The sequence below is a fragment of the Pseudomonas sp. MDT1-85 genome (assembly GCF_054898065.1).
Genome location: NZ_CM142715.1, coordinates 3,258,434 through 3,372,612 on the forward strand (window position 1 = coordinate 3,258,434; position 114,179 = coordinate 3,372,612).

A 114,179-nucleotide genomic window follows, 5' to 3' on the forward strand; every position below is an offset into this window, starting at 1 on the left:
GCCTTGGGAAGATGTCTCGCTCTATTACAATTATGTTGAAGGCTTGAGTAAAGGAGACATCGCACCAGGCACGGCGGCCAACGCCGGTGAGACGTTTGCCCCGTATGAATCGAAGCAGCATGAACTTGGCGTCAAATATGAGCACGGTACGTTCATGGCCACGCTGGCGTTGTTCCAGATCGAGAAGCCGAGTGGTGAAATCGGCGCCGGAAACGTGTTCTCGGTGCAGGCCGAACAACGCAACCGGGGCATCGAGTTGAGCATGTTCGGCGAAGTCGCGCCGGGCACACGCTTGATGGGGGGCGTGACTGTGCTTGACGGCAAGTTGACCGATTCGGCGACAGCGGCCAACCGCGGCAACAAGCCGGTGGGTGTGCCGGATGTGCAAGCCAACCTCTGGGCCGAATGGGACGCACCATGGCTTGAAGGCTTCACTCTGACCGGTGGTGCCATCTACACCGACAGCCAATACGTCAATCAGGCCAATACGCAGGAGCTGGGCTCCTGGACCCGCTTCGATGTCGGCGCGCGTTATGCCACCAAGATCGAAGGCCGGCCGACGACATTCCGCGCCACCGTGCAGAACGTGTTTGATCGTGAGTACTGGTCGGGCGTTGCTTCGTACGGCGCATTTTCCCCGGGTTATCCGCGGACCTTGCAGCTGTCGGCCACCGTCGACTTCTGATGAAGACGGGAAGGGTTGCTACGGCAGATGTAGCAACCCCATCTGAACATTTCGGAAAGGGAGTATTCGCATGTTGAACAACTCAGGCTCAGCGGCTGTAAGCGCACCTTCACCGTTTCGGACAGCGACCAATCAGCTGGCGTTCGTATGTGATCGCAGCTCGAATGAACACATCCGTGAATTGCTACGTTTCTATGGACTGCGCACCAGTCTGATCCGCTTCAAGGTCCTCAATGCGCTGGTCGCCGCCACTTTGAATGGGCGTGTCGTTGGTGTCAGTGAGGTGCATGCCTATCTGGTGTCGCTGTCTGCCGGGATGACATTTGTCAGTGTGCGCGAAGTGCTTAAACGCCTGTGCGACGAGGGCGTGATCCTGCTTCAGGCCGACAAGAGCTACCGTATCACCGACGAAGCCTGGGCGATGCTGAAGCAGCATCTTGATGGCTGAAAGGTGTTTTCGATTGGCTGTTTTCGTCGCGGCCCTCGAATGATCCAGGTTTGAACAGTGACAAGTGTCGAGGCTTTTACTGGCTTCAACACTTGTCATGATTCACCCGCGACATGTGTCGTCATGCCTGAGCCTGATCGCGCGCTCAAGGTGCGAACCCATGAAAGTCATATGCCATCCCCTTTAAAGACTCTCAGGATCCCCAAAAAACATCTGAATCCGCGACCTTAACCAACGCTCACCCGGATCATTGTCCTGCGACCCACGCCAAGCCATGTGCAGCTCAAAACTGCGCACCGGCAACGGCGGATCTTCGGCTCGCACACCACCAGCCGCCGTCAACGCTTCAGCCGTGTAATCAGGCACTGTCGCAACAATATCGGTGCCACTGATAAGCGTACTGAGCCCATTGAACTGCGGCACCGCCAGCACCACATGCCGTTTGCGCCCCAGCTTCTCGAGCTCTTCATCTATAAAGCCACTCAGATCGCCCGCGAACGAAACCAAAGCGTGGGGCCGGGCGCAGAAATCATCCAGGCTCAACGGCCCCGGCACTGTATCGGCGCGCAACAATTTCGGCATGCTGCGGCGCAGTACTTTGCGCTTGGCGTTGGCCGGCAGGTCGGCGGTGTAGCTGACGCCGATGGAGATCTCGCCCGAGGCCAGCAGGTTCGGCATCAGGATGTAGTTGGCCCGACGCACCACCAGCACGATTCCCGGCGATTCCGCGCGCAGCCGTTTGAGCAGCATTGGCAGCAGCGCGAATTCAACATCGTCCGACAAGCCGATGCGGAACACTGCGGTGCTGGTCGCCGGATCGAATTCCGCCGCGCGACTGACCGCGGTGGAAATCGAATCCAGGGCCGGGGAGAGCAGGGCGAAGATTTCCACTGCCCGGGCGGAGGGCTCCATGCTGCGGCCGGTGCGCACAAATAGCGGGTCATCGAACAGCCCACGCAGGCGTGAGAGCGCCGCGCTGATGGCCGGCTGGCCGAGGAACAATTTTTCGGCAGCGCGGGTCACGCTGCGTTCGTGCATCAGTGTTTCGAAAACGATCAACAGGTTCAGGTCGACACGACGCAGGTCATTACGATTCATCTGGAGTCCTGGCAGATTCAGCAAACTTGACGTGAGCGGCCATATGAGAACAATGGCCGGCATGAATCTTACGGGCAAAGGCTGGTACTCTGCACAGGGTAATTCAGTTTTTTCCTGAAAGGCTGCTTCGGTTTTTACGGCATTTGATGATGTCGCCGTCGCTGCGGAATCAATGACAGGCATGTCGACTATTAATAGCCACTGATGGTCTTGGGTAGAAAGCCCAGATAGAGTTCAGGGCATTAGAGGTTACTTTGACGAGGTTTGCGATGTCCCGCACGATCCGTTTTCACAAGTTTGGTCCAGCCGAGGTGCTCAAATGCGAAGAGCATGCGGCCGCTCTGCCTGCGCCGGGCGAAGTGCAGGTGCGCGTCGAAGCGATAGGCATCAGTTGGTACGACATTCTCTGGCGCCAGAACCTGGCCTCGTCCCATGCTCGTCTGCCTTCAGGCCTGGGTCATGAAATGGCCGGCGTGGTCACGATGGTCGGCGAAGGCGTCGATGACCTGGCCGTCGGTGACAAGGTCGCCAGCTTCCCGGCCGAAAGCCCCAACGACTACCCGGTTTACGGCGAACAGATCGTTCTGCCGCGCTCGGCGCTGACTCTCTACCCGGACGTGCTCAGCCCGATCGAAGCCAGTGTGCACTACACGCCGCTATTGATCGCTTATTTTGCCTACGCCGATCTGGCGCGAGTCAAACCTGGGCAATTTGCCCTGGTGACCGACGCCAGCCACTGCGCCGGACCGTCGTTCGTGCAACTGGGCAAAGCGCTCGGTGTGCGAGTGATTGCCGCGACCAAAACCGCGGATGAGCGTGAGAACCTGCTGTCCCTCGGCGCCGAGAAGGTCATTGTTACCGAGGAAGAAGATCTGCTCATGCGGATCAACAAAATTACCGACAACCGCGGTGTGGATGTGGTGTTCGATGGCCTTGGCGGACCGCAGATGTCGCTGCTCGGCGATGTGCTGGCGCCTCGCGGCAGCCTGGTGCTTTATGGCTTGCAAGGGGGTAACCAGACGCCATTCCCGGCCTGTGCGGCGTTCCAGAAGAACATTCAGTTCTTCGTGCACTGCATCGGTAATTTCACCGGCAAGCCGGAGCTGGGCATCATCCAGGATCAGGCCGCACTGCAACGTGCCCTGCGCGACATCAACCAGTTGACCGCGGACCGTGTGCTGCTGCCGCTCAAGACCCGGGTCTTCCCGTTTTCCGAGTTTGTCGAAGCCCACCGCTATATGGACGAATGCCCATGTCGCGAACGGGTCGCCCTTCAGGTCGAGCCTGCCTGAGCCCTTCCTCCGCAAGAGTCCGTGTGAGCACGGACTCTTCTGCTGATAGTCACTCCAAAATGAGACGTCCCGTCGATCTGTCGGTGGGCCGGTTCAGCAACTGAACTGGTTTTTGCTCTCAATCTGTATCTTCTAATCATTATATAAGCCCTGATAATTGAATGATTAATTTCATCTCAAGGAAAGAGTCATGGACGAGTATCAGGCTGAAACGCCTCAGTGCGCGCCGGCAATATATGCTCAACAAATAATGCGGCGTCGCTCAGTTGTCTTACATTCATGGGCAACTTCTTTCTTTATTTCTTGTACTAAGTGTCTGTGGGACGCTGTCGGAAATTTCCTAGGAAAACGCGTGGAAGCGCAAGACGCCCGCTCTGCGGGGCACTGTGCCGATTTTGACCTCCTTGGGTTACCCACAGCGGTCAATCATTTCAAATAATTACACAATGCTTAAGTGCTAGCATTTGAACAACGGCACCGGCATTCCATTCATGACAAACAACCTGTTGCGCAATACACCTCGTTATTTGCGTGGCATCGAACTTATGAGTCACAGGTAAATAAATGATGACCGCTACCCATGATCAGGCAATGAACTATGTTTATCAGCAAATGCTGCAGCGCTTGCTGGGTTTTTTCTCTCGCGCCGAACGCACGGCATTGCAATTGATGATTCAGCGCCTGGTGATGTCCGCAGGAGGTTTGGAGCGCATCGGCGATTACAAGGTGCTGACGATCCAGTCCGGGGCCCGCGACAGTTGCTACACACTGGCGCTGCTGCGCGCGGCGCAACTGAGTATCGCCAGCCGGGCACCGGCAACGTTTCAGCTGCGAGTGGCGACCTTGCGCTTGAACGGTGTGGCCTCCACGGCCCTGGAAAACATCCATCACAGTTGTAGTGCGCTGTTTCTCTACGATGACCCCCGAGTCGAAGTGTTGATGGTCGATAATCGGGAAGTCCTGCCTTTCAACCATCTGGCGCCGATCTCTGAAGCCGGTCGCGAGTCGAACCGGCTCAATCTGCTGATGGTCGGGCACCGCCGTACCTGGGATGGGGCGCTTGATCTGTGGGATGACGGATACCTGGCGACCGGCGAATTTTATGGGCAGATTGCCCGCTGGGACCAGGGTGTCGATGCATTGGTCAGCAGCGATACGCCCCGTCGGCAGAAGCAGTTTCTCGTGGGATTGAACCGTGCAGCGGCCAAGGCCGGGCTCAAGGCAGCGGACCGTCATGAGACGGGGTACGAGGGCCTGTTCGAGCGGCTCGATGAATTGGGCAGCGATTGCTATCGCCAGTTTTATCCTGAGTCTGCCCAGGCGGCGTGGCGTCCCGCCGATCATTTTGAAGAATGTCGCCGCGCGACCTTCATCGATATTCACGACATGCTGGTCAGCAATCTGGAAGAGCGCTGGCCACTGCTCACCGATTTCCTCGGATTTCAACCTGACGAATTGTCGGCTCAGCTCAGTGATAACGACTACGTCAGCCTGTCGATATCCGCGCATCTTCGTGGCTTGCAGGCGTGCTTTGTACAGGGTCGCACCTACGAGACGGGCATCGGCGAGTACGTGCGGCGGGCGCTGGTGATGATGCGTCGTAAACAAGTGCCAGAGCGCTTTTGCGAACAGGCAATGGAGACCTTCGGCAACCCGATGACAATGACCGACCAGCGTGCGTTGGCGGCGGTCGAAGCACAAAAGAAGCTCGGTTTGAGCGAGGCTCAACTGGTGTGTCTGCTGTTCGCCCCTTTTGTCGATAACGGCGCGGCGCTCGAGCACTTTCTTCGTCGGTGCCATCCCGGCATGCTCGTGGCATTGCCGGACTTGCACCGGGCGATGCAGGGCGGCCCGGCGCCCGAGCAGGTTCTGCAGTGGATGGTCGATGTCAGCGGGTTGCCCGTGAGTCTGATCGGTACGCTTTACCGCATGGGGCCGATGGTGCGGGATGAGGGCAGGGGGCTCGGCATGGAAAGTGGCGACGTGGGTGGGCAAGCTGAAGTCATGGAACCTGAGCGTGAAACGACCGTGGCTGGCGAATGGTCGACGGGCCGGTGAAAGTGCCAGGTTTGACGGATTCAGCAAGGATGCGTCACGACGTTCGTAGTTTGTTCGGCCGTTACCCATGAAAGGACCACGAGATACCGATTTTGCGTACCAGGCGGTGTACCGTTACCTGACTAATCTGATCAATGAACCGGGCAGTGACGGGCACGTGCGCCTGCCCTCATTGCGACAGTTGGCGCGCCGCCTGGATGTGTCGATCTCGACCATTCAGTACGCCTATTCGCTGTTGGAGAAGGAAGGGCGCGTCTATTCGGTGGCCAAGTCCGGTTACTACTCACTCCCCGTGTCCTCAATCGGCATGCCCGGTAGGGGCAAGGACCTGCTCGAAACGGTTTATGTCAATGCCAGGCGTCCCGGCATGCTGGTGCTGAGCGCCGATGAGCCGGCGTTGTTACAACCCCTGGATAGCCCGTTGTTGTTGCTGGAGAGAGAACTGCTGCGCCAGTATCCGCGCCAGCCGCAACCGTCTTCGCAACCCTGCGGCGAGCTGGAACTGCGCACCGCTCTCGCGGCGCGCTACACCACTTCGCCGACACGTTGCTGGCATGCCGATGATGTCTATATCGGTGCAGATCTGCGGGGAGTCCTGGAAATATTGATCGCCGTCCTTGGCCTCAAAGACGCTGTGGTGGTGGTCGAATCACCGTGCGACTGGGTCATTCTGCGTCTGCTCCAGGATGCAGACGTGCAGGTGATCGAGCTGCCGTTGCAAGCCGATGGTGGTCTGGATCTGGATCAGTTGAAGGAACTGCTTGAGACCAAACAGGTGCGACTGGTGATGCTTTCATCGGGGCTGAACATGCCACGAGGCAGTGTGGCGACTGACAGCAACAGGCAATCCGCCGCACAGCTGCTGAAACGACATGGCAGTTGGGTACTGGAAAACGATTGCTATGGCGAGCTTGAATTCGAGCCGAACAGCCTGCGATTTCGCGATCTGCTGGACCCGGATCGGCTGATCGTGTTTTCCACATTCGAGAAATTCATCGGGTCGGAGGCGCCCTTCGGCTATCTGCTGTCGCGACAATTGCGTGCCAGATTGCAGCGGCACTTTTTGCTGCGCGCTTTCCGCTTGTCGCTGATCCGTCAGAAAGCCATTGCGCGGCTGTACAGCAACGGGCGCATCGACCAGCACCTGCTGGTATTGCGTCGACTGCTCAAGGAACGCATGGTGCAGATGACTCAGTTGCTTGAAGAACGTCTGCCCGACGCGCTGCACTTCATCGAGCCCCAGGGCGGGGCGACGATCTGGATCCGCTCGTTGCGCCAGGTCGATGTGCCTCGAGTGTTCGAGCGTTTGCTCAAGCAACATGTGGTGATTGCGCCGGGAGAATTGTTCAGCTTGCAAGGCCTGCATAGGCAGCACTTGCGCCTGAGTCATACCTTCGGTGGTCACCACGACCTCGCCTATGCATTGGGTCTGTTGGCGGATGCCTTGCGCCTGGAATCGATCGACTGAGCTTGGGTGCAAACTTATCCTCGGAACCTGACAATCGATAACATCGCGCCAAGGGCAAACTGTCAGTAAACTGCGTTCTATTCCCGAACCACTCTTTCTCAGAGGTTTTGCATGACACTCAGTCCTTTTGCGGGCAAACCGGCACCGGCAGAACTGTTGGTCGACATCCCGCGACTGGTAACGGCCTATTACACCGGCCAGCCCGATGCAGCCATTTCTACCCAGCGCGTTGCCTTCGGCACGTCCGGACACCGAGGTAGCTCGTTCGATCTGAGTTTCAACGAATGGCACGTTCTGGCCATCAGCCAGGCGATCTGCCTGTACCGCGAAGCCCAGGGCATTGACGGTCCACTGTTCGTCGGCATCGACACTCATGCGCTGTCCACGCCGGCCGGTGCCAGTGCCCTGGAAGTCCTGGCGGCGAATGGCGTGACGGTGATGATCGCCGAAGGCGACGAGTACACGCCGACGCCGGCCATTTCCCACGCGATTCTTTGCTACAACCGTGGGCGTACTTCGGGCCTGGCGGACGGCATCGTCATCACCCCGTCTCACAACCCGCCACAAAGCGGTGGCTACAAGTACAACCCTACCAACGGTGGCCCGGCCGATACCCACATCACCAAGTGGATCGAAGCCAAGGCCAACGAGCTGCTGGCGGCAAAACTCGCTGGCGTCAAACGCATCAGCTACGAGCAGGCCCTGAAGGCCAGCACCACCCATCGTCACGATTACCTCAACACCTATGTCGCCGACCTGATCAACGTGATCGACTTCGACGCCATCCGCGATGCAAAGCTGCGTCTGGGTGTCGATCCGCTGGGCGGAGCAGGGGTGCGCTACTGGTCAGCGATTGCCGAGCACTATCGCCTGGATCTGGAAGTGGTGAATAAAGAAGTTGATGCGACATTCCGTTTCATGACCGTCGACTGGGACGGGCAGATCCGCATGGACCCATCGTCCACCCACGCCATGCAAGGCCTGATCGGTCTGAAAGAGCGCTTCGACGTGGCGTTTGCCTGCGACCCGGATCACGACCGTCACGGCATCGTGACCCCGTCCGGTGGATTGCTGGCACCGAACAACTACCTCGCGGTGTCGATCGATTACCTGTTCCAGAACCGTCCGCAGTGGCGCGCTGACGCAGCCGTGGGCAAAACCGTGGTCAGCAGTGGCTTGATCGATCGCGTTGCCAAGCGTCTGGGCCGTCGCCTGTACGAAGTGCCGGTTGGCTTCAAATGGTTTGCGGATGGTCTGTTCGACGGTTCCCTCGGTTTTGGTGGCGAAGAAAGTGCCGGCGCCTCGTTCCTGCGCAAGGACGGCAGTGTCTGGTGCACTGACAAGGACGGCTTGATTCCGGCATTGCTGGCCGCCGAAATGACTGCCCGCACGGGCCGTGACCCTGGCCAGGCCTATCGCGCGCTGACCGATGAACTGGGCGAACCGTTCTCGGTACGGGTCGATGCCAAGGCGAACCCTGAGCAGAAAGCGCTGCTGAGCAAATTGTCGCCGGACCAGGTCACCTCGACTCAGCTGGCGGGCGAAACGATCCAGAGCATCCTCAGCCACGCACCGGGTAACGACCAGGCTATCGGCGGTCTGAAAGTCATGACCGAGAACGGTTGGTTCGCGGCGCGGCCGTCGGGTACTGAGGATATCTACAAGATCTATGCGGAAAGCTTTGTCAGTGACGTTCACCTGAAGCAGTTGGTGGCGGAAGCTCAGACCTTGGTAGATAGCGCAATTTCTGCGAAGTGATTGAGGGCCCCTTCGCTACAGTCACCCAGGATTTCAGCCACAAAAAAGGGGCGACCTATTAACGGTCGCCCCTTTTTTTGTTCCGCATTTACCCCATCAAGCCACATCCACTAACACAGTCTCGCTGTCCTCAATCGCGGTCACGCGCAACACCTGCTCATCGGCAATCGCAACACCATCTCGAGCTTGTGCACGCAAGCCATTGACCTCAATGACGCCAGCGGCTGGCACCAGATAAGCACGACGGCCGCTGTCCAAGTGATACTCCGCGGATTCCCCGGCCTTCAGATTCGCTGCAACCAATCGCGCATCGGCGCGAATGTGCAGGCTTTGATCATCGCCGGCTTTGCCGCTGGCCAGGGTCACGAAACCTTCTCGCTCGCCTTTGGGGAACGGCTTGGCGCCCCACGACGGGGCTGAACCGGCTTCGTTAGGGATGATCCAGATCTGAAAGATCCGGGTCTCGGTCGCTTCCAGGTTGTATTCGCTGTGAGCGATCCCGGTGCCAGCGCTCATAACCTGAACGTCGCCCGCTTCGGTGCGGCCCTTGTTGCCGAGGTTGTCCTGGTGGGTAATCGCGCCTTCACGAACGTAAGTGATGATTTCCATGTCCCGGTGCGGGTGTTGCGGGAACCCGGTGCCGGGGGCAATCACGTCATCGTTCCACACCCGCAGGTTGCCCCAGTTCATGCGTTTGGGGTCGTGGTACTCGGCGAACGAAAAGTGGTGATGTGCATCCAACCAGCCATGATGCGCGCCACCCAGCGAGTTGAAAGGTCTGAGTTCAAGCATGATCGTCTCCTGAAAAGGTTCGTCATGGGGCAGAACGCCTGGGCCACAAACGAGAACCGGTGGTTGATGGCGAGCATGATCTATCAGGCACCCATCGATAAAAAGCGTAAAAAATGCCTCAATACAATCGAATTGGTTGATATCAAATAACCTCGAAATATTCTCATCCAGCCTTCACTTCATCGCATAACCCAATGACCTGTAAGCATTTCACTAGAACTCAACGGCAAATGCAGACACCATAGCCCTCAACAGCCTCACACCCTGGAGTCCGTCAGCGTGCCGCAACACACCCCCGATCTTCCCCCCGAACTTCGTCCCTTGGCCGAGATGCCTTTGTTCAAGCGCCTGGCCGCCCGGTTCTTTGGCCACGGCCTTACCCGCCTGCGCGCGCAACACCGTGCCTCTTGGCTACACGGGCAAGCCGACGGTTTTCGCAGCGGGCATAGCGCCGGTGTGGAGTACGGCTTTAAGGAAGGCAAACTCGAGGGGCTGGAGGAAGGTCGGCAGGTTCTGTTGATTCGCGACTCGCGCTCAACCGAGCATCGACCGCCCAACGTTGATGACAATCTGTTCGACGATTGGCGCCTGCCATTGAGTGCAGAACTGAAGAAGCGCATGAAAGCCGACGTGGCGCGATTGCTGCCCGCGCATGCCCAACCGAGCGCTGCCCAATGGAAGATGATTTTCAGCGACACACCCTCGACCTCGGTGATCGCCGGGGCGGGCGCGGGCAAATCGACCACCCTGGTGCTGCGAATTCTGCTGCTCAGCCATTATCTGGGGTTTGAGTTGAGCTCGATGACCGTGGTGACCTTCACCCGCGAATCGCGCAAGGACTTCATCAACAAGCTGATCGAACTGTTTGCAGTCTGGGGCCGGGGAATCAGCCTTAGAGAAGCGCGGGATCTGGTGCGCACTTTCCATTCACGCATCCTGCCGATGGTTCGCAGTCTGCCGGGTTTCGAGCGGCTGCAAGCCTTCGAAAACCTCAGTCACCGCGTGCAAAGCGGCGACGAGGAGGTCGACAGCAACCCCTTCGACCTGCGCATCAACGACGCCCAGCGCCAGCAACTCAATGCCTGCTATCACAGCCTTTACACCCGAGATGAGCGTTTTTGCGAACTGATCAAGCCTTTGTCGCGTCATGCCTTGCAGCTCAAAGAGCTGGAGCATGATCACCCGGACGTGCAAAAGCGCATGGCGGTGACTGAACTCGCCGCCAAGCGCGATGAAGAACTGTGCGACACCATCGAAGACTTGTGGTTTCGCGCCGGCGCCTGGCCGATCAAGGGCATCGAACCGAATCGTCAGACCTTCGATATCAACGGCTCGACCTTTCATTGCCACGGCTATATTCCAACGCTGGACGCTTGGGTGGTGCTGGGTTTCGATCCTCGGGAAAATCCCCAGATCAGCCGTCCGAATGCCAAACTTTCAGTGCGCGCAGAATGGGCGGTAAAGCGCACCCTGTTTCAAGCTTTCTGTCGTAAGCCTTTGATATGGCTAGACAGTTATGAATCTTCAAAACGTGTTTTGGCTTCCCTTGCTGGAGACGCCAGCGCCGGGCCGGGCTTCGATTACAAGGTCAAGGGCGAACTCGGCTCCGCGCCGCTGCTGGACTGTTTTGTCGCGGCGGCCGGGTTTATCGAAAACCTCGGCCTGGATGTATCTAACGCTGTGGGCCAGATGAGTTTCGCCAAGGATGACCCGGACCGGTTCTTCTTCGAGGCCTTGAGTCTGTTCTGGCGAGCGCTGGAAGATCATCTGCTGGATCAATCACCACCGATGATGACCTACAACCGGATGTTCGCCTTGTTCAGCGAACATTCGCCGGAGAATTTCAAGCTGCTGAGCGATGAGCTGCTCAGGCCGATGTCGCACTTGATGATCGACGAGTTTCAGGACGTGTCACCGCAGATCGTGTCGTGGATTCGCGCCAGCCTGGCGGAGATCCGCAGTCGCGGACCGGCCATGCATGTGGGACGCGGGGCGCAGCGTTCGTCATTGCTTTGTGTCGGTGATGACTGGCAGTCCATCTATGGCTGGCGCGGCAGTTCGCCGACTTACTTCATGGAGTTCAACAAGGAATTCCCGTCGCCGAGCACGACCAAAGTGATGCTCAGCGACAATTACCGCAGCCATCAGCACATCATCGACGCGGCGGAGCATATTGTCCGCGCGGCACCGGCGATCGCTGGCAAGAAGGCCAAGGCCAGTGGTGAACCCAAGGCACTGCTGCCGGTGAATGTTCTTGATCGGGATGACCAGGGTATGGCCCAGCGCCTGATCGAGCACTACAGAAAAGGCGATTCAATCTTGATGCTTTATCGAAAAAGCAGCGATAAGTCATTGATAGAAGAACATATTCGACCTGTAGTTAATGTGGATTCCAGCTTGCCGTACGAGGCTCGACGACTCAAACAACTGACCTATCACAGCGCCAAGGGCCTGCAGGCTGATGCGGTATTTCTGCTGGGCGATTGCCAGCACCTGACCAGTTCACCCTACAAGAACCAGGTCTATCGCATGGCCGGGCTCGGCAAGGCTGGCGACAGCGAAGCTTACGACAGTGCACAGAAAGACGAGATCCTGCGGCTGGCCTACGTGGGCATCACCCGGGCAGTCAGCCATTGCTACTGGTATGTCGATGGCCAGGATACCTCGGCGGCGAACATGCCCAAGGCCTCCGACCGGATCGGCAAGGGCAAGGCGTTCTTCGCGGATCACCGTCAAGGAAAAGTCTCTGCCTGACTCCTGAAGCCGTTCACTGAAAGTCTTGAGTCAGAGTAACCTGTGGCGAGCAAGCTCGCTCGCCATAGAGACCCTACCGACTGGCTGTGAAAAGTTGCGGGGGGCGCAATCCCGGCCTATGGTCCAAGGCGAGGCTTTGCTTGCGACTGGCGCGCAATGATTCGCCGCAGGTCGCTGTCCATCCAATGCGGATACATGCAGCGAGGTGACGACATGCCGAACGACTCCCGTCCCGCCGTGCTCGAACTGATCGGTAATACGCCGCTGGTGCGTGTCAGCCGCTTCGATACCGGCCCGTGCACGCTGTTTCTCAAACTCGAATCGCAGAACCCCGGTGGCTCGATCAAGGATCGCATCGGTCTGGCAATGATCGACGCCGCCGAGCGCGATGGCCGCCTGCGCCCCGGCGGCACCATCGTCGAGGCCACCGCCGGCAACACCGGTCTGGGCCTGGCCCTGGTCGGCCGGGCCAAGGGTTATCGGGTGGTGTTGGTGGTGCCGGACAAGATGTCCACCGAGAAGGTCCTGCACCTCAAGGCCATGGGCGCCGAAGTGCACATCACTCGCTCCGACGTCGGTAAGGGCCATCCCGAATATTATCAGGACGTCGCTGCGCGGTTGGCGCAGGAAATTCCCGACGCCTTCTTCGCCGATCAATTCAACAACCCGGCCAACCCGTTGGCCCACGAGTGCAGCACCGCTCCGGAGATCTGGGCGCAGACTCAGCATGATGTGGATGCCATCGTTGTCGGTGTCGGTTCGGCCGGCACGTTGACCGGGCTGACCCGTTTCTTTCAGCGCGTACAACCGAATCTGGAAATGGTGCTGGCCGATCCGGTCGGCTCGGTGATGGCCGAATACAGCCGCAGCGGCACCCTTGGTACGCCCGGTTCGTGGGCGGTGGAGGGCATTGGCGAAGACTTCATTCCGTCGATTGCCGACCTGTCCAGCGTGCGTAAGGCTTATTCGATCAGCGACGAGGAAAGCTTCGATCATGCCCGCCAATTGCTGCGCGCCGAAGGGATTCTCGGCGGCTCTTCGACTGGCACATTGCTCGCTGCGGCGCTGCGTTACTGCCGCGAACAAACCGAGCCGAAGCGGGTGGTCAGTTTCGTCTGCGACACCGGCACCCGCTACCTGTCGAAGGTCTACAACGACCAGTGGATGAACGATCAGGGGCTGCTTGCGCGCAAGCGTTACGGTGATTTGCGTGACCTGATCGCGCGACGTTTCGAGGATGGTCGGGTGGTCAGCGTGGGGCCGGACGACACTTTACTCACCGCGTTCCAGCGCATGCGCCTGGCGGATGTGTCGCAACTGCCGGTGCTGGTGGACGGGCAGCGGCTGGTCGGCGTGATCGACGAGTCCGATATCCTGCTTGGCGTGCATGAGGACGCTTCGCACTTCCGTATGCCGGTGAGCAGTGCGATGACTGACAAGCTGGAAATCCTGCCACCCGGCGCCAGTCTGGCCGAACTGGAGGCGAAGCTCGATCGTGGATTGGTGGCGATGATCGCCGACGACTCGGCTTTCCACGGGCTGATTACCCGCGTCGACATGCTCAATTACTTGCGGAGATCCCTTGCATGAGTCAGCACGATGAAACCGCCAAACCACGCGCCTTCGCCACCCGTGTGATCCATGCCGGACAGACACCGGACCCGTCCACCGGGGCGCTGATGCCGCCGATTTACGCCAACTCCACCTACCTGCAACAGAGCCCCGGTGTGCACAAGGGCTTCGACTACGGGCGTTCGCACAACCCGACGCGCTTTGCGTTGGAGCGTTGTGTGGCGGATCTCGAGGGCGGTACCCAGGCCTTTGCCTTCGCTTCCGGGCTGGCGGCGATCGCCAATGTGCTCGAACTGCTCGACGTCGGTGCACACATCGTCTCCGGCAATGACTTGTATGGCGGTACATTCCGCCTGTTCGACAAGGTGCGCCGGCGCAGTGCCGGGCATCGCTTCAGTTTTGTTGATCTGACCGATCTGGCGGCCTTCGAAGCGGCGCTTGAGAATGACACGCGGATGGTCTGGGTCGAGACGCCGAGCAATCCTTTGCTGAGCCTGACTGACCTCGCCGCCGTCGCGCGTATCTGTCGCGACCGAGGCATCATCTGTGTGGCCGACAACACCTTCGCCAGCCCGTGGATACAGCGCCCGCTGGAATTGGGCTTCGATATCGTATTGCACTCGACGACCAAGTACCTGAACGGTCATTCCGACGTGATCGGCGGCATCGCGGTGGTCGGGCAGAACGCTGAACTGGCTGAGCGCCTGGGTTTCCTGCAGAACGCAGTGGGGGCTATCGCCGGGCCATTCGACGCTTTTCTCACGTTGCGCGGCGTGAAGACCCTGGCATTGCGCATGGAACGCCATTGCAGCAACGCACTGGAGCTGGCGCAATGGCTGGAGCGTCAGCCGCAGGTGGCGCGTGTCTATTATCCGGGCCTGCCATCGCACCCGCAGCACGAACTGGCGCGGCGCCAAATGCGTGGGTTCGGCGGGATGATTTCTCTCGACCTGAACAGCGACTTGGCCGGCGCGAAGCGCTTCCTTGAAAATGTGCGGATCTTCGCCCTGGCCGAGAGCCTGGGCGGGGTGGAAAGCCTGATCGAGCACCCGGCGATCATGACCCATGCCAGCATCCCCGTCGAAACCCGTGCACAACTCGGTATCGGCGATGCGCTGGTGCGTTTGTCAGTGGGGGTTGAGGATGTCGAAGACCTGCGCGCCGATCTGGCACAGGCGTTGATGAGGATCGGTTAAACGATTTAAGCCGCGACGCAGACTTTGTAGCAGCTGCCGAGCCCGCGAGGCTGCGTTCGGCTGCGCAGCAGTCGTGAGTCCGGCTGATGTGGTCTGTCTGACATACCGCAATTGCTGATTTTTACGACGGCTTCGCCGCCGAACGCAGCCTCGCGGGCTCGGCAGCTGCTACAGATAGAAAAAGCCCGCTCATGGTTCGAGCGGGCTTTTTGTCGAGCGTTGGTGGTCAGGCATAACTTCTGAGAGCCTCCGGCGGAATGAAGGCCTCAAGCTCATCTTCCACAGCTTCAATGATTCGTTCTACATCCGCCGCATTCATGACCGTTGCGCAAGGAATGCCTGCAATGGCGATCATGGTTTCGCCACTGGCGCGGTCGAATAACCGGGCAACCATACTGCTCGGTGCATCCATGGTGGCTTCGAAACCCATGGGATGAAAATGCCAGCGCATCAGCTGGCAGGCATTTGGAAAAGTGACTTTGCTGAAAGACCCTTTATTCATGTGTTGCCCACCTTATTCATCGAGCGCTTCCTTTAGCTCATGTCAGGAGGGAAGAACCTTCAGTGGCTCAACCGGTGACTGTCTTTAAAAGTAGCATCCAGATGTGAAAATCATGTGGAATTTTTCAGTCCGTTTAGCGATAGGTTCATTTTTTTTTGATGCAAATCACGGGACACCGTTTTTTTGTGGCGAAGGGCCAATGTTGCCGGGGCATTCCACGGGCCATTGAAGCCTCGTCAGAACTTCGTCAAGCTCGGTTTTTTTCGTCGAGTCCCTTATGCACGCCGATGATGATGGTCCGTTGCAAACCCAGGCCACGGGCGAGACGGTCATGCGTTACCACCTGCGCTGGAAACACCGGGATCTGGATGGCGTCATGGCGCTTTATCACCCGGGCATCCAGTACAACGACTTTTTCCAGAACCGCATGATGGGGCTGGATGAATTGCGCGAGTACGTGCGCGACAGCATGCCTCGCGACCCAGATGAGGTCCTGGAGCATTCGGACCGTATTCGCCTGGACGGCGACACGGCGTTCATTCAATACCGCATCACCCTTCGCGGCGGTGAAGGGCTGGTGTCGTTTCGGACCAGCGAGGCGATTACCGTACGTGACGGGCTGATCTGGCGGGTCAATGAATACGCCACGCTCGTGCACGAACAAGCGACCGGCAAGGCCGCAGGCAATGATCGCCCGGCGGTCAGCCGGCTCGGGCTGTCACCGCGGCAGCTGAGTTTCATGGCCGAGGATTTGCAGCAGTACTTCCAGCGCCAGCAACCTTATCTGGATCCTGAACTCGACCTGCAACGGGTGGCGAAGGAGTGCGGGTACAGCCGCAATCAGATTTCCTATCTGCTGAATCAGGTGCTGGGCCAAAGCTTCTACCGTTACGTCAATCAGGCGCGGTTGCAGCATTTGCTTGCGGCACTGGACGCCGCCACGCCGCCAGTGCGCATCGACGAACTGGCCTTCGCGGCCGGCTTCAATTCGTTGTCGGCGTTTTACAGCTGTTTTCGCCGACACACAGGCCTCTCGCCCAAGGTTTACGCCAAGCAAATTTCTTTGCGGGCACGCGCGCAAGACAATCCCTGACCCCACGCACTAGGATCGACGCCATCGAAGTTCTGAGTGGCGGAGTCTTGCATGTCGGCGTGGCGCACGATCAGTTTGTGGATGGATCAACTCGATGAGCCATTGCTGGCACGCCCGGCACTGGAGCAGGATCTGGACGTCGACGTGGCCATCATTGGCGCCGGGTACACCGGGCTCTGGACCGCGTACTACCTCAAGCGCCTGGCGCCGGGGCTGAACATTGCCATCGTCGAAGCAAACACCGCGGGTTTCGGCGCATCCGGCCGTAACGGCGGCTGGTTGATGGGCAACCTGCTGGGCGAAGATCGCTTGCTCGCCGATTTGCCGGCGGAACAGCGCCGCGCATCTTTCGACTTGCTGCACGGTATCCCTGACGAAGTAGAGATCGTCCTCGAACGAGAAGGCATCGACTGCGATTATCGCAAAGGCGGGGTTCTTTACTGTGCTGCGCGTTATCCCGAACAGGAAGCCAGCCTGCGCCATTATCTGGACACGCTCTATCGCCAAGGGCTGACCGAAAGCGATTATCGCTGGCTCAGTCCCGAGCAATTGGCGCAACAGATCAGAATTACCAAACCTTATGGCGGTATCTATGCACCGCACGTCGCGACCATTCACCCGGCAAAGTTGGTTCGAGGTCTGGCGCGGACGGTGGAGCGCATGGGGGTCAACATCTATGAGAACAGCCCGGTCACTCAATGGCAGTCGGGCAGTTTGCGTACAGCCAAGGCTCAGGTTCGCAGCCGCTGGATTGTGCCGGCGGTAGAAGGTTATGCGGTCACACTGCCGCCATTGGACCGTTATCAATTACCGGTGCAGAGTTTGCTGGTGGCGACCGAACCGCTGTCCGCCGCGACCTGGGACGAAATCGGCCTCAGCCACGGTCAGGCTTTCAGTGAAAGTAGCCGCCAAGTCACCTATGGCCAGCGCACGGCGGATAACCGCTTGGTATTTGGTGCCCGTGGTGGCTATCAATTTGCTGGCAAGTTGCGTCATGACTTCGACTTGACCACCAGCGAAGTGGAGTTGCGGCGCTACCTGTTCAGCGAACTTTTTCCGCAGCTCAAGAACGTACGAATCACCCATGCCTGGGGCGGCAACCTGGGCATGTCTCGGCGCTTCAAGCCGCACATGCTCTGCGATCAGGCCAGCGGCATCGCCTTGTCCGGCGGTTATGGCGGGGAGGGCGTCGGTGCCAGCAACCTCGGCGGGCGAACCCTGGCCGACCTGATTCTTCAGCGCGACACCGAGTTGGTCCGTCAGCCGTGGGTCATTCCTCAGGGCGGTCTCGACGCGCTCAAGGCCTGGGAACCCGAGCCCTGCCGCTGGCTGGGCTACAACGCAATCATCCGCAGCTTCGTCCACGAAGACCAGACCCTGGCCAACCCGGCCACCGCGCCCTGGCGACGCAAACTGGCCAGCCGGGTCGCGGGGTTCATGGAAGGGTTCATGCACTAAACGGCGTTTTCTACATCGACAGGTATTCCCATGCGCATTACGCACTTCAAGCACACCGCAACCCTGAAGCTGGATGAATCGACTCCGGTCGCCGTGCCATTGGGCGTGCCCTTGGCAGTGGCCTCGACCACCAGCGTCGAACGCGACGATGGTGTCGAAACCGGCGTCTGGGAATGCACCCCCGGCCGCTGGCGCCGGCAGATTGTTGCCCAAGAATTCTGTCACTTCATTCAGGGCCGCTGCACCTTCACCCCGGACGACGGTGAACCCCTCTATATAGAAGCCGGCGATGCACTGATGTTGCCAGCCAATAGCCTCGGCATCTGGGACATCCAGGAAACCGTGCGCAAGACCTACGTTTTGATTTTTTGATCTTCTGATTGCCTGCCAACAACAACTCATACAGGAATCGACTCATGATCCGAAAGACACTGACACTTGCTCCACTTGCGCTCATCGCGACCCTCAGTCAGGCCGCCGAGACCGTTACAATCTACAACTGGTCGGACTACATCGCGCCAGACACCACCAGGAACTTCCAGAAAGAAACCGGCATCGCCTTCAGTTACGACGTCTTCGACAGCAACGAGACCCTTGATGGCAAGCTGATGACCGGCACATCCGGCTATGACGTAGTGTTCCCATCCAACCACTTCATGGCGCGGCAGATTCAGGGCGGGGCGCTGAAGAAACTCGATAAAAGCCAGCTACCGAACTGGAAAAACCTCAATCCGGTGCTGCTCAAGACGTTGCAGGCCAACGACCCGGGCAACGAACATGGCTTTCCGTATTTGTGGGGCAGCACGGGCATCGGCTACAACGTTGCCAAGGTAAAGGCAGTGTTGGGCGACAACGCGCCAGTGGACTCCTGGGACCTGATTTTCAAGCCCGAGAACATGGCGAAGTTGAAAAAGTGCGGCGTGGCGATCCTCGACAACGGCCCGGAACTCTTGCCGGCCGCGTTGAATTACCTGGGGCTGCCACATCACAGCAAGAACCCCGAAGACTACAAAAAAGCTGAAGCGCTGCTGATGAAAGTCCGGCCCTATATCAGTTATTTCCACTCCTCCAAGTACACCAGCGACCTGGCCAATGGCGACATCTGCGTGGCTGTCGGTTTTTCCGGTGACATCCTGCAAGCGGAAAACCGCGCCAAGGAAGCCAAAAACGGCATAGACATTGGCTATTCCATTCCCAAGGAAGGCGCCGCCATCTGGTTCGACATGGTCGCCATGCCCGCCGACGCACCGGACGAGAAGGCCGGTTACGCCTTCATGAACTACCTGCTACGTCCCGACGTCATGGCCAACATCAGTAACCACGTGCACTACGCCAACGGCAACGAACAGGCTGACAGCCTGATCGAGCCAGCCATCAAGAACGACACCAAGGTTTATCCGAGCCCGGAGATGATGGGGAAACTGTTTGCGTTGGAAGCCATGCCATTGAATGTAGATCGGGTGCGGACGCGGGTGTGGAACAAGATTCGGACGGGGAGCTGAGTCGATTTCGCCTGTGGTCACGGAGCTCTGTCCTTGGCCACTACTACAACTAACTGATCGTTTAATTTATTTGATGGCAATACACTGGCACTTATATTAATAAGTCCAAAAAACGAGAACTAATCTACAGAAAAACAACTTACACATATTTAATATTTAAATATCAAATTGTCGGACAATCCGGCTAAAACCTTCTACTACAAACAATATTTCGACAGCACACGCACTGTTTACTGGCGTTCACCGGAACAGCTCAATTTGACGTCAAAAAAAATGTAGACGTTTGATTTCGAATTGTGTCAGTTTTTATACGCCTTCATTGGGCGAGTGATAGGACGATCTCGCCAGAGATTGTCGTATCGGACAAAAACTGTTCCATTGCTAAACAAGGAAGTGTGTTTATGTCGAAAGTAAAAGACAACGCTATTGATCTTGCCGAACAGGGCTTTCAGCCATTCCAAGCGCTGGCTGCACCCAGTTCCGCCTACAACCAGATCGATAGTTTCAGCCATCAGTATGATCGGGGTGGCAATCTCACGGTCAATGGCAAACCCTCCTTCTCCGTCGACGAGGCTGCTACCCAGCTGCTGCGTGACGGCGCTGCCTACCAGGACAAGGACGGCAGCGGCAAAATCGAACTCACCTACACGTTCCTGACCTCGGCTTCGTCGAGCACCATGAACAAGCACGGTATTACCGGGTTCAGCCAGTTCAGCGCACAACAGAAAGCCCAGGCCGTGCTCGCCATGCAATCTTGGGCCGACGTGGCCAAAGTCACCTTCACCGAGAAGTCTTTTGGCGGCGACGGTCACATGACCTTCGGTAACTACAGTGGTGGTCAGGATGGCGCGGCAGCATTCGCCTACCTGCCAGGCACCGGTGCAGGTTATGACGGTACTTCGTGGTATCTGACGGGCAGTGGCTATAACGTCAACAAGACGCCGGACCTGAACAACTACGGCCGTCAGACCCTAACCCATGAAATCGGTCATTCCCTGGGCCTGGCTCACCCTGGCGACTACAACGCTGGTGAAGGTGCGCCGACCTACAACGACGCGACCTACGGGGAAGACACCCGCGGCTACAGCCTCATGAGTTACTGGAGCGAAAGCAATACCGACCAGAACTTCAGCAAGGGCGGTGTGGAAGCCTATGCGTCCGGCCCGCTGATGGACGATATCGCTGCCATTCAGAAACTCTACGGTGCCAACACCACCACCCGTACCGGTGATACCACCTACGGCTTCAACTCCAACGCCGGTCGCGACTTCCTGAGCGCTTCATCGTCGTCGGACAAAGTCGTGTTCTCGGTTTGGGATGCGGGCGGCAAGGACACCCTGGATTTCTCCGGTTTTACCCAAAACCAGAAGATCAACCTCAATGAAGCCTCGTTCTCCGATGTTGGCGGCATGGTGGGCAATGTGTCCATTGCCAAGGGGGTCACCGTCGAGAACGCGATTGGCGGTTCGGGCAGCGACCTGCTGATCGGCAACAGCGTGGCCAACGAGCTGAAAGGTGGTGCCGGCAACGACATCCTCTTCGGCGCGGGCGGTTCCGACAAACTGTGGGGCGGTTCGGGTTCGGACACCTTTGTATTCGCGGCCAGCAGCGACTCCAAGCCAGGTGCCGTCGATCAGATCCTCGATTTTGTCAGTGGCCTGGACAAGATCGACCTGACCGGCATCACCAAGGGCGCGGGCCTGCACTTCGTGAACTCCTTCACGGGTGCGGCAGGCGATGCAGTGTTGACCACTTCGGGCGGCAATAGCCTGTTGTCGGTGGACTTCTCCGGGCACGGCGTGGCTGACTTCCTGGTCAGCACCGTTGGCCAGGCGTCGTTCTCGGACATCGTGGCCTGATTCAAGGCAAAAAGGAGGGCGGCGCTTGAGGCGCCGTTCTCTGTCCCTTGAACGGCAGGTGCCATGAGTAAGGCTACAACCATGAGTAAAACGCCCTATGATCCACAACGCTTTTACCTACAAAGCAACCGCGTGGCTGTTGGCGACGCTGATGATGTTTCTTGGAGAGGTAGCCATGGCACGCAGTTTGAAATTAGCCGACCCGTCGGAACTCGCCGGGAAATGGCAGGCCACCTTGAACGCCGCGCAAGACTTGCCCGAGTCCCAGGCGCTACAGGACAAACCATCGAATGTCTGCTTGATCGAGCTCAAATTGAACCAGACCCTGGGTGAGGGGGCCGACTGCCTCGGCGCCTGGCTGAACGAGTCGGCGATCGGCTGGTTTCCGGAACCGGACGGCATTGCCGTGACCGGTAAAGAAGGCTCAAGAATTGTGTTTTTCAGCCGACAGCATGAGGGGTTTTATAAAAGCACCTTGAAGTCAGGTCTGATCATTACGCTCGAGCGCGTAGCGCGTAGCGCATAAGTGAACAGTGCCGGGCCGCCGCCAAGCGCTGAATATGAAGCTCGTGACTGCCGTTATAAGCAGCCGTTCAATAACGGAACTCTTTGAAGAACCCAAAGAGTTGTTATTAATGTGTAAGCGATAACCAGCAAAAGAATGTCTCGACCCATGTGCGGACAGTTAATTGGAACCTCGCCAAGTAAGGCGAGGATTAATACCTCAGGAAAAACCAATGAAGATGGCGAAGAGCCCGGCCACCGCACCGTTATTCAAGGCACTGGGCGACTATAAAAGCATCCTGATCAGCGTAGGGTGTTTCACAGCACTGATTAATGTGCTGATGTTGGTCCCGTCGATTTACATGCTTCAAGTCTATGACCGGGTGCTGTCTTCGCAAAACGAAACCACACTGGCGATGTTGTCATTGATGGTGGTCGGCTTCTTCGCGTTTATCGGTTTGCTGGAAATCGTGCGCAGCTTCATCGTTATCCGTATCGGCAGCCAACTGGAGCGCCGTTTCAACCTGCGGGTATATCAGGCCGCTTTCGAGCGCAATCTGTTCAAAGGCGAGGGCAACGCCGGGCAATCCCTGGGCGACCTGACCCATATTCGCCAATTCGTCACCGGCCCGGCGCTGTTTGCCTTCTTCGACGCACCGTGGTTTCCGGTCTATCTGTTTGTGATCTTTCTGTTCAACGTCTGGCTCGGCGTATTGGCCACCGCAGGGGCGGTGCTGCTGATCGGGTTGGCCTGCCTCAACGAGGCGATGACCAAAAAGCCCTTGGGCGAAGCCGCAGGGTTTTCCCAGAAATCCAGCCAATTGGCCACCAGTCACCTGCATAACGCCGAAACCATTCAGGCGATGGGCATGCTCGGTGTCTTGCGCAAGCGCTGGTTTCAGGTGCACTCGCGTTTTCTCGGCTTGCAGAATCAGGCCAGCGACACTGGCGCGGTCATCAGTTCCCTTAGCAAAACCCTGCGCCTGTGCCTGCAATCCCTGGTGCTGGGGTTGGGCGCGTTGCTGGTGATCCAGGGTGACATGACCGCCGGGATGATGATCGCCGGTTCCATCCTGATGGGCCGGGTACTGAGCCCCATCGATCAGTTGATCGCTGTGTGGAAACAGTGGAGCGGCGCCAAACTCGCTTACCGCCGTCTCGACGCCTTGCTGCAGGCCTTTCCACCGACTGAGGAGGCCATGGCGCTGCCGGCGCCAAAAGGCCAGATCACGTTCGAACAAGTCAGCGCCGGCCCACCGGGGCAACGGGCAGCAACTTTGCACATGGTCAACTTCAACCTGGGCGCCGGGGAGGTGCTGGGCGTACTCGGGGCTTCCGGTTCCGGTAAATCGACGCTGGCGCGGGTGCTGGTCGGCGTCTGGCCGACGTTGGGCGGCACGGTGCGTCTCGATGGCGCGGACATTCATCGCTGGAACCGCGACGACCTTGGCCCCTACATCGGTTATCTGCCCCAGGACATCGAATTGTTCAGCGGCAGCATCGCCGAAAACATCGCCCGATTCCGTGAGGCGGATCCGCAAAAAGTCGTCGAAGCCGCGCAACAGGCCGGCGTTCATGAACTGATTTTGCGCATGCCGCAGGGCTACGACACCGTGCTTGGCGAAGACGGCAGCGGCTTGTCCGGTGGCCAGAAGCAACGTGTGGCCCTGGCTCGCGCGTTGTATGGCCACCCAAGCCTCGTGGTGCTGGATGAACCGAACTCCAACCTCGACACCGTCGGCGAAGCGGCACTGGCCGGCGCCATCGCGCACATGAAGGCCCAGGGCACCAGCGTGATTCTGGTTACCCATCGTTCTTCGGCGCTGGCCCAGGCCGACAAGTTGCTGGTGCTCAACGAAGGTCGCTTGCAGGCCTTCGGCCCAAGCCAGGAAGTGCTCAAGGCGCTTGCCGGTAATCAGTCAGGCGCTCAGGAACAGCCACGTGAAAAACCTGCGCAAGCACCGGGCGGGCTCAGCATGAGCCGGCAGTATCAGCCCACGACAAGGAATTCGGGTGTATGAGCAGCACACGCATGAACGACGACAGCGAAGCGACAATGGAACACGACTACATCGCCGAACGTCCTGAGCGCGACGCGCGTTTCTTCGCCCGCATGGGCTGGATTCTGGCGATTGTCGGTGCCGGCAGTTTCTTCACGTGGGCGAGCCTCGCGCCGCTCGATCAAGGCATTCCGGTGCAGGGGACCGTGGTGGTCTCGGGCAAGCGCAAAGCCGTGCAATCGATGAGCAGCGGCGTGGTCAGCCAGATTCTGGTGCGCGAAGGGCAAGTGGTGAAGCAGGGCCAGCCGTTGTTCCGCCTCGACCAGACCCAGGTCGCGGCCGACGTGCAATCGCTGCAAGCGCAATACCGCATGGCGTGGGCCAGCCTGGCGCGCTGGCAGAGTGAACGGGACAACCTCAAGCAGGTGAATTTCCCCGCCGAACTGAGCAACGATCCGGACCCGCGCCTGGCCCTGGTGCTTGAAGGCCAACGGCAATTGTTCAGCAGCCGTCGCGAAGCCTTTTCCCGTGAGCAAGCCGCCCTACGCGCCAACATCGAAGGCGCCAGTGCGCAACTGGCCGGCATGCGCCGCGCGCGCACCGACCTGACGGCCCAGGCCAGTTCCCTGCAACAACAGTTGAGCAATCTTCAGCCCTTGGCGGACAACGGCTACATCCCGCGCAACCGCTTGATGGATTATCAGCGTCAGTTGTCGCAAGTGCAGCAACAGCTGGCCGAGAACACTGGCGAAAGCGGTCGGGTGGAGCAGGGCATCCTTGAATCCCGGCTGAAGCTGCAACAGCACAGCGAGGAATACCAGAAGGAAGTCCGCAGCCAACTGGCCGACGCGCAGCTCAAAAGCGTGACCCTGGAAGAGCAACTGACTTCCGCCGGCGTCGACCTGCAACACAGCGAAATCATCGCCACCGCCGACGGCATCGCCGTCAACCTTGGGGTTCACACCGAAGGCGCCGTGGTGCGTCAGGGCGACACGCTGCTGGAGATCGTCCCGCAAGGCACTCGCCTGGAAGTGGAAGGGCACCTGCCGATCAACCTGATCGACAAGGTCGGCACGCACTTGCCGGTGGACATTCTGTTCACCGCGTTCAACCAGAGCCGTACCCCGCGAGTCCCCGGCGAAGTCAGCCTGATCTCCGCCGACCAGATGGTCGATGAGAAAACCGGTGTGCCGTACTACGTGCTGCGCAGCAGCGTCAGTGACCAGGCCATGGAAAAACTCAACGGTCTGGTGATCAAGCCCGGCATGCCTGCAGAAATGTTCGTGCGTACCGGTGAACGTTCACTCCTCAACTATTTGTTCAAACCGCTGCTCGACCGGGCAGGCTCCGCGTTGACCGAGGAATAAGGATGTTCGGCTGTATGAATAAGTTTTCCCTGCTCGCAGCGACCCTGGGGTTACTGGCGTGCAACAGCGCGATGGCCATGGGGCCGTTCGACATTTACGAGCAAGCGTTACGCAATGATCCAGTGTTCCTTGGCGCCATCAAGGAACGCGATGCAGGCCTTGAAAACCGCGCCATCGGCCGCGCCGGGTTGCTGCCCAGGATCGGTTACAACTACAACAAGGGGCGTAACACCTCCAAGGTCACTCAAATTAATGAGGGGAGACCAGACTTCACCGAGGACCGCAACTACAGCAGCTACGGCTCGACCTTGACCCTGCAACAGCCGCTGCTCGACTACGAGGCTTACGCGGCGTACCGCAAGGGCGTGGCGCAATCGCTGTTCGCTGACGAAAACTTTCGTGGCAAGAGCCAGGAACTGCTGGTTCGCGTGCTGGAGACTTACACCAAGGCGCTGTTCGCTCAGGACCAGATCGACATTGCGCGGGCCAAGAAAAAAGCCTTCGAGCAGCAATTTCAGCAGAACGAGCAGATGTTCCGCCAAGGGGAGGGCACGCGCACCGATATCCTCGAAGCCGAGTCACGTTACGAACTGGCGACCGCCGAGGAAATCGAGGCGCGCGATGAACAGGATGCGGCGCTGCGTGAGCTGGGCGCACTGATTGGCGTGCCGGCCATCGACATTGGCGACCTGACGCCACTGGATCAGAACTTCCAGACCTTCACCCTGCAACCGGCCAATTACGACACCTGGCACGAGATGGCGGTGGCCAATAACCCCAACCTGGCCTCCCAGCGTCAGGCGGTGGAAGTGGCGCGCTACGAGGTCGAACGCAACCGCGCCGGCCACCTGCCAAAAGTCAGCGCCTACGCCTCCGTGCGCCAGAACGAATCGGAAAGCGGCAACACCTACAACCAGCGCTACGACACCAACACCATCGGTATTGAAGTCAATGTGCCGCTGTATGCCGGCGGCGGGGTCTCGGCCTCGACCCGTCAGGCCAGTCGCACCATGGAACAGGCCGAGTACGAGCTGGACGGCAAGACCCGGGAAACCTTGATCCAGCTGCGCCGCCAGTTCAGCGCCTGCCTGTCGGGGGTCAATAAATTGCGGGCTTATCAGAAGGCATTGGTGTCGGCCGAAGCGCTGGTGGTTTCGACCAAGCAAAGCATTTTGGGCGGCGAACGGGTCAACCTCGATGCGCTGAATGCCGAACAACAACTGTTTACCACCCGACGGGATCTGGCCCAGGCACGCTACGACTATTTGATGGCCTGGACCAAGTTGCACTACTACGCCGGGACCTTGAGCGAACAGGATCTGGCCAAGGTGGATGAGGCCTTCGGCCCGATAACGCGATAACCCAAGGAAGATCGCATACCCCCGTAGGAGCTGCCGAAGGCTGCGATCTTTTGATCTTCCGGCGTCCTTGCTGACGTTAAAAGATCGCAGCCTGCGGCAGCTCCTACAAAAAACAAAAAAAAGCGAGAGTCATGAACATGGACGTACAGATCAAGCCGATGTCGGTCGGCACGCTATTGCTCCTGATTTCAGCAGTACCAGGCCCAGCCCAGGCGCTTTATCTGGAAACCGGTAAACCCGGTGATCCCGCCAGCTGGCGCTCGGCGGAATTCCAGCGCGATTGGGGCCTGGCGCGCATGCAGTCCGATCAAGCCTATGCCGCCGGCATTACCGGCAAGGGCGTGAAAATCGGCGCGCTGGATTCCGGCTTCGACTCCAGCCATCCCGAATTTGCCGCAGACCGTTATCACGCGGTGACGGCCAGCGGCAGCTATGTCGACGGCTCAGCGTTCAACGTCGACGGTACGCTTAACACCAACAACGACTCCCACGGCACCCACGTCACCGGCACCATGGGCGCTTCCCGGGATGGCACTGGCATGCATGGCGTGGCGTACAACGCGCAAATCTACGTCGGCAATACCAACAAGAACGACAGTTTCCTGTTCGGCCCCAGCCCCGACCCGCGCTACTTCACCGCGGTCTATAACGCCTTGGCAGATGCCGGCGTGCGCGCGATCAACAACAGCTGGGGCAGCCAGCCGCCGGACGTCAGTTACCGAACCCTCGACGACCTGCATGCGGCCTACGCCCAGCACTGGAACAAAAACACCTGGCTCGACGCCGCCGCCGACGTTTCGCGCCGCGGCGTGATCAACGTGTTCAGCGCCGGCAACAGCGGTTACCCGAATGCCAGCGTGCGTTCGGCCTTGCCGTATTTTCAGCCGGACCTGGAAGGCAACTGGCTGGCAGTGTCGGGGCTGGATCAAAGCAATCAGCAGAAATACAACCAGTGCGGCATCGCCAAGTATTGGTGCATCACCACGCCGGGCGCGAAGATCGACAGCACCATTCCCGGCGGCGGTTACGCGATCAAATCCGGCACTTCCATGGCCGCGCCGCATGCCACCGGGGCACTGGCGCTGGTGATGGAACGCTATCCGTACATGAACAATCAGCAGGCGCTTGAGGTGCTGCTGACCACCGCAACGCAGCTCGACGGTTCGCTCACCGACGCACCGAGCGCGCGCATCGGTTGGGGCGTGGCTAACCTCGAACGGGCGATGCGCGGGCCGGGGCAATTGCTCGGGTCGTTCGACGCCAATCTGGGGGCAGGGCAGAGCGATGTCTGGAGCAATGACATTTCAGACAAGGCGCTGATTCAGCGTCAGTCCGAAGACGCTGCCGAACGCCGCGCCTGGCAACAGACGTTGATGGACAAGGGCTGGGAGAACGGTGTCCCGCCCGGCGCCAGTGAGCAAGATCAGACCGATTATGCAGTGGGCACAGCTCGTGATTCCGCCGCTGCCGATCGAGTCTACGAAGGCAGCCTGATCAAGTCCGGTGCCGGACGGTTGATGCTCACGGGCGACAACACTTATCGCGGCCCGACCACGGTCAACGGTGGTTTGCTGGCGGTGAACGGCTCGTTGACGTCGGCGGTGACCGTCAATGACAGCGGCACCCTCGGCGGTAACGGACGAATCGCTGCCTTGACCGCCCATTCCGGCGGCACCGTGGCGCCCGGTAACTCCATCGGTACGTTGCAAGTCAGCGGCGATGTGACATTTGCGCCGGGTTCGATCTATGCCGTCGAACTGTCACCCACCGGCAGCGACCAGATTATTGCGGGCGGTACGGCCACGATCAGCGGCGCCACCGTGAGCCTGTCCCTGGAAAACAGCCCGACCTTGCTCAGCACCCAACAAGTGCAAAGCCTGCTAGGCAATCAGTACAACATTCTGCAAGCGGCGGGCGGGATTCAGGGCCAGTTCGGCGCGGTGCTGCCCAACTACCTGTTCATCGGCGGCAGCCTCGATTACGCCGCGACTGGCATTCAGCTGAGCATTGAGCGTAACGCCACAACCTTCGCCAGCGTCGGGCAAACGCCGAATCAGCGTTCTGTCGCGGCCGCAGCGGAAGGGCTTGGCGCGGGTAACGCCGTCTACGAAAGCCTGCTGCTGTCGCCGACCGCCAGTTCAGCGCAACAGGCCTTCCAGCAATTGTCGGGGGAAATTTACCCAGCGCTGGGCTCAGTGCTGATCAACGACAGCCGGTATCTGCGCGATACGGTCGGTGAGCGTCTCAACGAAGCCAATGGTTCCCGAAGCAATGGCTGGATCAAGGCATTGGGCGCCTGGGGCAAGACCGATGGCAGTCACGACACTGCCGGCTACACCACGTCGATTGGCGGTTTGCTGGCGGGTGTCGATGGTGCGGTGGATGACCAAACCCGTGTGGGCCTGGTCGCCGGTTATAGCGACAGCTCGGTCAGCATGGGCTCTGGAACTCATTCATCAACGCAGGTCGACAGTTATCACCTGGGCGCCTATGCCGGCCACGAAATGGGCGCCTGGCGCCTGAGTGCCGGTGGTGCCTACAGCTGGCATCGGGCCGACGTCAAACGTGACCTGCAATACGGCGACGTCAGCGCCAAACAGAAAGCCAAGGTCGATGCCGGGACCACCCAGGTGTTCGGCGAAGCGGCCTATCGTTTGAACCTGCAAGCACTGGCTTTGGAACCGTTCGCCAATCTGGCTTACGTGCACCTCGACACTGAGGGCTTCACCGAAAAAGGTGACGCCGCGGCGCTCAAAAGCAGCGGCGACCAGCGTGACGCGGTACTCAGCACCTTGGGCGTACGCGCACTGAAAACGGTGACGCTTTCCGGCCAGCAACAACTGGACCTGAGCGGCAGCCTCGGCTGGCAGCACAACCTGAGCAACACCGATTCCGAGGAACACCTGGCATTTGCCAACGGTGGCACTCCGTTCGTGGTGGAAAGCTCGCCACTGGTTCGCGATGCGGCGCTGGTGGGCGCCCATGCCAGCCTGGCCTTGAGCCGGGATGTTCGGCTGAACCTCGATTACACCGGCCAACTGGCCAACCACGAGAAGAGCCACGGCGTAGGGCTGAGTCTCAATTGGCAGTTTTAACGCGGCCTTTGTAGCAAGGCTGCATTCGATCTGTAGCAGCTGCCGAGCTCGCGAGGCTGCGTTCGGCTGCGAAGCAGTCGTAAACCCTGAATGCCCCATGCGCCTGAGGGACCGCAGTGCCTGATTTCGCGACTGCTTCGCAGCCGAACGCAGGCTTCGCCAGCTGCTACAGATCGCGTTAACGCGGGGTGTATCAGCAAGACAAGACACGCCTTTGAAGGCACAAGGATTTTGGCAACACAACTAAGGACGGTAGTTCGATGATGAATAACAAGTACAACAACCTTGCCTTGCTCTGCGCATTGGCCACTCTGAGCACCGCACACGCGGCGCCCTACGTGGAAAACGGCAGGACAGGCGATCCCAATAGCTGGCGCAGCACAGAGTTCAACGCCGACTGGGGCCTGGGGGCGATCAATGCTCAGGAGGCCTACGCCGCCGGTTACACCGGCAAAGGCGTGAAACTGGGGATTTTCGATCAACCGGTTTACGCCTTGCACCCGGAGTTTTCCGGGGCCAATAAGGTGATCACGCTGGTCACCAGCGGCATCCGCGAATACACCGACCCGTACATTCCAGTCAAAGCGGGGGATGCCTTTCTCTATGACGGTTCGCCGTCGGTGGGCTCCAATGGCAAACTCGGCGCCCACGGCACCCACGTTGGCGGGATTGCCGCAGGCAGTCGCGACGGCGGCCCGATGCATGGTGTCGCGTTTGGCGCGCAAATCATCAGCGCCGACAACGGCGACCCTGGCCCGGAAGACGGGATCATTCGTGGCAATGACGGCGCGGTGTACAAGGCTGGTTGGGACGCTCTGATCGCCAGCGGTGCGCGGATCATCAACAACAGCTGGGGCATCGGCATCACCGATCGCTTCGACCTGGGTGGTCGGGACCCGGCGTATCCGCACTTCACCGTGCAGGACGCGCAACTGCAGTTCAACGAGATCCAGACCTTGTTGGGGACCAAACCTGGTGGTGCCTATGACGGCGCCATCGCGGCGGCCCGCAGCGGCATCGTGACGATTTTCGCCGCCGGCAACGACTACAACCTCAACAACCCGGACGCCATCGCCGGCCTCGGTTACTTCGTTCCGGAGATCGCGCCGAACTGGATGACCGTCGCTGCGTTGCAGAGGAATCCGGACACCAGCAGCCCCGACCCTTACAACATCAGCACCTTTTCGTCGCGCTGCGGCTACACGGCGAGCTTCTGTGTGTCGGCGCCAGGCAGCCGGATCTACAGCTCGATCATCAGCGGCACCAATGCCGATAATCTGACCACCGGCTACGCCAATTACAACGGCACCTCCATGGCGGCGCCGCACGTCGCAGGCGCGGTGGCGGTGTTGATGGAACGCTTCCCGTACATGACCGGCGCGCAAGTCGCCAGCGTGCTGCGTACCACCGCCACCGACCTCGGCGCACCCGGCATCGACTCGCTGTACGGCTGGGGCATGATCAACCTGCGCAAAGGCATCGACGGCCCGGCGATGTTCGTGACCGAGCAGGACATTCCCGAGGAATTCCGTATCGAAGGCGCCTACGGCTCCAGCCAATTTGTCGCGGACTTGCCGGGTATCGGCGCGATCATCGATGCCGGCAAACCCACCGAGCGTGTGTGCAATGACGTGCACTGCGGGCTCGACGTTTGGCGCAATGACATTTCCGGCCATGGCGGCCTGACCAAGCAGGGCATCGGCACACTGGTGCTGACCGGTGCCAATACCTACGCCGGCCCGACCCTGGTCAATCAGGGTCGATTGGCGATCAATGGTTCGCTGCTGTCGGCAGTCACTGTCAATGACAGCGGCATCCTCGGCGGTAACGGCAGCATCGCGGCGTTGACCGCAAAAAGCGGCGGTACCGTGGCGCCCGGCAATTCCATCGGCACCTTGCAGGTGGCGGGCGACGTGGTTTTCGAACCTGGCTCGACCTACGCCGTAGAGCTGTCGCCCACCAGCAGTGACCAGATCATTGCCGGCGGCAAGGCGATCATCGAGGGCGCAACCGTCAGCCTGTCTCTGGAAAACAGCCCGACATTGCTGACCACCGCCGAAGCGAAAACCCTGCTCGGCAATCAGTACAACATCCTGCAAGCGGCCGGCGGAATTGAAGGGCGTTTCGGTGCGGTGGTGCCGGATTACCTGTTCCTCGGCGGCACCCTGGACTACTCGGCTAGCGGCATTCAACTGGCAGTGGTGCGTAACGCGACATCCTTCACCAGCGTTGGCCAAACCCCGAACCAACGCGCCGTGGCCGCTGCCGCCGAGCAATTGGGCGCAGGCAATCCGCTCTACGAAACCCTGCTGCTGTCGCCGACCGCCGCGGTCGCGCAACAAGCGTTCCAGCAACTCTCCGGCGAGATTCATCCGGCCATCGGCACGCTGCTGATCAACGATAGCCGTTACCTGCGCGATGCAGTCGGCGAGCGTCTGCGTGAGCACGATCTGTTCGATGCCGGGGCACCCACCGATGACCGCAGCAACGCCTGGCTCAAAGTGCTCGGCGCCTGGGGCAAGAGCGATGGCGGGCATGACAACGCCAGTTCCAACAGTTCCATCGGCGGGCTGCTGGCCGGTGTCGATGGCTTGATCACTGAAGATACGCGACTGGGTTTCGTCACCGGTTATAGCGACAGTTCGTTGAGCATGGGCGATGGCACGCATTCGTCGGCCTCGGTCGACAGCTACCACTTGGGTGCCTACCTGGGCCATGAAATCGACGCGCTGCGCCTGAGCGTCGGCGGCGCTTACAGCTGGCATCGCATCGACGTCAAACGTGACCTGCAATTTAACGGCGTCAGCGGCAAGCAGAAATCCAAACGCGATGCGACCTCCGCGCAACTGTTCACCGAAGCGGCGTATCGGCTGGACCTGCAACCGGTCGCTCTGGAGCCGTTCGTCAATCTGGCTTACGTGCACTTGAACACTGAAAGCTTCAGCGAAAAAGGTGATGCCGCCGCGCTCAAGGGCGGTGAAAACAACCGCGACGTGGTGCTTTCGACCCTTGGCCTACGCGCGAGCAAAGCCATTGCGTTGTCCGATCAGCAACAGCTGGAATTGTCCGGCACGCTCGGCTGGCAGCACAACCTGAGCAACACCCGTTCCGAAGACCACCTGGCCTTCGTCAACGGCAACACCGCGTTCAGCGTGCAAAGCGTGTCCATGGACCGCGATGCCGCGGTGGTCGGTGCCCGTGCCGGATTGGCGCTGGGCAGCGATACCCGTTTGAGCCTGGATTACAACGGGCTGCTCGGCTCCCGGGAAAAAGACCACGGCGTGGGCTTGACCCTGGACTGGCAGTTCTGATTTGACGCTAAGGAAGCAAGAACATGGGACTGTTTGATTACAAAAGTGCCGGCAGTGAGGCCGGCAAGGCGCTGTACTCCGACGCGATCGCGCTGACGCTCTACGCGTACACACCGACCGGCCAGCCACTGCCGGCGACCGCTTGGGCGCCGATTGGCGCGGCAGCATTGGGCTATCAGGGCAACGTCGGCGTTCAAGGCACCTTCTATGGCGAGAAGGACGGCTTCACCAGCGCCGAAGCCGAAATCCTCGGTAAATACGATGGGGCAGGGAAGCTGATCGGCATCGGTATCGCCTTCCGTGGCACCGGTGGCCTGGGGTACAGCGACACCTTCGGCGACATGAAAAACAACCTGCTGGCCGCGGTCGGCCCGGTGGATTACGCAACGAACTACGCAAAAAACGCCTTCGATACTTTGCTGAAAAGCGTCGCCGCGTTTGCCATCGCCCACGGCTTGAGTGCCAAGGACGTATTGGTCAGCGGCCATAGCCTCGGTGGGTTAGGCGTTAACAGCCTGGCGGAACTGAGCGGCAATAACTGGGGCGGTTTCTTCAAGGACGCCAACTACATTGCGTTCGCCTCGCCGACCCAGAGCGCCACCGGCAACAACGTGCTGAACATCGGCTACGAGAACGACCCGGTGTTTCGAGTGCTCGACGGCACCACCTTCAGCAGTGGCTCGCTGGGCAAACACGACGGTCATCAGGAGTCGGCGACCAACAACATCGTCAACTTCAATGATCAGTACGCCTCCACGGCGCAGAACCTGGTGCCGTTCAGCATCCTCAATCCGCTGAACTGGTCGGCCCACGGTTCGTTGGGCTATGCCGATGGCTTGAACCGGGTGATCGACTCGCGCTTCTACGACCTCACCGACAAAGACTCGACGCTGATCGTGTCCAACCTGTCGGAATCGTCTCGAGGCAGCACTTGGGTCGAGGATCTGGGCCGCAGCGGCGAGCCGCACACCGGCAGCACGTTCATTATTGGCACCGACAGCAATGACTTGCTCAAGGGCGGCGCGGGCAATGACTTCATCGAAGGCCGTGACGGTAACGACCGGTTCCGCGATGACGGTGGCTACAACCTGCTGCTGGGTGGCAAGGGCAGCAACACCTTCGAACTGCAGAAGCCGTTGCAGAACTTCAGCGTTGCCAATGACGGCGATGGCACGCTGTATGTGCGCGACGCCTACGGCGGCATCAGCATGACCCGTGACATCGGCGCGCTGGTGAGCAAGGAGTCTGGTTCGTGGTGGGGCAGCAAGGACATCACCTACAACGTCACCGCCAATGGCTTGCTCAATGGCTCCGAACTGACCCACTACAACCACTCGCTCAATGGCGACGCTTATGGCAACACGCTGGCCGCGACGCAGGATGGCGACTGGCTGTTCGGCAACGCCGGCGATGATCTGCTGCGCAGCGACAAAAGCCACGTGACCTTCGTCGGTGGCGCGGGCAATGACGTGATGCATGCCTCCGGGGGCGGCAACAACACCTTCCTGTTCAGCGGCGCCTTCGGCTTCGACGCGATCAATGGCTACCAGGGCAGCGACAAACTGGTGTTCATGGGCGTCCAGGGCGCGGGGCAGGGCTATGACTACACCCAGCACGCGTCACAGGCCGGCAACGACACTGTGCTCAAGATTGGCGATTACGCCGTAACGCTGGTGGGCGTAGGTCTGGATAATCTTTCGGTTTCGGGAATTACGTTTGCGTAAGAAAGGCTGCATGCACTGAATGCTCCGGGGCGCCTCGTCAGTGAGGCGTCCTGGTTGTGAGCTATCTCTGACAATTCCAACAAAGAGAGAGGCAATACCAATGGGTGTGTATGACTACAAAAACTTCGGCACAGCAGACTCCAAGGCGTTGTTCAGCGACGCCATGGCGATCACGCTGTATTCCTATCACAACCTCGACAACGGTTTCGCTACCGGTTACCAGCAAAACGGCTTCGGCCTGGGCTTGCCGGCAACCCTGGTCACCGCACTGATCGGCGGCACCGATTCCCAGGGCGTCATTCCCGGCATCCCCTGGAACCCCGATTCGGAAAAGGCCGCACTTGAAGCGGTGCAAAAGGCTGGTTGGACGCCGATCACCGCCGCGCAACTGGGCTATGACGGCAAGACCGACGCTCGCGGAACCTTCTTCGGCGAGAAGGCCGGTTACACCAGCGCTCAAGTCGAGATCCTCGGCAAGTACGACGCCCAAGGTCATCTCACCGAAATCGGCATCGCCTTTCGCGGCACCAGCGGCCCGCGAGAAATCCAGATCGGCGACTCCATCGGCGACGTGATCAACGATCTGATGGCCGCGCTAGGGCCCAAGGATTATGCGAAAAACTACGCGGGCGAAGCCTTCGGCAATTTGCTGGGTGACGTCGCGGCGTTTGCCCAGGCCAATGGTCTGTCGGGCAAAGACGTGCTGGTCAGCGGCCATAGTCTCGGCGGGTTGGCGGTCAACAGCCTGGCGGACCTTAGCAATAACAAATGGTCCGGGTTCTACCAGGATTCCAACTACATCGCCTACGCCTCGCCGACCCAAAGCAGCAGCGACAAAGTGCTGAACATCGGTTATGAAAACGACCCGGTGTTCCGTGCCCTCGATGGCTCGTCATTCAACCTGTCCTCGGTGGGCGTGCACGATGCCGCCAAGGATTCGACGACCGATAACATCGTCAGCTTCAACGACCACTACGCCTCGACGGCGTGGAATGTGCTGCCGTATTCCATCCTCAACATTCCTACCTGGATCTCACACTTGCCCACCGGTTACGGCGACGGCATGACCCGGGTGCTGGAGTCAAAGTTCTACGACCTGACCAGCAAAGACTCGACCATCATCGTCGCCAACCTTTCGGACCCCGCGCGCAGCAACACGTGGGTCCAGGATTTGAACCGCAACGCCGAAACCCACAAAGGCAGCACCTTCATCATCGGCAGCGACGGCAATGACCTGATCCAGGGTGGCAAAGGCAGCGACTACCTGGAAGGCCGCGACGGTAACGACACCTTCCGCGATGGCGGTGGCTACAACATCCTGTTGGGCGGCAAGGGCAGCAATGTGCTGGACCTGCAGCAGTCGGTGAAGAACTTCGTCTTTGCCAATGACGGTGCCGGCAATCTGTACGTGCGCGACGCCAATGGCGGCATCAGCATCACCCGCGACATCGGCAGCATCGTCACCAAGGAGCCGGGTTTTCTCTGGGGCGTGTTCAAGGATGACGTGACCCACAGCGTCACCGCCAATGGCCTCGCGACCGGCAGCAACCTGACCCAGTACGCCTCAAGCGTGAAGGGCACGACCGGCGCCGACACCCTCAACGCGCACGCAACAGGTGATTGGTTGTTTGGCCTCGATGGCAACGACCATTTGTTCGGCAGCACCGGCAACGACGTGCTTGTCGGCGGGGCGGGTAATGACCTGATGGAGTCGGGCGGCGGGGTCGATACCTTCCTGTTCAGCGGCGCGTTTGGCCAGGACCGGGTGGTGGGCTATCAAGCCAACGACAAACTGGTGTTTTTCGGGGTTCAGGGCGTTGCACCAAACGACGATTATCGGGCCCATGCCACGGCGGTGGGGCAAGATACGCTGCTGACGTTTGGCAGTGATTCGGTGACTTTGGTGGGTGTCGGGCTGGACAGTTTGTCCAGTGGGGGGATTGTGATCGCTTGAGGGTGATGGGGCGCCGGTAAGGGCCTCTTCGCGGGCAAGCCTCGCTCCTACAGGGGAACGTATTCCAGTGTAGGAGCGAGGCTTGCCCGCGAAGAACGATAACGCGGTAATCCTGCCTGCCTACGTGACTCACCGGTCCCTCTCGAACTCCAATACCTGCACCAACAGGAATCTGGCACTAAACCATCAGCCCCTCCAAGCGTTATACTATAACGCAAGTGCTGCATGCCGCCATTGAGTACAGGAGATTTTGCAACGTGAGTAACAGCAAGAGGTTCACCTTCGGTCTGGCGCTGGCCCTTTTATCGGCAACCGCTACCGCAGAACTGCCTCAAAGCTCGATTTTGACCCGTTACGGGGTCACCTCCGATCAACTGCCGAAACCGGCGGCGATCGAAACCGCCAAAGCTGCCAAACCCATCGAAGAAAAAAGTCACTTTCAAATCCAGCCGGAACAGCCCTGGGTCACAGTGCGCCTGGGCGACGGTAAACAACCGGAGAAGACCGGCAATATCAGCATCGATCGTTCGATGCAGCAGGAACTGGAGCGCTGCCGGAGGATGCAGGAACGACTGATCGGGCGCGCAGGGCCGACCTTCTCCTGCGATAACAGTCTCCCAGGGCTTCACTGAACACGCCGAAAACAGTCTTCGTTTGCGTTATGAGCGATGAATTCGATGACCACGACATGAGTGACTGATATGACCCTATCTACAGGCGTGGCAGGGCAGGCGGGAAGTGTTTCTTCTGCGCTTGCCTCCAGCGCTGCAAAAACCAATACCCGGATGCTCGCCATCGATGCCCTGCGTGGCTTCGTCATGCTCTGCATGCTCGTCGACCATGTGCGGGAAACCTTTTTGCTGCACCGCCAGGTGACCGACCCGATCGACGCCTTGAGCGTGACCCCTGACCTGTTCTTCACCCGCTTGCTGAGCACCATCTGCGCCCCGGTGTTCATCTTCCTCACCGGTTTGTCGGCCTGGCTCTACAGCCAGAAACACACGGCCAACGAGACGTCGGTGTTCCTGCTCAAGCGCGGGCTGTTTCTGGTGTTTCTGGAGCTTACATTCGTGTGCTTCGCCTGGAACGCCGAGTTCCCGCCCAAGACGTTGTGGCTGCAAGTGATCTGGTGCATCGGCATTTGCATGATCGTGCTCGCCGGGTTGCTGCACTTCAAGCGCGGTTGGTTGATTGTGCTCGGGGTAGCGATTGTCGCCGGGCACAACCTGCTCGACGGTGTGACCGTAGGGCCGGAGTCGCCGTTCTTCGTGCCGTGGTCAATCCTGCATCAGCGCGTATTCATCGACATCACCGAGTTCACTCGGGCCCGTACCACGTATCCGGTATTGCCGTGGATCGGCGTGATTCTGCTGGGCTGGGCCATCGGGCCATGGTTCGGCAAGGACATGGAACCGGCCCAGCGGATTTCCCGGTTGCTGAAAGTCGGCGTCGGCCTGCTGGTGGCGTTCGTGTTCATCCGTTACCTGAACGTCTACGGCGAGAAGCCTTGGGTGCAAACCGGTGAGTCGCTGCGCACTTTCATGAGTTTCCTGAGCGCGAAGAAGTACCCGCCGTCGCTGATGTTCCTGATGCCGACGCTGGGTCTGGGGTTGATTCTTCTGGCGTTGTTCGAGAAAGCCCAGGATCGCTGGTCCACCGCGACTCTGGCGATCTACGGCGGTGCGCCGATGTTCTTCTATTTGCTGCACCTGTACGTGCTCAAGGCGATGTACTTGGTGGCCGTCGCGATTTGGGGCATCAATCAGGGCACTTATTACGGCTTCGATAACCTGCCCATGGTCTGGCTATGGAGCGTGATCCTCGGGGTGTTGCTATTCTTCCCGACGCGCTGGTTCGCCAATCTCAAACAGCGCCGGCGCGACATCGCGATTCTCAAATATCTCTGATCAAAGACCGAGAAGTTTGAGCGATGAAAATCCTGTAGGAGCGAGGCTTGCCCGCGAAGAACGATGACGCGTGATACCTGAATAACCGCGGTGCATTCTTCGCGGGCAAGCCTCGCTCCTTGTATGTTGACCCTGACTCCAACGAGAGAGGTTACGCTCAAGGAGTCATACAACAGCAAGTGCGTTTCTGGGGGAGGCCGATCGCTCCTGAAGGCAGGATTTGCTCCTGACCTTGTCTGTAGAGAGGCCCCCCCGCCTCATTGCCCACCACGAAGAGTATCGAGAAGCCGACAAGTCGGACTTCGCATTACAAGGTTGCAGTGGCATGAAGTTCGAGGTCGGGGGAACCAGGAGCAATCTTTACCTAAAGCCAAGGAAGTGAAAAGCATGAATGCTCATATCGGCATAGACATTGGTTCGCGCACGTCTGCCATGGGATGGCGGCAGAACGGTAAAACGTCCGGCCAGTGGGACATTCAGCACACACCCAAGGGCCGCAAGGCTGCCGTGGAGAAGTTGTTGAAGCTCAAGCCGCTGAGCGTTGTCATGGAAGCCACCGGCATTTACTACCTGGACCTTGCGATGGAGTTGCACGCTGCCGGCTTGCCGGTCTCGGTGATCAACCCCAAAAGTTTCCACAACTTTGCCAAGCTGATGCTGCAAAACAGCAAGACTGACCAGATTGATGCCCTATTGCTGGCTGAATATGGTGAGCGCATGTCGCCTAGGCTTTGGGTGCCCCCTACGGCCGATCAAATGACGTTGCGGGCAATTGGCCGTCATATCAATCGGCTGATTGGTCATCGAACGAGAGCCAAGAACGAACTCCATGCGCTACAGGCGACAGAAACGAGTGTTGAGCTGCTGATCAAGGATGAGAAAGATGCGATTGCAGCCTTGGACGCCCGGATTGATCGCTTGAAAAAAGCGGCACGTGATGCCATCGCCAAGTGCCCGGATCTGAGTTTGCAGTTTCGCTGCATGATGGCTGCGCCCGGTGTGGGCGAGGCTTCGGCGATTGCGGCACTGGCGGAGCTGACGACGCTACCTGTGACGCTTAAATCGGCCCAGGTAAGCCGTTATGCGGGGCTGGATGTGAGGCTGACCCAATCAGGTACGAGCGTGAACCGCCCAGGACGCATGTCCAAGTGCGGCAACGCTTACTTGCGTGCAGCGATGTTCATGCCAGCGATGACGGCAATTCGCTGTGATGAAAATGTGAAGGCCTTTTACGAGGCGCTGGTCGCTCGCGGCAAGAAGAAAATGCAGGCCATTGGAGCGGTGATGCGCAAATACCTGACGGGGTTATGGGCGTGCATGCGTTCTGGAGAAGAATTTGATACGGCCAAGCTTTTCAGCGAAAAACATCTCGCGAAAGCTTGACCGTGAACAGAGTATCTACAGGTTTTGCGTTTAACGCGGTCAGTCTTCCTTGCGAACCGTGGCCACTTCATCGGCCCGGACTTTCACCTTTGCCCCGGAAATATCTTCAAATTCGTAGAAGCCATCCTCAGTCTTGGTGTTCGGCATGTCCTTGGTCAAATACTGGGTGCCGTTCTGCAGGGTCACGACCGTTGGCGTCGAGCAACCGGCCAAGGCCAGAAAGGCCGCTACTGCCAAGGGCAAACCCAGAGTCTTGATATTCATACACACCTCTCATCACTCAATAAAAACAGCGCAAACGCCTCGCTTGAGGTCGTTCGTCGCTGTGCCTCTAACGCGGTTGGTGCGATGGAATGGCAGAAAGTTCGATGGTCACCCGAAAATTGCCGAATAGCGTCGCCACTGATCCTTTTCCGTTTGCACCGGGTGGGGCATAGCTGGTATCTGTACGCATAACCAGTACTCGTTTGCCATGGCCCTTTTTCCCGTGATTGTAAATCCTCTCGATGATCCGTTCTATTACTTGAACAACTTCATGCAAGTGCTTGGTTGGCTTGAACATCGTTATGCCGATGTATTGAGCATCGAAGAGCAGGATTTCATCCGCGACTTCAATCGATTGCCCCGCGAGTCACAGGCCTTATTGGTCAGACTGGTGATGCGCAAGGGCGTGCATTTCAGGGCGGGCAAACTGAGTTACGCCGAGATTGGCGACATCGACAACGCTGCGGCGCCGCTGCTGGCATCGGGCTGGATCGATGAGCAGTCGCCGTTGCACATCGAGGACTTGTTCGAGGTTTTGCTCAAGGCCGAGATTCTCCAGTGCTTTGGCAGCGTCATCGATCAGCCGAAAGGCAAGAAGACCGATTGGCTGCCGACCCTGAGCGAGCAGTTTCCCGAAGCGCAAAGTTTTGCCCAGTGGTGTCCGCCGCTGAATGACCGATTGTTCAGCCTGACCGTCATGGGCCTGTGCGACCGATTGCGGCTGATGTTCTTCGGCAATCTCTACCAGGACTGGTCGGAGTTCGTGCTGGCCGACCTGGGCATCTTTACCTACGAGAAAGTCGAGTTCTGCGCCGAGTCCCGAGGGCTGCGCAGTCGCGAGGACGTCGATGCCTGCCTGTTCCTGCACTTCTGCCAGCAGCGTTTCGAGGCTGGTGAAGACGTGGCGGACATTGTCGAGCAGATCAACGGGCTGCAGCTCGACAATCCCTGGCTGCAAAAACGTCGGAGCAAACTGCTGTTCCTGATCGGCCAGCATTGCGAGCGCGTCGCGGATTTTTCCACCGCCCTGAGTCTCTACCGCGAATGCGCTTATCCCGGCGCACGTCTGCGGCTGATTCGCGTACTGGAGCGCTGTGCTGAATATCAGTTGGCCATGGACCTCGCCGCCCACGCCGAGCAAGCCCCGGAAAGCGCCGCCGAGCATCAGCATCTATTGCGGGTGTTGCCCAGACTGCGGCGCAAACTGGGCGGGCCACCGATCAAGCGGCCATCCCCTCGGGCGATGCAGCGGCTGGACCTGCAACTGCCCCGGCACGATCCTGCGTTGTCGGTGGAGTCTTACGTTCAGGCACACCTGGCGGACGATTCAGCACCGGTGCATTACGTCGAGAACAGCCTGATCAACTCACTGTTCGGGTTGCTGTGCTGGCCGGCGATCTTCGCGCCGTTGCCGGGCGCGTTTTTTCACCCGTTCCAGCGCGGGCCGGTGGACCTGCTCAACGAAGATTTTCATGCGCGGCGCGCGGATCTGTTCCAGGCCTGCCTCGCCGAACTCGATGACGGGCGTTATGTGCACACTGTCCGCGAGCGTTACAGCGTCAAGTGGGGCGTGCAGTCGCCATTCGTATTCTGGGGCGCGCTGAGCGAGGAACTGCTGGAACAGGCGCTCGACTGTCTGCCGGCCGAACACCTCAAACATTGGTTCAATCGACTGCTGCTCGACATCAAGGCCAATCGCGCCGGCATGCCGGACCTGATCCAGTTCTGGCCGCAAGACAAAACCTACCGGATGATCGAAGTCAAAGGCCCAGGTGACCGCCTGCAAGACAATCAATTGCGCTGGCTGGAATTCTGTCACGAGCACCAGATGCCGATCGCCGTCTGCTACGTGCAATGGGCGGAGCAGGGCGCGTGAGCTACAGCATTGCGGTGCGGGCGCTGTGTGAATTCACCGCCAAGGTCGGCGACCTCGACCTGCGCTTCACCCCCTCGCCGACCGCGCTGGAAGGCATCGTCGGGCATCGCACCGTGGCATCACGGCGTAGCGAGGGTTACCAGAATGAAGTCGCGCTCGAGGGCCAGTATCGAACCTTGACCGTGAAGGGCCGGGCGGACGGCTACGACCCGGTGCAGAACTGCCTTGAAGAAGTCAAAACCTACCGTGGCGACCTGAGCAAACAACCGGCCAACCACCGGCAGCTGCACTGGGCGCAGGCGAAGATCTACGGTGGGTTGATGTGCCAGAAACTGCAGTTGGAGCAGATTAATCTGGCGCTGGTGTACTTCGATATCGTCAGCGAAAAGGAAACCTGTCTGGTCGAGGCCTTCAGCGCCGCCGAATTGCAGCTGTTCTTTGAACACCATTGCGGGTTGTTCCTGCACTGGGCCGAGCAGGAAATGGCCCATCGCGAAGGGCGCAATCTGGCGGCGCAACAGTTGGCATTTCCTCATACTGATTTTCGCCCCGGCCAACGTCATCTGGCCGAGTCGGTGTTCAAGGCTGTCAGCACCGGTCGCTGCCTGATGGCCCAGGCACCGACCGGTATCGGCAAGACCGTTGGCACACTGTTCCCGATGCTCAAGGCCCTGGCGCCGCAACAACTGGACAAGGTGTTTTTCCTCACGGCGAAAACCCCGGGGCGCAAATTGGCACTGGACGCCGCGCAGGTCATCCTCGACAGCGCCGACGCTGCGCCATTGCGAGTCCTCGAGATGATCGCCCGGGACAAGGTTTGCGAGCACCCGGACAAAGCCTGCCATGGCGAGTCCTGCCCGTTGGCCCAGGGTTTTTATGATCGTCTGCCGGCCGCGCGTCAGGCTGCCAGCCAATTGAGCTTGCTGAATCAGAGTGCCTTGCGCGAAGTTGCCCTGCAGCACGACGTTTGCCCCTACTACCTCAGCCAGGAAATGGCCCGCTGGGCGGACGTGGTCGTCGCCGACTACAACTACTATTTCGACTTCAGCGCATTGCTGTTCGGGCTGGCCCAGGCCAATAACTGGGAAGTCGCGGTGCTGGTGGACGAGGCTCACAACCTGGTGGAGCGTGGCCGGCAGATGTACAGCGCCAGCCTCGACCAGGCGACGTTGAACAGCGTGCGAAAAACCGCGCCTGAGCCACTGAAGAGATCCTTGCAACGGGTCAATCGCGAATGGAACGCCCTGCATGATCAGCAACTGAGCCCCTATCAGGCCTACGACAAAGCCCCGGAAAAACTGCTTCAGGCGCTGTCCTTATGCTGCGCGAGCATCGGCGACTACCTGAACGATTACCCTCAGGGCCTGGACAGCGGCTTGCAGAATTTTTACTTCGACATGCTGCAGTTCGGCCGTGTGGCTGAACTGTTCGATGAGCATTTCCTGTTCGACATCAGCAAACGTGACCTGGAGCGCAAGCGCAACCTGTCGCAACTGTGCCTGCGCAATGTGGTGCCCGCCGCTTTCATTCGCCCGCGCCTGACTGCTGCGCGTAGCGCCGTGCTGTTTTCCGCCACCCTGAGCCCTCGGCATTACTACGCTGATTTGCTGGGAACACCGGTGAATACAGTCTGGATTGATGTGGAGTCGCCATTCAGCCCCGAACAACTGCAAGTGCACATCGTCAGCCAGATTTCGACCCGCTATGTCCACCGTCAGGCATCCCTCGAGCCCATCGTCGAGCTGATCGCCAAACAGTTCACCCAGCGCCCCGGTAACTATCTGGCATTTTTCAGCAGCTTCGACTATTTGCAGCAAGTGGCGCAGTTACTGGCCGAGCGGCATCCGCACATCACGTTGTGGTCGCAGTCTCGGGGAATGGGGGAAGGGCCGCGTCAGGCATCTCTCGATCAATTCACCGTCCAGAGTCAGGGCGTCGGCTTTGCAGTGCTGGGTGGAGCTTTCGGCGAAGGCATCGATCTGCCCGGCGCGCGGTTGATCGGTGCATTCATTGCCACCCTGGGGTTGGCGCAACTCAATCCGGTCAACGAACAGATGAAACAGCGCATGGCGGCGATTTTCGGTGCCGGGTATGACTACACCTACCTGTTTCCTGGCGTACAGAAAGTCGTGCAAGCAGCGGGGCGGGTGATCCGCACTCAGCAGGATCAAGGGGTAGTGATGCTGATCGATGACCGGTTTGGCGAGAGCAAGGTCAAGCAATTATTGCCACGTTGGTGGTCGGTCGAGACTTCAGATCGAAGTACCGTTTTCTGAACTGTCTAATTCCCTGGTTTGTCGCATACTCCAGAGAAACAATGGATGGATGCGATGACGTCGGCACTACGGCCGAACTCTGGTTACCCGTCGCTATCGCCGGCTCGACTACCGAACTCGTTACCGAGGATACAGCCATGTCGCGGGTGCCTCGTCTGTGTGTGTTGGTCGTGGACGACGACAGTCTGGTGTTGACCAGTACCAGCCTGTTGCTTGAAGACCTGGGCCATCGGGTGATCAGTGCCGCGTCCGGCCCACAGGCACTGGAGCTGTTCGACAGCGAGCACGACTTTGACCTGGTCATTACGGACATGGTCATGCCCAAAATGAGTGGCGCGCAATTGGCACAGGCTATTCGGGTGATAAGGCCACACCTGCCGATCATCCTCGCCACCGGTTACGCCGAGCGCCTGGAAGGCTTCGCGTCCAGACTTGCGCGCCTGTCCAAGCCTTTTACCCAACTCAATCTGGTGGAAGTCATTGCCTTGGCGATGAAGTGACAGTCGCCGCATTAAGGTCCGCCTGTAGCAGCTGTCGAGCCCCGGCGAGGCTGCTGCTTAAAAATGAACTGACAGAAAACCAAAGGCCCGTCATTCGCCGGGCCTTTGCTATTCGCCCACCTCTATCACGCAGCGAGAATGGGCGCGCCCAGTTCTTTTTTGTAGCGGGCTTTCAGGCTTTCCATTTCCGCACCCAATTCGTCGAGTGTCGTTTTGCCCAGCAGTTTTTTGGCCTGAGGAAACATTTCCTGTTCCTCTTCTTCAATGTGATGCTCCAGCAGCTCCTTGACCACTTTCACTCGACCGGCAAATTCGAGGGTAGAAGGATCAGTGGTTTTCAGGTCGGGAAGCACCAGCGTATCGACGGTGCGATGCTCTTCCTTGGCTTCGTAATACATCACGTCCTGTTCCTTGCCCCCGGCTTTTTTATAGGCTGGATACAAGACTTCCTCTTCCAGACGGGTATGGATCTTGATTTCCATCTCCAGTTTGGCCAGCAACTCGGTGCGCTTTTTAACCCCACGCTCGGTGGACTCGCTCAACTGGGCCAGGATGCCTTTCACGCGTTCATGGTCGGCTTTCAACAGGTCAATGGCGTTCATGGTCAAACCTCTTGTTTAGTCACAGGTCATGCGCAAACGGTCTTCCTGCCGTTGTCGCTCACACTGCTGGAGCATTTCCCGTGCCTGTTTCAAGATTAACGAAAAAACCCCGTAAAAACAGTGGGTTGTAATCGAATGGAACCAGCGTTTGTCGTGCAACCTGCATGAATATCCGTTGCTGTTCAGTGCAGGTTGACCGAAGGAGTGACTCGCCCGGAAGGTGTCAGGCTTTCGGCTTATTGCGCCGCTCATAACGGGCCAACATCGGTTGAGTACTGATGCCATGCGCCAGAATGCTGAGCGCCACCACCGACAACGTCAGGTCGGTGCACAGCGTCGCCGCCGCCGGACCGAGGTCATGGTTCAAGGCGTAGAACAAGTAATAAAAGCTCCCGATCCCGCGAATTCCGAACCAGCCGATCAACAACCGCTGGCGGCTGTCCAGCAAGCGCCCCCACGGTATGAGCCATACGCACAAGGGACGAATGGCACAGAACAATACCAGTGCAACCACCAACGCTCGCCAATCCCAATGGCCCACCAGCACCACGCCCAACAGGGTGACCAGAAATACTTCCATGGCGCGTTCCACCAGGCTACCGAAGGCCAGCATGTCACCCATCATGATGCCGGCCGCGACTTGGGTTTCTGGCAAGTTCGTCACGTCGCCGTGGACGGCGGCCTCAGGTTCGACGTTCTGGTGGCCGACCACCGGTTGCACCAGATGCTCGGCGGGAATCCGCGCGTCGCCGGCGGATTTGACTTCGGCCTGCCGCAATCCCAGGCCGGCGGCGAATACCGACAGAAATCCATAGGCATGTATCTCCTCGGCCGCGACGTAAGCGAGGGCGATCAGGGCCAGGGTCAGGTAGTCGTTGGGGGAAATAGTGCTGTCGGCATTGCGGATGCGCATCGACAAGGTCAAGCGACCGATGCCGTGGCCCATCCAGTAACCGATGAACAAACCGGCCGGCACGGCCCACAGCACACTTTTCAATGCCCACTCACCGAGCCAGGCGTCGCTATTGCCGCTCTGTTGCACAAACAGCAAGCCGAGGATCACGAAGGGGAAGGCGATGCCGTCGTTGAGGCCCGCCTCACCGGAGAGCCCGAAACGCACCGAATCGTAATCCCTGGCGTCGTTGACTTGCACCAGCGAGGCCAGTACTGGATCAGTGGGGGCCAGAATCGCCCCGATCAGCAGCGACGGCCCCCAGGCCAGGGCAAAGCCGTAATGCAGCAACAGGGCCACGCCAATGATGGTCAAGATCATCACCGGTCCCGCCAGGCCGAACGCCACCCGCCATCGAAGATCCCTCAGCGGCAGGCGCAATTTGAGTCCGCAGACAAATAGCGAAAAGAGCACCGCGACTTCCGTCAGGTGCTCCATCCAGACCGCCGCGTCCTTGATGTCCAGCTTCAGCAAGCCCAGGCCCGCCGGACCGATCGCCACGCCCAGCGCCAGGCACACCGCCGACGTGGTCACCGGCATCCAGCGCAGATAGGACGAGGTCAGTGCCAGGGTCAGCAGCACCGCACCCAACACCGCCACCCATACAATGAAGCTCATGCCCGGTTCTCGCAGGTATGCCGCCGACCGCCGGCGGATGGCGGACTCAGGGCAGTCAAACGCCGGTCACGCGCAAGTACTCAGGTCTCAGATAATTGGACCAGAGCAAAATCATTTCCACCAGGATAGTCACCAGCACCAACAATCCGACACCCCATAGGCTCGCCGCATTCAGCAGGCCTTGCTCCCTGCGCTCGTGCATGAAGATCGGCAAACCGACGAACAGCAGAAACGTCGAATAGAGGGAGGCGGCCCCCAGCACGGTGATCGCCAGCCAGCGGCTGGGGTAGAGCCCGGCGATACCCGCGAGAAAGAACGGGGTCACGGTATAGGCGGCAAAACCGATGCACTGATTGACGTTGGGGCGTGAGTCGAAGGTGCGCGACATCCAGCGGATGAACAGCCCCATCAGCACCACGCCGACAATGATGCTCAGGTACAGCAGCCCGCAGAGTTGCAGGGCGCTGGTGGTGGTGAGCCTGACCGTTTCGTTCTCGGCCAGGCTCCAGCCGACGTAGGTGGTCCCGATAAACAGGCACACGGCGGGGATCAGGGCGAGCAACAGCAAATGAGCGAGGTAATGGCGCGGATGCGCTTCCTCTTCCTTGCGAATATCTGTCCAGACGAAATTGGGCTGAGTGAACAGCCTGATGAAGGGTGCGGACATGACGACCTCCAGATAGCGAGCGGCCCTGCATAGGGGCCCCTAGAAGTATTGAGGTGCATCCATCGCCGGGGGTTCATTTTTATCGGGAGGGCATGGGTGGTCTGCCCGAGGGAATGTTTGCAAGCGTCGAAGGTCAACCGAGCAGTTCCTCTTGCCTGGATGCCTGGTCATGAACGTCAGCCAAACCGTCGTCGAATATTTGCGCCAACACGACCTGCGACTGACGACTGCCGAGTCCTGTACCGCCGGAAAGATCGTGACCTTGCTGGCCGAAGTGCCGGGCAGCGGGGACCTGATCGAGAGCGGCTACGTGGTTTATTCCCCCGAAGCGAAGCAACGGTTGCTCAACGTCAGCCGCCATACGATCGAAACGTTCAACCTGACCAGTTGCGAAGTCGCTCGCGAAATGGCCTTGGGCGCGTTGCTCGACAGCCCCGCCAACGTCGCGGTAGCCACCACCGGCATCCTGGGGCCGGAGGATGTCGACGGGATTCCGGCCGGCACCATCTGTTTCGCCTGGGCGTACCAGACTGAGCAAGGCAAGCGCGTATTCACTCACCAGCACCGGTTTTTCGGGTCCCGCAGCCGGGTCCAGTTACTGGCCGCAGAACATGCCTTGAAGCGGGTGTCGTATTTCCATCAACGTGCACTGGCCGGCGAATAAGACCGGTGTACAAGATCAGGTAAATCAATGAACGACGAATCCCGCCGCACCGAATACCACAGCCGCGATTTTCCGGTGCGCGAAGACATGGCGTATCAGGTCAAGGTTTGGCGATTCGAGCGCTGGGGCTGGTATGTGTTGGTGCTGCTGGTGGTGTTGGCCTTGCTCGGCTTGTTTTCACGCGGCCCGCTCAGCTCCCGGGACGTGCATGGCAGCGATGGCAAGGTACGGGTGGAATACGAGATGTTCCACCGTCATGGCTCGACCAACCCGATGAAGGTCAGCGTGATCGGCCGGCCGGATGCCACGGTTGAACTGGAACTGATCGGAGAACTGCTCGAAGGCTTCGACATCGAAACCCTGCAACCGGAACCTGTGCGTGCACTTAGTGGCGAGCAGGGCATGAAACTGTGGGTGCAAACCGACGCGCAAGGGCAGGCCAGCCTTTACCTGACGTTGCGCGGGGATGGGCTGGGTCTGTTTCGCAGCCAAATCGCCTCGCCCGGAGCAGCCCCCGTCAAGGTGGATCAATTCATTTTCCCTTAGGTGACTTATGGATTCGGTATTGCGCGCGGCCGTGATGTACCTGGCGTTGATGGTGCTGTTCAAAATCGCCGGTCGGCGCTCAATGGCCGAACTGACGACGTTCGATTTCGTGCTGCTGATGATCATCGGCGAGGCGACCCAACAGGCGCTGCTGGGCAATGATTTTTCCCTGACCAATGCGATGCTGGTGATTGTCACGCTGATTGCCATTGATGTCGGGCTTTCGCTGCTCAAACAGCGCTCGCAATGGGTGTCGCGGCTGATTGATGGCGGGCCGACGATCATTGTCGAAAACGGCAAGTTCCTGCACAAACGCCTGCGCCACGCGCGATTGGTCGAAGCGGATGTCATGGAGGCCGCGCGTTCGAGCCAGGGTATTGAAACCCTTGAGCAGATCAAATTCGCCATCATCGAGCGCAATGGCAAGATTTCGGTGATTGCTCAAGAGCCCTGATTACTTGGGTAAGCCCCAATGCCAGTCAGTTAGCGAATGAACCGCTTTTCGTAGGAGCCAGGCTTGCCGGCGAAGGCGTCCTTAAGAGCGCCTTCGCCGGCAAGCCTGGCTCCTACAGGGGCCGAACTCAGGCCACGCCAGCTGCGTCAAAGCATCGGCTTGCCGCCCGTGACGCCATACCGTTGCCCGGTGATGTAGCTGGCTTCATCCGAGGCCAGCAGCACATAGATTGGTGCGACTTCCACCGGTTGACCGGGACGGCCGAGCGGGGTTTGCGCCCCAAAGTTCTGCACCTCTTCCTCAGGCATGGTCGAGACGATCAGCGGCGTCCAGATCGGCCCCGGTGCCACGCTGTTTACTCGAATGTTCTTTGGCCCCAGCATCTGTGCCAGGCCGGCGGAGAAGTTGGCAATCGCGCCCTTGGTGGTCGCGTAGGCCAGCAATGTCGGTTTGGGCATGTCGGAGTTGACCGAACTGGTGTTGATGATCGAACTGCCGGGCTTCATGTGCTTTAGCGCGGCCTGACAGAGTCTGAACATGGCCGTGACGTTCACATCGAAGGTCATCACCCATTCTTCGTCCGGGATGTCCTCGATGTTTTCGTGGGTCATCTGGAACGCGGCGTTGTTCACCAGAATATCGATCCGGCCGAAGCGCTCGACCGTTTTGTCCACCAGCGCCCGACAGTGCGCTTTATGCGCCAAATCGCCGGACAGCAGCAGGCATTGACGACCTGCCTGTTCGACCCAGCGCGCGGTTTCCTGCGCATCTTCCTGTTCATTCAGATAGGCAACCACCACATCCGCGCCTTCCCGGGCGAAGGCAATCGCCACCGCACGGCCGATGCCGCTGTCGCCACCGGTGATCAGGGCGATCTTGCCCTCCAGCCGACCCGAACCTTTGTAGCTCTGCTCGCCACAATCCGGGTAAGGGTCCATTTTCGTTTGAACCCCGGGGACTGGCTGGCTTTGTTTAGGGAAGGGTGGTTTTGGATAGTCAGTCATCGGGTAATCTCCTCTGTTCAAGGCAAAAGACTCAAGCGCCACAAGCACTCGTTGAGGGTTGACCCCGGTCTTTTGCCTTGAGTTCGGTTGGATTTCGATGGACTTCAGCTACCCGAAAACCCCTTGTGGGAGCGAGCCTGCTCGCGATGACAGTCCATCAGTTAAAACTGATGTCGCCTGACACTACGCCATCGCGAGCAGGCTCGCTCCCACAGTGGATCTGCGCTGCCATCAAGCCTGGCGATTACGCAAACTCCGCTCCATCCGCGCGATCCCTTCCTCCAGCAGTGCCCGCGGGCAGCCAAAGTTCAAGCGCACGAACTGCCGGGCGTTATCGCCGAAATCCAGCCCTGCGCTCAGCCCGACCCTGGCCTGTTCGAGGAAGAACTGCTGCGGGTTATCCAGCCCCAACGCCGTGCAGTCGAGCCACGCCAGGTAAGTGCCTTGAGGTATGTTCATGGTCACACCCGGCAACCGCGTGCGAACCGCCTCCACCAGATAATCCCGATTGCTTTGCAGGTAGGCCATGAGCTCAGTCAGCCACGGGCCGCCTTCGCTGTAGGCAACGCGGGTGGCTTCCAGGCCCAGCGGGTTGACGCTGTCGACCATGCCGCAACGGGCGTTGTTGACCCGATGGCGCAGCGCCGCGTCCTGAATGATCATGAACGCAGTCTTCAAACCGGCGATGTTGTAGGCCTTGCTCGCCGACATCAGGGTGATGGTGCGCTGGGCGATCTGCGGGCTGAGCGAGGCGGTCGGAATGTGCATGCGCCCGTCGAAGCACAGCTCGGAATGGATCTCGTCGGAGATGATCCAGGCGTCCTGCTCCAGGCAAATGTCGGCGACCGCTTGCAGCTCCTCGCGCGGGAAGACCTTGCCCAGCGGGTTATGCGGATTGCTCAGCAGCAGCGCGCCGCCCCCTTGCAACGCCTCACGCAAGGCATCGAGCGGCGTGGTATACGAACCATCAGTCAACGCGTCGAAGTCCAGTTCGACCTTGTTCAACTGCCAGTGGCCCGGCGCATGGCGCAGCGGCGGGTAGTTTGGCGTCTGCACGACCACGTTCTGCTGCGGCTGGACCAGCGCATGCAGGGCCATGTTGAAACCCGACTCGATACCCGGCAGGAAGACCAGCTCCTGGGGTTGCACACGCCAGGCGTACTTGCTCCACAGGTCGGCGACAATAGCGTCACGCAAGTCATCTTGCGCCACGCTGTAACCGAGCATCGGGTGTTCCAGGCGTTTTTGCAGCGCCTGAATGATCACTGGCGGCGCGGCAAAGTCCATGTCGGCGACCCACATCGGCAACACGTCGGCCGGGTAGCGGCTCCATTTGGTACTGCCGGTGCCACGGCGGTCGAACACCTGATCAAAATCGAAAGTCATGCTCAGTCTCATAAAAGGCAGGGGGTTAATCCGGGGGCCATGATAAGCGCCAACCTCTGTGGGAGCGAGCCTGCTCGCGATGAGGCCATCACAGCCAGCATTGATGTTGCCTGGCCCACCACTATCGCGAGCAGGCTCGCTCCCACAAGTTTGCGCACCTTGACCTACCGGTATTAGAGCAAGCCCCTTCGCCACAGGTTCTGCAATTGTCATGTATTAGGGGCAGACAGCCCATTGAAAGCACACCAACAAACACAACTATGACCTACGCTTATTCCCAGGCGCATGTTCACCGAACAGGGGCTCTTCCCTGATCGAAAACAACAAGAACAGCTATCCGGAGACGACTCATGTTTGCATTGGCCCGTCGATTCAGCAGCAACCTCGCCGTTTTCATTACCGCCGCCGCGCTCGCCTCACCGGTTTTTGCGCTGGACACCGTCAAGTTCATGGCCCCCGGTTCGGTCGGTGGTGGTTATGACCAGACCGCACGCGTCCTGGGCAAAGCCATGGTCGAGGCGAAAACGGCAAAGTCCGTTACCTTCGAGAACAAGGGCGGCGCCGGTGGGACCCTCGGGTTGGCGCAATTTGCCAATGGCACCAAGGGCGACGCCAATGCCCTGATTGTGGTCGGCGCGATCATGGTCGCGGCCGTCGAGCAGAACAAACCGCAAATCACCTTGAAGGACGTGACGCCGATCGCGCGGCTGTTTACCGAATACAACGTGATCGCCGTGCGTGACGACTCTCCGTACAAAACCCTGGACGACTTGCTCAAAGACTTCAAAGCCAACCCGGCCAGTATCAAATGGGGCGGTGGCTCCAAGGGTTCGATCGACCACATCGGCATCGCCGAACTGGCGAGCAAAATGGACGTTCCCGTCAACAAGGTGAATTACGTCGCCTTCGCGGGTGGCGGCGAAGTCGTCGCCGCGACGCTGGGGGGCCACATCACGGTGATCACCGGCGGCTACGCCGAGCTTGCCAAATACGTTCAATCCAAACAGTTCCGCTTACTCGCCATCGGCGCACCCAACCGCGTAGAAGGCATCGATGCACCGACCCTCAAAGAAAGTGGCTATGACGTGACGATCGGCAACTGGCGTGGCGTTTACGGCGCAGCGGGCCTGACGCCTGACCAGCGCAAAGAACTGACCGAAGCCGTCCTGACCGCGACCAAAAGCACTGTTTGGCAAGAAAACGTAAAAACCAATGCATGGTCACCGAGCATTCTGACCGGGGATGATTTCGGCAAATTCGTCGAAGAAGAACATGGGCGCCTGCGCGCGATGCTGGTCAAGGTCGGGCTGCTTTGAGGTGGCTGGGCGCTGGAGAGTCATGCCGGCCCAACTGGCGATTGGTTTAGGTGTCGTCGCCATCAGCGTGGTATTGGCGTTCGGCGCCTCGCGGTTTCCGGCCGAGATGGGGTTCGTCATCATGGCGGCCTACGTCTACCCCTACGCTGTCGCGGTGTTTCTCGGCGTCGTCGGTCTATTGATGTGCTATCAGGCGCTCACGGGTGGTTTTCGCAACCTTGCCGACGACCACGAAACCACCCAGGCTCAGCCCGGCGACAAGGCTGGGGCGACCTGGGTCACGGCGGGGCTGGTGGGGGTTGCCTTGCTCATTACCTACATCGGTTTCGTATTGGCCGCCTCATTGCTGTTTGCCTGTTCGGCGCGCGGTTTTGGCAGTCGTAGCCCGGTGCGGGACCTGGCCATCGGCATCGCCCTGACGCTACCGATTTACTGGCTTTTCACCGCCGGGCTAGGGGTTTCCCTTCCGCCCCTGGTCAACGCCTGGATCTGATCCGGGCCGAAGGAGGTCGACAAGGTGGACATTCTCTCGAGTCTGGCAACCGGCTTCGGTGCCGCGTTGGCGCCGATCAATCTGATGTGGGGTTTTATCGGCTGCCTGCTGGGCACCGCGATCGGTGTTTTACCGGGCATCGGGCCGGCGCTGACCGTCGCGCTGCTGCTGCCGATTACCGCCAAGGTCGATCCTACCGGCGCGCTGATCATGTTTGCCGGCATCTATTACGGCGCTCAGTTTGGCGGCTCTACCACCTCGATTCTGCTCAATACCCCGGGTGAATCATCCTCCATGGTCACGGCTCTGGAAGGCAACCTCATGGCGCGCAACGGGCGGGCAGGCCCGGCGTTGGCGACGGCCGCTATCGGTTCATTCGTGGCCGGCACCATCGCGACGATCTTGTTGACCCTGTTCGCCCCACTCGTGGCCACGCTGGCGCTGAAGTTCGGGCCTGCGGAGTATTTCGCGATTCTGGTGCTGGCCTTCACCACGGTATCGGCAGTGCTCGGTGCGTCGATGTTGCGCGGCTTTGTCTCGTTGGGCATCGGGTTGACCATCGGCTTGATCGGCCTGGACTCGACCTCGGGCATTGCCCGCTACACCATGGAGGTGCCCGAACTGGTCGATGGCATCGAAGTGGTACTCGTCGCGGTGGGATTGTTTGCCGTCGGTGAAGCCTTGTACGGCGTGCTCTACCAAAAGGAAGAAACGGCCGGCCGCCATCGCTTGACCTCGTTGTGGATGACCCGCGCCGACTGGAAACGCTCGATCCCCGCGTGGCTACGGGGCACCTTGATCGGTTTTCCATTCGGGTCGATTCCGGCCGGTGGCGCGGAAATTCCGACGTTCCTGTCTTATTCGACCGAACGCAAACTCAGCAAGTACCCGCAAGAGTTTGCGGCCAGCAAAGGCGAGGGCGCCATCGAAGGTGTCGCCGGCCCCGAGGCGGCCAACAACGCCAGCGCCACCGGTTCGCTGGTGCCGTTGCTGACCCTGGGCATCCCGACCTCCGCCACGGCGGCGATCCTGTTGGCCGCGTTCCAGAACTACAACCTGCAACCGGGGCCGCTGCTGTTCCAGACCTCGGGCGAGCTGGTCTGGACGCTCGTGGCCTCGCTGTACATCGGCAACGCCATCCTGCTGGTGCTGAACCTGCCGTTGGTGGGCCTGTGGGTCAAGCTCTTGCAGATCCCCCGGCCATACCTGAACGCCGGCATTCTGGTGTTCGCCACCATAGGCGTGTACGGCATGCGTCACTCGACGTTCGACCTGTTTCTGATGTTGGCCATCGGCTGGGCCGGGGTGTTGATGCGGCGTTTCGACTTCCCCGTCGCCCCGGTGATCGTCGGCATGCTGCTGGGTCCGATGGCGGAAAAACAACTGCGCAACGCCTTGTCCATCAGTCAGGGCGACTGGATGATATTTGTGACGCAACCCATCGCGGCCTCGGTTCTGGTGCTGACGCTGTTGGTGTTGCTGGTGCCGTACCTGCTGCATAAACGCGGCATCAAATTGCATGAGGATGATTGAGCGCTTCGCGAGCCGGTTTGACGATCTGCGCGATGATGCAGATCAATGCCAGCCCCAGCCCCAGCGTCACGCGTTGCCCGTGCATTTTTCTCGTACTTCAACTTTCTGACGTTGACATCTTGGACCCTGTTTCGTCCGTCTATCGAGGGTATGACCTCAATCGGGCGTCGCGCTTGACGACGTATAGCTATTCGATATGATTGGTTTTGATTAAAGTTGATTGATAAAGAGACAAGATAAATCACATCTGGAGTAATCGACCATGGCAACTAACGCGAAAACCCGATCCGTGACAGCCCATGTCCCTGTTCAGCTTGCCGAGAAAGTCGATTTGATGGCTGAGCGTCTAGAACGCTCCAAGAACTGGATCGTCAAACAGGCCCTATCCGCTTGGATAGATCAGGAAGAGGAACGCAGTCGACTGACCCGTGAAGCCTTGGCCGATGTGGACGCTGGTCGCGTGATTGACCACCAGGCTGTCCAGTCCTGGGCTGATAGCCTCAGCACAGACACGCCGTTGCCGGTGCCGCGTTGATGGAGTTGAAGTGGACAAGCAAGGCGCTTTCCGACATTACCCGGCTGTACGAGTTTCTGGCTGCGGTGAATCAACCTGCTGCCGCACGAACAGTACAGCAACTGGCGACTACACCGACCACGCTGCTGGCCAACCCACGCATTGGCGAGCGTCTGGAAGAGTTCGAGCCGCGTGATGTGCGACGAATTCAAGTCGGCCACTACGAGATGCGCTACGAGATAGTAGAGTCCACCATTTACCTACTGCGTTTGTGGCACACGCGTGAGGATCGATAGCCTCCGCGTACCGCATAGGAACGATCATCAAGTAACCTACAAAATTTCCGGAAGTTTCTGACAGAGTCTCCCGTTGCGGCCCTCCAGTACAGCCCTTTATAGTTCCGGCTCGCGGCAAATTTCGCGACGATCTTGGCCGGTCGATAACCCAGGAAAACTCATTAATCAGGAGCTACCTCAATGTTCGACCAAGTCATGCCCCGTTACCTCCCCATCGACACCTACGACGCCGAAACCCCGGTGCTCTTCATCAACACCCACAAAGAACTCAGCGACATGGCCGCTTGCGCCATGCACCGCTTCACCGTGGTTCGCGATCTGACCGACACCTTGTCCAGCCTCAACCTCCAAGGCATTTCCGACTGCGACCTGACCCGTGTTACCCGTGCGGTGCATCTGCTGATGCGCGAAGGTTGCGCAATACTGGATGTGATTCAGGCTCGGGCGTTGCAGCGGGAGGAGGGGTTCAAGACTGCTGTTTAGCGGTGTTTCATCTGACGTCATCGCGAGCAGGCTCGCTCCCACACTGAACCGTATCCACCTTGAGAACGCGGTCAAATGTGGGAGCGAGCCTGCTCGCGATGAGGCCGGCACATCCAGCATTGCCGTCGCGTCGCCTGACACCCCCACATTAAGCAGCGCCGCACGCAGGCTTCGCCAGCTACAGATCGCATTACGCTTGAAGCCCTCTTGCCACCGCACCGCCGCTCCCATAGGTTCCGGGGTGTCTTTTTTATCACTTCATCATCTGCTTGGAACTCCCTGCCAGCCCCCCTCGTCATCTGCAATGAAGCACTACCGCGGACAACCCGCGGCCACTTCCTGACGTGTTCATTACGAAGGCGATGGATGACATGACTATTCCAGACAGCAGAACCGGACAACCGGATGCCCCTCGGGATCCCGCAGGCTCCGAACAAAACTTTCAGCATTTAAAGGAGGAGGTTACCGAAGCGATAGGCGGTGCACGGCACCAGGCCGATGAGCAGTTCGGCCAGTACCGCGATACCGCAGCGGACCAGATTGAAGCATTGGCCAAAGGCGCCCAGTCAGTCGTTTCCGAGATCAGGGCGAACGATGCGTTCGGGATGTCCGACTACCTGGCGGACATGGCCGAGAGCATGAGCAGCCTGGCGGGAAAACTGCGCAGCAAAAGTGCCGAAGAGCTTTTGCACGATGGCGCTGACCTGGCACGCGACAATCCGGGGTTGTTCATTGTCGGCAGCATTGCGGTGGGGTTCGGTCTGTCGCGGTTCCTGAAAGCGGGCACGGCGACCGTGCCGGCAACATCCGACCCTGAGTTCGCTGCCCAGAGCAGCACACCCTCGTTCAGCGACGATGGCTCGCAAGGACTTTATGAAACATCGATGCCGCCCGGAGGCGATCTGTCGCCCGGGTTGGCCACTGGCATCACGCCGTCTTCGCCGAGTGCGCCCGACCATCGTGGCGACAGTTCCTCAATGCCGGGGTCCAGCCCCTTCTCAGGAGAACGGTGATGAACAGAGAAGATCCAGAACTGCAACGCACACCACCCGTCACACCGTCGGTCACGACGGCTGATCATGACGCTTCCGTGGTCGGTTTATTGCGGCAGTTAACTCGGGAAGTACCGGCGTTATTCACTAAGGAGCTGGCGTTGGCCAAGGTGGAATTGCAGGCCAGCCTGACGACATTGAAAGCAGGGATTGCCGGGGTCGCCGGGGGCGCCATTGTGCTGCTCGCCGGGTTCATCATTCTGCTGATGGCGGTCGTCTATGCCTTGAGCCTGGTGATGGCGCCCTGGCTGGCCGCGCTGATTGTCGGTGTCGTGGTGATGGTCATCGGGTTCGTGATGCTGCAGGCAGGTAAAAAACAATTCGAGCCTTCCCACTTCAAGCCAGATCGCACCCTGGACGCCTTGAACAAAGACCAGGAAGCCCTGCGGAGGAAAGTGTCATGAACCGAGAATTCGAAACCGAAGCGGCCAAGAGCCCGGAAACCATCGAGCGTGAAATCGATGCGCAACGGGAGAACATCGGGCATATCGTCGACGCGCTGGAAAGCAAGTTTACCCCCGGCCAGATGTTCGATCAGGCGCTGCTGATGATGCAAAGCAACGGCTCGACCTTCCTGACCAATCTGGGCACCAGTGTGCGCAACAACCCCGTGCCCGCGGTGCTGACCTCGGTCGGGCTGATGTGGTTGATGATGAGCCAGAATCGCCCGCCAACGCCCAGGGAATATCGCGTCGAGCCGGATGTCGACTGGGCCGATGACTTGGCCGAAGGGCTCACCGATGGCATGGACAGCGCCCGACAGCGTCTGCACGACACCACTGATTCGCTCAAGGACAGCTATCAGGCGGTCAAGGGTAAGGCAGCGCACCTGAGCGACAGCCTGCATGCGAAGAGCGATCAGCTCAGCCACACCGTCCATGACACCAGTGAGCGCCTGGCGCGCAGGACTCATGAAATGGGCGAGCAGTTCAGTCATCTGCTCAAGGAGCAACCCCTACTGATGGCTGCGATGGGTATCGCGGTGGGAGCGTTGCTGGGCGCGGCGTTACCCACCACCGCAACGGAGCGCCGTTATCTGGGCAGGACCAGCGCAAGCCTCACCGGCAAGGTCAAACAGCAAGCACGGGAGGGCTATGAGGCGGTGCGCGAAAAGGTGATGGAAACCACGGAGCCCCACGAGGCAATCGCTGGAGAAACAGGCGAGATGCGCAAGACCGCGTCCGAAACCTCAGCCGACCTGTCGCGTGGGCTGGGCACTTCTTGACAGGTATCAGGGCAAGACGGGAGGTCTGATGCACAGACGTCCCGTCGAGCCCGATTTGTCGACGCCTTGAAACAGGCGGGATCCAGATCAGGCACCCTGACGAGGTACGCATCATGATTGATGAATCCACAGGCATGACCCCCGGCGTGCGCTACGAAATCGAGAACCGGGAAAGGGTAGAACCGTTTGCCGGTTTTTTTCTGGACGGCAAGTATTACCTCACGCCCAAACTGCAAACGGCCGTCGGCTGGCTCGAGGGCAACCGCTTTATCTACGATGAACTCGATCCCGAGGGCGAGCCGGTTTTCAAGGACCGTGTAGCCGGCACTATCAAGGATCTGAAACTCACGCTGAATGACGGAATGACCCTGGAAATTCAGCCCATTGCTGGCACCTGACCCATCGGAACGAAAAACTCAAGGCCGCGTCAGCTACCGCTGACTTTCCAGTGTTTGACGTTATCGGCGAACACCATCTGATGCATTTCGTGGGCGATTCCGTAGGCCAGGGACTCATGCGCCGCAATGACTTTCTCTTCCGCTGAAAGGCAATGAAAAATATCCAGTTTGGTCTCTGCGTTGGCAGTTTCCAGGGCAAAGATTTGCACGTAACGCGCGAGGTCGTTATCCAGGCTCAAGAGGTATTCGCGCAGGCGTTGATGGTCGACCGAGCTTTGGGGGAAGTACCAATTCATTGGGTGAATCAGAAACCGCGAATGGGGCGCGGTGATACGTCGGCCGGCGGCCAGGAACATGATGATGCCCATCGACTCGATGTTGCCGGCATTGATCGCGCACAGCGGCACCGGCAGGGATTTGAGGAAGGTGTAGAGGGCGAAGCCGAAGTTGGTGCTGCCGCCGCTGGTGGAAAGATTCAGCAGCAAGGATGAGGCGCCTTGGTCGATGGCATCGAGGCAGCAGTCTCTGAAGCGCTCCATGGTGCCCTGATCGATCTGGCAATGAAAGTGGATGATGTGCTCTGTCATCGACGTACCTCCCTACGGGATAAATTAGAGCGCTGATGAGTAAGCGTAACTGCTTGAATGATGCCAGACCTCAACGCTCTTTTCTTTCACCAATTTGTATAAGCGCTGCCCATTTTTATACTCATTTTGACGCAGCCCCATTAGTCGCCGCAGCAGAAGTTTTCTGGAACTAATGACTCCCCATCCGTTGGTCGCAAGAATGCCGCATCAGTTCAAACTTTCAACCCCGGAAAACCTCGGAATAAGACGAGCCGACAAAGGTTCGCGAGAAACAATGAGGAGAACGAAAATGGCTAACACCGGTGACAAAAAACCTGGCAATTTTGCCAACGACCCTGATAAAGCCTCCGAAGCAGGCAAAAAAGGCGGGGAGTCGGGCGGCGGGATGATGAACGATCCGCAACGCACCTCCGACGCCGGCAAAAAAGGTGGACAGGCCTCAGGGGGCCGTCAATCCAGCGATACCAATCGCTCCGGCAGCGAACAGGGAGGAGGCCGCTCGGGCAACTTTGCCGACGACAAGGATAGAGAAGCAGGTAGAAAAGAAGGAGGGCAAAATCAAGGTGGAGGGCAAAACCCTGGCGGCGGGCAAAATCCCGGCGGCGGGCGTAAACCCTGATGCAGTGTGAAATACATCAAGCCCCGCTTATGGCGGGGCTTGGTTTTACGCCTCACGAATCATGATGGGCGCATGCTGTGCCATCAACTCAGCGACCCAATCAATGAAGACGCGCAACTTGAAGCTGATATGCCGGTTCGGCGCAAAGGCCACGTAGATCGGCATCGGATCGAGGCGCCAGTCTTCGAACAAACGGACCAACTCGCCGCGCGCTTCGTGTGGCTTGGACATGTAGTCTGGCAGCCAAAGAATTCCGAGGCCGGCCAGCCCGGCCGCCATGTAGGCATTTCCATCGTCGACCGCCAACACATAGCGACCCTTGATATGGACGCTCTCGCTGTTGCTGCGCATGGCATAGGGCACGGCTTTGCCTGTGCGTGCCCACAGGAAACCGACGACACGATGATGCGAATCTTCCAGCTCTTGCGGATGCGACGGTTTACCGAGGCGTTCCAGATAACTTGGCGCCGCAAAAACGTCCAACTGCAGGTCGCCTACCCGCCGGGCCATCAGAGACTGATCGGTTAGTTCGCCGCCGCGCACAACGCAATCTACATTCTCACCGATCATATCCACGATGCGATCGCTGACGCCCATGTCGATCTGGATGTCCGGATATCGAGCATGAAACGCAGGCAACGCCGGCACCAGAATCATGCTGGCCAACGGGCTGGGCACATCCACTCGCAGCCGGCCCCGGGGCAGGGCGGAGGCGCTGGACAAGCTAGTCTCGGCATCGTCCATGTCGGCGAGCAGCCGAACTACGCGCTCGTAATAGACGGCGCCATCGGCCGTTACGTTGACCTTGCGCGTCGTGCGGTTGAGTAATTTGACGCGTAACCGGGCCTCCAACTGCTGCACCAGTTGCGTCACGCTCGTCTTGCTCATATGCAGTGTTTCGGCCGCCTTGGTGAAGCTGCCTGTTTCCACCACCCGAGCAAATGCCAGCATCGCATCGAAACGGTCCATTTCTGCCCCGGCTATCTATTGGATTGTTTGGGTTTTACAAACAGTGATGGCTACAGTTGCTCGTTTATCGGGCAGGCACAAGTCCTTAAAGTCTCTTCATCATTAATTGCGGGTCGGTTTCGACCCCTTGCTGGAGGCACTGTATGACAACGCGTGATGTTGTTTTTCCGCCCGGACGCCAAGCGCTTTATGAGCGCAATCGCTATTCGCCGGCTATTCGGTCCAACGGCTTTTTATTCGTTTCGGGGCAAGTCGGTAGTACCGAAGACGGCTCACCCGAGCCCGACCTGGAGACTCAGGTTAGGCTCGCGTTCAACAATCTGAACGCAATCCTGGGATCTGCCGGTTGCACCTTCGACGACGTGATTGACGTAACGGTCTTCATCGTCGACCCGCAAGAGAAATTCGAAACGATCTGGAAGGTTGTGCCGGAGTTCTGGGGTAACGCACCGCACCCGACATTAACTGCCGTCGGGGTAACGTGGCTGTATGGCTTTGAGTTCGAGATCAAAGTGATCGCCAAGCTTCCTGAAACCATCAAGAGCTGAGCTGACCCGCGATAGTTAAGTTGTGCTCTGTGGTTTACAGCGTGTGCTGGTGTTTTGCGCGGGCAGCCCAATCGTCTGTCGACTCTTGAACGAGCTGTTCGAGAAGTTCGAGCAACTGCCCGTGTGCGCGGCAATGGCTGCCTGCGGTGGCAAGTTGTTCGGCAAGGACGGTGCCGCCGAGCTTCTGGGCATCAAGCCCACGACGCTGGCGTCGCGCCTGAAAAAACTGGGTATCCACCAGGCCGGTCTCAGCAGTGTCTAATGAGCAACCAACCAATTGCTGGTCGCGTACCCTCGCTTATTGGTCCAATGGATATCTCGGCAGCGCTGGAAACGGCTCTTTGAATTCGGAGCTATCGATGTTGTACCGAGAACCGGCCCAGCCGCTGAACGGCAGCAGCATGTCCTTTTCATTACTCGTCAATTCAGTGCCCACGCAGGCCGATTGGCGTCTGCCGGGGTTGGAGTCCTGTGCTTCTTTACAGGCAGCGTGGCTCGGGTGGCAGTGAACACTGTAAGACGGCACATCCCGACCATTAGGGGCATGCTCCTGATAGCAGAAACCATAGTTGCTGGCCCACTGGTCGAATCCTGCGGTGACGGCAACAGGTGGTAACCAGACTTCGATAGTACGGGGCAAGCGGGAAAGACGCTTGTTCAGAGGCATGACATCCCAGCTTCCCGAGGGCTGAAAAGCCACTCCTGCGAGTGCATCGGCACAGGCCATGGCATCGTCAAGATGGTAGATGACCGTAGGTTTTCCATAAGGCGCAGGACCACTGCGCCCCTGACGGCGAGCGCTGTCCAGTACGTCCTCGATTGGGGGGACGGAGGCACCGACGGTACGCCAGAGTGAGCGCAGGGTGCGCACATTGTCGCGCCCTTCAGCGCCATAGATCTGCGTGTAGAGGGTAATTCCCTTGCAGACGGGTTCCGCAGATCGCTCAGGAGTGGGGGGCGCAGAGGCCGATAACACTATGTCTGCCGCTTGGGGTGTTGGCTCAGGTGCGGGCTCAGGCATCGCTATTACCGACGGCACTGACGTTGACGCTTCTGATTCTGGAGGCGGGACTTCTGCCAGTTCGGCCTCTGGTGCTGCCAGCGTCGTTGGCTCTGGTTCTACTGTTGCCTCTGCAACTGAGGCTGGCACTTCTCCCTCTGGCACTGCCGCTACTTCAGGCTTGAGTGCCGCCACGCCCGTTGGTGCTGGTTCTACCGCCTTGGGCTGGGGCACTGTCTCTGCCACTGACTTTGGTGATTCTGGTTTTACTACGGCTGCCTTGGGTGTGGGGACTGTTATGACGGGTCGCACTGACGCTTGCTTTTTTTCCTGTTTGGACGTGGAGGTTACGGTCGCCACCGCCAGTTGTTGGGTAGAGAGAACCCTGTCCGTTGTTTGGCAATAGCTACTACTCGCCCGCGCTGTAAGTCGAGGTGAGCCGGTGGGATCATGACGAGCCCAGTAGCCGAAGTTCTGGCTGACCGCAGAGGTGGGGGTCGGCTTTTTAGGGCAATCGAATGTCTCGAGGAGCATCTTGCACACTGCCAGTTTGTGACTCAAAGGCTGGCAGAGGCTGTAGGTCGTGCGCAGCATGTCCAAGGCTTCGTTGTTGTCCAGGACCAGGGTTTCCTGCTTGTTGGCGCTTACGGATCTCCATGTGGTCATCAACTGAGCGGCCATGCGCCCCACATATTCATCGGCGGCATTACTGGTCGGATCGAGCGACAACATGGCATAGGTGTCGTACAGCGGCCGTAATGTCTGAACATCGATCCTGGATGCTGTGTTGCTGTCGGCACTGACATTCTGGAGAGCTAGCCAGAATGCGGAAGCCGCCGAGGCAATAGCACTTATACCCAAGCCAGCAGCGGCAGCTGATTTCGCTCCGATACGGCCTGGCCTGCGTTGCGCATTGGGCGATATCTCGGCTTGCCTACTGATGGAGGCGTCGCCCTGTGGCGATGTTGTTATCTCATCGTTCGGTGCCGAGGTGTTTGCTGCGCGGCATCCGCTCTGGATCATTTCCGCCAGAGATAGCAGTGTTTTCTTGTCCAGCTCCTTGCCAAGGTGACATCCAAGGGAGAAGTAGCTCTCCCACTGAGCCTCGTCAAAGAATTGATCGGCAGTGGTTTCCTGAGGAAAGCTCGGGTAGTCGCGGCTGTAGTTGTATATGTCTTCCGGCAGGCCGGTTGTCAGGTTCGGCTTGACCAGTACCAGCACGCCAGGGACGTCGTCGCCAGGATAGTCCACCCGGGCAAGTGCCAGGCAAGCAGGGTGGGTGGGGGAAGCCAGGTCATCGAGGGTCCCGAAAAGTTCGATGGATTGATGGGCAGGTTTGACGAACCGGATGTCGACGTTCAAGTCGATACGGGCACGCCGAATGAGGTTTTCCAGATCCTGGAATCGATAGTCTGGGTCTGCTCCACAGTCTGCCAGCATGATCAACTTGCAGCGGGCCGCCAGCAGCGGGAAGGCCGCCGTGTTCTCGGAATGCCCCCCGTCGCTGAGATACTGGATGCGGCTGTCACTTCCGGAGAACCGGGCCATCAGTTCTGAAAGCAGATAGGTGTACTTGGGTAACCACCTGCCATACCAAGGCTGCGATCGCTCTTCATTGGCGGTGTTCCACCAGTAGCCCAGGCGCACCCCCAGTGTCGTCAACATGGTGGCCAGACCCGGTCGCGTAGCAGATCCCAGACCAGGCGCCGCCGCAGCCCCCGAGATGGCCATCCAGGCACCCAGCGTAGCGCGCGAATCAGCCTTCAGCGAGTGCCAGGCTTTGCCAGAGACTTGATAAAGTCCAGGACCGACCAGTGACATCAACTCGCCTTGTCTGTCGAGATTGTGCAGCCCATGACGCTGGTAGGTCTGATTGATGCACACATTGATAATGTGAACGGGGCCTCCCTGGGCGTGAGGCGTGTACTGATTCAGCTGCACGTCGTCCGCAGCATGCACCTGAGTAACCTTGGAGTCATTTTCGCGTTCCGGGTTCGCGGCCCCCAAGTAGGCGCGGGTGAGCCTGGCACGATAGAAGTTGTGCAGCGAGGAGCGATTCAGAAAGTCGAGATTACGCCCCGAGATCAGGATCCACGCGAGCGAAATGCCGGCAAGAATCCCAACGGCACAAGCCGCACCAACGAAGTCGACCTGTTCCATGTTGGCATCCCAGACACGGTGGGTCGTTATTGCATGAACGACGCTGGTCCAGAAGGTAGCCATGACCAAAAGCCCGAACTTGCCCGCCAGATCCAGTAGCGTCGGCAGGCGCTGGCGAATGAGCTCACTGACCGAGCGTCCCCCTTGTTGAACCAGGGGAAGCAAGGTACGCAAGGCGGCCAGGATGGCAGTCAATCCTCCTGCGAGCCAGAAAAGCTGGTAGGGCTTCTTGGCGATGTGCCAAGCGATCCAGTCGATCGCGCCGAGCAGCACGATGGCCGCCCCAATCCACAGAGCAATGGCCAGATGTTCCGTCACTTTGTGCCATGCACAATCCGTTTGTGCAGGCGTTCGGTTGCCAGCAGGCAGGTACCAGTACCAGGTCGCTGCCCCGGCAGCCCACAGCACGGGGATCGGCAGGGCCAGCCAAAGCGTGGGCCAGGGTGAGACAGCGTTCCACACTTGGAGTGGATTGGTATCGGCAGGGATGGCCTGAGAGTTACTTATGTAGAGGTCCAGCAACCACCAGGCCAGCAGATCGATACCTGCCAAGGTGCAGCCCAATAGCAACCCTAAACATCCCAGTTCAAGGTGGACGCCAGCCAGGTTCCGAATGAAGGTAACGATAACGAACAATAAGTCGCGGCTACCGCGAGGCGTGAGGTAGCGGCTGTTGGCACGTAACCATTTGCGGTGGTGGGAAGCGCTGTCTTCCTCGCCGAGTTGACTCTGCAATTCCTCCGCCGATGCCGTCGTCTGTGCCATTCGACCGACCATGGAGCCAATGTAACCGCCACCCGAAACGGTAGACATCAGGTCGAAGCGCCAGAAGACCTTCGCCTTGGCCAGTGCTGTGATCAGACCATAACAAAACGTAGCGCTGCGAATTCCGCCCCCCGAGAGAGCTAGCCCCCAGTGTTCAGGTTGGCATTTGGCGCTGGAGGACTGTTGGATATGATCCCGGCGTTCTCGAATCAGGTTTTCGAGTGACGGGGCTTCGTTTGAAGCAACAGGGGTATCGACCGGTTCCATCCGAATTCTCCACAGGAGAGCGATAATCGCGGACGCACTCCAATTGCCGCTTCGTCAATCTAGTTGGCTCTGAGTGATCCTGCCAGTAGATGAACCAGCATTGGGGTCATTGGGCAAGGGATGCAGTGTTTGGGTCGCTGAGGAGAGTAGTCCCGAGTCGGACGGCATGGGCGGTTTGAACGTGCAGGAAGAAACGCGCGCACGTGAGCTGAAAATGCCGATCATTTTCGTCAGCGGGCACGCGTATGTGCCGATCGTGGTTCGCGCCTTCAAGGTGGGCGTCCATGACTTCATCGAGAAGCCCTACAACGAGCAATTGCTGCTGGACAGCGTGCAACAGGCTATGAGTGGAGAATCATCCGCAAGACAGACCGGACGTCCCGCCAACGTCATGACTGTCTGGGCTTGCGCTAGCATGAAAGATGTTCAGGCCACTCGCCATTTGAGAGGCTGGTCACGGGTGTCGAGTGTGCGTGACGGGCTCTGTCAATTGCAGGGCCGGAGGAGGCGTGTTGTAACCATTCCAGCTCAGACCTAGCGCCTCAACCCTGAACATGTTGCGCCAAGCGTGCCTGCAACGCCGTGATGCGGTGCCGCCAACGTTAACGGAAAAAGCGCTGATCCCGGGCATTCCAGATGCTCGCTACTGGCTGGATCAGGACCTGACTCCGTTCATTCGGGATGTGAGCCAGGCCAACCTTCGAGAGGCTGAGGCGCTCGCCAGCGCAGGGCTACCGAACGACATCCTGCCGCGGGCAAATATGCTGGCCGTTTCGGGCGGCGGCGACGCCGGCACATTCGCGGGGGGCATCATTGCGGGATGGACCCTGCATGGGACTCGACCTGTGTTCAAAGTTGTCACCGGCATTAGCGCTGGTGCCCTGGTCGCCCCGTTTGCCTACCTGGGGCCCCAGTACGACGATGTCATTGTGCGTATCTGCAATGCAGTCGGTCCAAAAGACATTTTCCATGCGCGCAATATGCTGACCCGTCTTACCAGCGATGGTATGGCGCACAGCAAGCCACTGTCGCGGCTCATTGCACAGCACGTCACTGCCGAGATTCTCGCGGCGATCGCGGCGGAATACGCCAAAGGACGGCTCCTGATGATCGGTACAACCGACCTTGATTCAGGGCGCCCGGTTACTTGGAACATGGGGGCTATTGCCTCCAGCCAGGCACCGGGAGCGCTCGAGCTGTTTCGCAACATCATGGTCGCGTCGATGAGTATTCCCGGTGCCGTCTCACCCGTCATGATTGATGTGGACGTTAACGGCCACCCGTTTCAGGAAATGCACGTGGACGGAGGTGTCCTTACGCAGGTGTTCCTTTACCCACCCGGCACCGTGATGGCGCTGAACCAGGTGCCCGGGGCGCGTTTGCGTCGTGAACGGCATTTCTATGTCATACGCAACGGCAAACTGGAACTGCAATGGTCCGGAACGAAGCGCCGAACCTTGAGCATCGGCGGTCGAGCCATCAGCGCATTGATCCAGACTCAGGGGATCAGCGATCTGGATCGAATTTACCGAATTGCCCAGCAGGATGGGGCGGACTTCAATCTGGCGTACATCGGCTCCGACTTCCGCATTTCTCGCCTCCATAAATTCGATGGCGAGTACATGAAGCGCTTGTTCAAATACGCCTTTGAACTCAGTGCCAAAGGCTATCCGTGGCATAAATCACCGAGTACGTGAGAGATCGTCTCAGCTGACAGGCTCGACCGTACAACTCATTTCCCCTGAGCCTGGCTTCTGGAAAAGCACCACGTTGCCGTCTTGCCAGAAGCTGTAGCTCCCCTGAGAGTCCTTGCCCGTGTATTGGGTTCCCGAATCATTCAGCACCTGACTCAGGGTGATCGCGCTGTTCGCCCATTTCAGGTACACGACGCCGGGCTGGGTGTTAAAGAAGGTGGCGGCAATCAGCGCGTTAAACCCTGTACACCGAAACGCCAAAGGGCCTTCGGTGAGTCTGTCTGGATCCTTGGTTCTCGCAATTGTCGAGCCTTGGCGTAGCTGGTGCGCGCGCTCGGTATAACTTCGGATCGTGCATGCCTTGGCCTCAGACGTGGAGGCACACTGATTGCGGGCGTCGATCCAGAACTGCTGGTCGATCATGACTTTGTCTGGACGCGGCACTGAATGTTCATCCGTGAGCGCCAGGCGATAAAGACGCGTCAGTTCGATATCCATCTGCGTCAGTTGTGGATCGCGACAGATAAGCTTTTCGATGGACGCCCTTGCCGTGGCGCAGTCGAAGCTGGTCTGGATGATTGGCGTAGCGGGCGCCGCATTTACACAGGTGCTCGCCGCCGCGCAAACGCTGGCAGCGAGCAGACGGGTGAGCGTTTTCATGTTGGGTTGATTCATTACCTGATACCCGGATTGCTGTGGGATCTATTGATCCATTGAACAGTCATTTGTTCGCATTGGGTGTATCGCAGTGTAAGGCTGTATTACAGATTGGATTGGCGCGTTCGCCAGGTTGATGGACTGCAATCGAAGTGCCGGCTGAACCAGCGGGAGAAGGCGCTAAGTTCGGAAAACCCCAGAACTCCGGCTATCTCACTCAAACGTTGATTGGAATGCGCCAGATGATCTGGATAGTGCTGCCCACGGGCCATTGCTCGGTGGAGCAAGTGGCGGCCAATCTGGGATAGGACAGGCGAACACTGCATCGGAAGCTGGCGCAGGAGGGTGAAACATTTTCCTCGCTGCTGGATCAAGTGCGTGCAGAACTCGCAATGCGTCACTTGGCGATCTGGAACTATTGGGTCAACAACTACCTGCTTGGCAATAAGCCGCCAGCATTCGACATTCTTGCATGGAACAACGACTCCACGCGTCTACCGGCAAAACTGCACGCCGACTACCTCGATCTGGCCCAGCACAATCCCTATAGAAACCCGGGGGCATTGCTGATCGTAGGAGAGCCGATTGACATGGACAAGGTCAAGGTCGGTGCCTATGTGATCGCCGGCACCACCGACCACATCACACCCTGGCAGGGCTGCTACGGTACCGCCCGACTGTTCGGCGAAGACAGTACCTTCGTCCTCTCCAATGCCGGCCATCTACAGAGCCTGATCAATCCGCCGGGCAATCCGAAGTCGTATTTCTACGCTGGCGCTGTGACTGCCACAGATCCAGAAAGCTGCTGCAAGACGCAGGCGAGAGCCACACCGGCAGTTGGTGGCCGCATTGGCGGCAGTGGATTCGGCAACGGTCGGGAGCTAGCCAGCCAGCACCGCGTAAGCTCGGCTCCCGCAAATATCCGCCTTTGTATGCTGCCCCGGGGCATTACGTATTGGAACGTTGAGATTATCCGGCGCTTGACCGGCGCCGCGGGCAACTGCTGGTCAAGCGCATCCAGAAGCTGGATCGACGCGCAATTGGCTCACTCATTCGTATTCAGCTACGGCGAAAAAGCCTGTTCTCCGGGCGCAAAGCATCGTAGTTTACGCGCCATAACTACAAGGACGTTTGGGGTGTAAGTGGGAGCTTATCGTCTGCTGTTGGCCGTTTTGGTGGCCGTTTCTCATATGGGCAAGACGTTCGCTGGGCTAAACCCCGGCGTGGTTGCCGTGATTTCCTTCCTGATCATCAGCGGGTTCGTGATGACCTCGCTCATCGAGCGCAACTACAAGGCACCGGAGAAAGTCGGCCTGTTCTACATGGATAGAGCCTTGAGGCTTTACCCCCAGTTCCTGTTCTACTTCGTCGTCTCCTGCGCGGTGATCTATTTCCTCCTGCCCGGCACGCCACAAGCCGCCGAGCTGACGCTCAGGAACATCGCCGCGAGCCTTCCTATCGTGCCCCTTGGCTTCTACATGTTCGGGGCCGCCGGAGCAGAGATCTTGCCGCCGGCCTGGTCGCTGGGGCTTGAAATGTGTTTCTACCTGGTAATCCCTTTCCTGATCATCTACAGGGCTCGGGGCATTGCGTTCGCACTGTCTGTCGCTGTTTTTATGGCCGCGTGCCTTGGCTACATCAACGCCGACCTGTACGGCTACCGGCTATTGCCGGGCGTCCTGTTCATGTTCCTGTGCGGCAGCTACCTGTACAAACCACAGGCGAGGGGTCTAGCGATCGCCGCTGGCGCCGCCGTAGTTGCGGCGCTGATGTTCGCGGCGATCATGGCGGGTTTGATTGAGCGCCGGCCGTTCAATGCCGAAGTGACCGCCGGCATAGCGTTGGGCATGCCCGCTGTGTACCTGCTGACGAAACTCAAGTTTCACCGGGTTGATGAATTCCTTGGGAACATCAGCTACGGCGTGTTTTTGAATCACTTTGTGGTGATGTACTTTCTGCGCGCCTTCTGGCCGGTTGCCTATGATGGGCACATCGTTGCAACAGTGTTGGCCCTGTCGCTTCTGTTGAGCGGCGTTTCGTACTACTACGTTGAGCGGCCGGCCCTGAAACTTCGTCATGCGCTTCGGGCCGCCGTGAAGTATGGCGTAGGTCAACCGCGGGGTGGCGAAACAGCCGCTTAGTGGGTGTGGTGGTTAGAGTTGCCGCCCGCGTCCATGACGGTTCCGCCCGTGTTGACGTTGCCGATCAGTTCCAGATTGCCGCCTACCGTTGCCGGTCGCCGTTACGTCCGGGGAATCCAGGGTTACTGAGGGCGCTTTTCACCCCTTGGGGCTAAACAAGCAGGGTGACAACCAGGTTCAAAATTGACACCTATCACGTGGTGAGGGAGCAACATTTCTCTATACCCGACATTGTCCGTGTTGGTCTTTGATCTTTCGGGCACTGCAAATCCCCTGGGAGCGGGCAAGCCCGCTCCCACAGCATGTGGCTTAACCCAAGGCTGTGAAATCGCTGGCGTGCAGCTCCTGGACGCCCACCAATTGGATTTCGAACTCGGGGGAGGCCCCGGCGTTGACACTGCCGTAGAGAATGCCATCGGCAAAGCGCAGTTGGCCGGTGGCGTCGGCAGGGTCGAAGGCGTTGCTGCCGATGAAGGTGAAGGCATCGACAGCGGTGGTCAGCGGTTTGGCGTCCAGGCCGGTGAAATCCAGAAGATCGCCCTCGGTGCTCTTGAAGCCGTTGATCACATCGCGCAAAGCCCCGACACTCATGTCCGATAGCGCACCCAACGCGTAGGTATCCGCGCCAGTGCCAGCAGTGAGGTTGTCGGTGCCAGCACCGCCGATCAACCGGTCATTGCCCGAACCGCCCACTAGCGTATCGTTGCCCGCACCACCGTTCAGAACATTCGCGGCGCTGTTGCCCGACAGACTGTCGGCGTAGGCGCTTCCCGTCAGGTTTTCGCAGAACTTCAAGGTGTCGAGCCCGGAACCCACGGTGTTTTGTTGCGCTGACGTCGAGAGGTTTACGGTAACGCCGGACAGGGCGCGTTCATAGGACACCGTGTCAATGCCATCGCGCCCGTCCAGCACGTTGTTGCCGGCTCCGGCGAACAGCGTGTTGTCCAGCGCATTGCCCGTGCCATTGGCGGCGCCCGTGCTATCGACATACAGACGCTCAACGTTATTGCCGAGGGTATAGGCCGCCAGGCTGCTGTGCACACTGTCGACCCCTCCAAGCACCGCAGTGCTGTTGGTCTCGATCACGGTGTCATCGGCGTTGTCGACATAGTAGGTGTCGTTGCCATCGCCACCGCTCATGCTGTCGGCCTCTGCGGCACCATCGAGCACGTTATTGGCGGCATTGCCGGTGATGAAGTTCTGCCGCTCATTGCCGGTGCCGTTGATGGCCGACACGCCGGTGAGCACCAGGTTCTCGAGGTTGGCGCCCAGGGTCCAGCTGACCGAGGCCTGCACCGTATCGATCTGCGAGGTCGAGGTGTTGGTTTCCACCACGCGGTCTGACGCGTTATCGACCACATAGACGTCGTTGCCATTGCCACCGGTCATGGTGTCGGCGCCCAGGTTGCCATCCAGCGTGTCGTTGCCCGAACTGCCCACCAGGGTATCCGCCTGGTCGGTGCCGGAAATCATGTTCTGCGCGTTGTCGAAAATGTCCTGCACGCTGTTGTTGTCGTTGGGGTTGCCTTGGAGGCCAAGGTCATTGGCAATGTAGTCGGCCAGGCGCTGGCCGACGATCTCCGCCGACTCCTCGTGCAGGTGCCAGACGTCGTTGGGATACGCCAGCGGATCGACTTCGTAGCGCAAGGGGAGGTCGGTGTAGTCCACCGCCAGCTTGACGTCGGCGCGCTCGGCGGCGATGGCTTCCTGGGCGGCGCGGACATAGCCAACCCCCTCGACGATGGAGGCAATCTTTTCTTCCGAATAACCACGGGCACGCGCCGCGTCCTGTTCGTAGTGACCGGTTTCCATCAAGTACACGCTGAAGTTGCCGAACTGGGCATGCAGGTAATCAAACACCTTCAGGGTCGCGGCCTTGTAGGCCGCTGCTGCCGCAGCTTTGTCCGTGGCGCGGGCGATCTCCTGGGCGGCTTCCTCACCCTGGCCCCAAATGATGCCCAGGGTGACGTTATCGATGGATTGCAGTTCGGTGAGCTGGTCCCGCAGCAGCGTCACGGCGCGCAACAGCGCAGCCCCGGGTTGGTTGGTGTCGGTCAGCCACCAGCACAACTTGAGTTCCTCGGCGCTGAGAGTCGACAGGCCGGTGACCGTGCTGCCGCCCACCGCGATGTCGATGCCGTTGCCATTGGCATCAGTGAACTGGCTGCGCACGTCATAGGGGGTGTAGCGGTCCAGGTCGTTGACCAGCATCGAGGTGCCGGACTGATTGTCGTCCTCCGTCATGCGCAGCAAGCGCGCATTGGATTGGCCGAGGGTGGGCAGGTAGAGGATGTCCTGCTGGGCGCTCTCACCGAACACGAAGTCGCTGGCGGTCAGGGTGTTGAGGTAGTTGCCGCTGAGGGCGATTTCAAAACGATTGCCATCGGCATCCGCTTCGGCGGACTTGATGTAGGTCTTGTCGCCGGCCGCGTTGAGGGTGATGTACAACGTGCTATTACTGCCATCGCCGAGGCCGAGAAAGCCAAGGCCCGAAACATCGATCTTGTCGACGCCCACGGTAAAGTCATAAATCGTGTCGGTGGCCGTGATACCACCGGTGTCGTAGTCGCGGTAGCTGTCGAGTGCGTTGGTGTAGCGGAAGGTGTCGGCACCGTCGCCACCGTACAGCGAATCGCGTCCGGCGCCGCCGCCGACGATGTCCGCGCCGGTGCCGGCCTTGATTGTGTCGTTGCCACCGAGGCCGAGGATCAAGTCCGCACCCGCCGTGCCGTTGAGGGTTTCGGCATTGTTGGTGCCGGTGAGGGTGTTGGCGGGCGCATCGGCCACTAACAGGGCGAAGCTATCGCTGACCGACGCACCGGCCGGGTCCGTGGCTTTGACCAGCACGTTGTAATTGCCGGACGCGGTGCTGGTCGGCGTGCCGGTGAAGGTCAGGTTGGTGGCATTGAAGCTCAGCCACGCGGGCAGGGCGCTGCCATCGGCCAGGGTCGCGGTGTAGCTGAGGCTGTCATTATCCGGATCGGTGAAGCTGGTGGCCGGCACCGCATAGCTGAACGGGGTATTTTCGGTCGCGTTCTGATCCGTCAGGGGCGTGGCCAGCACCGGCGTCTGGTTGGTTGGTGACGACGTGGCGAAGACGAAGTTGGCGCTGGTCAGCTTGCCGAGGTAGTTGCCGTCCAGTGCCACTTCGAAGCGGTTGCCATTGGCGTCGGCGGTCAGGGACTTGATGTAAGTCTTGGTGCCGGCACTGTTGAGCACCACGTACACGGTATTGTTCTTGCCGTCCCCCAGGCTGGTGAAGCCCATGGCCGAGAGGTCGATCTTGTCGGCGGTGATATCGAAATCGGTGATCAGGTCGCCAAGATTGGCACCGCCGGTGTTGTAGTTGCGGTAACTGTCCAGGCGATTGGAAAACACGAACGTGTCCGCTCCGGCGCCACCGGTGAGAGTGTCCATTCCGGCACCACCGTCGAGCTTGTCGTCGCCCGCGCCACCACTGAGGCTGTCGTTGCCCGCCAGGCCGAGGAGGGTGTCGGCCGAATCGCTGCCCAACAGCGAGTCGCTGCCGCTGGTGCCGGTGATCACCCGATTAAAGATGAAGTTATTGGCCGTCAGGGCGCTGGTCAGGTTACCCGAGAGGATCAACTCGAAGCGATTGCCGCTGGCGTCGGCATCGTAATCCTTGATGTAGGTGCGGTCGCTGCTGGCGCTGTAGCTGACCTGCAGGGTGCCGCCACGGCCATTGCCCAAGCCGGTGAAACCGAGGCCGGCGAGGTCGATCTTGTCCTGGCTGACGTCAAAGTCGGTGATGATGTCATCGAAGCTTGTGGTTGTATTGCGGTAACTGTCGGACTGAGCGGCGAAACGGAACGTATCGGCGCCGGTACCGCCGGTGAGTTTGTCGATGCCTGCGCCACCCACCAGAATGTCGCCACCGGCCCCGCCATTAATGGTGTCGTTGCCGGCACCGCCGTAGAAAATCTCGCTGGCGGCGCTGCCCAGCAGGGTGTCGTTGCCAGCCGTACCTTGCACGGTGGTCATCGGCACCGTGGCGCTGACGTAGCTGCCGTCACCATAGATCAGCGTGGCACCCTTGCTGGTGTGGCTGATGGTGTTGCCAATAATGGCGTTGCGATCAGTGCCGTCTTCGTTGCGTTCGGCGACGCCGTAGGTCGACAGGTTGCTGCCGATAATGATGTTGCCCTGGATGGTGTTATCGCTGCCGTTGAAGTACTTGCCGGACACGCCCAGGGTGTCGTTGTACGACTGGATGATGATCTCCGGTACGGGGCTGCCCAGAGAATTGTTGGTGAGCGTGTTGTCGATGATCTCGACGTGATTGCTGCCGTAGATGCGTATCCCGGCGCTGGTGTTGTCGTGGATGTCGACGCCGCTGACCGTCACCTCACTGGACATTTTGATCAGCACCCCTTCGGCGCCGTTGCCATACACCTCGCCACCGGTGATGGTGATGTTGCTGGGGGAGGGGATGTCCTCGCTGCCGCGCTGCACCACGATGCCGTTGCCGCCGTTGTCGTAGGCAACGTTATTGGTGAGCGTGAAGTCGTGGGTGCTGGTAACGATGTTGAAGCCGTGCCGGTCGTTGTCGTAGGCGACGTTGTTTTCGAAGGTGCTGTTGCTGAGGAAGTCAGCCACGAAGCCGTCCAGGCCGTTGCCGTGGGACACGCTGTTCTTGATGACCATGTTGACGGTCTGCTCGTGGGGGTCGAAACCGTATCCGGAGCAATCCTTGATCTCGACGCTGTCGAGGGTGACGTTGGAGTCGTAGCCTGCTTCGCCGGGAATGTAGCCGTTGAACCAACCGTCGATCTTGCCCGTGGTGCTGTCACGGTTGCCGTCGATGGTGAGGTTGCTGACGCCGAAATCGTGGGTTTCCTCGCCATAGGCGGAGCGGATGACCCCGGTGATCTTGGTGTCGGAACCGTCAGCCACCTTGACCGTGGTTGCGCCCATGCCGTCGCCGTACAGGTAGACGTTGCTCTTGAGCATCAGGCAACCGTCGGAGGGTTCCTCACCTCCCGAAACGATATAAGTTCCGGTCGGCATATACACCTGCCCACCGCCTCCAGCGGCCGCCGCATCAATTGCACTTTGTATTGCCGCCGTGTCGTCAGTGATGCCATCTCCTTTGGCGCCAAAATTTTGCACATTGAAAATCATGAGCTTATCTCCGTATCTGGCGAAAACCTCGGTAGATGCCAATATTCCATCGACAGCCACCGTGTTATGACCCAACGGAGGGCAAAAGTTGTGACCGCATATCGGGGAAGTGTCAAAAAAACGGACTAACTGATTAGCGGTTGCGAGGCTTTTTGAGATATCTCGAAAAGGTAACGTTCTGTTGACGCTTGCTTAGGGGCGTCCGTTGGTCATGCCGGGGGGACGAAGCTTCAAGACGCAGTTCCAATGAAGGCGACTGTTTTTTCTTAAAGGAGATTAGACATGACCAAGCGACAAGAACCGCATCACGGCTTTTCCGACGACCCTCAAAAAGTTAAAGAGGCAGGGCGTAAAAGCGAACAAAACGCCAATGTGGCAACCGACAAAGCGGAGAAAGCTCGAATCGGCGGGCAGCATAGTCATGGGGGAACACGCGGAGAACGATGATATACCTGCTCGACCTGCTGATGCCTAAGTCACCAGGTCGCAGTCCCAGCCCGTCGCAAATGCAATGACCATTGCACACTCGATGGCTGATTGCAGACGCCCTGGAGATGGATTGTCATACATCGATCTGCAATTCCAAATCGCCGTTATCCAGTTTTCGCGTATGAGCGACTGTGCCGGTCAGGTGTTCTCTTGATGAAAGAAAAATGGTCAAGGAATGCGCTTTGTGTAGGTCATCTGGCACTGGGGATAGCACCTGTACCTGACAAGCGCCCGGCGTGATGGGCGTAATGACGACATTGCATTCAACGCTTTTCGCGATTGGGCCTAGTAGGGTGTCATGCATGTAATTCAAGCGTGCGGTGGTAGCGGTCATGGCGATGTCCTTGATACGTACAGGGATGAGAGCCTGAGTGTTGGCCCACCTATGCGCTAGACGGCACGTACGACATTGAGTTCAACGCTAAAGGCTGACGGTCTATTTCATGGCAATGGCTTGGCATGCGTGTCTTGGGGTATTCGATTGCGTTAGCCAAAAGCCTCGCCGGTTAGCGACCTATGGAAAATCATTCCCGTGTCATGAACACCACAAGCCCCCTGAGGAAGTTTGAAACCCGTCAGCCAGAAACCGGGTTAGAGTGTTCATCAATGTCTGCTCATAAGGGCCCTCCACTCGATTCGCGTAATCGCACCAAGCGGTTCGAGCGAACGAACAGGGCAAAAAAAACCGTATATCAATCGTTATGTGAAGAATGAATCGTCCGCTGTTTGTTTCTCTAGATGGGCCCAAGGGAGCCGGCAAAACCACACTGTTGGAGGCCGTTACGAAAGTATTGCGGGCAGACAACAAAAAGGTGATCCGACTTTGCGAGAAAAAAAGCGATCCCTATAGGGGTGAAACAATGACCCTCGTTAACAAACTCGTCAGAAATCCCACCCGGGATTTGGAGTTGGAGGTTTGTGAGCGCTTTGCTGATAGCCGTACCTGGATTTCCCACCACGTGCTGGCTAAACAGCCACCAGGCAGCATCATCTTGATCGATCGCTGGTACCCGTCTGATGCCGCGTTTCGGCGGATAGTCCCGTTTGCAGAGATTCTACAGTTGAATATTGATCGAAACGTGCGAGTGCCAGACCTGCATGTCGGGGTTGTCACCGCCCCTGAAGTTTCATGGGAGAGGGCAGCGGCACGACGGCGTGGGCTGAGCAGTACTGTGATCCATAAGCTGGAAGAACATGTCGCTTGTACCAAGGCGTTCGAGCGAGCGATTGCGGATCACGGCTGGGTTTTATGCCGTAATGAAGGAACGATCGAAGACGCAACGATGCAGGTGATTTCGGAGATCTATAGAGTCCTTCGATGCCCCATCATTGAGTTGGCTCAAACAGGGGGTCAGCCTACCCAAGGGTGGCCATCATGAAGCGCCTGCCAGTCATCCTGACTGAATATGAGCTAGGCGCTCCTTCTGAATCTGGTCAACGCCAGCGGCGTAATGCCGATTCGCCGACGCCGAGTGAACGGCTAGCTTCGATGTAACTGTAGTTTTGCTTGAGCACGAGGTCGGCAGCCTTGCGTTTGAATTCAGCAGAAAAGGAACGGCGTTGTTTGGTCATCTGACACCTTTATCTGGCGAGCATTCTCGCCTAAGGAAACTCTGAAAAAGACTTCCATCTCTGGTGAAATACCCAACTCAACCGTTCGATTCGTGTCAGCTGGGTATCTCTCCAGAGATAGAAGCCGTTCTCAGTTTCCCTAGCGGTGTTTGAATTGGGGCGGGCGTTTTTCGCTGAACGCATTCATGCCTTCTTTCTGATCTTCGATAGCGAAGGTCGAGTGGAATAGTCGGCGTTCAAAGCGCACGCCCTCTGCCAGACTGGTTTCGAAGGCGCGGTTTACCGCTTCCTTGGCCAGTAGTGTCACAGGGGTAGAATAACCGGCGATGAGCGACGCGCTCCTTAAGGCCTCATCGATGAGCGTCGCGGTGGGAACCAAGCGACTGACTAGACCACAGCGTTCCGCTTCGGCGGCATCCATGGTACGCCCGGTCAGAACCATATCCATGGCCTTGGATTTGCCGACAAACCTTGCCAGTCGTTGGCTACCACCGGCGCCGGGGATGGTACCGAGGGTGATCTCTGGCTGGCCGAAGCGGGCATTTTCCGCTGCGATAATGAAATCGCACATCATCGCCAGCTCGCAGCCTCCGCCCAGCGCATAGCCGGCAACCGCGGCGATACTCGGCTTGCGAAAGGTGCTCAGGCGTTCCCAGTCAAGGCTGACAAAGTCAGCCTTGTACACATCCATGTAGCTCCAATCCTTCATAAGCTTGATATCGGCACCGGCGGCGAAGGCCTTTTCATTGCCGGTAATCACCACTACGTGAGTTTCGTCATCTGTTTCCAGATGATCGAGCAGACGCGCCAATTCGGCATTCAGTCCGGCTGAAAGCGCATTCAGCACCTCGGGGCGGTTGAGGGTGATCATCGCCACATGGCCATGCTTTTCCAATAAAAGGTATTCCAGTTTCATATATCACCCGCGAGATTCAGGGCCTCGGTCAGAAGACCGCAAAAGGCTGCTCAATGCTGGGGCTGGCCTGGCGTGGGGCGGACATCGACCAGCACCGGGCAGCGGGCGACTTCGATGACTCGGGCGCTGACTGAAGGGTCGAAGATACGGTTGATCCGCGAAAGATGGCGGTGGCCGACGATGATCAAGTCGACCTTCAGCCGGTCGGCTTGCGAAACGATCGAAGAGGCCGGCTCTCCGTCAATGACCACGCCTTCTGCGTCAAGCCCGAGTGACCATAAATAGTCCAGCGCCTCTTGCATGGCGTTATTGGCTATATGTTGCTCGCTGCTGGCCGCGGGATATTCCTGCTCATCTGCAGGCTCGATGTGTCCATTTTCCGAAGGCAGGGTGTACGCACTGTCGACGGAAAGCAGGACGTAGAGTCGAGCGGCACCCAGCTTGGAATACTGTGCGGCCAGGTCCAGGACCGATCGGCTCTGGGGCGAACCATCAATAGCAACGAGTAAGGAGCGAAGCATGGCTGTTCCAACCGGGAGTTAACGGAAAGCAGGTATTCTTGGAAAATCGTACGTTTAGGTAAATGGTTCGTCGCGCACTTAATAGTTGCATACGGCGCAGGCTTCGCGCCCATTGGTGTTTGGTCAGAAACTGCTAGGATTGCGCCAGGATTAATTGATTTTCACAAGGAGTGTTTGTTGTGCATCTTCCAGATATGAATCTGCTGGTGGCCCTGGATGCGCTGCTGGACGAGGGCAGTGTGGTCGGTGCCGCCCGGCGCATGAGCTTGAGCCCCGCGGCCATGAGCCGGACCTTGACCCGGATACGTAGCGCAGTCGGTGACCCGATTCTGGTGCGCGCCGGGCGTGGCCTGGTGCCGACACCCAAGGCGCTGGCATTACGGGCTCAGGTGCGCAGCTTGGTCGAGCAAGCGGCGCAAGTGTTCCTTTCGGGTGACGAGGTCGATCTGACGACGCTGGAACGCTGCTACAACTTGCGGGCGAATGACGTATTTGTCGCGGCCTTTGGTGCGCAGCTGCTGGAAATCATGCGCGAAAAGGCCCCACGTACCGTGCTGCGCTTCGTGCCGGAAGGCGAGGGTGAGGATGACGCGTTGCGCGAAGGGCGGATCGATCTTTATATCAGTGCGACGCGCAATCTTGGGCCGGAAATCAAAGTCCAGAGCCTGTTCACCACGACCTTTGTCGGCCTGGCCCGGGTGGATCACCCAATCTTTCAGGAAGAAATCACTCCCAAACGTTTCGCCTCCTATGCGCAGGTCAGCGTGTCGCGACGCGGGCGTGCAACCGGGCCGATCGATACCGCTTTGGCCGGGATGGGCTTGCAGCGGCGTGTCGCGTTGATCACCCCTAGCTTTCACTCGGCGATGTTCGCCTTGCCCGATTCCGACCTGTTGCTGCCGCTGCCGGAGCATGTGTTGTGGAGCGTCTCGCGGCTGGGGTTGCCGTTGCGTTCGTTCCGTATCCCTATGGCGCTGGAGACGGTGGTGATCATGCAGGCCTGGCATCCACGCTTTGATAACGACTCGGCCCATCGCTGGCTGCGTCAGACGTTGAAAGAGAGCTGCGCCAAGTACTCCTCGCCACGGGTTTGAAGCAGCTTGCGCTTGCAGGATCGCCGCAAGCCCCTTCGGGCCGAGCACAACCCCGGCTTATCGCAGCCAGTGGATTGATACGTGCGCTGGGTGCAGCTTAAAGCTTCCCATATGTCAGTTTTCGGAACTATTGCGTCTTCATAAACTATCCAGGTAAATCCTTTACCTGGAGTCATGACGCAATGTGCCTTGTGTTGTTTTCTATCTTTCGGGGCGCTGGCCGACAGGTGAGCCCGTGAGTTCGCTCGCAGCCTCTGCTGTTATGGCCCCGGCGCTGGAGGTGGCGAAACCCGCACCGGCCGCTGCGCCAGTGTTTGGCCTGCGTATTGTGATCGGGCTGATCGGGGTGCTGATTGCCGTATTGGTGGCCGGTCTCAACGAGATGGTCACCAAAGTGGCCATGCCTGACATTCGTGGCGCGCTGTATATCGGTGCGGATGAAGGTACCTGGTTAATCGCCACTTACGCTGCCACCTCAGTCTCGGCCATGGCGTTTGCGCCCTGGTGTTCGGTCACCTTCTCCTTGCGTCGCTTCACTCTCAGCGCCATCGGTGCGTTTACCGTGCTTGGGATTCTCTGCCCGTTCGCTCCGAACCTCGAAAGCCTGATGGTGTTACGAACTTTGCAGGGGCTGGCCGGGGGCAGTCTGCCCCCGATGCTGATGACCGTCGCGCTGCGTTTCCTCCCGCCCGGCGTCAAGCTTTACGGGCTGGCAAGTTATGCGTTGACTGCCACCTTCGGCCCGAGCCTGGGGACTCCGTTGGCTGCGTTGTGGACCGAATACGTCGGTTGGCAATGGGCGTTCTGGCAGATCGTCCCACCCTGCTTGTTGGCGATGGTCGCGGTTGCATATGGCTTGCCGCAGGACCCGATGCGCTTTGAGCGTTTCAAACAGTTTGATTGGCGTGGCCTGTTGCTCGGTTTGCCGGCGATTTGTGCGCTGGTGATCGGTCTGTCCCAGGGCAATCGTCTGGACTGGTTCGAGTCCACGCTGATCTGCTGGCTGCTTGGCGGCGGTCTGGTGCTGTTGGTGTTGTTCTTTATTAATGAATGGTCGCACCCGCTGCCGTTCTTCAAATTGCAGATGCTGACCAACCTGAACCTGTCGCACTCGTTGCTAACCCTCGGCGGGGTACTGATCGTATTGCTGGCGGTGATCATCATCCCTTCCAGCTACCTGGCTCAGGTGCAGGGTTATCGCCCGGTACAAACTGCGCCGGTATTGCTGATGGTGGCCTTGCCACAGTTGCTGGCGTTACCGCTGGTGGCGGCCTTGTGCAACATCCGTCGGGTCGACTGCCGATGGGTTCTGGCAATCGGTCTTGGATTGCTGGCGCTGGCCTGTGCTGGCGGCACGCAAATCACTTCCGAGTGGATTCGTGACAACTTCTACATCTTGCAGCTGTTCCAGGTGTTTGGTCAGCCGATGGCGGTGATCCCGTTGCTGATGCTCGCTACCGGTGGCCTGGCGCCGCAAGACGGCCCGTTCGCTTCCGCCTGGTTCAACACCGTCAAAGGTTTTTCGGCGGTCCTTGCTACCGGCGTGCTGGAGGCGCTGACCACGGCGCGGCTGCATTTCCACTCAACCATGCTGGTCGATCGCCTGGGCAACTCGCCTCTGGCAGACAGCGATGCTGCGGGGCTTGCCCATCGCATCCACGAACAGGCGGTCGTACTGACGTCTTCGGACTTGTACTACTGCATGGTGCTGCTGGCACTGGCCTTGATTCTGTTGATCCCGTTGATGCCTTCCCGGATCTATCCACCTCGTGCGGTGGCATAGCGTTCCATTCAGAGAGAAAGTCGTTATGACTACGAGTAAAAATCAGAAAATTGCCTTGTACACGGTTGCCTTGGTTGCTCTTGGCGGGGTCATCTACCTGGCAGCGCCGCGCCTGTTTGGTTCCGGCTCGCTGCAAACCACTAACGATGCGTTTATCACGGCGGACTACACGTTGGTGGCGCCGAAGGTTTCGGGCTTTATTAGTCAGGTGCTGGTGGAGGACAACCAGCCGGTGAAGGCCGGTCAATTGCTGGTGGTAATCGATGATCGTGACTATCAGGCTGCGCTCCAGGCGGCCGAGGCACAGTCACTGGTTTCGCAGGCGCAGTTTCAAAACGCGAAGGCCACGCTGGAACGCCAGTCGTCATTGATCGCTCAGGCGCAGGCCATGGTGGCTGCCGACAAGGCTGAGCAAGCATTCGCGGAGCACGAACTGACGCGCTACAACCATCTCGCAGGCCAGGGCGCCGGCACCGTGCAAAATGCTCAGCAGGCCCGCAGCCGGGTGGATCAAGCCAGCGCCCGCTTGGCCAATTCGACCGCTGCCTTGGCCGCCTCGCGCAAGCAGGTGGATATCCTCAAGGCCCAGCTCGACAGTGCCGACGGAGGCCACAAACATGCGTTGGCATCCTTGGAACGGGCCCGTTTTGATCTGTCCTACACTCGTCTTGTGGCACCGATGGATGGTGTAGTCGGTGAACGTGCTGCGCGTGTCGGGGCCTATGTCAATCCAGGCGCGAAGATCATGGCGATTGTTCCTCTGGAGCGGGCCTATGTGGTTGGCAATTTCCAGGAAACCCAGTTGACGCATGTGCAGCCAGGGCAGCCAGTGAAGATCCGCGTCGACACCTTTAGTGGCGAGAGCCTCACCGGTCGGGTCGAAAGTATTGCGCCGGCGACCGGGGTGACCTTTGCTTCGGTCAAGCCGGACAATGCGACGGGCAACTTCACCAAAGTCGTGCAGCGGATACCGGTGAAGATTGCGCTGGATGCCGATCAACCGTTGGCGAACCGCTTGCGTGTGGGCATGTCGGTGGAAGCCAGTATCGAGACGCAGGACCCGCAGGGCAACGACGCACGTAAAGAGGTCACCCTTCGATGAGTCGGACTTTCCCTGTTCAGCCATTATTGTTGTCGAGCGTGTTGATGCTCTCGGCTTGCAGCGTCGGTCCGGACTTTCAGAAGCCTCAGGGGCCAGGCAACGCAAAGTGGTCCGTGCTGCAAGGCCAGGCTGCCGCCAGTCGCCCAGAGGCTTCGCCGGTTGAAGAACGCTGGTGGGACATCTTTCACGATACGCAGTTGTCTGCCCTGGCTCGCCGTGCTGTCACCAGCAGCCTCGATATAAAAATCGCCAGTGCTCGTCTGCAGCAGAGTCGAGCGGCGCGCCAGACCATCGCCGCCGATCAATATCCGAGCCTTGATGCCGGTGTCGGCTATGAGCGGGCACGCAACAGCAGCAAGGGCCTGAGTGACCCTTCGGGCAAGGGCGGCAAGTCTGCCTTCAATCTCTGGGAGGGCGATTTCACCGCTGCCTGGGAGCTAGACTTGTGGGGCCGGGTCAAACGCGAAGTGGAAGTGGCCGATGCATCGGTCGAGGTGGCTGAGAACGACCGGCGCATGGTCCTGCTGTCGATTCTGGCCGAGACCGCTCGCGATTACATTCAGCTGCGCGGCGTGCAGAGCACCCTCGCGGTCACTCGCGAGAACCTTGATGTTTCCCGGCACAGCCTGAAGCTGTCGCAGATGCGTTTGGCTGATGGCATCGCGACCAATCTGGATGTGGCTGAAGCCGCTGCGCAGGTCGCCGCAGTCGAAGCTCGCTTACCGTCGCTCGAACAGCGCCAGGCACAGTTGATCAATGCTTTGAGCCTGCTGTTGGCCGAGCCACCAAGAGCCTTGCAGGCCGAACTGGAACGACCGGCGCAAGTACCGCAAACCCCACAAAACTTCGCAATTGGCTTGCCGTTGGAGCTGGCCGAGCGTCGCCCGGATATTCGTCAGGCCGAAGCCCGTCTGCATGCCGCGACGGCTGGGATCGGAGTGGCCAAGGGTGATTTCTATCCGCGCATTCGTCTGTCCGGCAACGTTGGTTTCCAGTCGATGCAGCTATCGGATTTCGGATCCTGGGGCTCGCGCCAATTTGCTATCGGCCCACAGTTGAGCCTGCCGATTTTCGAGGGTGGACGTTTGCGTGGGATGCTCAAGTTGCGCGAGGCACAACAACAGGAAGCGGCGCTCGATTACCAACAAGTGGTGCTGCGGGCCTGGCATGAAATTGATGATGTGCTGACCTTGTACAACGCCAGCCAACTGCGACGTGACCGACTGGCCGAAGCGGTGCGGCAGAACCGGATTGCGCTGGAAACTGCGCAAAGCCAGTACGTCGAAGGGGCGGTGGATTTTCTCAACGTGCTGACGGTTCAGAGCGCCTTGTTGGCGAATCAGGAACAACTGGTGGAAAGCTCGACCACGGTCTCGTTGGCCATGGTTGGGCTATATAGATCACTAGGTGGCGGCTGGCAGTCGATTTATCCGCTGGCAACGGCTGATGCCGGTACCACTGATTGAGGCGCCAGGCTTTTCGAATCAATTACGGCGGACCTTGAGTCCGCCTTTTGTGTCGTTACATCATCCATCGGAGGAAGTAAGCATGAACATATCGTTGCACGGAAAGCGCGCGATCGTCAGTGGTTCCACGGCCGGTATTGGTCTGGCTATTGCTTTCGGTCTGGCCGAGGCGGGTGCTGAAGTGGTCATCAACGGGCGTAGCGAGGAGAGGGTGCGCAAGGCTATCGAGCACATTCTGAGCCGACTGCCGGGTGCTCGGCTGATCGGTCTTGCAGCCGATCTGGGAACCGTGGAAGGCGCGCAGGAACTGTTCTCCAAAGTCTCGAATGTCGACATCCTGGTGAACAATCTGGGGATCTTCGAGCCCAAGGGTTTCTTTGATATTACCGATGCCGACTGGCAGCGTTTTTTCGACGTCAACGTGATGAGCGCAGTGCGTCTGTCACGTCACTATGCACCGGCCATGGCTGAACGTGGCTGGGGTCGAGTGTTGTTCCTGTCCAGTGAATCGGCGTTGCAGATTCCGGCTGAAATGGTCCATTACGGCACCACCAAAACCGCGCTGCTGGCAATCTCTCGTGGTCTGGCGGAAACGCTGGCCGGCACCGGTGTGACGGTCAACGCGGTACTGCCGGGGCCAACGCGTTCTGAAGGTGTCGGCGGTTTCTTCGCGCAGATGGCCGAAGAACAAGGCGTGCCGTCTGAGCAGCTGGAGAAGAGCTTCATCGCGCAACATCGCGCAAGCTCGCTGATCAAGCGTTTGGCGACGACTGAAGAAGTGGCGAATCTGGTGGTCTATCTGGCGTCGCTTCAAGCCAGCGCAACCACCGGTGCGGCGATGCGTGTTGATGGTGGCGTGGTTCGCTCCATCGCCTGATGCAGAGGGTGACCGTTGAAGGTCACTGGAGGCAAGAAGGCATGGGCGGTGACCACCGCCGATGCCTTTGGCTCAGACTGCCATCGACAACGTTTCGGTCGCTTTGGGACTGGGACCGAAATCGAAATCGGCAAACATCTTCGCGAAACGCTTGAGCGACTCTGGGGCATCCATCCGCTCCATCATCACTTCGATAAACACCAGCTCGTTGGCTGTCGCCGCCTGTTCGACAGCGGCCTCCAATTGATCTTCGGTGTGCACGATCAGCCGTCGAGAGCGATTGCGCGTGTCCAGTACATACGGCAGCTCGGCGTAACGCCATCGGTTGACGTCGTTGTAGCTGGAGTTCTCGCCGAGTATCAGGCGCTCGATGGTATAGCCGTCGTTGTTGATCAGGAAAATAATCGGCTTGAGGTCGCGACGCAGAATCGATGACAGCTCCTGCACGGTCATCTGGATCGAACCGTCGCCGATGAACAGCATCTGCCGGCGTTGCGGTTGGGCCACCAGCGAGCCGAGTAGGGCCGGCAGAGTGAAACCGATAGCGCCCCAGATCGGCTGGGAAATGAAGGTGACATCTTCCGGCAGGCTCAAACCGTTGAGACCGGCTGAAGAAGTGCCACTTTCAGCGATGATCAGATCGCCCGGTTTTATGAAGTGACTGATGCGTTGCCAGAAGCGCAGTTGGCTCAGCTTGGCATCCGGTTGTGGCTCGAACGGCGTGACTGAACGTTGCTCGCGCAACTCGCGCATCGGCCAGGCCTGGAGGCGCTTCGTGGCCAGCTGAAGAACGCCCGCCAGCACTTGTCGCACCGATACGGCGGTGTAGTGGACACGGTTGAGGGATACGGCATAGGGGTGCAGCTGAATCAACGAGCCGGCTCTGAATTTTTGCGAAAACAGACCCGTGCTCGTGTCGGTAAATCGAGCGCCGATGCTGATCACGCAGTCTGAGTTTTCAATCGCTTCACGTACGCTCGGAGCCGAACCAGCGCCGACGTAGGTCCCGAGAAACAGACGATGCGATTCCGGCAGCATAGCCTTGGCTGGGGCCATGGTTGCAAACGGTACGTTCAGCGTTTCAGCCAGGCTCTGCACCAGGCCGGTCAGACCAAAACGCGAGACATCTGCATCCACCAGTAGCGTCGGCGTGCTGGCGTGTGAAAGGCGCTGGACGATCTGCTCAACCACTTCCTTTAGTTGGTTCGGATCACTGCGGGTTTCGGTCAACTGCAATGGATGTTCAGGCACTTCGATTTGCAGCGTGGCGAGGTCCGACGGTAGCTGTAGATATACCGGTCGTCGCTCTCGATAACAGGTCAGCAACACCCGGTCGATTTCCGCTGCTGCGTTTTCCACCGTGATGCGGGCTTGCGCCACTGTGAACTCGCGCAGGGTGATCATCACGTTGTCGTAGTTGCCGTCGACCAGCGTGTGGTGCAACAACGCGCGGTCGAGAATCGCATGCAGGGGCGGCATGCCGGAGATCAGAATAACCGGTACGCGTTCGGCGTAGGCGCCGGCGATGCCATTCAGCGCACTCAGGTCGCCGACTCCATAGGTGGTCAATACGCTGCCAAAGCCCTGGGTCCGGGCATAGCCGTCCGCGGCATAGGCTGCGTTGAGTTCATTGCAATTGCCGATGAACTCGATTTCGTTCGAGTACTCGACCTGTTCGAGGAATGCCAGGTTGTAATCCCCGGGTACGCCGAACAGATGACGAATGCCGAATTCGCGCAAGCGTCGCAATAAAAAATCACCAATAGTCATGTCCATGATTCGTTTTTCCTCAGAGTTCCTTGATGAGTCGAGTCTTCTCTGCGCAAAAGGCAGTTCAAAGGCGGCTTAGGCAGGCAGGTACCAGAAAAGGGCGGTGCTGAATGTGCTGCAGCAGCGGAGCAGTTTTCTTGTTGTGGGGCTTCAAAGTTGATCGAAATCCAGCACCACTCGATCAGAAAGGGGAAAGCATTGGCATGAGAGAACGAAGCCTGCTTCGATCTCGTAATCTTCAAGGGCGAAGTTGCTGTCCATCTCCACTTCACCTTCGACCAACCTGGCCTTGCAGGTCGAACAGACCCCGGCCTTACAGGCGTAGGGCAGTTCTGCGCCGTTCTGGTTGCCGGCGTCGAGAATGCTCAGGGTGTTGCGCGGCAGCTCGAAGGCCAGGCTGTTGCCATCGCTGATCACAGTGATCAGGCTGGTTCTGACGGTGTCTGTCGGGGCGGCCTCGCGAACGGCCTGTTTGCGGCCGGCTGACGGGCTGGCGAACAGTTCGCAGTGCACCCGTGCGGGGTCAAGCTGGTGCTTGATCAAAGCTTGACGAACCTCAATGGTCATCGCATGCGGGCCGCAGATAAACGCATGATCCAGCGCTGCGACGTCGATCCAGCGAGTGAAGAATTGCCGGCATTTTTGCCCATCCAGGCGACCGTTATAGAGGTCGACATCCTGGCGCTCGCGGCTCATCACGAAGATCAGCTTCAGGCGTTCCAGATAGCGGTCTTTCAGGTCCCCTAGCTGCTCGCGAAACAGTGTCCCGGAACTGGAGCGATTGCCATAGAGCAAGGTGAACTGGCTATGCGGTTCCTGCTCGAGCGTGGTCTTGATAATCGACAGCAAAGGCGTGATGCCACTGCCGGCTGCGACGCCCAGATAGCGGCCGTGACGTTGCGCGTCCAGCTCGACAAAAAAATTGCCGTTTGGCGCCATGACGTCCAGATAATCGCCGACGACCAGCGTTTGATTGGCGAACTCGGAGAAGCGCCCGCCGCTGACTTGCTTGACCGCCACCCGCAGCTCGTTTTCATGTGGAGCGCTGCAAATCGAGTAGGAGCGGCGGATCTCTTCGCCATCCAGTTGCGTGCGCAGTACGAGGTACTGGCCCTGCTGAAACTGGAAGGTGTCGCGCAATGCCCCGGGCACATTGAAGAGAATCGAAACCGCATCGCGGGTTTCGCGCCGAATGTCCCGGACCTCCAGTGGGTGAAAGGTGTTCATGGATTTCTCCTAAGTCAGCTACAGACTCAAATGCACTTGAAGTAGTCGAAGGGCTCTTTGCAACGGCGGCACCGGTACAACGCCTTGCAGGCGGTCGAGCCAAACTCGCTGACGGTTTCGGTATCGAGACTCGCGCATTGCGGGCAGGGCACCGGGCCGGATTTTTCCTGTGGCGGGGCGATGCCGTAGTCCAGCAGGCGTTGCCGGCCCTGGTCGGTGATCCATTGCGAGCTCCAGGCTGGCGCTAGTCGCTGTTCCAGATAGGGCGTGGCATAGCCTGCGCATTCCAGCGCCTGGCGCACACGTTGCTCGATCATTTCGGTCGCCGGACAGCCGGAATAGGTGGGTGTCAGCACCACCTTCAGCCGGCCGTCCTGGAACAGAATGTCGCGCACGATGCCCAGGTCGACCAGGCTGACCACCGGCACTTCCGGGTCCATCACCTGTGCCATGAGCGACCAGGCGTTTGGCAGGTCCTCGGCCTTCGCCCGACGACCACACCAGTCGGACGCGATCAGCTCACCAGCGTGCATCTGGGTAAGCTCGTGGTAGAGACTGCATGGTCGCCAAAAGCGGGCCGAGGTTTTCCGTGTGCCGTCCCTCGATGCCACTCAAGTAGAAGTAGCGCGCTGGCGGCGGCAGGTTCAGGGTTGCGCGGGCGAGGATGTCCTCTACGGTCTCGCGCCAGGCGTTCACCAGCAGTTGTGGGTCGCTGCTCAAACCGGCTTGATACTGACGCTGCTCGCGCTCGCTGACTGTGCACAGTTCATGAGTGAAGCGCCACAGCTGATCCAGTGCACTCTGCATCCGTTGATGGCTGTAGTCGGTGCCGTCGCCCAAGCGCAGCATCCACTCGCTGGAGCGGCGCAGGTGGTAGGTAACTTCTTTCAGCGCTTTGTTGGCGATAGCGGCGACCATCTTGTCGCTCGAGTTCTGCAAACCCTGCAGCCGATGAAAGTGCCAGGCGTCATACAGAAATTGGCGCACGCAGGTTTGCGCATAGTCTCCGTTGGGCTGTTCGACCAACAGCAGATTGCGATACAGATGTTCATCGCGCAGAAACGCCAAACGGTCGGCATTGCGCCCGTCATTGAGCAGTTCGGCAGCGTACTCCAGCCAGTTGCGAGCCTGGCCGACCAGGTCGAGGCCGACATTCATCAGCGCCAGTTCTTCCTCAATGGCCGGGGCATGCCCGCACAGCTCGCACAGGCGCTGGCCGGTGATCAATGCGCTGTCACCCATTTGCAGCAGATAGTCGATTAGCTCGTCGGTTTGATTCATGATCTGGCTCACATATGCCCCACTTCGTCGGGCAGCTCATAAAAACTGGCGTGCCGATAAACCTTGTCCTGAGACGGTTCGAACAGCATCTCCTTGTCTTGCGGGTTGGAGGCGGTGATCTGGTCCGCCGCGACCACCCACAGGCTGATTCCCTCATTGCGCCGGGTGTAGAGCTCGCGAGCGTTTTCGATGGCCATGCGTGCATCGGTGGCGTGCACGCTGCCAACATGTTTGTGGTTGAGGCCGTGCTTGCTGCGCACGAAGACCTCATACAGCGACCATTCAGACATGCGCGGCCTCTCGGTTTTTTTCTTGTTGTTTGCGAGCGTGGGCGGCTGCCGCCTGGCGTACCCAGCTACCTTCTTCGAAGGCTTGGCGGCGGGTATCCAGGCGCTCTTGATTGCACGGGCCATGACCTTCGAGTACGTGGTAGAACTCATCCCACTGGATCTCACCGAAGTCGTAGTGACCGCGTCCGGCGTTCCACTTAAGGTCCGGGTCCGGGACTGTGCAACCGAGGAATTCCAGTTGCGCGATGGTCTGGTCAATGAAACGCTGACGCAGCTCGTCGTTACTGTTGCGTTTGATCTTCCAGGCCATCGATTGCGCGCTGTTGGGCGAGTGCGCGTCACTTGGCCCGAACATCATCAGCACCGGCCACCAGAAGCGATTGATTGAATCCTGAACCATTGCCTTCTGTGCCTCGGTGCCTTGTTTCATCATCACCAACAGCAGCTCGTAGCCTTGGCGCTGATGGAAACTTTCTTCTTTGCAGATCCGCACCATGGCCCGTGCATAGGGGCCGTAGGAGGTCCGTTGCAGGACTACCTGATTGACGATCGCGGCGCCGTCGACCAGCCAGCCGATGGTGCCGACATCGGCCCAGCTCGGCGTTGGGTAGTTGAAAATGCTCGAGTACTTGGCTTGCCCGGCATGCAAGCGGGCGATCTCCTGGTCGCGGTCGGCGCCGAGTGTTTCTGCGGCGCAATACAGGTACAGGCCATGACCGGCTTCATCCTGGATTTTCGCCATGAGTTGCAGCTTGCGTTTGAACGTTGGGGCGCGGGTGACCCAATTGCCTTCCGGGAGCATGCCGACGATTTCCGAGTGGGCATGTTGGGATATCTGACGGATCAGTGATTTTCGGTAGCCGGCGGGCATCCAGTTGTCGGGCTCTATTTTCACTTCAGCCTGGATTTTTTCCATAAAGGCGGCTTCTTCGTCAGACTCGTGGGTCGAGCCGAAATCCTTTTGCGATGAAGATTGCATGAGCAGTTCCTCGTGTGAATCGAAGACGTGTGAGGTGCGCAATCAGTACTCGCCGCGTCGATCGAAGACGTGGCAAGCCTTTCCTTCCGAGCGCTTGAGCGTGTGGTGGGGCTGTAACTTGATCTGCGTGCTGATGCCGACATGGACCTTGATCTGACGGCTGAATTCGCGACACAGCGCATCCCGCTCAGGCTCGCTCAGCGCGGCGTGCTCCGGGCGCAGTTCGACATGCACTTCAAGGCTGTCGAGGTTGCCGCTGCGATAGATGTGCAGCTCATAGATCGGGCTCAGCGGCGCCTGCTTGAGCAGTTGCTCCTCGATCTGCGTCGGGAACACGTTGACCCCGCGGATGATCAGCATGTCGTCGCTGCGTCCGGTGATTTTGTCCAGGCGGCGCATGGCTCGACCAGTGCCTGGCAACAGTCGGGTCAGGTCACGGGTGCGATAACGAATCATCGGCAGTGCCTCGCGGCTGAGCGAGGTCAGCACCAGCTCGCCGAACTGCCCGTCGGGCAATACCGCGCCGGTGTCGGGGTCGATGATTTCAGGATAGAAATGGTCTTCCCAAAGTGTCGGGCCGTCTTTGGTGTCCAGGCATTCCATGGCAACGCCCGGCCCCATCAGCTCGGACAAACCATAGATATCCAGTGCCTGAATGCCGAGCCGTTGTTCCAGCTCGCTACGCATCTGCGCGCTCCACGGCTCTGCACCGAAGATGCCGACCCGCAGTGACAGCTCTTCGGGGGTGATACCCTGACGCTCGATTTCTTCGGCGATGTTGAGCATGTAAGACGGCGTGACCATGATGATGTCGGGACGAAAATCCTGGATCAGCTGGACTTGTCGCGCGGTCTGCCCGCCAGACATCGGGATAACCGTGCAGCCGAGTTTCTCCGCACCGTAATGTGCGCCCAAGCCACCAGTGAACAGGCCGTAACCGTAGGCAATGTGAATACGGTCGCCGCTGTGCCCGCCCGCCACGCGAATAGAGCGGGCCACCAGTGAGGCCCAGATATCGATGTCGTTGCGGGTGTAACCGACCACTGTAGGTTTGCCGGTGGTGCCACTGGATGCGTGCAGACGAACCACTTGCTCCATGGGCACGGCGAACAGCCCGAAAGGGTAGTTCTCGCGCAGCTCGGCTTTGCTGGTCAACGGGAAGCGTGCCAGATCTTCCAGGTTGTTCAAGTCGTAAGGATGAACTCCAAAATTATGGAACTGCTGGCGATGCCACGGGACGTGGGTGTAGGCGTGTGACAGGCTCCATCGCAAACGTTGCAACTGGTGGTGCCGCAGTTGGTCGATCGACGCGTGTTCCAGTGCGTCATCGTGAGTATTGAGCAGCGGTCTGACCGCAGTGTCCAAACGTGCGATTGCGTCCATTTTCAACGACCCTTGAAGTGAGTGCTGCGCTTCTCGATAAAAGCGTTGAGGCCTTCACTGAAGTCCTCGCTGTGCCCTGCCAGCGTCTGCAACTCGCGTTCCGTTTCAAGCTGCTGATCCAGGCTGTGTTGCTGGCTTAAATCCATGCAGCGCTTGAGCAGGCCGAGAGCGTAGGTCGGTTGCGTGGCAAGGTGCCGAGCCAGCAGCAGCGCTTCGTCTGCAAGCTCACTGTCATCTACGCAACGCCAGATCATTCCCCACTGTTGTGCTTGTTCGGCGCTGATGCGCTCGCCCAACATAAACAGCGCTTTGGCTCGAGCGCTGCCGATCAGGCGTGGAAGTACCCAGCTGACGCCTGAATCGGGTATCAGGCCAACCTTGCCGAAGGCCTGAATAAAACTGGCGCTACGGGCCGCGATGACCAGGTCGGCGGCAAGAGCGATACTGGCTCCAGCTCCGGCGGCTACGCCGTTGACGGCGCAGATCACCGGAATTGGCAGGTCACGCAAGGCTCTGATCAGCGGGTTGTAGTCATGCTCGAGCAGGTCGCCCAGGTTTGCTGGTGTTCCGTCAGGATTTATCTGCAACGACGCCAGATCCTGCCCTGCGCAAAACGCCCGGCCTTTGCCGGTCAGCAACAGGGCGCGAATACCTGGATCTTGCCGAACCAGAGCCAACGCTAGGCGCAGTTGCTCGTGCATGTCTGCGGTAAAGCTGTTGAATTGGTCCGCACGATTCAGAACCACGACAGCAACACCTTGATCCACAGAGAAAAGAATGTTCTCGCTATTCATCTCAAGCCACTCATCATTGATGCAATCGGTTGTACCGGCACACGGCGGTTAACCACGCAGTGAGGCTGATACAACGTCGCACGCAGTGTTGTGCATTCGATAAGGCATCACAGCTCAACCTAAAGCCGACAGCACACTGTTTAGAGTGCGCACGATCAACCGGCTATTAAGTTGGCTGCATTGCTGTTTTGTTATTCTGTATGGGATGCCAGTCGAAGCATTTGATTGAAGATATTTTTTTGATGCATTTCTTCTGTGCCGCCGACACTGGCAAAGCCCAGAGCATCTTTAACAAAGGTAGCGATGCCACCTTCGTGATAGCCGATACTGCCATACAGTTTTACCAGGCTTAGTGCAGTGTCTATCAAGTCTTGGGCACTGGTAAGTTTAGCGATGGAACAACTCATCAAGGCCTGCGGATGACCATTAAGAAGTTGGTACAGCGCGGCATAGACCATCCAGCGATTGCGCTCCATGCCAATGGTCATATTGATCAGGCGCTTTTGTACATATTGGTGGCTGTCGATTGAACTATTGAAGCTTTGTCGCTCGGCGGCGTAGCGCACGGCGTCGGCAACATAAGGCGTTGGCAGGTTGACTGCCACCAGACCGTAATAAAGTCGGCCCAGAGAAATAATGTCGATCAGTTGTTGCAGGCCGCGACCGGCTTTGCCCAGTACTTGGGAAGCCTGTACCTGAATGTTGTCGAAGTACAGCGGGCCGGTAGGTAGATTCTTGTTGCCGAGCTTGTCATCCGGCTCGCCTCTGCTCAGGCCTTGCATGTCGCCGTCGAGCAGGACCAGCGCGATATTCTGCTTTGGCGTATCGGCCAGTTTGGTCACGATCAGCATGAAGTCGGCGATCGGTGCGTGAGCGATATTGTATTTGCTGCCGGTCAGGCTGTAGCCGTCGGCGGTAGGGCTGAGCGTGCTGTCGATGCTTCTAACGTCGGTACCGGTGCCGGGTTCGGCGATCCCGGTGGCGCTGATTGCGCCGTTGAGAATCGCCTGAAGGTATCGGTCCTTCTGGCTTTCGTTGCCATACAGCATCAACGCCCGAACCATACCGGCCTGAGCGATGACCGATAGCAGCAGCTCTGGTGTGCGGATCGAAGAGGCCAGCCCTTCAAGCGCCGCAGTGAAGCCCCACCAGTCTTCTCCCGTGCCGCCGTGACTGGATGGAATTACCAGTTTCCATAGTCCCTCCTCGCAGAGGCGGCTCCAACCGGCATGGTCGAACCCAACCGGTGTGCCTTTGTTTGCACTTGCCAATTGCCCGCCGATTTCACGGTATTTCTCGAGCAGGCTTCGTTGTTCGGTAGTCCAGGACAGCAGCATATTTGCGTTACCTATCAATACACCCCAGACGCTGGCCCGGTGGCATCGGCCAGCGATCATTGTTCGAGTCGTGTTCGGGTTTCGATCACTATTCCTGGAAGGCCAGAACCTGGTTTTTGAATTCGTCGGGGACGGTGATGGTGCGATTGCCCGCATAGTCGAACATCACATGTTTGGACAGGCCTTTAGCGACAGTGGTTTTCCCTGCATCGCTAAGGTGCATGATGTGCTCCATCTCGAAGCTCTTGTTGCCGAACTCGATAACACGGCTGGTGACAGTCACTATGTTGCCATAGACCGCTGGCTTAACATATTCGCAGGAGGTCTTGACCATGATGTGCGGGAGCTTTTGATCCTTCGGCAGGCTCAGCAGGTTGTGCATGTAGCTCAGGTAGGCGTGCTGTAAGTAGTCGTAGTAAACAGGGCTGCTTACATGACCCATCGAGTCGGTGTCGCGATATTTAACTTCGATGACGGTATCAAATCCATTGTTGCCCATTGCAGTACCCTCTTGGCTTAGTGAGACGTCAGAGTTGTGCGGCCGAGAAGCGTTGACGCGTTCATCAAAGCGTTGAACTTTATGACGCTTTGAGGACTCATGGTTCAAGGCGCTCTCAGTGCTTGTCACAACTTGTTACTCATAGTACGGCACAGGTATTAGTGTGGCTACTCGCATTCCGGTACGCTCGAAAAGACTGACAAAACCTCCAACTTGGCGAGCGCGGACTTATCGATAGGTAGCGCAGAGTCGCTGTTCTCGGTCTTGTTTTATCTGAGGGGCGCGTAAACAGAAGAGTAACTTCAGTTCGTCTAAGTCGGGCGTACTCGCATTTTCAGAAACGCTGTTGGATCGATAGTGTCGGACAATACGCATTAAAGGCCGAGTAGGAAATAAATGCGAGTAATAAGTCGCTTTAGACTGCTCTATTAACCAAGGGCTGTCTGTTTGGCATGCGAGTAGTGAGGCTGTCCGGGTTCTTTTAGCATAAGCGCTCGTCGTTCTGGCTTGTCCAGTCGAGTGGGTGGGTACCTGATCAAGGCTCACGCCGACCTGTAACGGAATGCTCAAGGAGTCCCGCCCAGATGTCTTCATCACAACCCGTGGCCGTAGTGACCGGCGCCGCCAGCGGCATTGGCGCAGCCACTGCACGACACTTGCACCAGTTGGGATTTTTGGTCGCCGGCCTGGACATGAATGCGCAGGGGCTGGAGGAAACGATCGGTGGGCTGGGTAGCCAGCACCGCGGGTTTGTTGCCGATGTCTGTGACGAGCAGGCGCTGGCTCGGGTGTTCCAGCAGATCGATGACTGGCAGGGGCGGATAGACGCCCTGGCAACCTGTGCCGGGGTAGTCGATACCTCACCTTTTGATTCGCTCACGGCTGCGCGTTTCCGAACACTTATGGATATCAACCTGATCGGGACCTTCAGTGTCGTGCAATTGGCTGTGCCGCGAATGAGCCCGGGTGCTCGCATCTGCACTGTGGCCAGTGTCGCTGGGCTACGCGGTGGTGGGCTGGCCGGGACTCTGGCCTATGCCGCCAGCAAGGGCGCGGTGGTGACCATGACCAAGGGCCTTGCCCGCGAATTGGGCCCTCGAGGTATTAACGTCAATTGTGTCGCCCCCGCCGTGATTCGTACCCCGATGCTCGATGACACCACTCGTCAGGATGGCCAGTTGCAGCGTTTGCATGAGATGACCGCATTGCGTCGTGAAGGCTCGGCAAACGAAGCCGCCGAGGTTATCGCGTGGTTGTTGTCCGGCAAGGCCTCATTTGTCAGTGGTGTGACCATTCCGGTGGATGGCGGCCTGACCATGCTCTAGAAGCACCTCGTATTTTTTCCCTCTCTCAACCCAACAGATCATCAGGAAGATGCTATGGCTATGTCCCCCGAAAACCCGTTGGCGCTATGCCGTACGTTCTTGTTTGTACCAGGCGCAGAAGAGGTCGCGCTGCATGCGGCACTGCAAACGGGTGCCGATGTTCTGGTACAGGAACTGGAAGATTTCACGCCGCCGGCCAGGCGCGCAGAGGCCCGCGCATTATCGGCGCGAGTCATGGACCATTGGCGCGAGTGCGGGCGTATCACTTCGGTGCGCATCAATCCCTTCGAAACGTGCGGCCATGATGATCTGAGTGCGGTTATGGCCGGCCGGCCGGCAATCATCATGATGTCGAAAGTCGAATCCACTGAGCAGATGATCGAGTTGGACCAGCAAATTACCCGGCTGGAGTCGATGCTTTCGATCAAGCAGGGCTCAACGCTGATTGTCCCGAACATCGAAACCGCCCTGGGTGTGGTGCGAGCGATCGATATCGCGCATTCGAGCCCGCGAATCAAGGGCATGCTGGTAGCGACTGAAGATATGGTCGCTGACCTCGGTGCCGGGCGCAGTAGAGAAGGGACCGAGCTGTTCTATCCCCGATCCCGTTTTCTCCTTGAATGCGCTGCTGCCGGAGTCCTGGCGATTGATTCGCCTTATACCTTTGCTGATGACGAGGGCGCCGAAGCGGACATGCGCTTTGCACGCTCTATCGGTTATCAGGCTAAAGGTGTGGTCAATCCGGATCACGTGGCCGTTGCCAATCGCTATCTGACGCCGACAAGTGCTGATGCCGAGTTGTCAGTTCGCCAGATCGCGGCCTTCGAACAGGCTGCCAGTGGCGGTAAGGTGCGGGCAGAAGTGGATGGGCTAATTGTTGAGGTGCCAAGCTATCTACAATCCAGACGGCTGCTCAATCGTTATGAGCAATTGTGCGCGGTGCAGGCGTCACGCCGCGGGGGCGCATGAGTGCGCCATGCGGGCGTTGGTGCGGTTTTTTGCAATCCGTCGCGCGCGGGAAACCAGTAGCGAAGTGTTGTTGGCTGTCCCGCACAGATAGCCCATGACTGAGTCGCAGATGGCTTTTTCGATAGCCTTGGGGCAAAAATCGGGGCATTCGATCACATAGGCATGTACCAGTGACCTGATCATCCGGGTCACTAGCCAGGCGGCCAGCTGGATATCGTTTTGCACCAGTTGGTCGGCCCAGCGCCCCAGCAGGTCCTGCACCATCAGCGGGATTTCCGCTTTATAGGCATCCTCGGTCGTCTGATCATTCAAGAACGAAAACTCTTGCTCCAGCAGTCGATGCAGCTCCGGCTCCTTCGTATGTGGGGTCATGAACGCTCGTACCAAGTACTCGATATGCCCTTGCAGGCTGGAGATGTCTGAGCGGGTCAGAAGGCCTTGGATGGCTTCGTGAGTGGCCTTGACCTTGCGATAGTGCAGGGCGGCTATCAGTGAGTCTTTGTTGGGGAAATACTGATAGACCGATCCGACGCTGACGCCGGCCAGCTGTGCGACCAGGTTGGTATTGGTCCCGGCATAGCCATGCTTGACCACCACGTTGGCAGTGGTTTCGAGGATGGCCTCGACCATCATTTTCGAACGAGTCTGGGTGGGGGACTTACGAGGATGTTGGATTTGCTTCACGGATAACTCCAGAGTCTGTCTATTTTCCCTGTATCGAAGTTATTGCACCTGGGACCGCTGGGACGACGCCGAACGCCGCCTCTGGAGGACTTGCTCCTTTTGGGGGCGCGCGACTCCTCTGCGTGGAAGCAACCAAGCTCCGGCAGCGTATAGATGTCCCTGGCGCAGCAACTTATTTACCGTGACGATTCTTGATCCTTGGTAGGCGTTCGAAAATGCTTTTATGTGCAGTTTATAGTTAGCGCTCAGGACATGTATCAAGCGCGGGAGTAGGGTTATGCTAGTGCGCTGTTCTCGAAATGACTTTTCTGCGGCCTTGGCTACCTGTTACTCCAGGAGCGATATCCGGCGCGGCGACGGTCGATCAGATCCGATCTATAACCTGAGGCTGCGCAAGACGTTTACTGATTCGATAAAGACCAGTTTGCTCATGATAGTTTCGACTACGTTCGACGCTACATTGAGAATTCGCTCGCTGAACTACAGGCCCGTAATCCTGGGATTCAGGTCGCCCTGCGGCGGGTCAGCGACAACCGGTTCACTGTCTCTATTTACGGAGAAGGCAAAGTGGTCTCTGAGTGCGAGCATGTTCACGGTGGCTCTTGGGCATGTGCTCGGTCTGGGTGGTGTGGCGGCCATTGTGCAGCGAGCGTAGGTGGCTGGCCACGCGCTGGTTGGCGTGGAGGCACTCGACGGTATTCGCGGTCAGCCGCACTTCGAGTTGATGCTTCACCAACTGGTACGGCACCGAGTAGTAGTGACCGTCGACCTCGACGTGGTAGTCGATGTGTACCCGCACCGTTTTCCATTCGGCGTAGACGTACGGATGTTCCGGCAGCGATGTCCGGCTCGTAGCGATGCGCCTTGGTGACGCCGCTGCGCAGATTGTCCGGCACCCGGATCTGTGATGTACCACCGAAAAAAGCAAAACATCCGTGCGAGCCCAGCCAGTCGGGCAGTTTCTGTGACCAGGTGGCTTCGGCGAAGGTGTAGCTGGAGGCGCCCAGCACGGCGAGGCCTGGCGGATCTCGCCGGTCTGCCGGTTGATGACTGGCACCGTTCGGCCGGCGTAGTCGACGAACAGCTTTTCGCCTGCGCGGTGCTCCTGGCGCATGGCCACGTCGACCTTGGCGGCCCAGAGCCGGTAGCGCTCGCAGAACCAGCTGTACTGGAATCCCTGGGGATGGTTGAGCCGATATTCCTGCCAGAGCAGGGCCAGGGTTTACGCCAGGGCGGCGCGACTCGGCGTGAGCCTACGCCCAATCAAGCATCGGACGCTGGTCACTGGGAACGGTGGGCAGCTGTGGAAAAAGATGCCGTTGTAACTCGGTGTCCGGTTAATTAAGGGTCAGCGGGGAAACACATATTAGGCTCCATCGATTTTTTACTTAAAAATCAGTCATATAGAAAATAGTAGGGCGTTCCGGTTAATTAGCGACGCTGACACACTTATGGAAAAGTTCCATCCAGACACATCATTTAACATAATATACATTACACGTAACAATGTGTTTCAGGATTAGCCCAGTTGCACGCGGATTTTGAAGCACTCAATTCACCTAAAGCCTCTCATCCTTGTGTCAGCTTTCCAACCAGCTCCGAATGCTCGGGAAATTGCGCTCTGAGCTTCTGCCGACTGCCCATCTCCATATCTGCAAAATCAAACCCTGGTGAAACCGCTTCACTGATCAAACCGTATTTCGCCAAACCATTCATAAGCTGCGAAGCTTTCCAGACGCCGCCAGGTACATGCAGCTGCAAACATTGCCCGGCGATAATGTCGCGGCCCATCACCACAGTATTCAACGTGCCGTCTGGAAAAATCAGGCTGTACTGAATCGGGTTTCCCATATGGAAGTAATGAACGATGTCCGATTGATTCAGGTGGAAATGACCGATCGGCGAATCCTTGGTCAGCAAGTAATAAATTGAAGTCATCAAGTGACGTTGACCACCATTGATCTCGACCATGGCGTGATGATCAGATTGAAAGGTTCTTCGGTAGAAACCGCCTTCGATGTGGGGCTCCAGAGCCAGTGCAGCGATCACTGCTTCATCGTCGGGAATTTGAATGTCGAACTCACTGTTGATCATGTGGATTGCCCTCCTTAAGTTACTGAAACTATCATTCAAATATAGCCGATAGATTATAACTATGCTAAATGGTTGTTTAGTCGTTTTATTGCGATAGCGTTTAACGGCGTGATCGCAGATAGCTTAGAGGCAAGTCTAAAAAGTACAAACGACAAAAAAGCCCGGCTTACTGACGGTAGCGTCTCGAAGATCGCTATCGCCGGCAGGCCGGGCTCCTAAAGCAAAATGCCGCTTAAATGTTTCGCATCAACAGCACTTCGGTCCCGCCTTGCTGCCGTAACGAGCCTCCTGACGTTCCCGAAAGAACGCCTCATAACTCATCAGTGGCTTATCCGGGTGTTTGGTTTGCATATGCTCAACGTAAGTGTCGTAGTCAGGCATGCCAACCATCAAGCGTGCAGCTTGACCGAGGTATTTACCAAGGCGACTCAGGTCATTGAACATGGGCACCCTCCTCCATCAAGCATCCGGCAGAGCCTGGAATGGCGCTTCTTTATCCGTGCGTTCCTTGGTGCCCCAAGCGGCAATGCCGACCTTGAGCGCAAAGAACAGGATGCTGAACACCACGAGCAAAAACAGCGCGGTCAGCGTTGCGTTGGTGTAGGCGTTGTAGATTACGTGCTGCATCTGCTCGATGCTCTTGGCCGGGGCCAGAATCTGCCCATTGGCCAACGCATCGCTGTATTTCTTCGCCAGCGACAGGAAACCGATTGCCGGGTTGGCGTCGAACAGCTTGATGAAGCCTGCGGTGGTGGTGCAGATCAGCAACCAAACGGCTGGCAGCATGGTGACCCAGATGTAGCGTTGGCGTTTCATTTTGATCAGCACAACGGTTGCCAGCATCAACGCGATACCCGCCAGCATCTGGTTGGAGATGCCGAACAGCGGCCACAAGGTATTTAGCGGCGGCACAGTCAACATCGACGCTGAATGTCAGTCCGCTATCGCGAGCAGGCTCGCTCCCACAAGGTTCGGCGTTTCATCACCGCCGCAGGTCATTCCGTCCAGCACTGCTACTAGAGGCGCCTATCTTTGGCATATGATGCCGGGCCTTCGCCTTCCCTCGGTCTGGCCAGGAGTAGAGATGCAGCTCAAACATAAAATCGTCGCCCTCGGGATTCTGCCGCTGGTGTTGGCGATCGCGGTCATCTGCGCGCTGGTGATTTCCCTGAACCGCCAACTGGGTGATCAACAGGCGCAACTGATCGAAGCAACAAGCCAAGACCCAATACCTGGGCACCTTGAGCAGCATTCCGGATTTTGAGGCGCAAGTACTGCGCACCCGTAACGCGTTGGCGGTGCTGATCGGACAACCACCCAGCGCCCTGCCCCAATTGCTCGAAAACGAGGGACTGATCCCGCTGGTGGACCAAGCCGTGCTGCAAGACGTGCCGGCCAGCCTGTTGTTGCGTCGCCCGGACGTGCGCGCCGCCGAGCTCAATGTCGCGGCCCAGTCGGCACTGATCGGTGTGGCACAAACCGACTTCTATCCGTCGCTGACCTTGCTGGGCAGCATCGTCTGGACCACCGATACGTTGAGCGGCACCTCCAACAGCCTGGACCTGATCGGCGGCCCCAGTTTGCGCTGGAACCTGTTTGACCACGGCCAGATCAGCAACAACGTGCGTATACAGGATGCGCGGTTGCAGCAGCTGATTGAGGTTTATCGCGACAAAGTCCGCCAGGCCGCACGGGAAGCCGATGATGCCGCCAGCAGCCTGATCAAATCACTGGAACGCGAGCGCATCCTGGGTGAAGCGCAGGTCGCTGCCGCGCGTTCGTTGAGCCTGGCCAGCACCCAATACCGGGAAGGTTACTCGGACTTCCAGCGCGTGCTGGACGCGCAACGCGCATTGCTCGAACAGCAGGACAATTACCTGCTCAGCCGCAGCAATGCCGTGAGCAACCTGATCGCCCTGTACAAAGCCCTTGGCGGTGGGTGGCACAGCGTCCAGCCAACGGTCGATCAAAATACTCGCCAGCAAATGGAACAACGCACCGACTGGGGCAACCTGCTGAATGAGCCGGTCCCTTCGCAAGCCTCCTATCCCGTGCCAGAAGGTCAAAGCCGATGACTGAACCCTCGCCGCCCGTCACTGAGGCGCCCTCCCCCAAGGCACTCGAGCCTGCCGCTGATCCTGCAAAAAAAGGCATCAAATGGGTGATGCTGCTGGTCGTCCTGAGCCTGGCCTGGTATCTGTTGGCTGATCGTTTCACGCCGTATACGCAACAGGCTCGGGTGGGCGCCTTTGTCATTCCGGTAGCGTCCGAAGTGGCCGGCCGGGTGACCCGTGTGAATGTGCGCAACAATCAGGACGTCAGGGCGGGCGATGTGCTGTTTGAAGTGGATCAGCAGCCCTATCAAATAGCCGTTGACCGCGCACGTGCCGACCTGGAATCAACACGTCGACAAATCGGTGCCAGCACCGCCGGCATTGCGTCCGCGCAAGCCTCGTTGCGAGCGGCCCAGGCCAATGAGCTCAAAGCCCGACAGGATAACGAACGTCTTGAAGGCTTGTACCGCGAAGACCGGGGAACCATTTCCGTGCGCCTGCTCGAAGTCTCTCGGGCCAGCCGTGAACAAGCCGTCAGTCAGGTCGCCGCAGCCCATGCCGAAGTCCAGCGGGCACGGGAGCAGGAAGGCGGCAGCGAGGATGACAACGCGCTGTTGCGCAGCGCCGCCACGGCGTTGTCAAAAGCCGAATTGGACGCGTCCAACACGCAGATTCGCGCACGGTCGGCGGGACTTGTCACCGATCTGCGCACCGATGTCGGACAGTTCGCCACTGCCGGCAGCCCGGTCATGACCCTGATTGCCATCCACGATGTGTGGATCAGCGCGGACATGACCGAAAACAACCTCGGCCTGGTCGAGGTCGGCACCCCTGTTTCGATCGTTCTGGATGCCCTGCCGGGGAAGGTTTTCGAAGGCCGTGTGCGCAGTGTCGGTTACGGTGTCAGCGTCGGTCCGAGCACTGCGCCCGGCAGCCTCCCCAGTGTGCAGAACAGCCGCGACTGGCTGCGTCCGGCCCAGCGCTTTCCGGTGATTATCGAGTTTTCGGAGGACTCAAGGAAAACGCTGTTCGACAGCCGCGCCATCCGTGCCGGTGGGCAGGCTGAAGTCATGGCGTTCCCCACCGAAGACAATCCGCTGAACCTGCTTGGGCGTTTGTTCGTGGGGCTGATGAGCTGGCTGAGCTATGCCTATTAGGGACGTGTCTACTCAGCGCACGCCTCGTGTTCAACGGGCGCTGCGTCTGGCCACAGGCACCGCACTGTGCCTGGCGGCCAGCTTCGGCCTGGGTTTGCCGATCCCGTTTCTCGCGCCGGTGCTTGCCGTGTTGCTGTTGGCCACGCTCAATCGGTCGCTGCCCTTCAAGGCTGGGTTGATTCTCGCACTGGCTGCGATGTTAACCACCGGCGTTGGCCTGTTGTTGATTCCGATCCTGCGTTATTACCCGATCACCGGCGTGCTGCTGATCGGCGTCAGTCTGTTCCTGGCTTTCGGTTTTGGTCTGCGCGGCGGCAACACCTTGATCATGACTTTCCTGATCATTGGCCTGACCATGATTTCCTCGGCCGGCGTCGCCGAGTTCGATCTGGCGATGATGATTATTTTATTGGGCCAGTCCGTTCAGGACAGTGCTGCGGGCAAGGATGTGTACACAGCCTTCGCCGTGCGCATGGGATTGTTTATCGCCCTCACGCTCTATGCCTGCCTGATGGTTTATCTACTCGATCAGCGGCAGCGTACGATCACTGACGCTCATGGAGTGACCTGATAACCCCGCCCTTGCAGGCAACCGTGATAGTCCTGTTTCACGTCCTCGACCGGCGCATAGAACTCGTCATGTTGACGTCCTCGTACCTGCGCATCCGGCGCCCCGGCAGCAGCATCCACCGCAGCACCCTCCGAGGGTGGCGGGCTTGAGGTGCTCTGGCTCGCCGTGACGTTGCTGCACTCATTGATATCCAGCTGGATTTGTTGCGAGTTCTGCCCGTTCAAGGGCACGACCGTTTCGGCCTGAACCTGCGTGCAGACCATCGACATGACGGCACACAGGCTGATAGACGATAACCGACTCATGATGACCTCCGACACGGCCCACTGTGTTTTCGGGCCAGCGTCTGGCTGGGAAGTTCTTGGAACAACGCCCGATAACTGCTGGAAAACCGCCCCAAATGCCAGAACGACCAATTCATCGCCACTTGCGCGACCGTCGTTTCCCCGGCCGTTCGCCTGAGCAGTTCGCGGCGCGCGCTGTTGAGTCGACGCAAGCGTAACCAATGCGTGGGTGTCATCTCGGTATACGCCTTGAACGCATGCTGCAACTGACGGAGCGAAACCCCGGCCACCTGGGACAGCTCCAGCAAATTCAGGGTTTCTTCCGGTGTATCGGCAGCCCATTCGGTGACGCGTTTCATGATGGTTCGCTCGTCCGCCCGGCGCTGCAAACCTGCGCGATCCAGGCACACACAGGCGTTATCGAGGATGTACAAACAGTCCTCCAATAGTTGCTGGGTCAACGCCTCTTTACTCGGCGGATCCAGCGTCTGCGTCAGCCGCGTCAACGTCCCGCTCAACCAGCGGCTGAACAGCGCGTTCTGCCCTGAATTGAGCGGCGACATGAACAAGCCTTCGAGTCGCGCCACGTCCAGGCCATGCCGCTGAACGAACTCCGGACCGAACACCACGGCGATTTCCTGGTAGTTCTCCGGGGTGATCCAGATGTTGCGGCTTTCGCCGTTCAGCACGTACAGCGAGTTGTCGCTGCGATCGAAACAGAACGCCAGCGAGCCTTGCGGGGCACTGAAATTCTGCTCGACGCGGGTGTTCATCTGTTCTTCGTAAATCTCTACGCCTTGCAAGTCCAGATAGCGTACTCGCCCGGCGAAATGCCCCGGCGACATCTGCTGATAGTGCTGCACCCAGCCGGGTGTGGCGCGGATCTGCTCGGCCACGTCGGCGGTGTTGAACGCTTGAACCTGTAACGGATTACACGTTGTCATGGGGGCGCCTTGCGCACTCTTTTGGTGCGCTTTGTGCTGTTTAAAGTGGATAGATGGAACGCCAAGGCTCACCCAAGATAGTCGTCAACGCGCCACAGGGGAAGTGTTCGGTGGATGAAGCCGCTTTCCCCGGCGTCAATAAAACCAACGATGAGGTCTTTATGAATGTCCCTTTCGATCAGCTGCTCACGTGGCTGAAAGATCACAAGATTACCGAGGTCGAGTGTGTGGTCAGCGACTTGACCGGCATTGCTCGCGGCAAAATTGCACCCACCAACAAGTTCCTGCATGAGCGAGGCATGCGCCTGCCGGAAAGTGTGCTGTTGCAAACGGTAACCGGGGACTTTGTCGACGACGACATCTATTACGACCTGCTCGACCCGGCCGACATCGACATGGTCTGCAAGCCCGTCGCCGACGCGGTTTACGTCATTCCATGGGCCATTGAACCCACCGCCATCGTGATCCACGACACGTTCGACAAGTTCGGCAATCCCATCGAACTGTCGCCACGCAACGTGCTGAAGAAAGTCCTGCAGCTTTACACCGACAAAGGCTGGAAGCCGATTGTCGCGCCGGAAATGGAGTTCTACCTGACCCAGCGCTGCGAAGACCCGGACTTGCCGCTCAAGGCGCCATTGGGACGCTCGGGCCGTGCGGAAAGCGGTCGTCAGTCGTTTTCCATCGACGCCGCCAACGAGTTCGATCCACTGTTCGAAGACGTTTACGACTGGTGCGAACTCCAGGGCCTGGACCTCGACACGCTGATCCACGAAGACGGCCCGGCGCAGATGGAAATCAACTTCCGTCACGGCGATGCGCTGGACCTGGCAGATCAGATCACCGTATTTAAACGCACCCTGCGCGAAGCGGCACTCAAGCACAACGTCACCGCGACCTTCATGGCCAAACCCATCGGTGACGAACCCGGCAGCGCCATGCATATCCATCAAAGTGTGGTGGACATCGCCACTGGCCAGCCGATTTTCGCCGATGCCGACGGGCAGATGAGCGAGCTGTTCCTGCACCACATCGGCGGCTTGCAGAAGTACATTCCCAAAGTGCTGCCGATGTTCGCGCCCAACGTCAATTCGTTCCGCCGCTTCCTGCCCGACACCTCGGCACCGGTCAACGTTGAATGGGGCGAAGAAAACCGCACCGTCGGCCTGCGCGTACCCACCTCCACGCCGGACGCCATGCGCGTGGAAAATCGCTTGCCGGGCGCCGACGCCAACCCTTATCTGGCGATTGCCGCGAGCCTGCTCTGCGGTTATCTGGGCATGGTCGAAAAGGTCGAGCCGAGCGCTGCCGTGCAGGGGCGTGCTTACGAGCGGCGCAATCTGCGCTTGCCGATCACTATCGAAGATGCACTGACGCGCATGGAAGAGTGCCCAACCATCGAACGTTATCTGGGGAGCAAATTCGTGCGGGGTTACGTCGCGGTCAAGCGTGCCGAACACGAAAACTTCAAGCGCGTGATCAGCTCCTGGGAGCGGGAGTTCCTGCTGCTGAGCGTCTAGTCCGTAACGGCCCCATCGCGAGCAGGCTCGCTCCCACAGGGGAATGCATTTCAAATGTGGGAGCGAGCCTGCTCGCGAAGACGGTCGCCAGAACACCAATGAAACGCCTGAAGAAACTCAATAATTAAAAGAGGTGGCGATATGCGTCTATTGAAATCCGTGGTTCCGGTCTCGCTGGCCTTGCTGTTCAGTGCCACTGCGCAAGCTCAGCCAAGTGTGAGCGTCTACAACTGGACCGATTACATCGGCGAGACCACCCTCGCCGACTTCCAGGCCAAAACCGGGACCAAGGTGATCTACGACGTATTCGATTCCAACGAAACCCTGGAGGGCAAACTGCTCGCCGGTCGCACGGGTTATGACGTGGTGGTGCCCTCCAACCATTTTCTCGCGCGCCAGGTGAAGGCCGGCGCGTTCCTCAAACTGGATCGCTCGCAACTGCCCAACTGGAAAAACCTCGACCCGAAACTGCTGGCCTTGCTGGAAAAAAACGATCCAGGCAATGAACATTCGGTGCCGTACCTGTGGGGTACCAACGGCATTGGCTACAACGTCGATAAGGTCAAGCAAGTGCTGGGCATCGATCGCATCGATTCCTGGGCGGTGTTTTTCGAGCCAGAGAACCTGAAGAAGCTCAGCCAGTGCGGCGTGTCGATGATGGATTCGGCGGATGAGGTATTCCCGGCGGTCCTGAACTACATGGGCATGGACCCACGCAGCGAAAATCCCGCGGACTTTAAAAAGACCGAAGCCAAACTGATGACCCTCCGGCCTTACATCACCTACTTCCATTCGTCCAAGTACGTGTCGGACCTGGCCAATGGCGACATTTGCGTCGCGTTCGGCTATTCGGGCGATGTGTTCCAAGCGGCGAACCGCGCCAGGGAAGCGAAGAACGGTGTGAACATCGCCTACTCGATTCCCAAGGAAGGCAGTAACCTGTGGTTCGACTTGCTGGCGATTCCCGCCGACGCCAGCAACCCGAAAGAGGCTCACTCGTTCGTCAACAACCTGCTGGATCCGCAAGTGATCGCCAAGGTCAGCACCTCGGTCGGTTACGCCAATCCAAACCCGGCGGCCAAGCAATACATGGACGCGGAGCTGGTCAATAATCCAGAGGTCTATCCTTCTCAGGCAGTTCTCGACAAACTCTACATCTCAACCACCCCGCCCCAGCCGATCATGCGTCTGATGACCCGCTCCTGGAGCAAAGTGAAGTCCAACCAATGAATCAGTACGACAACGAACACGCTCATTCCTATTACGCTGCATCGGCCAAGGGCATGACCCCCTACCCCACGCTGGACGCCGATCTTGAGGCCGATGTCTGCGTGGTGGGCGGCGGTTTTACCGGGGTCAACACCGCGATCGAACTGGCGCAGCGTGGGCTCTCGGTGATTCTGCTGGAAGGCCGGCGGATCGGCTGGGGCGCCAGCGGGCGTAATGGCGGGCAGTTGATCCGCGGCATCGGTCATGACGTCGAAGGTTTCGCCCGTTATGTCGGTCAGGAAGGTGTGCGTTATTTGGAGCGTGCAGGCATCGAATCAGTGGAACTGGTGGGCAACCGCATCCGCGAGCATGGGATCGAGTGCGACCTGCGTTGGGGCTTCTGCGAGCTGGCCAATACTCCGGCGCAGTTCGAGGCGTTCAAGACGGAACTGCAAAGCCTCGCCGAACTGGGTTACAGCCATGAAACCCGACTTGTCGGCCCCGAGCAGATCCGCCAGCAAGTGGTGGGCTCCGATGTGTATGCCGGCGGCCTGATCGACATGGGTTCGGGGCATTTGCATCCGCTGAATCTGGTGCTCGGCGAAGCGCGCGTTGCCGAATCCCTCGGGGTTCGAATATTCGAGCAAAGCCCGGTGCTGGAGTTGATTCACGGCAGCACCGTGCAGATTCGCTGCGCGGGCGGCACGGTGCGCGCCGGCAGTCTGGTGCTGGGTTGTAATGCGCATCTGGAAGAACTCGAACCACGCCTGAGCGGCAAGGTGTTACCGGCGGGCAGCTACATCATCGCCACCGAGCCTTTGGCACCTGAGGTTGCTGCGCAATTGATCCCGCAGAACCTGGCGCTGTGCGACCAGAAAGTCGGCCTCGATTACTACCGGCTCTCGGCGGATCGACGCTTGCTGTTTGGCGGTGCCTGCCATTATTCCGGGCGTGATCCGGAAGACATCGGCGCATACATGCGGCCAAAAATGCTCAAGGTCTTCCCACAGTTGGCGGACGTACGCATCGACTATCAATGGGGCGGCATGATCGGCATCACCGCCAACCGTTTCCCCCAGGCTGGACGTTTGAGCCAGTACCCGAACGTGTTCTACGCCCAGGGTTACTCCGGTCATGGCCTGAACGTGACCCACTGGTGCGCACGGTTGCTGGCCGAAGCGATTCATGCCGGGCACAGCCAGGGGCTGGACGTTTTCAGCGCCGTGCCGCACATGACCTTTCCCGGTGGCAAAGCCCTGCGTTCACCACTGCTGGCCCTTGGCATGTTCTGGTATCGCCTGCGCGAATTGCTCGGCTGACTACCCTTACAGGAGCTGCCGCAAACTGCGCGGCTGACTACCTCCCCTCGTAGGAGCTGCCGCAGGCTGCGATCTTTTGATCTTGCTTTTAAAAGTCAAAAGATCGCAGCCTGCGGCAGCTCCTACAGGGACCGCTTTGGCTCTGAATTGTCTTTTAATTTGCTCAATCGCAAGTCACCTCTATATTGAGGGGGTGCTCTGATTTTCCTGTCTCCTGGCGAGTGCGGCCTATGGCTACGACTGACCAACTGATCATCTGCGAGCACTGCGACTGCGTGTATGAAAAAGTCACGCTCGCCAAACATCAAAAAGCCCTGTGCACCTGCTGCGGCGGCGTGCTCCAGCGTTATAACGGACTGTCGGTGGAGCAGCGTCTGGCCTTGGCCTTCACGGCGGCGATGCTGTGGATTTTCGCCAACTTCTATCCCGTCATGAGCATCAGTATGAAGGGCCTGAAGAACAGTGCGACGCTGTGGGATTCGGTATTGGCGTTGAGCCAGGGGCCGATCACCTTTATTGCGCTGGTGGCGGCGATATCCATCATCCTCGCACCGCTTTTTCAACTGGTGTTGCTGATCTGGGTTCTGAGCTTCACCCTCGGACATCGGCGCTCGCCCGGTTTCAAACTGTGCATGCGCTGGCTGGAAACCCTCAGGCCCTGGAGCATGCTCGAGGTCTGTCTGCTGGGCGCAATGGTCGCGGTGTTCAAACTTGCAGGGTTACTGGATGTCATCCCCGGCATCGGCCTGTTTGCCCTGGCCATTCTCAGCCTGCTGTTGATTCGCATCGCCGGGCGCGATGTCCGTGAACTGTGGAACATTTTATGAACACGCCACCGCTCGCCAGCGAACTCAATCTGTGCCTGTGCCATAGCTGCGGCCTGGCTTGCGACATCACAGACAACCCTCATAAATGCGAACGCTGTGGCGCGCCACTGCATGCCCGTAAAGCCGATTCGTTGACCCGCACATGGGCCTATCTGCTGGCCGCATTGGTGTTTTACATCCCGGCCAATCTGCTGCCGGTCATGAACACCAGCCTGTTCGGCAACGGGTCCGACAGCACCATCATGAGCGGTGTGCTGGAGTTCTGGGAACATGGTGCGTGGGACATTGCCCTGATCATTTTCATCGCCAGCATCGCGGTGCCGGGCATCAAGTTCGTTGCCCTCTCCCTGCTGCTGATCACGGTGCAACGCGGCAGCCTTTGGGCGCGCAAGGAGCGTTCAAAGCTTTACCGTTTCGTCGAGCTGATCGGCTACTGGTCGATGCTCGATGTGATTGTGGTCGCGCTGGTCGCCGCGCTGGTTAAATTCCAGGCTCTGGGCGATATTCAACCGCGTCTGGGCATTCTGTTTTTTGGTCTGGTGGTGGTATTCACCATGATGTCGGCGATGAGTTTCGACCCGCGGTTGATCTGGGATAAGGCGCGGGAAAAACCACAACAAGGAGCTCACGGATGACGCAAGCCACTGACGGGCCGCAGGCCCCTGGCCAGGCCAGTATCAAGACCCGTCGCTTCAGTGTTTCGCTGGTGTGGATCGTGCCGATCGTTGCGGTGTTGGTGGGGATCTCTCTGGTGATACACAACGTGATGCAGGAAGGCCCGACCATCACTGTCACCTTCAAGACCGGTAGCGGCCTTACGGCCAACAAGACCGAGGTCAAGTATCGAAACGTGGTCATCGGCCATGTCTCGGAAGTAAAGCTGAGCGACGATCAAAAAAGCGTCAACGCCACGATCAAACTCGACAAACAGGCCGAAAGCTTCACCCGCGAAGATTCGCAGTTCTGGGTCGTGCGGCCGCGCATTGGTGCTGGCGGAGTCTCGGGCATCGATACCCTGCTGTCGGGCGACTATATTGGCGCCGACATTGGTCAGGCCAATGCCCGTTCCAAACACTTCATCGGTCTGGAAAACCCGCCGCCCATTACCTATGGCGAGCCGGGCAAACGCTTCACCCTGCACACGCCGGACCTCGGTTCACTGGATATCGGTTCGCCGGTCTACTACCGCAAGATCCCGGTCGGGCAAGTGGTGGCGTATGCGCTGGACGCCGAGGGTAAAGGGGTAAACATCGAAATCTTCGTCTATGCGCCCAATGACGTCTACGTCACCGAGAACACCCGGTTCTGGAATGCCAGCGGTATTGATGTGAACGTCGGCGCCAACGGTTTTGCGGTGAGTACCGAGTCCTTGTCGTCCTTGTTGGTCGGCGGCATCGCGTTTCGCGCGCCGGAATACAGCCCCAACGATCAGCCGGCCAACGAGGATAAAGCCTTCGACCTGTTCGAAGATCAGCAAACCGCCCTTGCGCCTCCTCACGGTAAGGGGCAGTACTTGAGCCTGCGTTTCGATCAGGCTTTGCGCGGTCTCAAGATCGATGCGCCGGTGGAATTCCTCGGCATCGAATTTGGCAAAGTCGTCTCGGTCAATCTGGATTTCGACGCAAAAAAACGCAGTTTTCCGGTCAATGTCGGCATCGTGATCTACCCGCAACTGCTTGGCCAGGCCCACGAAAAGATGCTTAAGGCCTTGAATCATGACCCCAATGACGAAGCCGCCAGTATAAAACTGATGGGCAGCTTCATCGAAAACGGCCTGCGGGCCCAGGCCCGTAGCGGCAATCTGCTGACCGGTCAGCTTTACATCGCGCTGGACTTCTACCCCAAAGCGGAGAAAGTCGTGTTCGACCCGACCGCCCGTCCCGTCATTGTCCCCACCATTGCTGGCAGCCTCGAGCAGTTGCAGGAAAAACTGGAAGGCATGGTCAACAAGATCAACCAGCTGCCAATCGAACGCATCGCCGGCAACCTCGACAGCAACCTCGTCGAATTGCGCAAAGGCCTCGTACAGTTCAATGCCAGGACCCTGCCCGGGGTGCAAACCACGCTGGCGGATGTCAGCAAGACCTTGCAATCGGCCAGTTCGACCCTGGCAGAGGATTCGCCGCAACGGGAGCAGTTGACTCAGACCCTGGACGAACTCGGGCGCATGTCACGCTCCTTGCGTGAACTCTCGGATTACCTGGGCCGGCATCCGGAATCGCTGATTCGCGGTCGTCCCGACAATGCCGCGCCGATGGATATGAAGGCGCCACCGCGCAACTGACCACAGGAGCAACACCCATGGTTTTTCCGCTGAAGATTACGCTGGTCACTGCGCTGTTACTGCTCACCGCTTGCCGTAGCGATCCGATTCAGTTCCATACGCTGACCCCGACGCAACTGAGCGGCGCAAGCGGCGGCGCGGAAATCCAGATAGAAGGCATCACGGTGCCGCCCCAAGTCGACCGCCCGCAGATTGTCATTCGCCAAGGCAACAGTGGTTTGGCGATCCTCGAAACCGAATGGTGGGCGGCGAGCCTGGTGGATGAATTGCGCAGCGCCCTGGTCGATCAACTGGTCAACAGCAATCTGCAACACAGAGTGTCGTTGCGCCTGGACGTGCAGCGCTTTGATTCGATTCCCGGTCAATACGCCTTGATCGACGTCAAATGGCGCCTGCGCAGCCTTGGCAATGCCGATGCCGCACAGGTCACCTGTCGCAGCACGTTGCAGACCGCTTCCGGCCCGAGCATCGATGACCTGGTAGCCGCCCATCAGAACAATGTGAAACGGTTAGCCGCCACCATCAGCCAGGCTGCAACCGGCGCTTCACGGGGCTGTCCGGCAGCCCAGTAACGGATGCAGCATGACACCGTCAAAGGTCGAAGCGATCAACCGCCCGCCGACGTTCATTGTCGTCGCGCACATCGTAATTGGCGGTGGTCTGGATGTTGCTGTGGTGGGCCAGTTTCTGCGCGATCGACAGGTCGTGCTCTTCAATCACTCGGGTGATGAACGACCGTCGAAAATCGTGCGGCATGATTTTCACCCCGACCTGTGCGCCGCGTTGCCGGGCGATGTAGTAGATCGCATGCTTGGTGATGCGCTCGCGGGTAATGTGGCTGCCGCGGCGGATGCGGTTGAACAGGAACGGGTCGTCCGTCTCGCCCTCCTTTAGTTGCGAACGCCGTAATTCCAGCCACGCATCCAGTTTGGCGAAGGCCCAGGCTGGCGCGTACTTGATCAGCTGTTTGTTGCCCTTGGCGGTGACGCAAAGGCTGCGCTCGGTGAAATCCACTTGGGCGAGATCGAGATTCACCGATTCCGATTTGCGCATCCCCGAGCCGTACAGAATCCCGATGATTGCCGCGTCCCGTAGCCCTTGTGGCCGAGGATCGGCCGCGCAGACCTCCATCAAGTCGCGAATCAAGGTGCGCTTGAGGTTGCGCCCCTGGGACAGTCGCGTGCCGGCAATGCCTTTGACCGAACGCATTTTCAGCAAGTGCTCCTGACTGATCAGGCTCATGCGCCAGGCTTCGTTCATCACCCCGCGCACCGCGTTCACGTAGAGCGACGAGGTGTTCGGCGCGTAGCCGTCTTCGCGCAAGGTCGCCACCAGTGCAACGACATCCTCGGGCTGCAGTTGATGCCAGGGAATCTCTTCGATGTTCATGTCTTCGAAGTCCAGACGGTCAGCGGCGTCCTGCAATACATAACGCATGGTCAACTGGCTGGACGGCGCCAGACGCGCCAGATACAGGGTCAGCGGGTTGGCTTTTGAAACGCTGGGTTCAGTAGCAGGTAAGTCAATCAATGAAACGGGCCTTGAAATGAATAAATGCGCAGGCTCCCGTCATCCATTGAGCCCGCGGGGCCGTCACGCTGCCGACCATGGACTGGAAAGTCAATGGTGGCTTCTTGGGTTGTCGGCGAAACCAGGCATCGCCAATACCGAACGTCTGCTTGACTGGAAACAACGCGATAGACGAATTGAAACATGGCCTGGTCTATCCTGACTCAGCAACCGCGGCTG

The 114,179-nt window shown here is 58.7% G+C and carries 99 protein-coding genes and 7 pseudogenes (2 of these 106 running past the window's edge); 69 read left to right on the top strand and 37 right to left on the bottom strand.

Annotated elements, in window-relative coordinates; genetic code table 11:
• A protein-coding gene (locus tag ACYZT2_RS14625) for a TonB-dependent receptor (protein ID WP_461965014.1) crosses the window boundary here: on the top strand, positions 1–685 show its end. 1,556 nt of this gene lie to the left of the window's left edge; the window shows 685 of its 2,241 coding nt (coding positions 1,557–2,241); its start codon lies off the left edge, out of view; its stop codon occupies positions 683–685.
• 70 nt (positions 686–755) lie between these two features.
• Positions 756–1,133, top strand: a complete 378-nt coding sequence (locus ACYZT2_RS14630; RefSeq protein ID WP_461965016.1) for a fe2+ zn2+ uptake regulation protein — start codon at positions 756–758, stop codon at positions 1,131–1,133.
• 183 nt (positions 1,134–1,316) lie between these two features.
• On the opposite strand, the gene ACYZT2_RS14635 is transcribed toward ACYZT2_RS14630, so the two are convergent.
• Positions 1,317–2,231, bottom strand: coding sequence for a LysR family transcriptional regulator (locus ACYZT2_RS14635; RefSeq protein ID WP_095129803.1), 915 nt, complete (start codon positions 2,229–2,231; stop codon positions 1,317–1,319).
• A gap of 269 nt (positions 2,232–2,500) precedes the next feature.
• Between ACYZT2_RS14635 and ACYZT2_RS14640 the strand changes: the two genes are divergently transcribed.
• From ACYZT2_RS14640 to pgm, 4 genes are all read left to right on the top strand, one after another.
• Positions 2,501–3,523: a zinc-dependent alcohol dehydrogenase family protein gene (locus ACYZT2_RS14640; protein WP_461965018.1), complete on the top strand. Its 1,023-nt coding sequence runs from the start codon at positions 2,501–2,503 to the stop codon at positions 3,521–3,523.
• A gap of 567 nt (positions 3,524–4,090) precedes the next feature.
• Complete coding sequence (locus ACYZT2_RS14645; protein WP_461973110.1) at positions 4,091–5,581, top strand: hypothetical protein; 1,491 nt, start codon at positions 4,091–4,093, stop codon at positions 5,579–5,581.
• Positions 5,582–5,648: 67 nt separating this feature from the next.
• Positions 5,649–7,049 (top strand): aminotransferase-like domain-containing protein, encoded by a 1,401-nt coding sequence (locus ACYZT2_RS14650; protein ID WP_461965020.1) that lies wholly within the window; start codon positions 5,649–5,651, stop codon positions 7,047–7,049.
• A 111-nt stretch (positions 7,050–7,160) separates the two neighbouring features.
• Complete coding sequence (gene pgm / locus ACYZT2_RS14655; RefSeq protein WP_461965022.1) at positions 7,161–8,807, top strand: phosphoglucomutase (alpha-D-glucose-1,6-bisphosphate-dependent); 1,647 nt, start codon at positions 7,161–7,163, stop codon at positions 8,805–8,807.
• A gap of 96 nt (positions 8,808–8,903) precedes the next feature.
• Here pgm and ACYZT2_RS14660 read toward each other — a convergent pair whose 3' ends face one another.
• Positions 8,904–9,599 (bottom strand): pirin family protein, encoded by a 696-nt coding sequence (locus ACYZT2_RS14660; protein ID WP_461965024.1) that lies wholly within the window; start codon positions 9,597–9,599, stop codon positions 8,904–8,906.
• 279 nt (positions 9,600–9,878) lie between these two features.
• On the opposite strand from ACYZT2_RS14660, the gene ACYZT2_RS14665 reads away from it, so the two are divergent.
• The 3 genes from ACYZT2_RS14665 to ACYZT2_RS14675 all read left to right on the top strand — a co-directional run bounded on the left by ACYZT2_RS14665 (position 9,879) and on the right by ACYZT2_RS14675 (position 15,121).
• The gene (locus ACYZT2_RS14665) at positions 9,879–12,353 is read left to right on the top strand and encodes a UvrD-helicase domain-containing protein (RefSeq protein ID WP_461965027.1); all 2,475 of its coding nucleotides are present in this window, start codon (positions 9,879–9,881) and stop codon (positions 12,351–12,353) included.
• 213 nt (positions 12,354–12,566) lie between these two features.
• Positions 12,567–13,943 (top strand): pyridoxal-phosphate dependent enzyme, encoded by a 1,377-nt coding sequence (locus tag ACYZT2_RS14670; RefSeq protein WP_461965029.1) that lies wholly within the window; start codon positions 12,567–12,569, stop codon positions 13,941–13,943.
• Complete coding sequence (locus ACYZT2_RS14675; RefSeq protein WP_461965031.1) at positions 13,940–15,121, top strand: cystathionine gamma-synthase; 1,182 nt, start codon at positions 13,940–13,942, stop codon at positions 15,119–15,121. The genes ACYZT2_RS14670 and ACYZT2_RS14675 overlap by 4 nt, the downstream gene beginning before the upstream one ends.
• Before the next feature lie 226 nt (positions 15,122–15,347).
• Here ACYZT2_RS14675 and ACYZT2_RS14680 read toward each other — a convergent pair whose 3' ends face one another.
• Positions 15,348–15,623: a DUF1652 domain-containing protein gene (locus tag ACYZT2_RS14680; protein WP_461965033.1), complete on the bottom strand. Its 276-nt coding sequence runs from the start codon at positions 15,621–15,623 to the stop codon at positions 15,348–15,350.
• Between the two features lie 277 nt (positions 15,624–15,900).
• Here ACYZT2_RS14680 and ACYZT2_RS14685 point away from each other — a divergent pair, with 277 nt between their 5' ends.
• From ACYZT2_RS14685 to ACYZT2_RS14760, 16 genes are all read left to right on the top strand, one after another.
• Positions 15,901–16,716 carry an AraC family transcriptional regulator gene (locus ACYZT2_RS14685; protein WP_461965035.1) on the top strand — a complete coding sequence of 272 codons (816 nt, stop codon included), beginning with the start codon at positions 15,901–15,903 and terminating at the stop codon, positions 16,714–16,716.
• A 51-nt stretch (positions 16,717–16,767) separates the two neighbouring features.
• On the top strand, positions 16,768–18,174 hold the full coding sequence (locus tag ACYZT2_RS14690; RefSeq protein ID WP_461965037.1) for an NAD(P)/FAD-dependent oxidoreductase: 1,407 nt from the start codon (positions 16,768–16,770) through the stop codon (positions 18,172–18,174).
• A gap of 30 nt (positions 18,175–18,204) precedes the next feature.
• Positions 18,205–18,546 (top strand): cupin domain-containing protein, encoded by a 342-nt coding sequence (locus ACYZT2_RS14695; protein WP_461965038.1) that lies wholly within the window; start codon positions 18,205–18,207, stop codon positions 18,544–18,546.
• A gap of 44 nt (positions 18,547–18,590) precedes the next feature.
• Complete coding sequence (locus ACYZT2_RS14700) at positions 18,591–19,676, top strand: polyamine ABC transporter substrate-binding protein (protein WP_461965040.1); 1,086 nt, start codon at positions 18,591–18,593, stop codon at positions 19,674–19,676.
• Positions 19,677–20,077: 401 nt separating this feature from the next.
• Positions 20,078–21,535: a serralysin family metalloprotease gene (locus ACYZT2_RS14705; RefSeq protein WP_461965042.1), complete on the top strand. Its 1,458-nt coding sequence runs from the start codon at positions 20,078–20,080 to the stop codon at positions 21,533–21,535.
• 97 nt (positions 21,536–21,632) lie between these two features.
• Positions 21,633–22,061: an AprI/Inh family metalloprotease inhibitor gene (locus tag ACYZT2_RS14710; protein WP_461965044.1), complete on the top strand. Its 429-nt coding sequence runs from the start codon at positions 21,633–21,635 to the stop codon at positions 22,059–22,061.
• 211 nt (positions 22,062–22,272) lie between these two features.
• Positions 22,273–24,060 carry a type I secretion system permease/ATPase gene (locus ACYZT2_RS14715; protein ID WP_461965046.1) on the top strand — a complete coding sequence of 596 codons (1,788 nt, stop codon included), beginning with the start codon at positions 22,273–22,275 and terminating at the stop codon, positions 24,058–24,060.
• Positions 24,057–25,406 carry an HlyD family type I secretion periplasmic adaptor subunit gene (locus ACYZT2_RS14720; RefSeq protein WP_253551998.1) on the top strand — a complete coding sequence of 450 codons (1,350 nt, stop codon included), beginning with the start codon at positions 24,057–24,059 and terminating at the stop codon, positions 25,404–25,406. Before ACYZT2_RS14715 ends, ACYZT2_RS14720 begins: the two co-directional genes overlap by 4 nt.
• A 2-nt stretch (positions 25,407–25,408) precedes the next feature.
• Positions 25,409–26,767 carry a TolC family outer membrane protein gene (locus ACYZT2_RS14725; protein WP_461965049.1) on the top strand — a complete coding sequence of 453 codons (1,359 nt, stop codon included), beginning with the start codon at positions 25,409–25,411 and terminating at the stop codon, positions 26,765–26,767.
• A gap of 137 nt (positions 26,768–26,904) precedes the next feature.
• On the top strand, positions 26,905–29,862 hold the full coding sequence (gene eprS / locus ACYZT2_RS14730) for an autotransporter serine peptidase EprS (RefSeq protein WP_461973112.1): 2,958 nt from the start codon (positions 26,905–26,907) through the stop codon (positions 29,860–29,862).
• 263 nt (positions 29,863–30,125) lie between these two features.
• Positions 30,126–33,173 (top strand): autotransporter domain-containing protein, encoded by a 3,048-nt coding sequence (locus tag ACYZT2_RS14735; protein ID WP_461973113.1) that lies wholly within the window; start codon positions 30,126–30,128, stop codon positions 33,171–33,173.
• A 23-nt stretch (positions 33,174–33,196) separates the two neighbouring features.
• Positions 33,197–34,897: a polyurethane esterase gene (locus ACYZT2_RS14740; protein WP_461965051.1), complete on the top strand. Its 1,701-nt coding sequence runs from the start codon at positions 33,197–33,199 to the stop codon at positions 34,895–34,897.
• Positions 34,898–34,997: 100 nt separating this feature from the next.
• Entirely contained in the window at positions 34,998–36,851 is a 1,854-nt protein-coding gene (locus tag ACYZT2_RS14745; RefSeq protein WP_461965053.1) for a polyurethane esterase, read from the top strand.
• Between the two features lie 257 nt (positions 36,852–37,108).
• A complete protein-coding gene (locus ACYZT2_RS14750; RefSeq protein ID WP_461965055.1) occupies positions 37,109–37,483 on the top strand; it encodes a hypothetical protein in 375 nt (124 codons plus the stop codon).
• A 69-nt stretch (positions 37,484–37,552) separates the two neighbouring features.
• Positions 37,553–38,758, top strand: a complete 1,206-nt coding sequence (locus tag ACYZT2_RS14755; RefSeq protein WP_461965057.1) for a DUF1624 domain-containing protein — start codon at positions 37,553–37,555, stop codon at positions 38,756–38,758.
• A 387-nt stretch (positions 38,759–39,145) separates the two neighbouring features.
• Positions 39,146–40,141, top strand: coding sequence for an IS110 family RNA-guided transposase (locus tag ACYZT2_RS14760; RefSeq protein WP_461965059.1), 996 nt, complete (start codon positions 39,146–39,148; stop codon positions 40,139–40,141).
• Between the two features lie 39 nt (positions 40,142–40,180).
• Here ACYZT2_RS14760 and ACYZT2_RS14765 read toward each other — a convergent pair whose 3' ends face one another.
• Positions 40,181–40,405 (bottom strand): YgdI/YgdR family lipoprotein, encoded by a 225-nt coding sequence (locus ACYZT2_RS14765; protein ID WP_038983339.1) that lies wholly within the window; start codon positions 40,403–40,405, stop codon positions 40,181–40,183.
• A gap of 208 nt (positions 40,406–40,613) precedes the next feature.
• Here ACYZT2_RS14765 and ACYZT2_RS14770 point away from each other — a divergent pair, with 208 nt between their 5' ends.
• The 3 genes and pseudogenes from ACYZT2_RS14770 to ACYZT2_RS14780 form a co-directional block, all read left to right on the top strand.
• Positions 40,614–42,281 carry a VRR-NUC domain-containing protein gene (locus tag ACYZT2_RS14770; protein WP_461965061.1) on the top strand — a complete coding sequence of 556 codons (1,668 nt, stop codon included), beginning with the start codon at positions 40,614–40,616 and terminating at the stop codon, positions 42,279–42,281.
• Entirely contained in the window at positions 42,278–44,557 is a 2,280-nt protein-coding gene (locus ACYZT2_RS14775; protein WP_461965063.1) for an ATP-dependent DNA helicase, read from the top strand. Before ACYZT2_RS14770 ends, ACYZT2_RS14775 begins: the two co-directional genes overlap by 4 nt.
• Positions 44,558–44,619: 62 nt before the next feature.
• Positions 44,620–45,057, top strand: a pseudogene (locus tag ACYZT2_RS14780) (response regulator); the annotation flags it as partial.
• 125 nt (positions 45,058–45,182) lie between these two features.
• On the opposite strand, the gene ACYZT2_RS14785 reads toward ACYZT2_RS14780, so the two are convergent.
• From ACYZT2_RS14785 to ACYZT2_RS14795, 3 genes are all read right to left on the bottom strand, one after another.
• Positions 45,183–45,659: a hemerythrin domain-containing protein gene (locus tag ACYZT2_RS14785; protein ID WP_461965065.1), complete on the bottom strand. Its 477-nt coding sequence runs from the start codon at positions 45,657–45,659 to the stop codon at positions 45,183–45,185.
• Positions 45,660–45,882: 223 nt separating this feature from the next.
• Positions 45,883–47,229, bottom strand: coding sequence for a cation:proton antiporter (locus ACYZT2_RS14790; protein ID WP_461965067.1), 1,347 nt, complete (start codon positions 47,227–47,229; stop codon positions 45,883–45,885).
• Positions 47,230–47,284: 55 nt separating this feature from the next.
• Positions 47,285–47,896, bottom strand: a complete 612-nt coding sequence (locus ACYZT2_RS14795; protein ID WP_461965069.1) for a Yip1 family protein — start codon at positions 47,894–47,896, stop codon at positions 47,285–47,287.
• Between the two features lie 169 nt (positions 47,897–48,065).
• On the opposite strand from ACYZT2_RS14795, the gene ACYZT2_RS14800 reads away from it, so the two are divergent.
• Genes ACYZT2_RS14800 through ACYZT2_RS14810 form a run of 3 tightly spaced genes read left to right on the top strand, consistent with a single transcriptional unit; the run spans position 48,066 to position 49,560 of the window.
• The gene (locus ACYZT2_RS14800; RefSeq protein ID WP_461965071.1) at positions 48,066–48,560 is read left to right on the top strand and encodes a CinA family protein; all 495 of its coding nucleotides are present in this window, start codon (positions 48,066–48,068) and stop codon (positions 48,558–48,560) included.
• A gap of 27 nt (positions 48,561–48,587) precedes the next feature.
• Positions 48,588–49,106 (top strand): hypothetical protein, encoded by a 519-nt coding sequence (locus ACYZT2_RS14805; protein ID WP_461965073.1) that lies wholly within the window; start codon positions 48,588–48,590, stop codon positions 49,104–49,106.
• 7 nt (positions 49,107–49,113) lie between these two features.
• Positions 49,114–49,560: a DUF421 domain-containing protein gene (locus ACYZT2_RS14810; RefSeq protein ID WP_461965075.1), complete on the top strand. Its 447-nt coding sequence runs from the start codon at positions 49,114–49,116 to the stop codon at positions 49,558–49,560.
• 146 nt (positions 49,561–49,706) lie between these two features.
• On the opposite strand, the gene ACYZT2_RS14815 is transcribed toward ACYZT2_RS14810, so the two are convergent.
• Entirely contained in the window at positions 49,707–50,564 is an 858-nt protein-coding gene (locus ACYZT2_RS14815; RefSeq protein ID WP_461965077.1) for an SDR family oxidoreductase, read from the bottom strand.
• Between the two features lie 231 nt (positions 50,565–50,795).
• The gene (locus ACYZT2_RS14820; RefSeq protein WP_461965079.1) at positions 50,796–51,950 is read right to left on the bottom strand and encodes a MalY/PatB family protein; all 1,155 of its coding nucleotides are present in this window, start codon (positions 51,948–51,950) and stop codon (positions 50,796–50,798) included.
• A gap of 350 nt (positions 51,951–52,300) precedes the next feature.
• On the opposite strand from ACYZT2_RS14820, the gene ACYZT2_RS14825 reads away from it, so the two are divergent.
• The 10 genes from ACYZT2_RS14825 to ACYZT2_RS14870 all read left to right on the top strand — a co-directional run bounded on the left by ACYZT2_RS14825 (position 52,301) and on the right by ACYZT2_RS14870 (position 59,260).
• The gene (locus ACYZT2_RS14825) at positions 52,301–53,266 is read left to right on the top strand and encodes a Bug family tripartite tricarboxylate transporter substrate binding protein (RefSeq protein WP_461965081.1); all 966 of its coding nucleotides are present in this window, start codon (positions 52,301–52,303) and stop codon (positions 53,264–53,266) included.
• A 22-nt stretch (positions 53,267–53,288) separates the two neighbouring features.
• Entirely contained in the window at positions 53,289–53,759 is a 471-nt protein-coding gene (locus ACYZT2_RS14830; RefSeq protein WP_461965084.1) for a tripartite tricarboxylate transporter TctB family protein, read from the top strand.
• Positions 53,760–53,783: 24 nt separating this feature from the next.
• Positions 53,784–55,292, top strand: coding sequence for a tripartite tricarboxylate transporter permease (locus ACYZT2_RS14835; RefSeq protein WP_461965086.1), 1,509 nt, complete (start codon positions 53,784–53,786; stop codon positions 55,290–55,292).
• Positions 55,293–55,554: 262 nt separating this feature from the next.
• Positions 55,555–55,827, top strand: a complete 273-nt coding sequence (locus ACYZT2_RS14840) for a CopG family ribbon-helix-helix protein (protein WP_461965088.1) — start codon at positions 55,555–55,557, stop codon at positions 55,825–55,827.
• A complete protein-coding gene (locus ACYZT2_RS14845; protein WP_461965090.1) occupies positions 55,827–56,102 on the top strand; it encodes a type II toxin-antitoxin system RelE/ParE family toxin in 276 nt (91 codons plus the stop codon). Before ACYZT2_RS14840 ends, ACYZT2_RS14845 begins: the two co-directional genes overlap by 1 nt.
• A gap of 180 nt (positions 56,103–56,282) precedes the next feature.
• Entirely contained in the window at positions 56,283–56,585 is a 303-nt protein-coding gene (locus tag ACYZT2_RS14850) for a hypothetical protein (RefSeq protein ID WP_461965092.1), read from the top strand.
• Between the two features lie 371 nt (positions 56,586–56,956).
• Positions 56,957–57,598, top strand: coding sequence for a hypothetical protein (locus ACYZT2_RS14855; RefSeq protein ID WP_461965094.1), 642 nt, complete (start codon positions 56,957–56,959; stop codon positions 57,596–57,598).
• Positions 57,598–58,041: a phage holin family protein gene (locus ACYZT2_RS14860; RefSeq protein ID WP_052963288.1), complete on the top strand. Its 444-nt coding sequence runs from the start codon at positions 57,598–57,600 to the stop codon at positions 58,039–58,041. Before ACYZT2_RS14855 ends, ACYZT2_RS14860 begins: the two co-directional genes overlap by 1 nt.
• Positions 58,038–58,862, top strand: coding sequence for a DUF3618 domain-containing protein (locus tag ACYZT2_RS14865; protein WP_461965097.1), 825 nt, complete (start codon positions 58,038–58,040; stop codon positions 58,860–58,862). Before ACYZT2_RS14860 ends, ACYZT2_RS14865 begins: the two co-directional genes overlap by 4 nt.
• Before the next feature lie 113 nt (positions 58,863–58,975).
• Entirely contained in the window at positions 58,976–59,260 is a 285-nt protein-coding gene (locus ACYZT2_RS14870) for a hypothetical protein (protein WP_461965099.1), read from the top strand.
• Between the two features lie 29 nt (positions 59,261–59,289).
• Here ACYZT2_RS14870 and ACYZT2_RS14875 read toward each other — a convergent pair whose 3' ends face one another.
• Entirely contained in the window at positions 59,290–59,847 is a 558-nt protein-coding gene (locus tag ACYZT2_RS14875) for an ATP-dependent Clp protease proteolytic subunit (protein WP_461965101.1), read from the bottom strand.
• A 289-nt stretch (positions 59,848–60,136) separates the two neighbouring features.
• Between ACYZT2_RS14875 and ACYZT2_RS14880 the strand changes: the two genes are divergently transcribed.
• Entirely contained in the window at positions 60,137–60,466 is a 330-nt protein-coding gene (locus tag ACYZT2_RS14880) for a KGG domain-containing protein (protein WP_461965103.1), read from the top strand.
• 45 nt (positions 60,467–60,511) lie between these two features.
• Here the strand turns inward: ACYZT2_RS14880 and ACYZT2_RS14885 are convergent, their stop codons facing one another.
• Positions 60,512–61,435, bottom strand: coding sequence for a LysR family transcriptional regulator (locus ACYZT2_RS14885; protein ID WP_461965105.1), 924 nt, complete (start codon positions 61,433–61,435; stop codon positions 60,512–60,514).
• Positions 61,436–61,578: 143 nt separating this feature from the next.
• Here ACYZT2_RS14885 and ACYZT2_RS14890 point away from each other — a divergent pair, with 143 nt between their 5' ends.
• Complete coding sequence (locus ACYZT2_RS14890; RefSeq protein WP_447790807.1) at positions 61,579–61,983, top strand: RidA family protein; 405 nt, start codon at positions 61,579–61,581, stop codon at positions 61,981–61,983.
• A 136-nt stretch (positions 61,984–62,119) separates the two neighbouring features.
• Positions 62,120–62,245: pseudogene (locus ACYZT2_RS14895) on the top strand (helix-turn-helix domain-containing protein); the annotation flags it as partial.
• A gap of 36 nt (positions 62,246–62,281) precedes the next feature.
• Here ACYZT2_RS14895 and ACYZT2_RS14900 read toward each other — a convergent pair.
• Positions 62,282–66,175, bottom strand: coding sequence for a patatin-like phospholipase domain-containing protein (locus ACYZT2_RS14900; RefSeq protein ID WP_461965108.1), 3,894 nt, complete (start codon positions 66,173–66,175; stop codon positions 62,282–62,284).
• Positions 66,176–66,338: 163 nt separating this feature from the next.
• On the opposite strand from ACYZT2_RS14900, the pseudogene ACYZT2_RS14905 reads away from it, so the two are divergent.
• Both ACYZT2_RS14905 and ACYZT2_RS14910 read left to right on the top strand, forming a co-directional pair.
• Positions 66,339–66,524: pseudogene (locus ACYZT2_RS14905) on the top strand (response regulator); the annotation flags it as partial.
• Between the two features lie 205 nt (positions 66,525–66,729).
• The gene (locus ACYZT2_RS14910) at positions 66,730–67,872 is read left to right on the top strand and encodes a patatin-like phospholipase family protein (protein WP_081501299.1); all 1,143 of its coding nucleotides are present in this window, start codon (positions 66,730–66,732) and stop codon (positions 67,870–67,872) included.
• A 9-nt stretch (positions 67,873–67,881) separates the two neighbouring features.
• Here ACYZT2_RS14910 and ACYZT2_RS14915 read toward each other — a convergent pair whose 3' ends face one another.
• A complete protein-coding gene (locus ACYZT2_RS14915) occupies positions 67,882–68,544 on the bottom strand; it encodes an MliC family protein (protein WP_461965110.1) in 663 nt (220 codons plus the stop codon).
• Between the two features lie 86 nt (positions 68,545–68,630).
• Positions 68,631–68,852: a helix-turn-helix domain-containing protein gene (locus tag ACYZT2_RS14920; RefSeq protein WP_461973115.1), complete on the bottom strand. Its 222-nt coding sequence runs from the start codon at positions 68,850–68,852 to the stop codon at positions 68,631–68,633.
• A 66-nt stretch (positions 68,853–68,918) separates the two neighbouring features.
• On the opposite strand from ACYZT2_RS14920, the gene ACYZT2_RS14925 reads away from it, so the two are divergent.
• Positions 68,919–69,668, top strand: a complete 750-nt coding sequence (locus ACYZT2_RS14925) for an alpha/beta fold hydrolase (RefSeq protein WP_461965112.1) — start codon at positions 68,919–68,921, stop codon at positions 69,666–69,668.
• Entirely contained in the window at positions 69,669–70,667 is a 999-nt protein-coding gene (locus tag ACYZT2_RS14930; RefSeq protein ID WP_461965114.1) for an acyltransferase family protein, read from the top strand.
• 309 nt (positions 70,668–70,976) lie between these two features.
• Here ACYZT2_RS14930 and ACYZT2_RS14935 read toward each other — a convergent pair whose 3' ends face one another.
• Positions 70,977–75,809 (bottom strand): M10 family metallopeptidase C-terminal domain-containing protein, encoded by a 4,833-nt coding sequence (locus ACYZT2_RS14935; protein ID WP_461965116.1) that lies wholly within the window; start codon positions 75,807–75,809, stop codon positions 70,977–70,979.
• Positions 75,810–76,091: 282 nt separating this feature from the next.
• Between ACYZT2_RS14935 and ACYZT2_RS14940 the strand changes: the two genes are divergently transcribed.
• The gene (locus ACYZT2_RS14940; RefSeq protein WP_253551918.1) at positions 76,092–76,256 is read left to right on the top strand and encodes a general stress protein; all 165 of its coding nucleotides are present in this window, start codon (positions 76,092–76,094) and stop codon (positions 76,254–76,256) included.
• 115 nt (positions 76,257–76,371) lie between these two features.
• On the opposite strand, the gene ACYZT2_RS14945 is transcribed toward ACYZT2_RS14940, so the two are convergent.
• Positions 76,372–76,632 (bottom strand): hypothetical protein, encoded by a 261-nt coding sequence (locus ACYZT2_RS14945; protein ID WP_461965119.1) that lies wholly within the window; start codon positions 76,630–76,632, stop codon positions 76,372–76,374.
• A gap of 376 nt (positions 76,633–77,008) precedes the next feature.
• On the opposite strand from ACYZT2_RS14945, the gene ACYZT2_RS14950 reads away from it, so the two are divergent.
• Positions 77,009–77,677 carry a dTMP kinase gene (locus ACYZT2_RS14950; RefSeq protein WP_461965121.1) on the top strand — a complete coding sequence of 223 codons (669 nt, stop codon included), beginning with the start codon at positions 77,009–77,011 and terminating at the stop codon, positions 77,675–77,677.
• 36 nt (positions 77,678–77,713) lie between these two features.
• Here the strand turns inward: ACYZT2_RS14950 and ACYZT2_RS14955 are convergent.
• From ACYZT2_RS14955 to ACYZT2_RS14965, 3 genes and pseudogenes are all read right to left on the bottom strand, one after another.
• Positions 77,714–77,870 (bottom strand): annotated as a pseudogene (locus ACYZT2_RS14955) (transposase); the annotation flags it as partial.
• Between the two features lie 139 nt (positions 77,871–78,009).
• Positions 78,010–78,786, bottom strand: a complete 777-nt coding sequence (locus tag ACYZT2_RS14960; protein ID WP_461965123.1) for an enoyl-CoA hydratase — start codon at positions 78,784–78,786, stop codon at positions 78,010–78,012.
• 50 nt (positions 78,787–78,836) lie between these two features.
• Entirely contained in the window at positions 78,837–79,307 is a 471-nt protein-coding gene (locus tag ACYZT2_RS14965; RefSeq protein WP_461965125.1) for a universal stress protein, read from the bottom strand.
• A gap of 179 nt (positions 79,308–79,486) precedes the next feature.
• Here ACYZT2_RS14965 and ACYZT2_RS14970 point away from each other — a divergent pair, with 179 nt between their 5' ends.
• The 5 genes from ACYZT2_RS14970 to ACYZT2_RS14990 all read left to right on the top strand — a co-directional run bounded on the left by ACYZT2_RS14970 (position 79,487) and on the right by ACYZT2_RS14990 (position 85,629).
• Complete coding sequence (locus ACYZT2_RS14970) at positions 79,487–80,401, top strand: LysR family transcriptional regulator (protein ID WP_461965127.1); 915 nt, start codon at positions 79,487–79,489, stop codon at positions 80,399–80,401.
• 262 nt (positions 80,402–80,663) lie between these two features.
• Complete coding sequence (locus ACYZT2_RS14975) at positions 80,664–82,184, top strand: MFS transporter (protein ID WP_461973117.1); 1,521 nt, start codon at positions 80,664–80,666, stop codon at positions 82,182–82,184.
• Between the two features lie 25 nt (positions 82,185–82,209).
• Positions 82,210–83,286: an HlyD family secretion protein gene (locus ACYZT2_RS14980; protein ID WP_461965129.1), complete on the top strand. Its 1,077-nt coding sequence runs from the start codon at positions 82,210–82,212 to the stop codon at positions 83,284–83,286.
• Complete coding sequence (locus ACYZT2_RS14985; RefSeq protein ID WP_461965131.1) at positions 83,283–84,752, top strand: efflux transporter outer membrane subunit; 1,470 nt, start codon at positions 83,283–83,285, stop codon at positions 84,750–84,752. The genes ACYZT2_RS14980 and ACYZT2_RS14985 overlap by 4 nt, the downstream gene beginning before the upstream one ends.
• Before the next feature lie 82 nt (positions 84,753–84,834).
• Positions 84,835–85,629, top strand: coding sequence for an SDR family NAD(P)-dependent oxidoreductase (locus ACYZT2_RS14990; RefSeq protein WP_461965133.1), 795 nt, complete (start codon positions 84,835–84,837; stop codon positions 85,627–85,629).
• A gap of 72 nt (positions 85,630–85,701) precedes the next feature.
• Here ACYZT2_RS14990 and ACYZT2_RS14995 read toward each other — a convergent pair whose 3' ends face one another.
• The 10 genes from ACYZT2_RS14995 to ACYZT2_RS15040 form a co-directional block, all read right to left on the bottom strand.
• Positions 85,702–87,405 carry an alpha-keto acid decarboxylase family protein gene (locus tag ACYZT2_RS14995; protein WP_461965135.1) on the bottom strand — a complete coding sequence of 568 codons (1,704 nt, stop codon included), beginning with the start codon at positions 87,403–87,405 and terminating at the stop codon, positions 85,702–85,704.
• A gap of 144 nt (positions 87,406–87,549) precedes the next feature.
• The gene (paaE, locus tag ACYZT2_RS15000) at positions 87,550–88,626 is read right to left on the bottom strand and encodes a 1,2-phenylacetyl-CoA epoxidase subunit PaaE (RefSeq protein ID WP_461965137.1); all 1,077 of its coding nucleotides are present in this window, start codon (positions 88,624–88,626) and stop codon (positions 87,550–87,552) included.
• A gap of 26 nt (positions 88,627–88,652) precedes the next feature.
• On the bottom strand, positions 88,653–89,159 hold the full coding sequence (gene paaD / locus ACYZT2_RS15005) for a 1,2-phenylacetyl-CoA epoxidase subunit PaaD (protein ID WP_461965139.1): 507 nt from the start codon (positions 89,157–89,159) through the stop codon (positions 88,653–88,655).
• A complete protein-coding gene (gene paaC / locus ACYZT2_RS15010; RefSeq protein WP_461965141.1) occupies positions 89,146–89,907 on the bottom strand; it encodes a 1,2-phenylacetyl-CoA epoxidase subunit PaaC in 762 nt (253 codons plus the stop codon). Before paaC ends, paaD begins: the two co-directional genes overlap by 14 nt.
• Positions 89,908–89,915: 8 nt before the next feature.
• Positions 89,916–90,197, bottom strand: coding sequence for a 1,2-phenylacetyl-CoA epoxidase subunit PaaB (gene paaB / locus ACYZT2_RS15015; RefSeq protein ID WP_129439364.1), 282 nt, complete (start codon positions 90,195–90,197; stop codon positions 89,916–89,918).
• Positions 90,190–91,176: a 1,2-phenylacetyl-CoA epoxidase subunit PaaA gene (paaA, locus tag ACYZT2_RS15020; protein WP_461965143.1), complete on the bottom strand. Its 987-nt coding sequence runs from the start codon at positions 91,174–91,176 to the stop codon at positions 90,190–90,192. The genes paaB and paaA overlap by 8 nt, the downstream gene beginning before the upstream one ends.
• A 42-nt stretch (positions 91,177–91,218) precedes the next feature.
• Positions 91,219–92,559, bottom strand: coding sequence for a phenylacetate--CoA ligase PaaK (gene paaK, locus ACYZT2_RS15025; protein WP_461965145.1), 1,341 nt, complete (start codon positions 92,557–92,559; stop codon positions 91,219–91,221).
• Positions 92,560–92,561: 2 nt separating this feature from the next.
• On the bottom strand, positions 92,562–93,353 hold the full coding sequence (gene paaG / locus ACYZT2_RS15030; protein ID WP_461965147.1) for a 2-(1,2-epoxy-1,2-dihydrophenyl)acetyl-CoA isomerase PaaG: 792 nt from the start codon (positions 93,351–93,353) through the stop codon (positions 92,562–92,564).
• Between the two features lie 191 nt (positions 93,354–93,544).
• Positions 93,545–94,690: an acyl-CoA dehydrogenase family protein gene (locus ACYZT2_RS15035; RefSeq protein WP_461965149.1), complete on the bottom strand. Its 1,146-nt coding sequence runs from the start codon at positions 94,688–94,690 to the stop codon at positions 93,545–93,547.
• 88 nt (positions 94,691–94,778) lie between these two features.
• Positions 94,779–95,297, bottom strand: a complete 519-nt coding sequence (locus tag ACYZT2_RS15040; protein ID WP_461965151.1) for an acyl-CoA thioesterase — start codon at positions 95,295–95,297, stop codon at positions 94,779–94,781.
• Positions 95,298–95,773: 476 nt separating this feature from the next.
• Between ACYZT2_RS15040 and ACYZT2_RS15045 the strand changes: the two genes are divergently transcribed.
• Both ACYZT2_RS15045 and ACYZT2_RS15050 read left to right on the top strand, forming a co-directional pair.
• A complete protein-coding gene (locus ACYZT2_RS15045; protein ID WP_461965153.1) occupies positions 95,774–96,514 on the top strand; it encodes an SDR family NAD(P)-dependent oxidoreductase in 741 nt (246 codons plus the stop codon).
• 54 nt (positions 96,515–96,568) lie between these two features.
• Entirely contained in the window at positions 96,569–97,483 is a 915-nt protein-coding gene (locus tag ACYZT2_RS15050; RefSeq protein WP_461965155.1) for an HpcH/HpaI aldolase/citrate lyase family protein, read from the top strand.
• Here ACYZT2_RS15050 and ACYZT2_RS15055 read toward each other — a convergent pair.
• The 5 genes and pseudogenes from ACYZT2_RS15055 to ACYZT2_RS15075 all read right to left on the bottom strand — a co-directional run.
• Positions 97,463–98,167: a TetR/AcrR family transcriptional regulator gene (locus ACYZT2_RS15055; protein WP_461965157.1), complete on the bottom strand. Its 705-nt coding sequence runs from the start codon at positions 98,165–98,167 to the stop codon at positions 97,463–97,465. The two genes, ACYZT2_RS15050 and ACYZT2_RS15055, sit on opposite strands and share 21 nt — an antisense overlap.
• 583 nt (positions 98,168–98,750) lie before the next feature.
• Positions 98,751–99,501, bottom strand: a pseudogene (locus tag ACYZT2_RS15060) (Mu transposase domain-containing protein); the annotation flags it as partial.
• Between the two features lie 235 nt (positions 99,502–99,736).
• Positions 99,737–100,261 carry a cupin domain-containing protein gene (locus tag ACYZT2_RS15065; protein ID WP_461965159.1) on the bottom strand — a complete coding sequence of 175 codons (525 nt, stop codon included), beginning with the start codon at positions 100,259–100,261 and terminating at the stop codon, positions 99,737–99,739.
• A gap of 246 nt (positions 100,262–100,507) precedes the next feature.
• Positions 100,508–100,705, bottom strand: coding sequence for a YbdD/YjiX family protein (locus tag ACYZT2_RS15070; protein ID WP_461965161.1), 198 nt, complete (start codon positions 100,703–100,705; stop codon positions 100,508–100,510).
• 15 nt (positions 100,706–100,720) lie between these two features.
• Positions 100,721–101,164: pseudogene (locus ACYZT2_RS15075) on the bottom strand (carbon starvation CstA family protein); the annotation flags it as partial.
• 181 nt (positions 101,165–101,345) lie between these two features.
• Between ACYZT2_RS15075 and ACYZT2_RS15080 the strand changes: the two are divergent.
• From ACYZT2_RS15080 to ACYZT2_RS15095, 4 genes and pseudogenes are all read left to right on the top strand, one after another.
• Positions 101,346–101,525 (top strand): hypothetical protein, encoded by a 180-nt coding sequence (locus ACYZT2_RS15080; protein WP_461973310.1) that lies wholly within the window; start codon positions 101,346–101,348, stop codon positions 101,523–101,525.
• Positions 101,473–102,336, top strand: a pseudogene (locus tag ACYZT2_RS15085) (TolC family protein); the annotation flags it as partial. The gene ACYZT2_RS15080 and the pseudogene ACYZT2_RS15085, both read left to right, overlap by 53 nt.
• Positions 102,333–103,472 (top strand): HlyD family secretion protein, encoded by a 1,140-nt coding sequence (locus ACYZT2_RS15090; RefSeq protein WP_461965163.1) that lies wholly within the window; start codon positions 102,333–102,335, stop codon positions 103,470–103,472. The pseudogene ACYZT2_RS15085 and the gene ACYZT2_RS15090, both read left to right, overlap by 4 nt.
• Positions 103,462–104,043: a DUF2955 domain-containing protein gene (locus ACYZT2_RS15095; protein ID WP_461965165.1), complete on the top strand. Its 582-nt coding sequence runs from the start codon at positions 103,462–103,464 to the stop codon at positions 104,041–104,043. Before ACYZT2_RS15090 ends, ACYZT2_RS15095 begins: the two co-directional genes overlap by 11 nt.
• On the opposite strand, the gene ACYZT2_RS15100 is transcribed toward ACYZT2_RS15095, so the two are convergent.
• Entirely contained in the window at positions 104,028–104,348 is a 321-nt protein-coding gene (locus ACYZT2_RS15100; RefSeq protein ID WP_461965167.1) for a hypothetical protein, read from the bottom strand. The two genes, ACYZT2_RS15095 and ACYZT2_RS15100, sit on opposite strands and share 16 nt — an antisense overlap.
• On the bottom strand, positions 104,345–105,271 hold the full coding sequence (locus tag ACYZT2_RS15105) for a helix-turn-helix domain-containing protein (RefSeq protein ID WP_461965169.1): 927 nt from the start codon (positions 105,269–105,271) through the stop codon (positions 104,345–104,347). Before ACYZT2_RS15105 ends, ACYZT2_RS15100 begins: the two co-directional genes overlap by 4 nt.
• A 161-nt stretch (positions 105,272–105,432) precedes the next feature.
• Between ACYZT2_RS15105 and ACYZT2_RS15110 the strand changes: the two genes are divergently transcribed.
• From ACYZT2_RS15110 to ACYZT2_RS15140, 7 genes are all read left to right on the top strand, one after another.
• Positions 105,433–106,791 carry a glutamine synthetase family protein gene (locus ACYZT2_RS15110; protein ID WP_461965171.1) on the top strand — a complete coding sequence of 453 codons (1,359 nt, stop codon included), beginning with the start codon at positions 105,433–105,435 and terminating at the stop codon, positions 106,789–106,791.
• A 141-nt stretch (positions 106,792–106,932) separates the two neighbouring features.
• Complete coding sequence (locus ACYZT2_RS15115) at positions 106,933–108,021, top strand: polyamine ABC transporter substrate-binding protein (protein ID WP_461965173.1); 1,089 nt, start codon at positions 106,933–106,935, stop codon at positions 108,019–108,021.
• Positions 108,018–109,319: an NAD(P)/FAD-dependent oxidoreductase gene (locus ACYZT2_RS15120; protein ID WP_461965175.1), complete on the top strand. Its 1,302-nt coding sequence runs from the start codon at positions 108,018–108,020 to the stop codon at positions 109,317–109,319. Before ACYZT2_RS15115 ends, ACYZT2_RS15120 begins: the two co-directional genes overlap by 4 nt.
• Positions 109,320–109,549: 230 nt before the next feature.
• A complete protein-coding gene (locus ACYZT2_RS15125; RefSeq protein WP_461965177.1) occupies positions 109,550–110,146 on the top strand; it encodes a paraquat-inducible protein A in 597 nt (198 codons plus the stop codon).
• The gene (locus tag ACYZT2_RS15130) at positions 110,143–110,781 is read left to right on the top strand and encodes a paraquat-inducible protein A (protein ID WP_461965179.1); all 639 of its coding nucleotides are present in this window, start codon (positions 110,143–110,145) and stop codon (positions 110,779–110,781) included. Before ACYZT2_RS15125 ends, ACYZT2_RS15130 begins: the two co-directional genes overlap by 4 nt.
• On the top strand, positions 110,778–112,430 hold the full coding sequence (locus ACYZT2_RS15135) for a PqiB family protein (RefSeq protein ID WP_461965182.1): 1,653 nt from the start codon (positions 110,778–110,780) through the stop codon (positions 112,428–112,430). Before ACYZT2_RS15130 ends, ACYZT2_RS15135 begins: the two co-directional genes overlap by 4 nt.
• A 17-nt stretch (positions 112,431–112,447) precedes the next feature.
• Positions 112,448–113,002, top strand: a complete 555-nt coding sequence (locus tag ACYZT2_RS15140) for a PqiC family protein (protein ID WP_461965184.1) — start codon at positions 112,448–112,450, stop codon at positions 113,000–113,002.
• A gap of 19 nt (positions 113,003–113,021) precedes the next feature.
• Here ACYZT2_RS15140 and ACYZT2_RS15145 read toward each other — a convergent pair whose 3' ends face one another.
• Positions 113,022–113,867 carry a site-specific integrase gene (locus ACYZT2_RS15145; protein WP_223570063.1) on the bottom strand — a complete coding sequence of 282 codons (846 nt, stop codon included), beginning with the start codon at positions 113,865–113,867 and terminating at the stop codon, positions 113,022–113,024.
• Positions 113,868–114,143: 276 nt separating this feature from the next.
• Here ACYZT2_RS15145 and ACYZT2_RS15150 point away from each other — a divergent pair, with 276 nt between their 5' ends.
• Positions 114,144–114,179 carry the 5' portion of a hypothetical protein gene (locus ACYZT2_RS15150; protein WP_461965186.1) on the top strand. 90 nt of this gene lie beyond the right edge of the window, so only the first 36 of its 126 coding nucleotides appear in the window; it begins with the start codon at positions 114,144–114,146; the stop codon falls past the right edge of the window.

Bases quoted from the DNA above. Each gene is read 5' to 3' on its own strand.
- ACYZT2_RS14630 (WP_461965016.1), top strand. From the start codon at position 756: ATGTTGAACAACTCAGGCTCAGCGGCTGTAAGCGCACCTTCACCGTTT.
- ACYZT2_RS14635 (WP_095129803.1), bottom strand. From the start codon at position 2,231: ATGAATCGTAATGACCTGCGTCGTGTCGACCTGAACCTGTTGATCGTT.
- ACYZT2_RS14640 (WP_461965018.1), top strand. From the start codon at position 2,501: ATGTCCCGCACGATCCGTTTTCACAAGTTTGGTCCAGCCGAGGTGCTC.
- ACYZT2_RS14645 (WP_461973110.1), top strand. From the start codon at position 4,091: ATGACCGCTACCCATGATCAGGCAATGAACTATGTTTATCAGCAAATG.
- ACYZT2_RS14650 (WP_461965020.1), top strand. From the start codon at position 5,649: ATGAAAGGACCACGAGATACCGATTTTGCGTACCAGGCGGTGTACCGT.
- pgm (WP_461965022.1), top strand. From the start codon at position 7,161: ATGACACTCAGTCCTTTTGCGGGCAAACCGGCACCGGCAGAACTGTTG.
- ACYZT2_RS14660 (WP_461965024.1), bottom strand. From the start codon at position 9,599: ATGCTTGAACTCAGACCTTTCAACTCGCTGGGTGGCGCGCATCATGGC.
- ACYZT2_RS14670 (WP_461965029.1), top strand. From the start codon at position 12,567: ATGCCGAACGACTCCCGTCCCGCCGTGCTCGAACTGATCGGTAATACG.
- ACYZT2_RS14675 (WP_461965031.1), top strand. From the start codon at position 13,940: ATGAGTCAGCACGATGAAACCGCCAAACCACGCGCCTTCGCCACCCGT.
- ACYZT2_RS14680 (WP_461965033.1), bottom strand. From the start codon at position 15,623: ATGAATAAAGGGTCTTTCAGCAAAGTCACTTTTCCAAATGCCTGCCAG.
- ACYZT2_RS14685 (WP_461965035.1), top strand. From the start codon at position 15,901: ATGCACGCCGATGATGATGGTCCGTTGCAAACCCAGGCCACGGGCGAG.
- ACYZT2_RS14690 (WP_461965037.1), top strand. From the start codon at position 16,768: ATGTCGGCGTGGCGCACGATCAGTTTGTGGATGGATCAACTCGATGAG.
- ACYZT2_RS14695 (WP_461965038.1), top strand. From the start codon at position 18,205: ATGCGCATTACGCACTTCAAGCACACCGCAACCCTGAAGCTGGATGAA.
- ACYZT2_RS14700 (WP_461965040.1), top strand. From the start codon at position 18,591: ATGATCCGAAAGACACTGACACTTGCTCCACTTGCGCTCATCGCGACC.
- ACYZT2_RS14705 (WP_461965042.1), top strand. From the start codon at position 20,078: ATGTCGAAAGTAAAAGACAACGCTATTGATCTTGCCGAACAGGGCTTT.
- ACYZT2_RS14710 (WP_461965044.1), top strand. From the start codon at position 21,633: ATGATCCACAACGCTTTTACCTACAAAGCAACCGCGTGGCTGTTGGCG.
- ACYZT2_RS14715 (WP_461965046.1), top strand. From the start codon at position 22,273: ATGAAGATGGCGAAGAGCCCGGCCACCGCACCGTTATTCAAGGCACTG.
- ACYZT2_RS14720 (WP_253551998.1), top strand. From the start codon at position 24,057: ATGAGCAGCACACGCATGAACGACGACAGCGAAGCGACAATGGAACAC.
- ACYZT2_RS14725 (WP_461965049.1), top strand. From the start codon at position 25,409: ATGTTCGGCTGTATGAATAAGTTTTCCCTGCTCGCAGCGACCCTGGGG.
- eprS (WP_461973112.1), top strand. From the start codon at position 26,905: ATGGACGTACAGATCAAGCCGATGTCGGTCGGCACGCTATTGCTCCTG.
- ACYZT2_RS14735 (WP_461973113.1), top strand. From the start codon at position 30,126: ATGAATAACAAGTACAACAACCTTGCCTTGCTCTGCGCATTGGCCACT.
- ACYZT2_RS14740 (WP_461965051.1), top strand. From the start codon at position 33,197: ATGGGACTGTTTGATTACAAAAGTGCCGGCAGTGAGGCCGGCAAGGCG.
- ACYZT2_RS14745 (WP_461965053.1), top strand. From the start codon at position 34,998: ATGGGTGTGTATGACTACAAAAACTTCGGCACAGCAGACTCCAAGGCG.
- ACYZT2_RS14755 (WP_461965057.1), top strand. From the start codon at position 37,553: ATGACCCTATCTACAGGCGTGGCAGGGCAGGCGGGAAGTGTTTCTTCT.
- ACYZT2_RS14760 (WP_461965059.1), top strand. From the start codon at position 39,146: ATGAATGCTCATATCGGCATAGACATTGGTTCGCGCACGTCTGCCATG.
- ACYZT2_RS14765 (WP_038983339.1), bottom strand. From the start codon at position 40,405: ATGAATATCAAGACTCTGGGTTTGCCCTTGGCAGTAGCGGCCTTTCTG.
- ACYZT2_RS14770 (WP_461965061.1), top strand. From the start codon at position 40,614: ATGGCCCTTTTTCCCGTGATTGTAAATCCTCTCGATGATCCGTTCTAT.
- ACYZT2_RS14785 (WP_461965065.1), bottom strand. From the start codon at position 45,659: ATGAACGCCATTGACCTGTTGAAAGCCGACCATGAACGCGTGAAAGGC.
- ACYZT2_RS14790 (WP_461965067.1), bottom strand. From the start codon at position 47,229: ATGAGCTTCATTGTATGGGTGGCGGTGTTGGGTGCGGTGCTGCTGACC.
- ACYZT2_RS14795 (WP_461965069.1), bottom strand. From the start codon at position 47,896: ATGTCCGCACCCTTCATCAGGCTGTTCACTCAGCCCAATTTCGTCTGG.
- ACYZT2_RS14800 (WP_461965071.1), top strand. From the start codon at position 48,066: ATGAACGTCAGCCAAACCGTCGTCGAATATTTGCGCCAACACGACCTG.
- ACYZT2_RS14805 (WP_461965073.1), top strand. From the start codon at position 48,588: ATGAACGACGAATCCCGCCGCACCGAATACCACAGCCGCGATTTTCCG.
- ACYZT2_RS14810 (WP_461965075.1), top strand. From the start codon at position 49,114: ATGGATTCGGTATTGCGCGCGGCCGTGATGTACCTGGCGTTGATGGTG.
- ACYZT2_RS14815 (WP_461965077.1), bottom strand. From the start codon at position 50,564: ATGACTGACTATCCAAAACCACCCTTCCCTAAACAAAGCCAGCCAGTC.
- ACYZT2_RS14820 (WP_461965079.1), bottom strand. From the start codon at position 51,950: ATGACTTTCGATTTTGATCAGGTGTTCGACCGCCGTGGCACCGGCAGT.
- ACYZT2_RS14825 (WP_461965081.1), top strand. From the start codon at position 52,301: ATGTTTGCATTGGCCCGTCGATTCAGCAGCAACCTCGCCGTTTTCATT.
- ACYZT2_RS14830 (WP_461965084.1), top strand. From the start codon at position 53,289: ATGCCGGCCCAACTGGCGATTGGTTTAGGTGTCGTCGCCATCAGCGTG.
- ACYZT2_RS14840 (WP_461965088.1), top strand. From the start codon at position 55,555: ATGGCAACTAACGCGAAAACCCGATCCGTGACAGCCCATGTCCCTGTT.
- ACYZT2_RS14845 (WP_461965090.1), top strand. From the start codon at position 55,827: ATGGAGTTGAAGTGGACAAGCAAGGCGCTTTCCGACATTACCCGGCTG.
- ACYZT2_RS14850 (WP_461965092.1), top strand. From the start codon at position 56,283: ATGTTCGACCAAGTCATGCCCCGTTACCTCCCCATCGACACCTACGAC.
- ACYZT2_RS14855 (WP_461965094.1), top strand. From the start codon at position 56,957: ATGACTATTCCAGACAGCAGAACCGGACAACCGGATGCCCCTCGGGAT.
- ACYZT2_RS14860 (WP_052963288.1), top strand. From the start codon at position 57,598: ATGAACAGAGAAGATCCAGAACTGCAACGCACACCACCCGTCACACCG.
- ACYZT2_RS14865 (WP_461965097.1), top strand. From the start codon at position 58,038: ATGAACCGAGAATTCGAAACCGAAGCGGCCAAGAGCCCGGAAACCATC.
- ACYZT2_RS14870 (WP_461965099.1), top strand. From the start codon at position 58,976: ATGATTGATGAATCCACAGGCATGACCCCCGGCGTGCGCTACGAAATC.
- ACYZT2_RS14875 (WP_461965101.1), bottom strand. From the start codon at position 59,847: ATGACAGAGCACATCATCCACTTTCATTGCCAGATCGATCAGGGCACC.
- ACYZT2_RS14880 (WP_461965103.1), top strand. From the start codon at position 60,137: ATGGCTAACACCGGTGACAAAAAACCTGGCAATTTTGCCAACGACCCT.
- ACYZT2_RS14885 (WP_461965105.1), bottom strand. From the start codon at position 61,435: ATGGACCGTTTCGATGCGATGCTGGCATTTGCTCGGGTGGTGGAAACA.
- ACYZT2_RS14890 (WP_447790807.1), top strand. From the start codon at position 61,579: ATGACAACGCGTGATGTTGTTTTTCCGCCCGGACGCCAAGCGCTTTAT.
- ACYZT2_RS14900 (WP_461965108.1), bottom strand. From the start codon at position 66,175: ATGGAACCGGTCGATACCCCTGTTGCTTCAAACGAAGCCCCGTCACTC.
- ACYZT2_RS14910 (WP_081501299.1), top strand. From the start codon at position 66,730: ATGTTGCGCCAAGCGTGCCTGCAACGCCGTGATGCGGTGCCGCCAACG.
- ACYZT2_RS14915 (WP_461965110.1), bottom strand. From the start codon at position 68,544: ATGAATCAACCCAACATGAAAACGCTCACCCGTCTGCTCGCTGCCAGC.
- ACYZT2_RS14920 (WP_461973115.1), bottom strand. From the start codon at position 68,852: ATGCAGTGTTCGCCTGTCCTATCCCAGATTGGCCGCCACTTGCTCCAC.
- ACYZT2_RS14925 (WP_461965112.1), top strand. From the start codon at position 68,919: ATGCGTCACTTGGCGATCTGGAACTATTGGGTCAACAACTACCTGCTT.
- ACYZT2_RS14935 (WP_461965116.1), bottom strand. From the start codon at position 75,809: ATGATTTTCAATGTGCAAAATTTTGGCGCCAAAGGAGATGGCATCACT.
- ACYZT2_RS14940 (WP_253551918.1), top strand. From the start codon at position 76,092: ATGACCAAGCGACAAGAACCGCATCACGGCTTTTCCGACGACCCTCAA.
- ACYZT2_RS14945 (WP_461965119.1), bottom strand. From the start codon at position 76,632: ATGACCGCTACCACCGCACGCTTGAATTACATGCATGACACCCTACTA.
- ACYZT2_RS14950 (WP_461965121.1), top strand. From the start codon at position 77,009: ATGAATCGTCCGCTGTTTGTTTCTCTAGATGGGCCCAAGGGAGCCGGC.
- ACYZT2_RS14960 (WP_461965123.1), bottom strand. From the start codon at position 78,786: ATGAAACTGGAATACCTTTTATTGGAAAAGCATGGCCATGTGGCGATG.
- ACYZT2_RS14965 (WP_461965125.1), bottom strand. From the start codon at position 79,307: ATGCTTCGCTCCTTACTCGTTGCTATTGATGGTTCGCCCCAGAGCCGA.
- ACYZT2_RS14975 (WP_461973117.1), top strand. From the start codon at position 80,664: ATGGCCCCGGCGCTGGAGGTGGCGAAACCCGCACCGGCCGCTGCGCCA.
- ACYZT2_RS14980 (WP_461965129.1), top strand. From the start codon at position 82,210: ATGACTACGAGTAAAAATCAGAAAATTGCCTTGTACACGGTTGCCTTG.
- ACYZT2_RS14985 (WP_461965131.1), top strand. From the start codon at position 83,283: ATGAGTCGGACTTTCCCTGTTCAGCCATTATTGTTGTCGAGCGTGTTG.
- ACYZT2_RS14990 (WP_461965133.1), top strand. From the start codon at position 84,835: ATGAACATATCGTTGCACGGAAAGCGCGCGATCGTCAGTGGTTCCACG.
- ACYZT2_RS14995 (WP_461965135.1), bottom strand. From the start codon at position 87,405: ATGGACATGACTATTGGTGATTTTTTATTGCGACGCTTGCGCGAATTC.
- paaE (WP_461965137.1), bottom strand. From the start codon at position 88,626: ATGAACACCTTTCACCCACTGGAGGTCCGGGACATTCGGCGCGAAACC.
- paaD (WP_461965139.1), bottom strand. From the start codon at position 89,159: ATGCACGCTGGTGAGCTGATCGCGTCCGACTGGTGTGGTCGTCGGGCG.
- paaC (WP_461965141.1), bottom strand. From the start codon at position 89,907: ATGAATCAAACCGACGAGCTAATCGACTATCTGCTGCAAATGGGTGAC.
- paaB (WP_129439364.1), bottom strand. From the start codon at position 90,197: ATGTCTGAATGGTCGCTGTATGAGGTCTTCGTGCGCAGCAAGCACGGC.
- paaA (WP_461965143.1), bottom strand. From the start codon at position 91,176: ATGCAATCTTCATCGCAAAAGGATTTCGGCTCGACCCACGAGTCTGAC.
- paaK (WP_461965145.1), bottom strand. From the start codon at position 92,559: ATGGACGCAATCGCACGTTTGGACACTGCGGTCAGACCGCTGCTCAAT.
- paaG (WP_461965147.1), bottom strand. From the start codon at position 93,353: ATGAATAGCGAGAACATTCTTTTCTCTGTGGATCAAGGTGTTGCTGTC.
- ACYZT2_RS15035 (WP_461965149.1), bottom strand. From the start codon at position 94,690: ATGCTGCTGTCCTGGACTACCGAACAACGAAGCCTGCTCGAGAAATAC.
- ACYZT2_RS15045 (WP_461965153.1), top strand. From the start codon at position 95,774: ATGTCTTCATCACAACCCGTGGCCGTAGTGACCGGCGCCGCCAGCGGC.
- ACYZT2_RS15050 (WP_461965155.1), top strand. From the start codon at position 96,569: ATGGCTATGTCCCCCGAAAACCCGTTGGCGCTATGCCGTACGTTCTTG.
- ACYZT2_RS15065 (WP_461965159.1), bottom strand. From the start codon at position 100,261: ATGATCAACAGTGAGTTCGACATTCAAATTCCCGACGATGAAGCAGTG.
- ACYZT2_RS15070 (WP_461965161.1), bottom strand. From the start codon at position 100,705: ATGTTCAATGACCTGAGTCGCCTTGGTAAATACCTCGGTCAAGCTGCA.
- ACYZT2_RS15080 (WP_461973310.1), top strand. From the start codon at position 101,346: ATGCAGCTCAAACATAAAATCGTCGCCCTCGGGATTCTGCCGCTGGTG.
- ACYZT2_RS15090 (WP_461965163.1), top strand. From the start codon at position 102,333: ATGACTGAACCCTCGCCGCCCGTCACTGAGGCGCCCTCCCCCAAGGCA.
- ACYZT2_RS15095 (WP_461965165.1), top strand. From the start codon at position 103,462: ATGCCTATTAGGGACGTGTCTACTCAGCGCACGCCTCGTGTTCAACGG.
- ACYZT2_RS15100 (WP_461965167.1), bottom strand. From the start codon at position 104,348: ATGAGTCGGTTATCGTCTATCAGCCTGTGTGCCGTCATGTCGATGGTC.
- ACYZT2_RS15105 (WP_461965169.1), bottom strand. From the start codon at position 105,271: ATGACAACGTGTAATCCGTTACAGGTTCAAGCGTTCAACACCGCCGAC.
- ACYZT2_RS15110 (WP_461965171.1), top strand. From the start codon at position 105,433: ATGAATGTCCCTTTCGATCAGCTGCTCACGTGGCTGAAAGATCACAAG.
- ACYZT2_RS15115 (WP_461965173.1), top strand. From the start codon at position 106,933: ATGCGTCTATTGAAATCCGTGGTTCCGGTCTCGCTGGCCTTGCTGTTC.
- ACYZT2_RS15120 (WP_461965175.1), top strand. From the start codon at position 108,018: ATGAATCAGTACGACAACGAACACGCTCATTCCTATTACGCTGCATCG.
- ACYZT2_RS15125 (WP_461965177.1), top strand. From the start codon at position 109,550: ATGGCTACGACTGACCAACTGATCATCTGCGAGCACTGCGACTGCGTG.
- ACYZT2_RS15130 (WP_461965179.1), top strand. From the start codon at position 110,143: ATGAACACGCCACCGCTCGCCAGCGAACTCAATCTGTGCCTGTGCCAT.
- ACYZT2_RS15135 (WP_461965182.1), top strand. From the start codon at position 110,778: ATGACGCAAGCCACTGACGGGCCGCAGGCCCCTGGCCAGGCCAGTATC.
- ACYZT2_RS15140 (WP_461965184.1), top strand. From the start codon at position 112,448: ATGGTTTTTCCGCTGAAGATTACGCTGGTCACTGCGCTGTTACTGCTC.
- ACYZT2_RS15145 (WP_223570063.1), bottom strand. From the start codon at position 113,867: ATGCGTTATGTATTGCAGGACGCCGCTGACCGTCTGGACTTCGAAGAC.